This is a genomic window from Ensifer sp. BR816, from assembly GCF_000378985.1.
GTDB lineage: Bacteria > Pseudomonadota > Alphaproteobacteria > Rhizobiales > Rhizobiaceae > Sinorhizobium.
This window is the reverse complement of record NZ_KB905370.1, coordinates 5620298-5732932: the sequence shown is the minus strand read 5'-3', so window position 1 is coordinate 5732932 and position 112635 is coordinate 5620298. Positions and strand designations below refer to the sequence as shown.

Annotated in this window: 103 protein-coding genes, 4 tRNA genes and 1 riboswitch (2 of these 108 only partly in view); of the genes, 65 read left to right on the top strand and 42 right to left on the bottom strand. The window is 62.3% G+C overall.

What is annotated here, in order from left to right; genetic code table 11:
- Window positions 1-844, top strand: the 3' portion of a protein-coding gene (locus tag RHIBR816_RS0127635) for an aldo/keto reductase (protein ID WP_018239821.1). It extends 155 nt beyond the left edge of the window; 844 of the gene's 999 nt are visible here — the last part of the coding sequence; the start codon falls outside the window, past its left edge; it ends in the stop codon at window positions 842-844.
- A 42-nt stretch (window positions 845-886) separates the two neighbouring features.
- On the opposite strand, the gene RHIBR816_RS0127630 is transcribed toward RHIBR816_RS0127635, so the two are convergent.
- Window positions 887-1825, bottom strand: coding sequence for a neutral zinc metallopeptidase (locus tag RHIBR816_RS0127630; protein WP_018239820.1), 939 nt, complete (start codon window positions 1823-1825; stop codon window positions 887-889).
- A 454-nt stretch (window positions 1826-2279) separates the two neighbouring features.
- Between RHIBR816_RS0127630 and carB the strand changes: the two genes are divergently transcribed.
- Together carB and RHIBR816_RS0127620 are read left to right on the top strand one after the other, a co-directional pair.
- Window positions 2280-5771, top strand: a complete 3492-nt coding sequence (carB, locus tag RHIBR816_RS0127625; protein WP_018239819.1) for a carbamoyl-phosphate synthase large subunit — start codon at window positions 2280-2282, stop codon at window positions 5769-5771.
- 175 nt (window positions 5772-5946) lie between these two features.
- A complete protein-coding gene (locus RHIBR816_RS0127620) occupies window positions 5947-6258 on the top strand; it encodes a hypothetical protein (RefSeq protein ID WP_026187494.1) in 312 nt (103 codons plus the stop codon).
- Here RHIBR816_RS0127620 and RHIBR816_RS0127615 read toward each other — a convergent pair.
- The gene (locus RHIBR816_RS0127615; protein ID WP_018239817.1) at window positions 6251-7711 is read right to left on the bottom strand and encodes an MFS transporter; all 1461 of its coding nucleotides are present in this window, start codon (window positions 7709-7711) and stop codon (window positions 6251-6253) included. The genes RHIBR816_RS0127620 and RHIBR816_RS0127615 overlap by 8 nt on opposite strands.
- A 290-nt stretch (window positions 7712-8001) precedes the next feature.
- Here RHIBR816_RS0127615 and greA point away from each other — a divergent pair, with 290 nt between their 5' ends.
- Window positions 8002-8478, top strand: a complete 477-nt coding sequence (gene greA / locus RHIBR816_RS0127610; RefSeq protein WP_026187492.1) for a transcription elongation factor GreA — start codon at window positions 8002-8004, stop codon at window positions 8476-8478.
- Between the two features lie 137 nt (window positions 8479-8615).
- Window positions 8616-9671 (top strand): glycosyltransferase family 4 protein, encoded by a 1056-nt coding sequence (locus RHIBR816_RS0127605; RefSeq protein WP_018239815.1) that lies wholly within the window; start codon window positions 8616-8618, stop codon window positions 9669-9671.
- Between the two features lies 1 nt (window position 9672).
- On the opposite strand, the gene RHIBR816_RS0127600 is transcribed toward RHIBR816_RS0127605, so the two are convergent.
- The 4 genes from RHIBR816_RS0127600 to RHIBR816_RS0127585 form a co-directional block, all read right to left on the bottom strand.
- The gene (locus RHIBR816_RS0127600; protein WP_018239814.1) at window positions 9673-10698 is read right to left on the bottom strand and encodes a glycosyltransferase; all 1026 of its coding nucleotides are present in this window, start codon (window positions 10696-10698) and stop codon (window positions 9673-9675) included.
- Complete coding sequence (locus tag RHIBR816_RS0127595; RefSeq protein ID WP_018239813.1) at window positions 10695-11726, bottom strand: glycosyltransferase; 1032 nt, start codon at window positions 11724-11726, stop codon at window positions 10695-10697. The genes RHIBR816_RS0127600 and RHIBR816_RS0127595 overlap by 4 nt, the downstream gene beginning before the upstream one ends.
- Window positions 11727-11746: 20 nt before the next feature.
- A complete protein-coding gene (locus RHIBR816_RS0127590) occupies window positions 11747-12559 on the bottom strand; it encodes a glycosyltransferase family 2 protein (protein WP_026187491.1) in 813 nt (270 codons plus the stop codon).
- Window positions 12560-12668: 109 nt separating this feature from the next.
- Entirely contained in the window at window positions 12669-13139 is a 471-nt protein-coding gene (locus tag RHIBR816_RS0127585; protein ID WP_012708105.1) for an Lrp/AsnC family transcriptional regulator, read from the bottom strand.
- Between the two features lie 404 nt (window positions 13140-13543).
- Here RHIBR816_RS0127585 and trxB point away from each other — a divergent pair, with 404 nt between their 5' ends.
- The 3 genes from trxB (at window position 13544) to RHIBR816_RS0127570 (ending at window position 17156) form a co-directional block, all read left to right on the top strand.
- Window positions 13544-14518 (top strand): thioredoxin-disulfide reductase, encoded by a 975-nt coding sequence (gene trxB, locus RHIBR816_RS0127580; protein WP_018239811.1) that lies wholly within the window; start codon window positions 13544-13546, stop codon window positions 14516-14518.
- 112 nt (window positions 14519-14630) lie between these two features.
- On the top strand, window positions 14631-15527 hold the full coding sequence (locus tag RHIBR816_RS0127575; protein ID WP_026187490.1) for a LysR family transcriptional regulator VtlR: 897 nt from the start codon (window positions 14631-14633) through the stop codon (window positions 15525-15527).
- Between the two features lie 660 nt (window positions 15528-16187).
- On the top strand, window positions 16188-17156 hold the full coding sequence (locus RHIBR816_RS0127570) for a transglycosylase SLT domain-containing protein (protein ID WP_026187489.1): 969 nt from the start codon (window positions 16188-16190) through the stop codon (window positions 17154-17156).
- 81 nt (window positions 17157-17237) lie between these two features.
- On the opposite strand, the gene gyrA is transcribed toward RHIBR816_RS0127570, so the two are convergent.
- Window positions 17238-20021 carry a DNA gyrase subunit A gene (gene gyrA / locus RHIBR816_RS0127565; protein ID WP_026187488.1) on the bottom strand — a complete coding sequence of 928 codons (2784 nt, stop codon included), beginning with the start codon at window positions 20019-20021 and terminating at the stop codon, window positions 17238-17240.
- Between the two features lie 308 nt (window positions 20022-20329).
- Here gyrA and RHIBR816_RS0127560 point away from each other — a divergent pair, with 308 nt between their 5' ends.
- Complete coding sequence (locus tag RHIBR816_RS0127560) at window positions 20330-20977, top strand: MarC family protein (protein WP_018239807.1); 648 nt, start codon at window positions 20330-20332, stop codon at window positions 20975-20977.
- Window positions 20978-21058: 81 nt separating this feature from the next.
- Here RHIBR816_RS0127560 and RHIBR816_RS0127555 read toward each other — a convergent pair whose 3' ends face one another.
- The gene (locus RHIBR816_RS0127555) at window positions 21059-21577 is read right to left on the bottom strand and encodes a single-stranded DNA-binding protein (protein ID WP_018239806.1); all 519 of its coding nucleotides are present in this window, start codon (window positions 21575-21577) and stop codon (window positions 21059-21061) included.
- Between the two features lie 282 nt (window positions 21578-21859).
- Here RHIBR816_RS0127555 and uvrA point away from each other — a divergent pair, with 282 nt between their 5' ends.
- From uvrA to RHIBR816_RS0127530, 5 genes are all read left to right on the top strand, one after another.
- Window positions 21860-24781, top strand: a complete 2922-nt coding sequence (gene uvrA / locus RHIBR816_RS0127550) for an excinuclease ABC subunit UvrA (RefSeq protein WP_018239805.1) — start codon at window positions 21860-21862, stop codon at window positions 24779-24781.
- Between the two features lie 183 nt (window positions 24782-24964).
- Window positions 24965-25768 (top strand): DUF72 domain-containing protein, encoded by an 804-nt coding sequence (locus tag RHIBR816_RS0127545; RefSeq protein WP_026187487.1) that lies wholly within the window; start codon window positions 24965-24967, stop codon window positions 25766-25768.
- Window positions 25769-26461: 693 nt separating this feature from the next.
- Window positions 26462-30247: a vitamin B12-dependent ribonucleotide reductase gene (locus RHIBR816_RS0127540; RefSeq protein WP_018239803.1), complete on the top strand. Its 3786-nt coding sequence runs from the start codon at window positions 26462-26464 to the stop codon at window positions 30245-30247.
- Window positions 30248-30540: 293 nt separating this feature from the next.
- Complete coding sequence (locus RHIBR816_RS36505; protein WP_018239802.1) at window positions 30541-30705, top strand: hypothetical protein; 165 nt, start codon at window positions 30541-30543, stop codon at window positions 30703-30705.
- A gap of 85 nt (window positions 30706-30790) precedes the next feature.
- Window positions 30791-31219, top strand: coding sequence for a GNAT family N-acetyltransferase (locus RHIBR816_RS0127530; protein ID WP_018239801.1), 429 nt, complete (start codon window positions 30791-30793; stop codon window positions 31217-31219).
- A gap of 863 nt (window positions 31220-32082) precedes the next feature.
- Here RHIBR816_RS0127530 and RHIBR816_RS0127515 read toward each other — a convergent pair.
- The gene (locus RHIBR816_RS0127515; protein WP_018239799.1) at window positions 32083-33030 is read right to left on the bottom strand and encodes an alpha/beta fold hydrolase; all 948 of its coding nucleotides are present in this window, start codon (window positions 33028-33030) and stop codon (window positions 32083-32085) included.
- A gap of 229 nt (window positions 33031-33259) precedes the next feature.
- On the opposite strand from RHIBR816_RS0127515, the gene RHIBR816_RS0127510 reads away from it, so the two are divergent.
- Window positions 33260-33640 carry a hypothetical protein gene (locus RHIBR816_RS0127510; protein WP_018239798.1) on the top strand — a complete coding sequence of 127 codons (381 nt, stop codon included), beginning with the start codon at window positions 33260-33262 and terminating at the stop codon, window positions 33638-33640.
- 51 nt (window positions 33641-33691) lie between these two features.
- Here the strand turns inward: RHIBR816_RS0127510 and RHIBR816_RS0127505 are convergent, their stop codons facing one another.
- On the bottom strand, window positions 33692-34669 hold the full coding sequence (locus RHIBR816_RS0127505; protein ID WP_018239797.1) for a DUF1775 domain-containing protein: 978 nt from the start codon (window positions 34667-34669) through the stop codon (window positions 33692-33694).
- 91 nt (window positions 34670-34760) lie between these two features.
- A complete protein-coding gene (locus tag RHIBR816_RS0127500) occupies window positions 34761-35144 on the bottom strand; it encodes a hypothetical protein (RefSeq protein WP_018239796.1) in 384 nt (127 codons plus the stop codon).
- A 161-nt stretch (window positions 35145-35305) separates the two neighbouring features.
- Window positions 35306-35393: riboswitch (glycine riboswitch) on the top strand.
- 117 nt (window positions 35394-35510) lie between these two features.
- Between RHIBR816_RS0127500 and gcvT the strand changes: the two genes are divergently transcribed.
- Genes gcvT through gcvP form a run of 3 tightly spaced genes read left to right on the top strand, consistent with a single transcriptional unit; the run spans window position 35511 to window position 39917 of the window.
- Window positions 35511-36674: a glycine cleavage system aminomethyltransferase GcvT gene (gcvT, locus tag RHIBR816_RS0127495; RefSeq protein WP_198294159.1), complete on the top strand. Its 1164-nt coding sequence runs from the start codon at window positions 35511-35513 to the stop codon at window positions 36672-36674.
- Window positions 36675-36690: 16 nt separating this feature from the next.
- Entirely contained in the window at window positions 36691-37053 is a 363-nt protein-coding gene (gene gcvH, locus RHIBR816_RS0127490; protein WP_018239794.1) for a glycine cleavage system protein GcvH, read from the top strand.
- Complete coding sequence (gcvP, locus tag RHIBR816_RS0127485; RefSeq protein ID WP_018239793.1) at window positions 37053-39917, top strand: aminomethyl-transferring glycine dehydrogenase; 2865 nt, start codon at window positions 37053-37055, stop codon at window positions 39915-39917. Before gcvH ends, gcvP begins: the two co-directional genes overlap by 1 nt.
- 98 nt (window positions 39918-40015) lie before the next feature.
- Here the strand turns inward: gcvP and sufA are convergent, their stop codons facing one another.
- The 7 genes from sufA to RHIBR816_RS0127450 all read right to left on the bottom strand — a co-directional run bounded on the left by sufA (window position 40016) and on the right by RHIBR816_RS0127450 (window position 47132).
- A complete protein-coding gene (gene sufA, locus RHIBR816_RS0127480) occupies window positions 40016-40408 on the bottom strand; it encodes a Fe-S cluster assembly scaffold SufA (RefSeq protein WP_026187485.1) in 393 nt (130 codons plus the stop codon).
- Between the two features lie 155 nt (window positions 40409-40563).
- A complete protein-coding gene (locus tag RHIBR816_RS0127475) occupies window positions 40564-40944 on the bottom strand; it encodes an SUF system Fe-S cluster assembly protein (protein ID WP_018239791.1) in 381 nt (126 codons plus the stop codon).
- 10 nt (window positions 40945-40954) lie between these two features.
- Window positions 40955-42196: a cysteine desulfurase gene (locus RHIBR816_RS0127470; RefSeq protein ID WP_018239790.1), complete on the bottom strand. Its 1242-nt coding sequence runs from the start codon at window positions 42194-42196 to the stop codon at window positions 40955-40957.
- Between the two features lie 12 nt (window positions 42197-42208).
- Window positions 42209-43486, bottom strand: coding sequence for a Fe-S cluster assembly protein SufD (sufD, locus tag RHIBR816_RS0127465; protein WP_018239789.1), 1278 nt, complete (start codon window positions 43484-43486; stop codon window positions 42209-42211).
- A 22-nt stretch (window positions 43487-43508) separates the two neighbouring features.
- On the bottom strand, window positions 43509-44264 hold the full coding sequence (gene sufC / locus RHIBR816_RS0127460; RefSeq protein WP_018239788.1) for a Fe-S cluster assembly ATPase SufC: 756 nt from the start codon (window positions 44262-44264) through the stop codon (window positions 43509-43511).
- Window positions 44265-44341: 77 nt separating this feature from the next.
- The gene (gene sufB, locus RHIBR816_RS0127455) at window positions 44342-45811 is read right to left on the bottom strand and encodes a Fe-S cluster assembly protein SufB (protein ID WP_018239787.1); all 1470 of its coding nucleotides are present in this window, start codon (window positions 45809-45811) and stop codon (window positions 44342-44344) included.
- 154 nt (window positions 45812-45965) lie between these two features.
- Window positions 45966-47132, bottom strand: coding sequence for a cysteine desulfurase family protein (locus RHIBR816_RS0127450; RefSeq protein WP_018239786.1), 1167 nt, complete (start codon window positions 47130-47132; stop codon window positions 45966-45968).
- 226 nt (window positions 47133-47358) lie between these two features.
- On the opposite strand from RHIBR816_RS0127450, the gene RHIBR816_RS0127445 reads away from it, so the two are divergent.
- On the top strand, window positions 47359-48036 hold the full coding sequence (locus RHIBR816_RS0127445) for an alpha/beta hydrolase (protein WP_018239785.1): 678 nt from the start codon (window positions 47359-47361) through the stop codon (window positions 48034-48036).
- A gap of 73 nt (window positions 48037-48109) precedes the next feature.
- Here the strand turns inward: RHIBR816_RS0127445 and RHIBR816_RS0127440 are convergent, their stop codons facing one another.
- The gene (locus RHIBR816_RS0127440) at window positions 48110-49306 is read right to left on the bottom strand and encodes a GGDEF domain-containing protein (RefSeq protein WP_018239784.1); all 1197 of its coding nucleotides are present in this window, start codon (window positions 49304-49306) and stop codon (window positions 48110-48112) included.
- A gap of 96 nt (window positions 49307-49402) precedes the next feature.
- On the bottom strand, window positions 49403-50569 hold the full coding sequence (locus tag RHIBR816_RS0127435) for an anhydro-N-acetylmuramic acid kinase (RefSeq protein ID WP_018239783.1): 1167 nt from the start codon (window positions 50567-50569) through the stop codon (window positions 49403-49405).
- Window positions 50570-50697: 128 nt separating this feature from the next.
- Between RHIBR816_RS0127435 and tyrS the strand changes: the two genes are divergently transcribed.
- Window positions 50698-51951, top strand: a complete 1254-nt coding sequence (tyrS, locus tag RHIBR816_RS0127430; protein ID WP_018239782.1) for a tyrosine--tRNA ligase — start codon at window positions 50698-50700, stop codon at window positions 51949-51951.
- Between the two features lie 48 nt (window positions 51952-51999).
- Here the strand turns inward: tyrS and RHIBR816_RS0127425 are convergent, their stop codons facing one another.
- Window positions 52000-55386, bottom strand: coding sequence for a DUF3971 domain-containing protein (locus tag RHIBR816_RS0127425; RefSeq protein WP_018239781.1), 3387 nt, complete (start codon window positions 55384-55386; stop codon window positions 52000-52002).
- A gap of 417 nt (window positions 55387-55803) precedes the next feature.
- On the opposite strand from RHIBR816_RS0127425, the gene RHIBR816_RS0127420 reads away from it, so the two are divergent.
- From RHIBR816_RS0127420 to RHIBR816_RS0127400, 5 genes are all read left to right on the top strand, one after another.
- The gene (locus tag RHIBR816_RS0127420; protein WP_018239780.1) at window positions 55804-56280 is read left to right on the top strand and encodes a peroxiredoxin; all 477 of its coding nucleotides are present in this window, start codon (window positions 55804-55806) and stop codon (window positions 56278-56280) included.
- Between the two features lie 7 nt (window positions 56281-56287).
- Window positions 56288-57115 (top strand): ferritin-like domain-containing protein, encoded by an 828-nt coding sequence (locus RHIBR816_RS0127415; RefSeq protein WP_026187484.1) that lies wholly within the window; start codon window positions 56288-56290, stop codon window positions 57113-57115.
- A gap of 93 nt (window positions 57116-57208) precedes the next feature.
- Complete coding sequence (locus RHIBR816_RS0127410; RefSeq protein WP_026187483.1) at window positions 57209-58549, top strand: M23 family metallopeptidase; 1341 nt, start codon at window positions 57209-57211, stop codon at window positions 58547-58549.
- A gap of 192 nt (window positions 58550-58741) precedes the next feature.
- A complete protein-coding gene (locus tag RHIBR816_RS0127405; RefSeq protein ID WP_018239777.1) occupies window positions 58742-60247 on the top strand; it encodes a DEAD/DEAH box helicase in 1506 nt (501 codons plus the stop codon).
- Between the two features lie 10 nt (window positions 60248-60257).
- Window positions 60258-60665: an NUDIX domain-containing protein gene (locus RHIBR816_RS0127400; RefSeq protein ID WP_018239776.1), complete on the top strand. Its 408-nt coding sequence runs from the start codon at window positions 60258-60260 to the stop codon at window positions 60663-60665.
- A 19-nt stretch (window positions 60666-60684) separates the two neighbouring features.
- Here RHIBR816_RS0127400 and RHIBR816_RS0127395 read toward each other — a convergent pair whose 3' ends face one another.
- A complete protein-coding gene (locus RHIBR816_RS0127395; protein WP_018239775.1) occupies window positions 60685-61002 on the bottom strand; it encodes a TfoX/Sxy family protein in 318 nt (105 codons plus the stop codon).
- Window positions 61003-61065: 63 nt separating this feature from the next.
- Entirely contained in the window at window positions 61066-61593 is a 528-nt protein-coding gene (locus tag RHIBR816_RS0127390; protein ID WP_018239774.1) for a flavin reductase family protein, read from the bottom strand.
- Window positions 61594-61752: 159 nt separating this feature from the next.
- On the opposite strand from RHIBR816_RS0127390, the gene RHIBR816_RS0127385 reads away from it, so the two are divergent.
- From RHIBR816_RS0127385 to RHIBR816_RS0127355, 7 genes are all read left to right on the top strand, one after another.
- A complete protein-coding gene (locus RHIBR816_RS0127385) occupies window positions 61753-62841 on the top strand; it encodes a branched-chain amino acid ABC transporter substrate-binding protein (protein ID WP_018239773.1) in 1089 nt (362 codons plus the stop codon).
- Window positions 62838-63848: a P1 family peptidase gene (locus RHIBR816_RS0127380; protein ID WP_026187482.1), complete on the top strand. Its 1011-nt coding sequence runs from the start codon at window positions 62838-62840 to the stop codon at window positions 63846-63848. The genes RHIBR816_RS0127385 and RHIBR816_RS0127380 overlap by 4 nt, the downstream gene beginning before the upstream one ends.
- Window positions 63849-63921: 73 nt before the next feature.
- Window positions 63922-64596 carry a ribulose-phosphate 3-epimerase gene (gene rpe / locus RHIBR816_RS0127375; protein WP_018239771.1) on the top strand — a complete coding sequence of 225 codons (675 nt, stop codon included), beginning with the start codon at window positions 63922-63924 and terminating at the stop codon, window positions 64594-64596.
- A complete protein-coding gene (locus RHIBR816_RS0127370) occupies window positions 64596-65339 on the top strand; it encodes a DUF2259 domain-containing protein (RefSeq protein WP_018239770.1) in 744 nt (247 codons plus the stop codon). Before rpe ends, RHIBR816_RS0127370 begins: the two co-directional genes overlap by 1 nt.
- Window positions 65336-65875, top strand: coding sequence for a hypothetical protein (locus tag RHIBR816_RS0127365; RefSeq protein WP_245262665.1), 540 nt, complete (start codon window positions 65336-65338; stop codon window positions 65873-65875). Before RHIBR816_RS0127370 ends, RHIBR816_RS0127365 begins: the two co-directional genes overlap by 4 nt.
- A gap of 68 nt (window positions 65876-65943) precedes the next feature.
- Window positions 65944-67251, top strand: a complete 1308-nt coding sequence (gene purB / locus RHIBR816_RS0127360; RefSeq protein WP_018239768.1) for an adenylosuccinate lyase — start codon at window positions 65944-65946, stop codon at window positions 67249-67251.
- A gap of 120 nt (window positions 67252-67371) precedes the next feature.
- Complete coding sequence (locus tag RHIBR816_RS0127355; RefSeq protein ID WP_018239767.1) at window positions 67372-67677, top strand: PilZ domain-containing protein; 306 nt, start codon at window positions 67372-67374, stop codon at window positions 67675-67677.
- 46 nt (window positions 67678-67723) lie between these two features.
- Here RHIBR816_RS0127355 and RHIBR816_RS0127350 read toward each other — a convergent pair whose 3' ends face one another.
- Complete coding sequence (locus RHIBR816_RS0127350) at window positions 67724-68533, bottom strand: DUF2189 domain-containing protein (protein WP_018239766.1); 810 nt, start codon at window positions 68531-68533, stop codon at window positions 67724-67726.
- Between the two features lie 161 nt (window positions 68534-68694).
- On the opposite strand from RHIBR816_RS0127350, the gene RHIBR816_RS0127340 reads away from it, so the two are divergent.
- Entirely contained in the window at window positions 68695-69249 is a 555-nt protein-coding gene (locus tag RHIBR816_RS0127340; RefSeq protein ID WP_018239764.1) for an alpha/beta hydrolase, read from the top strand.
- Here RHIBR816_RS0127340 and RHIBR816_RS0127335 read toward each other — a convergent pair.
- The 5 genes from RHIBR816_RS0127335 to RHIBR816_RS0127315 are packed head-to-tail and all read right to left on the bottom strand — an operon-like array spanning window position 69230 to window position 74522.
- Window positions 69230-70078, bottom strand: coding sequence for an ABC transporter ATP-binding protein (locus tag RHIBR816_RS0127335; RefSeq protein ID WP_018239763.1), 849 nt, complete (start codon window positions 70076-70078; stop codon window positions 69230-69232). The genes RHIBR816_RS0127340 and RHIBR816_RS0127335 overlap by 20 nt on opposite strands.
- A gap of 8 nt (window positions 70079-70086) precedes the next feature.
- Entirely contained in the window at window positions 70087-71124 is a 1038-nt protein-coding gene (locus RHIBR816_RS0127330; RefSeq protein ID WP_018239762.1) for an iron ABC transporter permease, read from the bottom strand.
- Window positions 71121-72131, bottom strand: a complete 1011-nt coding sequence (locus RHIBR816_RS0127325) for an iron ABC transporter permease (protein WP_018239761.1) — start codon at window positions 72129-72131, stop codon at window positions 71121-71123. The genes RHIBR816_RS0127330 and RHIBR816_RS0127325 overlap by 4 nt, the downstream gene beginning before the upstream one ends.
- Window positions 72128-73486 carry an MATE family efflux transporter gene (locus tag RHIBR816_RS0127320; protein WP_018239760.1) on the bottom strand — a complete coding sequence of 453 codons (1359 nt, stop codon included), beginning with the start codon at window positions 73484-73486 and terminating at the stop codon, window positions 72128-72130. Before RHIBR816_RS0127320 ends, RHIBR816_RS0127325 begins: the two co-directional genes overlap by 4 nt.
- Window positions 73487-73523: 37 nt before the next feature.
- Window positions 73524-74522, bottom strand: a complete 999-nt coding sequence (locus tag RHIBR816_RS0127315) for an ABC transporter substrate-binding protein (protein WP_018239759.1) — start codon at window positions 74520-74522, stop codon at window positions 73524-73526.
- Between the two features lie 238 nt (window positions 74523-74760).
- Here RHIBR816_RS0127315 and RHIBR816_RS0127310 point away from each other — a divergent pair, with 238 nt between their 5' ends.
- Entirely contained in the window at window positions 74761-75630 is an 870-nt protein-coding gene (locus RHIBR816_RS0127310) for a LysR substrate-binding domain-containing protein (RefSeq protein WP_034815769.1), read from the top strand.
- A gap of 91 nt (window positions 75631-75721) precedes the next feature.
- On the opposite strand, the gene RHIBR816_RS0127305 is transcribed toward RHIBR816_RS0127310, so the two are convergent.
- On the bottom strand, window positions 75722-77008 hold the full coding sequence (locus RHIBR816_RS0127305) for an ABC transporter substrate-binding protein (RefSeq protein ID WP_018239757.1): 1287 nt from the start codon (window positions 77006-77008) through the stop codon (window positions 75722-75724).
- 144 nt (window positions 77009-77152) lie between these two features.
- Between RHIBR816_RS0127305 and RHIBR816_RS0127300 the strand changes: the two genes are divergently transcribed.
- From RHIBR816_RS0127300 to RHIBR816_RS0127285, 4 genes are read left to right on the top strand one after another with little or no spacing between them, the layout of a single operon-like run.
- On the top strand, window positions 77153-78181 hold the full coding sequence (locus RHIBR816_RS0127300; protein WP_026187480.1) for a LacI family DNA-binding transcriptional regulator: 1029 nt from the start codon (window positions 77153-77155) through the stop codon (window positions 78179-78181).
- Window positions 78178-80031 (top strand): DUF2264 domain-containing protein, encoded by a 1854-nt coding sequence (locus RHIBR816_RS0127295; protein ID WP_018239755.1) that lies wholly within the window; start codon window positions 78178-78180, stop codon window positions 80029-80031. The genes RHIBR816_RS0127300 and RHIBR816_RS0127295 overlap by 4 nt, the downstream gene beginning before the upstream one ends.
- A complete protein-coding gene (locus tag RHIBR816_RS0127290) occupies window positions 80028-81038 on the top strand; it encodes a hydroxyacid dehydrogenase (protein ID WP_018239754.1) in 1011 nt (336 codons plus the stop codon). Before RHIBR816_RS0127295 ends, RHIBR816_RS0127290 begins: the two co-directional genes overlap by 4 nt.
- Window positions 81035-81805, top strand: coding sequence for a sugar phosphate isomerase/epimerase (locus RHIBR816_RS0127285; protein WP_018239753.1), 771 nt, complete (start codon window positions 81035-81037; stop codon window positions 81803-81805). Before RHIBR816_RS0127290 ends, RHIBR816_RS0127285 begins: the two co-directional genes overlap by 4 nt.
- Before the next feature lie 43 nt (window positions 81806-81848).
- Here the strand turns inward: RHIBR816_RS0127285 and RHIBR816_RS0127280 are convergent, their stop codons facing one another.
- Window positions 81849-82481 carry a TetR/AcrR family transcriptional regulator gene (locus RHIBR816_RS0127280; protein ID WP_018239752.1) on the bottom strand — a complete coding sequence of 211 codons (633 nt, stop codon included), beginning with the start codon at window positions 82479-82481 and terminating at the stop codon, window positions 81849-81851.
- A gap of 106 nt (window positions 82482-82587) precedes the next feature.
- Between RHIBR816_RS0127280 and RHIBR816_RS0127275 the strand changes: the two genes are divergently transcribed.
- From RHIBR816_RS0127275 to RHIBR816_RS35340, 8 genes are all read left to right on the top strand, one after another.
- On the top strand, window positions 82588-83625 hold the full coding sequence (locus tag RHIBR816_RS0127275; RefSeq protein ID WP_018239751.1) for a saccharopine dehydrogenase NADP-binding domain-containing protein: 1038 nt from the start codon (window positions 82588-82590) through the stop codon (window positions 83623-83625).
- 80 nt (window positions 83626-83705) lie between these two features.
- Window positions 83706-83781 (top strand) — tRNA-Ala (locus RHIBR816_RS0127270).
- Window positions 83782-84092: 311 nt separating this feature from the next.
- On the top strand, window positions 84093-84260 hold the full coding sequence (locus tag RHIBR816_RS38090) for a hypothetical protein (protein ID WP_085929557.1): 168 nt from the start codon (window positions 84093-84095) through the stop codon (window positions 84258-84260).
- A 224-nt stretch (window positions 84261-84484) separates the two neighbouring features.
- Window positions 84485-85195 (top strand): transcriptional repressor LexA, encoded by a 711-nt coding sequence (lexA, locus tag RHIBR816_RS0127265; RefSeq protein ID WP_018239750.1) that lies wholly within the window; start codon window positions 84485-84487, stop codon window positions 85193-85195.
- A 338-nt stretch (window positions 85196-85533) separates the two neighbouring features.
- A tRNA-Cys gene (locus tag RHIBR816_RS0127260) sits at window positions 85534-85607 on the top strand.
- Window positions 85608-85911: 304 nt separating this feature from the next.
- Window positions 85912-86928, top strand: a complete 1017-nt coding sequence (locus RHIBR816_RS0127255) for a glycosyltransferase family 2 protein (RefSeq protein ID WP_018239749.1) — start codon at window positions 85912-85914, stop codon at window positions 86926-86928.
- The gene (locus tag RHIBR816_RS0127250; protein WP_026187479.1) at window positions 86921-87619 is read left to right on the top strand and encodes a class I SAM-dependent methyltransferase; all 699 of its coding nucleotides are present in this window, start codon (window positions 86921-86923) and stop codon (window positions 87617-87619) included. Before RHIBR816_RS0127255 ends, RHIBR816_RS0127250 begins: the two co-directional genes overlap by 8 nt.
- Complete coding sequence (locus tag RHIBR816_RS35340; protein WP_245262743.1) at window positions 87582-89495, top strand: GtrA family protein; 1914 nt, start codon at window positions 87582-87584, stop codon at window positions 89493-89495. The genes RHIBR816_RS0127250 and RHIBR816_RS35340 overlap by 38 nt, the downstream gene beginning before the upstream one ends.
- 183 nt (window positions 89496-89678) lie before the next feature.
- Here the strand turns inward: RHIBR816_RS35340 and RHIBR816_RS38535 are convergent, their stop codons facing one another.
- On the bottom strand, window positions 89679-89969 hold the full coding sequence (locus RHIBR816_RS38535; protein ID WP_026187478.1) for a hypothetical protein: 291 nt from the start codon (window positions 89967-89969) through the stop codon (window positions 89679-89681).
- A 141-nt stretch (window positions 89970-90110) separates the two neighbouring features.
- Here RHIBR816_RS38535 and RHIBR816_RS0127235 point away from each other — a divergent pair.
- From RHIBR816_RS0127235 to RHIBR816_RS0127225, 3 genes are all read left to right on the top strand, one after another.
- Window positions 90111-90185, top strand: a tRNA-Asn gene (locus RHIBR816_RS0127235).
- An 83-nt stretch (window positions 90186-90268) separates the two neighbouring features.
- A complete protein-coding gene (locus tag RHIBR816_RS0127230) occupies window positions 90269-90625 on the top strand; it encodes an SMR family transporter (protein ID WP_018239745.1) in 357 nt (118 codons plus the stop codon).
- Window positions 90622-90948: an SMR family transporter gene (locus RHIBR816_RS0127225; RefSeq protein WP_018239744.1), complete on the top strand. Its 327-nt coding sequence runs from the start codon at window positions 90622-90624 to the stop codon at window positions 90946-90948. Before RHIBR816_RS0127230 ends, RHIBR816_RS0127225 begins: the two co-directional genes overlap by 4 nt.
- Here the strand turns inward: RHIBR816_RS0127225 and RHIBR816_RS0127220 are convergent.
- The gene (locus tag RHIBR816_RS0127220) at window positions 90936-91784 is read right to left on the bottom strand and encodes an SDR family oxidoreductase (protein ID WP_026187477.1); all 849 of its coding nucleotides are present in this window, start codon (window positions 91782-91784) and stop codon (window positions 90936-90938) included. The two genes, RHIBR816_RS0127225 and RHIBR816_RS0127220, sit on opposite strands and share 13 nt — an antisense overlap.
- Before the next feature lie 315 nt (window positions 91785-92099).
- On the opposite strand from RHIBR816_RS0127220, the gene RHIBR816_RS0127210 reads away from it, so the two are divergent.
- The 5 genes from RHIBR816_RS0127210 to RHIBR816_RS0127190 all read left to right on the top strand — a co-directional run bounded on the left by RHIBR816_RS0127210 (window position 92100) and on the right by RHIBR816_RS0127190 (window position 95903).
- A complete protein-coding gene (locus tag RHIBR816_RS0127210; RefSeq protein WP_018239741.1) occupies window positions 92100-93140 on the top strand; it encodes a cysteine synthase A in 1041 nt (346 codons plus the stop codon).
- An 8-nt stretch (window positions 93141-93148) separates the two neighbouring features.
- Complete coding sequence (locus RHIBR816_RS0127205; protein ID WP_018239740.1) at window positions 93149-93898, top strand: alanyl-tRNA editing protein; 750 nt, start codon at window positions 93149-93151, stop codon at window positions 93896-93898.
- A gap of 18 nt (window positions 93899-93916) precedes the next feature.
- Window positions 93917-94780, top strand: a complete 864-nt coding sequence (gene sseA, locus RHIBR816_RS0127200; RefSeq protein WP_018239739.1) for a 3-mercaptopyruvate sulfurtransferase — start codon at window positions 93917-93919, stop codon at window positions 94778-94780.
- 5 nt (window positions 94781-94785) lie between these two features.
- The gene (locus RHIBR816_RS0127195; protein ID WP_018239738.1) at window positions 94786-95349 is read left to right on the top strand and encodes a GNAT family N-acetyltransferase; all 564 of its coding nucleotides are present in this window, start codon (window positions 94786-94788) and stop codon (window positions 95347-95349) included.
- An 86-nt stretch (window positions 95350-95435) separates the two neighbouring features.
- The gene (locus RHIBR816_RS0127190; RefSeq protein ID WP_018239737.1) at window positions 95436-95903 is read left to right on the top strand and encodes a DUF1203 domain-containing protein; all 468 of its coding nucleotides are present in this window, start codon (window positions 95436-95438) and stop codon (window positions 95901-95903) included.
- Between the two features lie 44 nt (window positions 95904-95947).
- On the opposite strand, the gene ald is transcribed toward RHIBR816_RS0127190, so the two are convergent.
- Entirely contained in the window at window positions 95948-97066 is a 1119-nt protein-coding gene (ald, locus tag RHIBR816_RS0127185) for an alanine dehydrogenase (protein WP_018239736.1), read from the bottom strand.
- Window positions 97067-97221: 155 nt separating this feature from the next.
- Here ald and RHIBR816_RS0127180 point away from each other — a divergent pair, with 155 nt between their 5' ends.
- Window positions 97222-97683, top strand: coding sequence for an Lrp/AsnC family transcriptional regulator (locus tag RHIBR816_RS0127180; RefSeq protein WP_018239735.1), 462 nt, complete (start codon window positions 97222-97224; stop codon window positions 97681-97683).
- A 12-nt stretch (window positions 97684-97695) separates the two neighbouring features.
- On the opposite strand, the gene RHIBR816_RS0127175 is transcribed toward RHIBR816_RS0127180, so the two are convergent.
- Window positions 97696-98943, bottom strand: a complete 1248-nt coding sequence (locus RHIBR816_RS0127175; protein WP_018239734.1) for a GGDEF domain-containing protein — start codon at window positions 98941-98943, stop codon at window positions 97696-97698.
- A gap of 223 nt (window positions 98944-99166) precedes the next feature.
- Between RHIBR816_RS0127175 and RHIBR816_RS0127170 the strand changes: the two genes are divergently transcribed.
- Window positions 99167-101149: a bifunctional 2',3'-cyclic-nucleotide 2'-phosphodiesterase/3'-nucleotidase gene (locus RHIBR816_RS0127170; RefSeq protein ID WP_018239733.1), complete on the top strand. Its 1983-nt coding sequence runs from the start codon at window positions 99167-99169 to the stop codon at window positions 101147-101149.
- Between the two features lie 88 nt (window positions 101150-101237).
- On the opposite strand, the gene RHIBR816_RS0127165 is transcribed toward RHIBR816_RS0127170, so the two are convergent.
- Both RHIBR816_RS0127165 and ilvA read right to left on the bottom strand, forming a co-directional pair.
- Window positions 101238-101555 carry an HlyU family transcriptional regulator gene (locus RHIBR816_RS0127165; protein ID WP_018239732.1) on the bottom strand — a complete coding sequence of 106 codons (318 nt, stop codon included), beginning with the start codon at window positions 101553-101555 and terminating at the stop codon, window positions 101238-101240.
- Window positions 101556-101633: 78 nt separating this feature from the next.
- Window positions 101634-102887 carry a threonine ammonia-lyase gene (ilvA, locus tag RHIBR816_RS0127160; RefSeq protein ID WP_018239731.1) on the bottom strand — a complete coding sequence of 418 codons (1254 nt, stop codon included), beginning with the start codon at window positions 102885-102887 and terminating at the stop codon, window positions 101634-101636.
- Between the two features lie 146 nt (window positions 102888-103033).
- Here ilvA and RHIBR816_RS0127155 point away from each other — a divergent pair, with 146 nt between their 5' ends.
- Window positions 103034-103624, top strand: a complete 591-nt coding sequence (locus RHIBR816_RS0127155) for a hypothetical protein (RefSeq protein WP_018239730.1) — start codon at window positions 103034-103036, stop codon at window positions 103622-103624.
- Between the two features lie 33 nt (window positions 103625-103657).
- Here RHIBR816_RS0127155 and RHIBR816_RS0127150 read toward each other — a convergent pair.
- A tRNA-Leu gene (locus RHIBR816_RS0127150) sits at window positions 103658-103742 on the bottom strand.
- A gap of 217 nt (window positions 103743-103959) precedes the next feature.
- Here RHIBR816_RS0127150 and RHIBR816_RS0127145 point away from each other — a divergent pair.
- Window positions 103960-104199: a hypothetical protein gene (locus tag RHIBR816_RS0127145; RefSeq protein ID WP_026187475.1), complete on the top strand. Its 240-nt coding sequence runs from the start codon at window positions 103960-103962 to the stop codon at window positions 104197-104199.
- Window positions 104196-104372 carry a hypothetical protein gene (locus RHIBR816_RS38080; protein ID WP_018239728.1) on the top strand — a complete coding sequence of 59 codons (177 nt, stop codon included), beginning with the start codon at window positions 104196-104198 and terminating at the stop codon, window positions 104370-104372. Before RHIBR816_RS0127145 ends, RHIBR816_RS38080 begins: the two co-directional genes overlap by 4 nt.
- Window positions 104373-104584: 212 nt before the next feature.
- Here the strand turns inward: RHIBR816_RS38080 and RHIBR816_RS0127135 are convergent, their stop codons facing one another.
- Window positions 104585-104803: a hypothetical protein gene (locus RHIBR816_RS0127135; protein ID WP_018239727.1), complete on the bottom strand. Its 219-nt coding sequence runs from the start codon at window positions 104801-104803 to the stop codon at window positions 104585-104587.
- Between the two features lie 146 nt (window positions 104804-104949).
- Window positions 104950-105192, bottom strand: a complete 243-nt coding sequence (locus RHIBR816_RS0127130) for a DUF2188 domain-containing protein (RefSeq protein WP_018239726.1) — start codon at window positions 105190-105192, stop codon at window positions 104950-104952.
- A 478-nt stretch (window positions 105193-105670) separates the two neighbouring features.
- Here RHIBR816_RS0127130 and RHIBR816_RS0127120 point away from each other — a divergent pair, with 478 nt between their 5' ends.
- The gene (locus tag RHIBR816_RS0127120; RefSeq protein ID WP_018239724.1) at window positions 105671-106426 is read left to right on the top strand and encodes a competence/damage-inducible protein A; all 756 of its coding nucleotides are present in this window, start codon (window positions 105671-105673) and stop codon (window positions 106424-106426) included.
- A gap of 180 nt (window positions 106427-106606) precedes the next feature.
- Window positions 106607-107104: a xanthine phosphoribosyltransferase gene (gene gpt, locus RHIBR816_RS0127115; protein WP_018239723.1), complete on the top strand. Its 498-nt coding sequence runs from the start codon at window positions 106607-106609 to the stop codon at window positions 107102-107104.
- Window positions 107105-107117: 13 nt separating this feature from the next.
- Here gpt and RHIBR816_RS0127110 read toward each other — a convergent pair whose 3' ends face one another.
- Entirely contained in the window at window positions 107118-108584 is a 1467-nt protein-coding gene (locus RHIBR816_RS0127110) for a bifunctional ADP-dependent NAD(P)H-hydrate dehydratase/NAD(P)H-hydrate epimerase (protein ID WP_018239722.1), read from the bottom strand.
- A 344-nt stretch (window positions 108585-108928) separates the two neighbouring features.
- On the opposite strand from RHIBR816_RS0127110, the gene RHIBR816_RS0127105 reads away from it, so the two are divergent.
- From RHIBR816_RS0127105 to hspQ, 3 genes are all read left to right on the top strand, one after another.
- Window positions 108929-109267 (top strand): P-II family nitrogen regulator, encoded by a 339-nt coding sequence (locus RHIBR816_RS0127105; RefSeq protein WP_003528058.1) that lies wholly within the window; start codon window positions 108929-108931, stop codon window positions 109265-109267.
- 91 nt (window positions 109268-109358) lie between these two features.
- Window positions 109359-110768, top strand: coding sequence for a type I glutamate--ammonia ligase (gene glnA / locus RHIBR816_RS0127100; RefSeq protein ID WP_018239721.1), 1410 nt, complete (start codon window positions 109359-109361; stop codon window positions 110766-110768).
- A gap of 184 nt (window positions 110769-110952) precedes the next feature.
- Entirely contained in the window at window positions 110953-111282 is a 330-nt protein-coding gene (gene hspQ / locus RHIBR816_RS0127095; RefSeq protein WP_018239720.1) for a heat shock protein HspQ, read from the top strand.
- A gap of 155 nt (window positions 111283-111437) precedes the next feature.
- On the opposite strand, the gene RHIBR816_RS0127090 is transcribed toward hspQ, so the two are convergent.
- Entirely contained in the window at window positions 111438-112061 is a 624-nt protein-coding gene (locus tag RHIBR816_RS0127090; RefSeq protein ID WP_012708018.1) for an invasion associated locus B family protein, read from the bottom strand.
- 364 nt (window positions 112062-112425) lie between these two features.
- Here RHIBR816_RS0127090 and RHIBR816_RS0127085 point away from each other — a divergent pair, with 364 nt between their 5' ends.
- Window positions 112426-112635: the 5' end (the start) of an extracellular solute-binding protein gene (locus RHIBR816_RS0127085; protein ID WP_018239719.1), read on the top strand. 1578 nt of this gene lie beyond the right edge of the window; 210 of the gene's 1788 nt are visible here — the first part of the coding sequence; the start codon lies at window positions 112426-112428; its stop codon lies beyond the right edge, outside the window.

The window sequence follows — 112635 nt, the reverse complement described above, 5'->3', positions numbered from 1 at the left end:
GGGCGATTTCTACGGCATGGGGCACAACGAGATGCTGATCCGCGAGGCCCTTGCGGGCCGCCGCCGTGACCAGGTGCAACTCAGCGTCAAGTTCGGCGCGTTGCGCGATGCGGCAGGCGGCTGGTCCGGCTATGATGGACGACCGAAGGCAGTGCGGAATTTCCTCGCCTACAGCCTCCAGCGCCTCGGCGTCGACCATATCGATATCTATCGCCCCTCCCGACTCGACCCGGACGTGCCGATCGAAGAAACGATCGGCGCGATCGCCGATATGGTGAAGGCGGGATACGTTCGTCACATCGGTCTCTCGGAAATCGGCGCTGAGACGATCCGCCGGGCAGCCGCCGTCCACCCGATCAGCGACCTGCAGATCGAATATTCGTTGATCTCGCGAGGGATCGAGGACCAGATCCTCCCGACCTGCCGCGAACTCGGGATAGGCATCACCGCCTATGGCGTGCTTTCGCGCGGCCTGATCAGCGGCCATTGGCAGAAGGATGCCGCCAGGAGCGGCGACTTCCGCGCCATGAGCCCTCGTTTCCAGGAAGGCAATCTCGAACAGAACCTCGCACTCGTCGAAGCATTGAGGCGCATTGCGGCTGACAAGGGCGCGACGGTGGCGCAGATCGCCATCGCTTGGGTCGCCGCCCAGGGCCGAGATATCGTGCCGCTCGTCGGCGCCCGGCGGCGCGACCGGCTCTCGGAGGCGCTCGGCGCACAAGCAGTTCACCTCGACGCTAAGGACCTTGACGCCATCGAGCGCGCCGTCCCCAAGGGCGCAGCTGCCGGTGCGCGCTATCCCGAGGCGCAACTGGTCCATATGGACAGCGAGAAGAAGGGATGATGGAAGCGCCGGACCGGGCAGTGCCCGGTCCGGCCGAAGCATTTAGACCGAGCCGGAGAAAGTATCGCAGTCCGCCATCTTGCCGCTGTCGAAACCGCGCTTGAACCACTTCATCCGCTGCTCGGACGTCCCGTGGTTGAAGCTCTCCGGTACCACATAGCCCTGCATGCGTTTCTGCAGCGTGTCGTCGCCGATCTGAGTGGCAGCATTCAGCGCCTCTTCGAGGTCGCCGCGCTCCAGCAAGCCCTTCTGCTCGGTATATTTGCCCCAGATTCCAGCAAAGCAATCCGCCTGCAACTCGACGCGGATCGACATCTGGTTTGCCTCGACTTCGCTCATGCGCTGGCGCATCTGATTGAACTTCGGAAGGACGCCGAGCAGGTTCTGAACGTGATGGCCCACCTCGTGCGCCAGGACATAGGCCTGAGCGAAGTCGCCGGCCGCATCGAACTTCTGCGTGAGTTCCTCGAAGAAGGTCATATCGAGATAGACCTTGCGGTCGCCCGGGCAATAGAAGGGACCCGAGGCAGCCGAAGCGAAGCCGCAGGCCGACTGGACGGACCCGCTGAAGAGCACGAGCCTTGGCTCCTGGTATTGCTCGCCGCCAGCCTGGAAGATGCCGTTCCAGGTATCCTCCGTTTCCGCGAGTACCGTCGCCATGAAGGCCTTCATTTCCTCCTCTTCGGCCGAGCCGCGCGGCGTCTGCGAACCGTCGCTCTGTTCGAAGCCCGGCATGTTCACCGGACCACCCTCGAGAACCTGAAGCATGTCGATGCCCATGGCTTTCAGCACGAAATAAAGAATGACGAGGAAGATGATCGTGCCGAAGCTCAAGCCGCCGCCGGCGCGACGCATGCCGCCACCGCCGGTCGGGATGCGGAATCCTCCGCCGCGGCCGAAGGGGCCGCCTCCAAGGCCGCCGGGGCTCGCACCCCGCTGATCCTCGACATTGCTGGACTGGCGGCGACCCTTCCATTCCATGATTATTCCTCCGAAGACGTCGCTTCTACCTTGGCGCGTTGACTAGTTATAGGCCCGCACGGCGACCCATGTAAAACGCAATCGCTGCTGGGCGGTTTCATCGACCGGGTCATTTTTGCTCTGATCTAGCCGATCCGATGCCGGCCTTGGCCATGCCGCGTCGCTGAACTGATTGCCGGGCACCTTCCGGCGCCCCCGGAGCGAGACGAAGTGTTCCCGATCCCCTCTCCCGAACGGGCCGCGGATCTCAGTCGATTTTCGGTGCGCGATGCCGGCTTGGTCGATGCTGCGGATATCTTCGCTTTATTGTCGATTCCGGAATTTTCGGGGTTCCGCTGGCAGAAACATTTGCCTATAAGCCGCTTCTAGCCTGAAAACACCATTCATTGCGCACCCGGCCGGTGATCTCCCACCTCGGCCGGTTTTTCGCGCAGCCAGAAAACGGATGAGAACCATGCCGAAGCGCCAAGATATCAAATCGATCCTCATCATCGGCGCGGGGCCGATCGTGATCGGCCAGGCATGCGAATTCGATTATTCCGGCACTCAGGCTTGCAAGGCGCTCAAGGAGGAAGGCTATCGCGTCATCCTCGTCAACTCAAACCCGGCGACGATCATGACCGATCCGGGTCTGGCGGATGCGACCTATGTCGAACCGATCACGCCCGAGGTGGTGGCCAAGATCATCGCCAAGGAACGCCCCGATGCGCTGCTGCCGACCATGGGCGGCCAGACGGCCTTGAACACGGCGCTGTCCCTGCGGCGGATGGGTGTCCTCGATCGCTATAATGTCGAGATGATCGGTGCCAAGCCCGATGCGATCGACAAGGCCGAGGACCGGGCGCTCTTCCGCGAGGCGATGGCCAAGATCGGGCTCGAAACGCCGAAGTCGCGGCTGGCGAACGCCACCGACATCAAGGACCAGGATCGCAAGGCGCATGAGGCGGAGCGCGCCGCGCTCAAGGCCAAATTCGCCGGCGCCGAACTCGACACCGCGCTCGACGACCTCGAGAACAAGTGGAACCTCGGCGAAGGCGACCGCAAGCAGCGCTATGTGAACCATGCAATGGCAATCGCCGCGCAGGCGCTCGACGATGTCGGCCTGCCGGCAATCATCCGCCCCTCTTTCACGCTCGGCGGGACGGGAGGCGGCATCGCCTACAACCGCTCGGAATTCTTCGAGATCGTCGGCAGCGGCCTCGATGCGTCGCCGACGACCGAGGTCCTGATCGAAGAATCGGTCCTCGGCTGGAAGGAATATGAAATGGAAGTCGTCCGCGACAAGGCGGACAATTGCATCATCATCTGCTCGATCGAAAACATCGACCCGATGGGTGTGCATACAGGCGATTCCATCACCGTTGCGCCGGCGCTGACCCTGACGGACAAGGAATATCAGATCATGCGCAACGCCTCGATCGCGGTGTTGCGCGAGATCGGCGTTGAGACCGGCGGATCGAACGTGCAGTTCGCGGTCAATCCGGAAAACGGCCGCCTGGTGGTCATCGAGATGAACCCGCGCGTCTCGCGTTCTTCGGCGCTGGCCTCCAAGGCGACCGGCTTCCCGATCGCCAAGATCGCCGCCAAGCTCGCCATCGGCTATACGCTTGACGAACTGGACAACGACATCACCGGGGGAGCCACGCCTGCGTCCTTCGAACCGTCGATCGACTATGTCGTTACCAAGATCCCGCGCTTCGCCTTCGAAAAGTTCCCCGGCGCCGAGCCGACCCTGACCACCGCAATGAAATCGGTCGGCGAAGTCATGGCGATTGGCCGCACTTTTGCGGAATCGCTGCAGAAGGCGCTTCGAGGGCTTGAAACAGGGCTCACCGGTCTCGACGAGATCGAAGTTCCCGATTTCGACGCCGACGGCGATGGCCGCAACGCCATCCGTGCGGCGCTCGGCACGCCGACCCCCGACCGCCTGCGCATGGTCGCCCAGGCGCTGCGCCTTGGCATGACCGAGGCGGAAGTGCACGAGGCCTGCAAGATCGATCCGTGGTTCATCGCCCAGTTCAAGGCGATCGTCGACATGGAGGCCCGTATCCGCGAGCACGGATTGCCGCAGGATGCCGAAAACCTGAGAATGCTGAAGGCGATGGGTTTCTCCGATGCGCGGCTCGCGACGCTCACCGGCAAGCGACCGAAGGAAGTCGCGGAACTGCGCAACGCGCTGAACGTCCGCCCGGTCTACAAGCGTATCGACACCTGCGCGGCGGAGTTCGCCTCGCCGACCGCCTATATGTATTCGACCTATGAAACGCCGTTCGTTGGCGCCGCCCGCTCCGAGGCACAGGTTTCCGATCGCAAGAAGGTCGTCATCCTGGGTGGCGGCCCGAACCGGATCGGCCAGGGGATCGAGTTCGACTATTGCTGCTGCCACGCGGCCTTCGCGCTCAAGGACGCCGGCTATGAATCGATCATGATCAACTGCAACCCGGAAACCGTTTCGACCGACTATGACACCTCCGACCGGCTCTATTTCGAGCCGCTGACGGCGGAAGACGTGATCGAAATCATGCGCGCCGAACAGGAAAACGGCACGCTGCATGGCGTCATCGTGCAGTTCGGCGGCCAGACACCGCTGAAGCTTGCCGAGGCGCTTGAGAAGAACGGTATTCCGATCCTCGGCACGGCTCCCGACGCGATCGATCTGGCCGAGGACCGGGACCGCTTCCAGAAGCTTCTGATGAAGCTCGACCTCAACCAGCCGCGCAACGGCATCGCCTACTCCGTCGAGCAGGCGCGCCTCGTCGCCGCCGAAATCGGCTTCCCGCTCGTCGTGCGCCCGTCCTATGTTCTCGGCGGCCGCGCGATGCAGATCATCCATTCGGAAAGCATGCTGCAGACCTACCTGCTCGATACGGTTCCGGGCCTCGTACCGGAAGACATCAAACAGCGTTATCCCAACGACAAGACGGGCCAGATCAACACGCTGCTCGGCAAGAACCCGCTGCTCTTCGACAGCTATCTGACCAACGCGATCGAAGTCGATGTCGATTGCCTCTGCGACGGCAAGGACGTCTTCGTATCCGGTATCATGGAGCATATCGAAGAGGCCGGCATTCACTCCGGAGACTCGGCCTGTTCACTGCCGGTGCACTCGCTCGACACGAACCTCGTCGACGAACTCGAGCGGCAGACGGCGGCACTTGCCAAGGCGCTCAACGTCGGCGGCTTGATGAACGTGCAGTTCGCCATCAAGGATGGCACGATCTACGTGCTCGAAGTCAATCCGCGTGCGTCGCGCACCGTTCCCTTCGTCGCCAAGACGATCGGCGCGCCGATTGCGAAGATCGCCGCGCGCGTGATGGCCGGCGAATCCCTTGACCAGGCGATCGCGGCTTATGGCAAGAAGCCGGATCCACGCAATCTGAAGCATATTGCCGTCAAGGAGGCCGTGTTCCCGTTCGCCCGCTTCCCGGGCGTCGATACGCTGCTCGGCCCGGAAATGCGCTCGACCGGCGAAGTGATCGGCCTCGACACCGACTATGCGCTGGCTTTCGCCAAGTCCCAGCTCGGCGCCGGCGTCGACCTGCCGCGTGACGGAACGGTGTTCGTCTCGGTTCGCGACGAGGACAAGGCACGGGTGCTGCCGGCCATCCGGGTTCTGGCGGAAATCGGCTTCAAGGTGATGGCAACCGGCGGCACTGCCCGGTTCCTGGGCGAGCAGGGCATCACGGCCACCAAGGTCAACAAGGTGCTGGAAGGCCGGCCGCATGTCGAGGACGCCATCCGCAACCGCCAGATCCAGCTTGTCATCAACACGACGGACGGCAACAAGGCGATCTCCGACTCGAAGTCACTCCGTCGCGCCACCCTGATGCAGAAGGTCCCCTACTATACGACGATGGCCGGAGCGGAAGCCGCCGCACGCGCCATCAAGGCACTGAAGGCCGGGAGCCTCGAAGTGCGTCCGCTGCAGAGCTATTTCGAAGCTTGACGTCGCCCAGGCGCACCCGGTTTTTCCCGGGGGCGCCATCTCGTGCATTGCCGCCCTGCTCCTGAATGCTACCTGAACGTCAGGTTCAGGCTTCATTCGGATGCGACGTGGTTCTCTGATCCCCGTGAGCAGCGAGGCCGAATGGGACGGCGACGCGCTCTCCGGGGGCGAGGGCATGCGGCTATATTTTTTCGATCTTTGCTGGGGTGAAGACAGCTTCCTCGATGAGGAGGGCGTCGCTCATTTCGACGACGGTTCCGCGCTCTATTACGCTCAGCGTATCGCCGACAAGATCGGCCGTGACGCCGACTATGGATCGCTCAAGGTGCAGGTGCGTTCGAGCGAGGGCAAACTGCTCGCGACCGTTGCGCCGTCCGTGGGTCGCGGCCGCGAGCAGTTTGCCTTGATTGGCAGAGGCCGTCCCGGCTTGCTCCGCGACCACCCCGAAAATGCTGTTCCGTCGGCCGCGACCGCAGCCCTCACTTGAGCGGCGGCAGGCGCAGAGTCCTGACGGCGAAGAAGAGCGACGCGGCGGCAATGATGCAAGCCAGAGAAAACACGGCAAGCAGCGACAAGGACAGCACACGGTGGCTGACGCCCTCATCGAAGCCAAACGCGTTGGCAGTTGCACCGAAAGTGGCAGCGCCGATCGCGTAGCCGGCCGATTGCAGCGTCGGCAGCAGCGCCGACGTCCTGTCGCGTTCCTCTCTGGCCGAGACATCCATCAGGAACTGGCTGAGCGTTCCCCAACTCACCCCGAAACCGGTTCCGATAGCGACCTGCCCGACGAACACGAGGCGATATTCACCGCTGCCGACGGCCAGCGCCAGTCCGACGAGACCGATGCAGAGGATCAGCGGCCCCGTCCACATCAGACGAACGCGAAATGCATGCGAGGGCAGGCTGGCGACAAGGATTGCCGTGCCGCTCCAGGACATGGCCATCAGGGCGCTGGAAAAACCGGCAGCGGTCGGTCCGAAGTCCCACAGCTGCTGCATGGTATAGACGAGATAGACGGAGCCCGCCGCCTGGGCGAGCGGCATCAACAGAATGACCCAGAGTCCTGTGCCGAGCGGAGTGCGGATCGAGAAAGCACCATACGGCAGAATGGAATTCGGCGACCTGCGATCGGATCGGATCGCAGCGATGAAGACGGCTTGCGCCAGTACGAGCAAGACAGCCATCAGATAGCCGTTCCCTGCCGTGTTCGAGAGCGAGATCAGCAAGATGCCCAGGCCGAAAGCGAAAAGTCGCAGCACGGGAACCGCGCCTGCCGACCCCTTGCCTGCCTTCGGCGGACCGACGATTGCGATGACGAGCGCTATGAAGATTGCGACCGCCGGGATGTTGACGAAGAAGGCGGCGCGCCAGGACCAGTGCTCGGTGAGAGCCCCGGAGATCAGCGGGCCGCCAAAGGCCGCCGAGGCCCAGACGATTGCCTCTGCCCCGAACACCTTCGGTACGAGGCGCGGTGGGAAAAGCTCGGGTATCAGTGCATAGCAAACTCCGGCGATGATCCCCTCGCCCAGCCCTTGCAGCAGCCTGCCTGCGAGCACTTGCGGCATGCCGGTCGCGAACGTCGCGATGGCGGTGCCGGTGGCGAAGACGAGTGCCGCAGCGATCAGCGTATTGCGCGCGCCGAACCTGGCTTTCTGATTGGCCGCCAGGGCGCCGCCGATGATGGCGAAGACGAGATAGAGCGTGAAGGCCCAGGACAATAGCGCCGCCCCGCCGAATTCCTCGACGGCCGTCGGCAGGGCCGTCGAAATGAAGAACTCGTTGAAGGCAAACAGCGCGACGCCAAGGCACAGTGTCACGGTCGCAGCGAGATGATCCCTTCGCAACAATTCGCTCCAGCGGCCCTCGCCTTCGCCGTGTCCCTGACCGTCTCCGCGCAGAGTCACGCTGGCGGTCCCTGCTCCCTCTTCGACTACACTCATAGATTGGTTCCGATCGCTTGTTCATGGAACCTGAACTGATACAACCTCAAGTGCCGTTGAGGTAAAGGGGCTTTTTGCAAGTGACCGAATATTTTGGAGAAGCTCGACGCCGCACGCCGCCTTCGGCAGCCGTGGCCGTCGCGAAAAATCTGGCTTTCGCGCTTCCGTTTCTGTTATAAGAACGGTTCGGATGTTTTTGGACGGTTCCGGTGCTTTCGCTCCGGGAACCGTTTTCTTTTGCGTCGGCGCCGCCGGGAGGCGGCGCCGCGCGCTTGATAAAGGACAATGAAATGGTCGACAAGGTTCCGATGACCCAGGGTGGTTTCGCCAATCTGCAGGAGGAGCTGCGCTGGCGCCAGCAGGAAGAACGCCCGCGAATCATCGAAGCGATCGCCGAGGCGCGTGCCCATGGGGATTTGTCGGAAAATGCCGAATATCATGCCGCCAAGGAGGCGCAAAGCCACAATGAGGGTCGGGTCTCCGAGCTCGAGGACCTGATCGCCCGGGCGGAGGTCATCGATCTTTCGAAGATGTCCGGCTCGAAGATCAAGTTCGGTGCGCGCGTGAGACTCGTAGACGAGGACACCGAGGAGGAAAAGACCTACCAGATCGTTGGCGACCAGGAAGCCGACGTTAAGGCCGGCCGCATTTCCATCTCCTCTCCGATTGCCCGCGCATTGATCGGCAAGGAGGTCGGAGATTCCATCGAAGTGAACGCCCCGGGTGGTTCAAAGGCATACGAAATCCTCGCCGTTCAATGGGGCTGATCGCCCGAATCCAGCAGCCAAAACACGGAAGGGCGGTGGGGCATGACCACGGCCCCGCCCGCCTCGTACGGGGCGCGGCATTCGACCGGCTCCGCTTCCCCACACCTGATTGCTAGCGGCGCAAGGAGAGCGCTCACGTGGCCGATATCCGGGACATCGAGGTTATTGCGCCCAATTTCAAGCGGCGTCTCTCCGGCGTCACTTCGACGATCATCCAGCTTGTTCCCGTTCAGTGCAACCTTGGGCAGAAGATCGCGGTCCTCGGACCCGGGCTTCCCGAGAGCTTGCCGTCGGTCCGGTTCCGCGACCTGATCCACCTCTGGCGGAAGCCGCCGGGCCGCCGCTGCCGCGTCTGGCATGCGCGCCGCAATGTCGAAATGCTGCCGGCAATCCTTCTGCGTGATCTGCTGCGCATGAAGATCCGGGTCGTCTTCACCTCCGCCTCGCAGCGGCGGCATACCGGCTGGAGCAAGTTCCTCATCGGCCGGATGGACGCGGTGATTGCCACGAGCGCCAAAACAGCCGCCTATCTGGAGGTTCCGAACACCGTCATCCTGCACGGGATCGACACGAAACGCTTCCGACCGCCGGTCGACAAGACGGCGGCGAAACGCGCACTCGAACTCGATCCCTCGAGGAAATATGTCGGGTGCTTCGGCCGTGTCCGCCATCAGAAGGGAACCGACCTTTTCGTCGACAGCATGATTGCCCTCTTGCCTAGCCGACCCGAATGGGGCGCGATCGTCGCCGGACGCGCTACCGGCCCTCACCTCGACTTCGAGGCTGAATTGAAGGATCGCGTCGTCAAGGCTGGGCTTACCGACCGCATACTGTTTGTCGGCGAGCACACCAATATTCCCGATTGGTACCGCGCCCTCGATCTCTTTATCGCACCACAGAGATGGGAGGGCTTCGGCCTGACACCGCTCGAGGCCATGGCGAGCGGCGTGCCGGTCGTGGCGAGCGACGTCGGCGCCTTCTCCGAATTGATTGCCGAAGGGCCGGACGAGACCGGGCTTATCATTCTGGCCGCCAACCTCGAAGCAATGGTCGAGGGCGCCGCGACATTCATGGACGACCCGGCGCGACTTGCGGCTGCCGGCGCAAACGGTCTGGCGCGCACCTCAAGGGATTTCGCCATCGAGAGTGAAGCGCGGGCAATCGGTGCGATCTACGACGGCCTTATGCGCTGACTTAGGGGCGCTTCGAGGCGAACAGCCTCAGATAGGCATCGGTGATCGCCGCCTTGGAGAACTGGCTGACCAAAGTCTGATGTCCGCTTTCGGCGAGTGCAGATCCGAGGTCGCGGTCGTTCGCGATCCGCTCGATTGCGTGCGCGAAACCTTGGGCATCACCAATATCGGCCATCAGACCGTTTTCACCGTCACGCATGAACCACTGCGGTCCCTCGGATCGGCTGGAGACGACCGGCGTTCCCTGGGCCCAGGCCTCCAGAATGACGTTGCCGAGCGGCTCGTGGCTCGACGCCATGACGAAGATGTCGGCCGCTGCGAGGAACGGTCTCGTGTCCTTCTGCCAACCGGCGAAGCGAATTCTCTGACTGACGCCGAGATCGGTTGCAAGCTTGTCGAGGTTGTCCCGTTCCTCGCCATCGCCGAGCAGCCAGAGGTAAACGCCGGGCACGTTGGCGACCGCCTCGATCAATGTATGGAAGCCTTTGCGCTCCACAAAACGGCCCATCGACATGACGACCGGCGCGTCCGCCGGCGTGTCGAGCACCGCCCGGCTGATCGGCGCCACGCGTTCGGTGCTGGTGAAGTTCGAGATGACTTCGACATCGCGCTTCCAGCCGAGCGCGCGGACATGCTCGGCAATCCCCGGCGTATTGCAGACGAGGCAATCCGTGTTGCGGAAATAGTCCAGGCGTGGCGGATAGTCGCCGAGCCGGGAAATCTTGATGCACCCCTTATAGGGCGGCATCAATTGACTGGCGCGCGGCGCCCAGGCCATCAGGGCGTCCGGCCTGTCGCGCCGTGCCATGTGCATCACCCTGCGCGGCAGCAGAAGACGGTCCAGCGACAGGTTCCGGAAATGGCTTTCCGTTATCTTCGTCGCGCCCTCGATTTCGGAGCGCCAGAGACGGTCGGGGCGGATCACCGATTTCTGCTCGACGCCGCGTTCGGCAAGCGCGTTGACGAGATGGACGAAAAAGCGTTCCGCGCCGCCGTCCTTGCCGAAGTGGAAGTGTATGACTTTCATCGGCGAGCGGCACCTCTTGCGAAGAGATCGAGATAAGCGTCGGTGATCGCCTCCTCGGAAAAGCGCGTAGACAGCGTTTCGCGGCCGCCCTCACTCAATCTTACGCGCAACTCGGGATCGTCGCGCAGCCTGCGGATCGCGTTTGCGAGGCCGTCGTCGTCGCCGCAATCGACCATCAGCGCGTCGCGCTCGTGCGTCATTACCCAGGATGGCCCCTCGGCTCTCGATGACACCGTCGGTTTTCCGGCACCCCAGCCCTCGAAGCAGACATTGCCGAGGGGCTCGTGAGAGGAATTGATGACGAACAAATCGCCGGCGGCGAGGTAGCCATAGGCGTTCGTCTGCCACCCTGGAAAGCGCACCCGATCGCGGATGCCGAGTTCGTCCGCCAACCGTTCCAGAGCTTCGCGTTCAGGGCCGTCGCCGACGAGCCATAGATAGGCGCCGTCGATCTTCTGGACGGCACGCAGCACCCCGTCGAAGCCCTTGCGCTTGGCGAAACGGCCCATGCCGACGACGACGAAGGCGTCGTCGGGTGTTTGCATGTCGGAGCGCGCGACCGGGGCGACCGGCGTCGCACGGGTGAAATTGGCGATCACCTCGATATCGCCGCGCCAGCCGAATTCGCGAACCTTGGCGGCGATATCCGGCGTGATGCAGACCAATGTCTCGACATTGGCGTAGTAGCCGAGATGCTCCGGATAGTCGCCGAGACGAGAAATGCGGAAGGCATCCTTGTAGGCGGGCATGAAGCGGCTGGCGCGCAACTGCCAGGCCATGATCACGTCCGGCCGGAATTCCCGAAGGATCCGCGACATCCGCCACCGCAGCAAGAAACGCGAAAGCGAAATGCGGCGGAAGACGCCTTCGTAGACCTTTGCGCTGCCCTCGATTTCGCCACGCCAGCTGCGCCCGGGCCGGACCAGCACGCGCTGCTCGACGCCCCTGTCATGCAGGGCGTTGACCAGGTTCACGAAGAAACGCTCGGCGCCGCCCTCCTTGCCGAAATGTATATGCATGACTTTCATACGTCACCTTTTCCAGGCACTTAACGGGAGAGCGCGTCGTCGACGTTCGGCCGGGCCTTCAACGCGTGCCGCTGATAGACCTTGGCGGCGGTCAGGAACGCGTAGACCGAGCCGGTCATGGCTTCGATGAAACCCGGGAAGCCGCAGCGCCAGAGACCATTGCGGAAGTAGAGCCGGTAGAAATAGAGCGGCGGGCCAAATAGCATCTTATAGGGGCGCACCGCCTTGCCCTCGGCGAACTGCTGATCCGCTTTCAGCGTCGAATACTTGTTTTCCTTGAGGATCTGCTCGTCGATGATCAGCGGCCGGTAGTGCAGCAGGCTGCCCGTTCGGGCCGCGTCCACCTTGCCTTCCGGGACGATCCCTTCGTGCACCTTCTGGTCAAGGTCGTAGCGGCCGCACCCGTTGCGGATCAGGCGTAGATTGCGCCGTTCGTGCACCTTTTCGGGCGTGTAGCCGTAGCCGATCAGATAGGGACGGCGCGCCACCCGCCAGCCGACGATGTCGGACGGGGCATTCAAGAGCGAAGGCAGGAGGGCCTTGAGCGGTTCGTCGAACCGCTCGTCCGCGTCGATATTGAAGCACCAGGGCTGACTGCACTGCTCCAGGGCGAATTGCTTCTGCCCGGCATAGCCACGCCACGGTTCATGCATGAACCGGATGGGCCAGCCCTTGTCGACATAGGATTGCACCAGTGCCGCCGTTCCATCGGTCGAGCCGGAGTCAACGACCACGATCTCGGCACATTGATCGAGACTTTCGATGCAATTGCCGAGATAGGCCTCTTCGTTCAAGCAGATGATGAAAGCGGAAAGCGGGAGCTTTGGCGTCATGGAGCTCTTCTGACCGGCCGCTTGCGTTGCGCGAAAAGGCTCTTGTCCGGCAAGTGTCAAGGTTCTGCTGCCCAGTTCGCCCCGATTGAATGGCAACGGCGATGCTTCGCTAAATCTCCACCTGGCAGGCGTCCTTCACTTGGCGGATCGTCAGCATCGTCCGTACTGTATCGACATTGTCGGTCGCAGTGAGCTCTTCAATAACGAAATCCTGAAAGGCCGCAAGGTTCTCGGCGACGCACTGAAGCAGAAAATCCGATTCGCCCGAGACCATCCAGGCCTCGCGGACGAGGGGCCATGAGGCGGTCCGGGCGGCAAAGGCCTTGAGATTGGCGTCAGATTGATGCTTCAGGCCGACCATGCAAAAGGCAACGAGATCGTAGCCGAGTGCGGAGGCATTCAGGAGCGCACGGTAGCCCCGGATGACCCCCGCCTCCTCGAGTTTGCGAACGCGGCGCAGGCACGGCGGCGCCGAGATGCCCACGCGCTCGGCCAATTCCACATTCGTCATGCGGCCGTTGCCCTGCAACTCGCGCAGGATTTTCATGTCGATTGCATCGAGGTCGACGCGTAAGACCATTTGCCAATCCCCGTTTTCATGGACCCCGCAGCAGGTGGTCCCCCTTCTCGCGCGACGTCATCCTAAGAGGAAAGCCGGTCACGCCGAGGCGATATTCTTACCCTGTGGGTAGCACTAACTGCGTCCCTGAACGAGAGTGCGGCGCGTTGCGTGCACAAAAACCTTTCAGCCAAGTGCGGCGGCCAGGCGCCTCTGCCCGCTCGACCGTCCATTCTGCATCAGAAACGATGCAAAAATGCCCGATCTGGTGCCAATTTCATGATGCGCACGCAACCACTTGTGTGTATCAGCAGCGGTGCCCTTGAAAGAGCGCGCTGTGAATACCTAAACTAAGGCGATATTTTTCGAGCATCGACCCAAACCGGACACCGCCAGCCGCCGTCCGGCGAGATAAGGACCAAAGCATGACTGCCCGCCACACCAAAGTGCTGATCATCGGCTCCGGCCCTGCCGGCTACACCGCAGCGATCTATACGGCCCGCGCCATGCTTTCGCCCGTCCTCATCGCCGGCATGGAGCAAGGCGGCCAGCTGATGATCACCACGGATGTGGAGAACTATCCGGGCTATGCCGATCCGGTCCAGGGCCCGTGGATGATGGAGCAGATGCTGAAGCAGGCGACGCATGTCGGCGCCGAGATCGTCAATGACATCGTCACCGATGTGGATCTTTCCGTACGCCCGTTCCGCATCAACACGGACAGCGGCACCGAATGGACCGCCGACGCGCTGATCATCGCGACCGGAGCCAAGGCCAAGTGGCTGGGAATCGAGACGGAGCAGACTTTCATGGGCTTCGGCGTTTCCGCCTGCGCCACCTGCGACGGCTTCTTCTATCGCAACAAGGACGTCATCGTCGTCGGCGGCGGCAACTCCGCCGTGGAGGAAGCGCTGTATCTTTCGAATCTCGCCAAGACGGTCACCGTCGTCCATCGCCGGGATGCCTTCCGGGCGGAAAAGATCCTGCAGGAACGCCTGTTCGCCAAGCCGAACGTCAAGATCGTCTGGGACCATGAGGTGGTCGAATATCTAGGCACACCGGCAAAGCCGCCGATGCCGGCCTCGGTCAACGGTGTGAAGCTGCGCAATACGAAAACCGGCGCTGTTTCCGAAATGGCGGCCGATGGGGTGTTCGTGGCCATCGGCCATGCGCCGGCCGTGGAACTCTTCAAGGGCAAGCTGCGCCAGAAGCCGAACGGCTATCTCTGGACGGCGCCGGACTCCACCGCGACCGATGTCGCCGGGGTCTTTGCGGCCGGCGACGTCACCGACGACATCTATCGCCAGGCGGTCACCGCCGCCGGCATGGGCTGCATGGCGGCGCTCGAGGCGGAGAAATATCTGGCGGGTCATATGCCCGTCGCAATTGCAGCCGAATAGAAGCTGCAAAACGGGGCTAGTGTCGGGAGGCCGGCCCCGTGAGGGAACAGACGCATCGGTGACGCGCGGAGGATCCTGCGGTTCCTCCGAACGGTCCTTTATGGGGGATTTCATGTCGCTAGACTGGGACAAACTGCGCATATTTCATGCGGCGGCGGAGGCCGGCTCGTTCACGCATGCGGCAGACAAGCTCCATCTCTCGCAGTCCGCAATCAGCCGCCAGGTCAGCGCGCTCGAGCAGGACGTCGGCATCAAGCTGTTTCATCGCCATGCGCGCGGTTTGATCCTGACCGAACAGGGCGAAATGCTCTATCGCACGGCGCACGAAGTGCTGATGAAGCTTGAGAGCGTCAAGGCACAGCTCAGCGAGACGACCGACAAACCGAGCGGCAAGTTGCGCATCACGACCACCGTCGGCCTCGGCCAGGGCTGGCTGACCGACAAGATCCAGGAATTCATGGCGCTCTACCCGGACATCCACGTCCAGCTCATTCTCGACAATGAGGAACTCGACGTGAACATGCGGCATGCCGACTGCGCCATCCGCTTGCGCCAACCGCAGCAATCGGACCTGATCCAGCGCAAGCTTTTCACGGTGCACATGCATATCTATGCGGCGCCGTCTTACATCAACAAGCACGGCGAGCCGCAGTCGATCCAGGATCTCGACAATCACCGCATCATCACCTTCGGCGAACCGGCTCCCAACTATCTGCTGGACGTGAACTGGCTGGAGATCGCCGGACGAGATCCCGACAATCCGCGCGTCTCGCACTTGCAGATCAACAGCCAAACCTCGATCAAGCGCGCCTGCCTGCTCGGCATCGGCATTGCCATGCTCCCCGACTATATCGTCGGTCGAGATCCCGGTTTGATCCAGTTGCCGATCAGCGCCGACATCCCTTCCTTCGACACCTATTTCTGTTATCCGGACGAAATGAAGAACGCCGCAAAGCTGAAGGTTTTCCGCGACTATATCGTCGCCAAGGCCCGCAATTGGAATTTTTGACACACGGAGCGATTGCTCGATTTATAGGCAGTTGCCACGCGCGCCATTAAACTATTGTTTTTCTGACATTTCTCAATGCACTCCAAGTATTAGCGCAAAGAAATAAGCGATGGTGCGATGCAAAAAAGTGCAGGAATGCGCGGACGGCATGGCTGTCATGCATATTAAATGATTGCTCCGCGCCCAAAAAAGCAGCATACCAAATCCAGCTGATGCATCTTTGGTGGCTTCTCCTCCCAGTGCCACCGCAGCAGCTGTTCCCCTCTGGAGGTTTTAATTACCTTCACAACTACAAGGGCCCAAGTTTTCTTGCGGCCCTCTTTTTTTGCCCGCCGCACGCGCAGCCCTCAGTTGTGAAAATCTGCCGTCGCCGCCATTGAAAGCGACTTAGTCGCTTACCATATTGATTTCAGCTGATGCATTTGGCGGCTTTCTCCTCCCCGGCTGCCGCATCAGCTGTTCCCCTCTGGAGGTTTTGAAACCTTCACAACTGACAGGGCCCAAGTTCGCTTGTGGCCCTCTTTTTTTGCTGTTTCATGGATCAATGCGTTGCCGTCCTTTCGGGGGGCTACGATCTCGTCGGTTGCTGTGCCCTGCCCCGTTTCTCGTCGGCGGCGAAGATGCTATTCATAGATCACTCGTTCATCGCCGAGGAGCTGCATGGTCAAACAGAGCCGCGCGGGCCGATGCCGCATCTGGGGAAACCGAATGGGACGTCTGGCGGGCGGGGCCGGGTTTCTGGCTGCGTTGGTTCTAGGCGGCGTCGCCGACGCTCGAACCGACGCTCCGATCGCGGCGCGAAAATGCGTCTATTCCGGTGTCTCCGCGGCAAATCCGTCGGTCCCACTTTGCATCAGCCGCGAGAATTTTGCCCGGGACGTGTGTGGCATTATCGAACACTATGCCGAGGCAAACGGACTGCCGGCGCCCTTTTTTGCGCGGCTGATCTGGCGCGAAAGCCTTTTCCAACCGGATGCCGTCAGCCCAAAGGGCGCCGAAGGGATTGCCCAGTTCATGCCCGGGACGGCAAAGCTGCGCGGTCTGGCCAACAGTTTCGACGCCGTGGCGGCACTCGGCAAGTCGGCCGAGTATTTGAGCGAGCTCAAGCTCCGCTATGGCAATCTCGGCTTTGCAGCGGCGGCCTACAATGCTGGCGAGGCCGGACTCGAGCGGTTTCTCGAGGTTGATTGGCTGCCCTACGAGACGCGCGAATACGTCCTGGCGATCACTGCCCACCCGGTGGAGGACTGGCGCGACAACCCGCCGAAATCGCCCGACCTTGCGCTCGACAAGACCAAGAGCTTCCTGGATGGCTGCGTCGCGCTCGCCAGCACGCGGCGGCTGCGCGAGATCGTCGTCGTGGACGAGGCCGCTTGGGCGCCCTGGGGCGTGCAATTGGCCGCGCACCACCGGAAAACCATCGCATACCGCCTGTTCCTGAATGCCGCAAAGCGACTGCCGGCGCCGATCAACGGCGAAAAGGCGCTCCTGCTGCGCGAGCGCAATGGCAGTTTTGGTGGCAGAATACGATATGCCGCGCGCATCGGCCGCCAGAGCCGCGCCGAGGCGGACAAGCTCTGCGCCGCCATTCGCCGGAGCGGAGGCGCCTGCATCGTCTTCAAGAACTGACCGGCCGGCACTGTCATTCCGGTCGTGCCTCACCGACAAAAAAGCCCGCCATAGGCGGGCTTTTCCTGTGTGGCGAGATGCTTACTCGTCGGCGTCGGCCGGCGGCTCGGCGACGATGGCCTCGCCGGCCGTGACGATCTCCTCGATCTCGTCCTCGCCTTCCGGCTCGCTGATCCGTTCGACCGAGACGACCTTCTCGTCCTTGGCGGTGGAGAAGATCGTGACGCCCTTGGTGGCCCGGCTTGCCAGGCGGATGCCGTCGACCGGTACGCGGATCAGCTGGCCGCCGTCGGAGACGAGCATGATCTGGTCGTTGTGCTCGACCGGGAAGGCCGCGACGAGTTCGCCGATCTCCGCGGTCTTCGAGGTATCGGTGGCACGGATACCCTTGCCGCCACGTCCGGAGGTGCGGAAGTCGTAGGAGGAGGAACGCTTGCCGAAGCCCCTCTCGGAAACCGTCAGCACGAATTGCTCGCGCGCCTTCAGTTCCTCATAGCGCTCATTGGAGAGTTCGCCGCCATTGGCGACTTCCTCGCCGACCAGCACGATCTCTTCATCCTCACCTGTCGCGGCGCGACGGTCGGCCGCCGAACGCTTCAGATAGGCCGCACGTTCCCACGGCTCCGCGTCGATGTGCGCGAGGATCGCCATCGAGATGATCCGGTCGCCATCGCCGAGCGAGATGCCGCGCACGCCGATCGAGTTGCGGCCCGCGAAGACGCGCACATCGGAGACCGGGAAGCGGATGCATTGCCCGCAGGCCGTCGTCAGCACCACATCGTCGAATTCCGTGCAGGTATCGACGGAGAGGATCTCGTCACCCTCCTCTTCGAGCTTCATCGCGATCTTGCCGTTGCGGTTGACCTGGATGAAGTCGGAAAGCTTGTTGCGGCGAACGGTGCCCCGCGTCGTCGAGAACATCACGTCCAGGTTCTCCCAGGTCGTCTCGTCCTCGGGCAGCGGCATGATCGTGGTGATGCGTTCGCCGGGTTCGAGCGGCAGCATGTTGATCAGCGCCTTGCCGCGCGACTGCGGCGTACCGATCGGCAAGCGCCAGACTTTCTCCTTGTAGACGATGCCGCGCGAGGAGAAGAACAGCACCGGCGTATGGGTATTGGCGACGAATAGCCGGGTAACAAAATCCTCGTCCCGCGTCGCCATGCCGGAGCGGCCCTTGCCGCCGCGGCGCTGCGCCCGGTAGGTGGTCAGCGGCACGCGCTTGATGTAGCCAAGGTGGGAGACGGTGACGACCATGTCCTCCCGTGCGATCAGATCCTCATCGTCCATATCCGGACCGCCATCGGCGATCTCGGTGCGGCGCGGCGTGCCGAACTCGTCGCGGACCGCCGCGAGCTCGTCCTTGACGATCTGCATGATCCGCAGCCGCGAGGAGAGGATTTCCAGATAGTCGCGGATCTCCTCGCCTATCTTGTTGAGTTCGTCGCCGATTTCGTCGCGACCAAGCGCGGTCAGGCGCTGCAGGCGGAGATCGAGAATGGCACGGGCCTGCTCTTCCGAGAGGTTGTAGGTGCCGTCCTCGTTGATGCGGTGGCGGGGATCGTCGATCAGCCGGATCAGCGCGTCGACGTCATGGGCCGGCCAGCGGCGCTCCATCAATTGTTCGCGGGCGGTCTGCGGATCCGGCGCGTGGCGGATGAGCTTGATCACCTCGTCGATATTGGCGACGGCAATGGCAAGGCCGACCAAGACATGCGCCCGGTCACGCGCCTTGCGCAGCAGGAATTTCGTTCTCCGGCTAACGACTTCCTCACGGAACGAGACGAAAGCACGCAGCATGTCGAGCAGCGCCAGCTGCTCGGGCTTGCCGCCGTTCAGCGCCACCATGTTGCAGCCGAAGGAGGTCTGCAGAGGCGTGTAGCGATAGAGCTGGTTGAGGATGACCTCCGCATTGGCATCGCGCTTCAGCTCGATGACGACGCGATAGCCCTGGCGGTCGGACTCGTCGCGCAGGTCGGAGATGCCCTCGATGCGCTTGTCACGCACCAGTTCGGCCATCTTCTCGATCATGGTCGCCTTGTTCACCTGATAGGGGATCTCGGTGATGATGATCTGCTCGCGATCGCCGCGCATCGGCTCGATATGGGCGCGGCCGCGCATGATGACGGAACCGCGGCCGGTCTCATAGGCCTGGCGAATGCCGGCGCGGCCGAGGATCAGCGCCCCGGTCGGGAAGTCGGGGCCTGGAATGATCTGCATCAGATCCGGCAGTTCGATTGCCGGATCGTCGATCAGCGCGATGCAGCCGTTGATCACTTCGCTCAGATTGTGCGGCGGAATATTGGTCGCCATGCCGACGGCGATGCCGCCCGCGCCGTTGACGAGCAGGTTCGGGAACTTCGCCGGAACGACGACCGGCTCCTGCAGCGTGCCGTCGTAGTTGTCGCGGAAATCGACGGTTTCCTTGTCGAGGTCGTCGAGCAGCGAATGGGCGGCCTTCTGCAGCCGGCATTCGGTATAACGCTCGGCCGCCGGCGGATCGCCGTCGACGGAGCCGAAATTGCCCTGCCCGTCGATCAGCGGCAGGCGGAGCGACCAGTCCTGCGCCATGCGCGCAAGCGCGTCGTAGATCGCCATGTTGCCGTGCGGATGGTATTTACCCATCACGTCGCCGGTGACGCGGGCGCATTTGACGTATTTCTTGTTCCAATCGATGCCGAGCTCGCTCATCCCGTAGAGGATGCGGCGGTGAACGGGTTTCAGGCCGTCACGCACATCGGGCAGCGCGCGGGAAACGATCACGCTCATGGCGTAATCGAGATAGGACCGCTGCATTTCCTCGATGATGGAAATAGGCTCGATGCCTGGCGGAGTTTTTCCGCCGCCGGGAGTGCTTTGCTCAGTCAATGTCGATCACGATCTTTGTTCAGAATCAGTCAGTTCTTATAGCCGAATGCCGCTTCAAGCGCCAATTTTGGCCAATGGTTTTGAACAGTCTTTTGCCGCCGGAACGGGCTTTTCTAGGGCAGGCATCGATAAATCGGAAGGGCTTCTCCGCAAGCCTCGAATGGATCCGGCGTTCCTTCCCGTGAAGCCGGTTTAGGCTATCGCGCAACGCTTGGCTAGTCGGCCCTTCCCAAGCGCGCATCGGTTGCCTAAGAATGCAGCGCCGCTACCGGGAAAACGACCCGGAGGGCGATCCGGAGGGGGAACGGATGTTCAATGTCGATCTGTTGATCAATGCGCTGACGACGTTGCTCGTCACGCTCGACCCGCCGGGTCTTGCGCCCATTTTCCTGAGCCTGACGGTCGGTCTCAGCCGGCAGGAGCGTTTCCAGGTCGCGACCCGCGGCTCGTTGATCGCTTTTTTCATCCTCGCCGCCTTTGCCCTTTTCGGTGACGGCATTCTCGGTCTGCTCGGCATCTCGATCGGTGCGTTTCGCATCGCGGGCGGCCTGCTGCTCTTCTGGATCTCCTTCGAGATGATCTTCGAGCGGCGCCAGGAGAGAAAGGAAAAGACCGGAGAAACGGCCGTCACCAAGGACCACATTCACAATATCGCGGTCTTTCCCCTCGCCTTGCCGCTGATCGCCGGGCCTGGGGCAATTTCGGCAACGATCCTGCTCGGCAGTTCCTTTCCGTCGGTCCTCGAACGCGTCCAACTCCTCGTCGTCATCGCCGCTTCGATGGCATCGCTCTTCCTGGCGCTGGTGATCGCCGATCGGATCGACCGTTTCCTCGGGGTCACCGGTCGGGCAATCCTCACCCGCCTTCTCGGCGTGATCCTGGCGGCGCTCGCCGTTCAGTTCGTCGTCGACGGCGTGCGCTCGGCCTTTCAGATTCCGGTTCAGAACCTGGGCTGAAAACACAACGGCCCGCTACTGAGAAGACGCGTGGCGCTGTAGAGGCGGGCCGGACGTGTTTCGATCGATGACGCTTACCGATCAGAACGGAATGTCGTCGTCGAGATCGCGCGAGAAATTGCCGCCGCCCTGGTTCGGTTGGCCGCCGGAGCGGCCGCCGCCCGAAGATTGCCGCGGCTGGTCGTAGTCCTCGTAGCCGCCACCGCCGCCGTAATCGCTGCCGCCACTTCTGGCGCCGCCGCCCTCGCCGCGGCCATCGAGCATCGTCAGCGTCGAGCTGAAGCCCTGCAGCACGACCTCGGTCGTATAGCGGTCGTTACCGTTCTGGTCCTGCCATTTGCGGGTCTGCAACTGGCCTTCGATATAGAGCTTGGCGCCCTTCTTCACATATTGCTCGACGACCTTGCAGAGGCCTTCGTTGAAGACGACGACATTGTGCCATTCGGTCTTCTCGCGCCGTTCGCCGCTGTTGCGGTCGCGCCAAGTCTCCGACGTGGCGATCCTAAGGTTGGCGATCGGCCGGCCATCCTGCGTGCGCCGGATTTCCGGGTCGGCCCCGACATTTCCGATCAAGATCACCTTGTTGACGCTACCAGCCATATCGCTTTTCCCGTGTTTTCGCCGAACCGCAGGCCCGGCTTCAAATGTCTCAAGAGTGCGCATCTTAGCGGTGAGCCGCCGCCGATACGCCCCGCATCCTACATAATCCACAGCTCATTTGGCAGGCCGCGGCTTCTGTTTGTTCTTTCTTTGTTCTAGTATTCCCGTATTATCCTGTCAACCGAATCGCAATTGAGCCGCCTCTTTGCCGATTGCACCTCGACATGGGCGCTCTCGTCATTACATAGGGGGCTTTCAACCGACATGCAAAACTGGCTTCCGATGAGCGAACTCAAGACCCTCTCCATTCGCGGCGCGCGCGAGCACAACCTCAAGGGCATTGACCTTGACCTGCCGCGCAACAAGCTGATCGTGATGACCGGCCTTTCGGGCTCCGGAAAATCCTCGCTCGCCTTCGACACCATCTATGCCGAGGGCCAGCGCCGCTATGTCGAGAGCCTGTCCGCCTATGCCCGGCAGTTCTTAGAAATGATGCAGAAGCCGGACGTCGACCAGATCGACGGGTTGTCGCCGGCAATCTCCATCGAACAGAAGACGACCTCGCGCAATCCGCGCTCGACGGTCGGCACGGTCACGGAGATCTACGACTATCTGCGCCTGCTCTTCGCGCGCGTCGGGGTGCCCTATTCGCCGGCGACGGGCCTGCCGATCGAGAGCCAGACGGTCAGCCAGATGGTCGATCGCGTCCTGGAGTTCGGCGAAGGCACGCGGCTCTATATCCTTGCGCCGCTCGTGCGTGGCCGCAAGGGCGAGTACAAGAAGGAACTCGCCGAGCTGATGAAGAAGGGCTTCCAGCGCGTCAAGGTCGACGGTCAGTTCTATGAGATCGCCGACGTGCCGGCCCTCGACAAGAAATACAAGCACGACATCGACGTCGTCGTCGACCGCGTCGTCGTGCGACCCGACCTCGCAACCCGCCTGGCGGACAGCCTGGAGACGTGCCTGACATTGGCCGACGGTCTCGCGCTCGCCGAGTTCGCCGACAAGCCGCTGCCGCCGGAAGAGACGGCCGCCGGCGGATCTGCCAACAAGTCGCTGAACGAAACGCATGAGCGCGTGCTGTTCTCGGAGAAATTCGCCTGCCCGGTCTCCGGCTTCACCATTTCGGAAATCGAGCCACGGCTTTTCTCCTTCAATAATCCCTTCGGCGCCTGCACCACCTGCGACGGCCTCGGCAGCCAGCAGAAGATCGACGAGGCGCTGATCGTGCCCGAGCCGAACCGGACCTTGCGGGACGGAGCCATTGCGCCCTGGGCGAAATCGACCTCGCCCTATTACAACCAGACGCTCGAGGCGCTGGGCAAGGTCTTCGACTTCAAGCTCGGCACTCGCTGGAGCGAGCTCTCCGAGGCTGCGCAAATGGCGATCCTGCACGGCACGGACGAGAAGATCACCTTCCACTACCAGGACGGCGCCCGCTCCTACAACACGACCAAGACCTTCGAAGGCATCGTGCCGAACCTCGAGCGGCGTTGGAAGGAGACCGACAGTGCCTGGGCTCGCGAGGAGATCGAGCGCTTCATGTCGGCGGCACCCTGCCCCGCCTGTGCCGGCTACCGGCTGAAACCGGAGGCGCTGGCCGTCAAGATCGACAGGCTGCATATCGGCGAACTCACCGAGATGTCGATCCGCGCCGCCCGCGACTGGTTCGAAACGCTCCCCGAGCGCCTCAGCACCAAGCAGAACGAGATCGCGGTGCGCATCCTCAAGGAGATTCGCGAGCGGTTGCGTTTCCTGAACGATGTCGGACTCGAATATCTGAGCCTGTCGCGCAATTCCGGTACGCTTTCCGGCGGCGAGAGCCAGCGCATCCGGCTTGCCTCACAGATCGGCTCGGGACTGACGGGCGTGCTCTATGTCCTCGACGAGCCGTCGATCGGCCTTCACCAGCGCGACAATGCCCGCCTGCTCGAGACGCTCAGGCACCTGCGCGACATCGGCAACACGGTCATCGTCGTCGAGCATGACGAGGACGCCATCCTGACTGCCGATCATGTGGTCGACATCGGCCCGGCCGCCGGCATTCACGGCGGCGAGATCGTCGCCGAAGGCGCACCCGCCGACATCATGGGCAACCCCAAGTCGCTGACCGGAAAATACCTCTCCGGCGAATTGTCAGTGGCGGTGCCCGGTGAACGGCGGAAGCCAAAAAAGAAGAAGGAAATCACCGTCGTAGGGGCGCGGGCTAACAATCTGAAGAATGTGACCGCGTCGATCCCGCTCGGCGTCTTTACGGCCGTCACCGGCGTTTCGGGGGGCGGCAAGTCCACCTTCCTGATCGAGACGCTCTACAAGGCGGCCGCCCGCCGCGTCATGGGGGCGCGCGAAAACCCCGCTGATCACGACCGGATCGACGGCTTCGAGCATATCGACAAGGTGATCGATATCGACCAGTCGCCGATCGGCCGGACACCGCGCTCGAACCCCGCGACCTACACCGGCGCCTTCACGCCGATTCGCGACTGGTTCGCGGGACTGCCGGAGGCGAAGACGCGCGGCTACCAGCCGGGCCGCTTCTCCTTCAACGTCAAGGGCGGGCGTTGCGAAGCCTGCCAGGGCGACGGCGTCATCAAGATCGAGATGCACTTCCTGCCGGACGTCTACGTCACCTGCGACGTCTGCCACGGCAAACGCTACAACCGCGAAACGCTCGACGTGCATTTCAAGGGCAAGTCGATCGCCGATGTGCTCGACATGACGGTGGAGGAAGGCGTCGAGTTCTTCTCGGCGGTTCCCGCCGTGCGCGACAAGCTGGTGACGCTGAACCAGGTCGGACTCGGCTATATCAAGATCGGCCAGCAGGCAAACACGCTGTCGGGCGGCGAAGCGCAGCGCGTGAAGCTCGCCAAGGAACTGTCGAAGCGCTCCACTGGGCGCACACTCTACATCCTGGACGAGCCGACGACGGGCTTGCATTTCCATGACGTAGCCAAGCTACTTGAAGTTCTGCATGAACTCGTCAACCAGGGCAACTCGGTAGTCGTCATCGAGCACAATCTCGAGGTCATCAAGACCGCCGACTGGGTCATCGACTTCGGTCCAGAAGGCGGCGACGGCGGCGGCGAGGTCATTGCGAAGGGAACGCCGGAGGACGTCGTGAAGGAACCGCGCTCTTATACGGGGCAGTTCCTGAAGGAGCTTCTGGAGCGCAGATCTGTAAGAAAGGTCGTCGCGGCGGAGTAATCGGGCGGCGCGGGTGCGGCCAGCGGCCGTGGTCGGGCTGCTCTGCTGCTCCTGGAAACGGGTGGCGCTCATCGTTAGCACCCGCCAAGGTTTGCGCGCCGCATGGATCTCGCCGGTCGGCGAGCGGGATCGGGGAATGAGTTGAGAAGCACGGGCCGCCGCTTGGGCCGCGAGGAGGACATGATGGCAGAAACCGGGAAAATCCGCGTCGGCATCGGCGGCTGGAATTTCGAACCCTGGGAGAAAAGCTTCTATCCCTCCGACCTGCCGAAGAAGCGGCAGCTCGAATTCGCCGGCAAGGAACTGCGTGCCATCGAGGTCAACGGCACCTATTACAGCTCGCAGAAGCCGGCGACCTTCGCCAAATGGGCATCCGAGGTTCCGGACGGTTTCATCTTCTCGCTGAAGGCCAGCCGCTATGTCACGAATCGCAAGGTCCTGGCGGAAGCCGGCGAATCGATGGAGCGTTTTCTGACGCAGGGCCTGACGGAACTCGGCGACCGGCTTGGTCCCATCCTCTGGCAGTTCGCTCCGACCAAGAAATTCGAGCCCGAGGATTTCGAGAGCTTCCTGAAGCTTCTGCCGGCAAAGCAGGACGGCCTCAAGCTTCGTCACGTCGTCGAGGTCCGCCATCCGTCCTTCCAGGTGCCGGACTTCATCGAGCTTCTCGATAAATACAAAGCGGCGGTCGTCCTCGCCGAGCATGAGGACTATCCGATGATCGCCGACGTCACCGCGGATTTCGTCTATGCGCGGCTGCAGAAGGGTAGTGACGACATCAGGACCTGCTATCCGCCCGCCGGCCTCGATCTCTGGGCCGATAGACTCAAGACCTTTGCCGCCGGCGGCGAGCCGGACGGCGTGGAAAAAAGCGCGCCGGAGCGAAAGGCGGACGAGGCGGCGCGCGACGTCTTTGCCTTCTTCATCAGCTCCGGCAAGGTCAACGCGCCGAACGGCGCCCGGGAACTGCAAAAGCGGGTGGGTTGACCGGCTCTCAGAGAGCCATCATCGCGCTCGCAGTGCTGCATTTTAAGCGGTCGTACCGACTGCGGATGCCCCACTTGCGGCCACAACATGTAGTCAGCCGAATCACGAAGGCGTGCGCTTCACATTCCGCCACGATGCGCAATTGCTAGTAGCACCGCGAAGCGCAACCTACCTGTTTTTTTACCCGTGAAAATTCCGATTTTTTCGTCGCGACGGCCAAGTGTTGTAAGACGGCCACCGGAAGCCCCTGATTTTTAAAGGCTTGGCCGATGTCCCCGTTTTCCACAGTCGATCCACACAAGATATAGCGCTCAAAATTCCGTCACAAACCACCCCTTGACGCCCCAAGGCGATTCACGGTTAATGGACTTCACGTTGCGACGGCGGCGAACCGGAAAATGAGAGGCCGGTTCATCCCCCTAAATCGTCGGTTCTGGCATGTGGTTGATGCGGATGACGCCGCGTAGCCGCAGCGGGATTTCCTGCGCGATTTTATGGGCGTCGAGACAGCATTAAGTCTGGCGTAAAGAACCTGTTAATACTATATTTAGTGTTTGCAGCCAGCATCACCACAAGATACTGGAGACCCAGTTTGGGTTTCCTTCCAGAGAACGGAAGCTGAAACTGGCGGCGAGACCGCGCGGCCGGGCGGGACAGTTGCGCTTGAGGCGCATGGCAACAAAGGACGGGACAATGAAGATCGAGCGTCGGTTCACGAAAGCAGGGCAATCGGCCTATGCCGAGATAGAATTCCGCAAGGCGACGAGCGAGATCAAGAATCCGGACGGCTCGATCGTTTTCCGCCTGGCCGATATCGACGTGCCGGCGCAATTCTCCCAGGTCGCCGCCGACATCCTGGCGCAGAAATATTTCCGCAAGGCGGGCGTGCCGGCCAAGCTGAAGCGCGTCGAGGAGAACGACGTCCCCTCCTTCCTGTGGCGCTCGGTCCCCGACACGGAAGCGCTGAAGGCGCTGCCAAAGGACGAGCAGTACGGTTCCGAAACGGACGCCCGCCAGGTCTTCGATCGCCTCGCCGGCACCTGGGCCTATTGGGGCTGGAAGGGCGGCTATTTTGAAACGGAAGAGCATGCGGCCGCCTTCCGTGACGAGCTTGCCTATATGCTCGCCACCCAGCGCGTCGCGCCGAACTCGCCGCAATGGTTCAATACCGGCCTGCACTGGGCCTATGGCATCGATGGTCCCGGCCAGGGTCATTTCTATGTCGATCCCTTCACCGGCAAGCTGACGAAGTCCAAGTCTGCCTACGAGCACCCGCAGCCGCATGCCTGCTTCATCCAGTCGGTTGGCGACGACCTCGTCAACGAGGGCGGCATCATGGACCTCTGGGTGCGCGAGGCGCGTCTCTTCAAATACGGCTCGGGCACCGGCTCCAACTTCTCGCATCTGCGCGCCGAGGGCGAAAAGCTCTCGGGCGGCGGCAAGTCCTCGGGCCTGATGAGCTTCCTGAAGATCGGCGACCGTGCCGCCGGCGCCATCAAGTCGGGCGGCACGACGCGCCGCGCCGCCAAGATGGTCGTCGTTGACATCGACCATCCGGATATCGAGGAATACATCAACTGGAAGGTCAAGGAAGAGCAGAAGGTCGCCGCCCTCGTCACCGGCTCGAAGATCGTCGCCAAGCATCTGAAGGCGATCATGAAGGCCTGCGTCAATTGCGATGGCAGCGATGATGCCTGCTTCGACCCGAAGCAGAATCCGGCCCTGAAGCGCGAGATCCGCGCCGCCAAGCAGGCGCTGGTGCCGGAAAACTATGTCAAGCGCGTCATCCAGTTTGCGCGCCAGGGCTACAAGGATATCCAGTTCAAGACCTATGACACGGATTGGGATTCGGAAGCCTACCTCACCGTTTCCGGCCAGAACTCGAACAATTCCGTCTCGATCAAGGACGACTTCCTGCGCGCCGTCGAAGCCGATGGCGAATGGCAGTTGACGGCCCGCAAGGACGGCCGGGTGATGAAGACGCTGAAGGCCCGCGACCTCTGGGAGTCGATCTCCTATGCCGCCTGGGCGTCGGCCGATCCTGGCCTGCACTTCAACACGACGATGAACGACTGGCACACCTGCCCGGCGGCCGGTCCGATCCGCGCCTCGAACCCGTGCTCGGAATACATGTTCCTCGACGACACGGCCTGCAACCTCGCATCGCTCAACCTGATGCAGTTCAAGGATGCCGCCAGCAAGCGGATCAACATCGCCGACTACGAGCATGCCGTGCGTCTGTGGACGGTCGTTCTCGAAGTCTCTGTGATGATGGCGCAGTTCCCCTCGCGCGAAATCGCCGAGCTTTCCTATGAATACCGCACGCTCGGCCTCGGCTACGCCAATATCGGTGGCCTCTTGATGTCGTCCGGCATCCCCTATGATTCGGCCGAAGGCCGCGCCATCGCTGGCGCGCTGACGGCGATCATGACCGGTGTTGCCTATGCGACCTCGGCGGAAATCTCGTCCAAGCTCGGCCCCTTCCCCGGTTTCGCCCCGAACCGCGACAGCATGCTGCGCGTCATGCGCAACCATCGCCGCGCTGCCCATGGCGAGACCGCCGGCTATGAGGGCCTGTCTGTCAACCCGGTCGCACTCATCCACACCGATTGCCCGGACCAGGAGCTGATCGCCCACGCCAAGAGCGCCTGGGACAACGCCGTCGAGCTCGGCGAAAAGCATGGCTACCGCAATGCCCAGGCGACCGTGATCGCGCCGACCGGCACGATCGGCCTCGTCATGGATTGCGACACCACCGGCATCGAGCCCGATTTCGCGCTGGTCAAGTTCAAGAAGCTCGCCGGCGGCGGCTACTTCAAGATCATCAACCGGGCCGTGCCGGAGGCACTGCGCACGCTCGGCTATTCGGAAAGCCAGATCGCCGAGATCGAGGCCTATGCAGTCGGCCACGGCAACCTCAACCAGGCGCCTGCCATCAATCCGACGACGCTGAAGGCCAAGGGCTTCACCGACGAGAAGGTCGACGCCGTCAATTCGGCGCTGAAGTCCGCCTTCGACATCAAGTTCGTTTTCAACCAGTGGACGCTCGGTGCCGACTTCCTCAAGGGCACGCTGAAGGTCACGGACGAGCAGCTTGCCTCGATGGACTTCAATCTGCTCGAGCACCTCGGCTTTTCGAAGAAGGACATTGAAGCGGCGAACATCCACGTCTGCGGCGCGATGACGCTCGAAGGCGCGCCCTTCCTCAAGGCCGAGCACCTGCCGGTCTTCGATTGCGCCAACCCCTGCGGCAAGATCGGTAAGCGCTACCTTTCCGTCGAAAGCCACATCCGCATGATGGCGGCCGCCCAGCCGTTCATCTCGGGTGCGATCTCCAAGACGATCAACATGCCCAACGAAGCGACCGTCGAGGATTGCAAGAACGCCTACATGCTCTCCTGGAAGCTGGCGCTGAAGGCCAACGCGCTTTACCGCGACGGCTCCAAGCTGTCGCAGCCGCTGAACGCCTCGTTGATCGAGGACGAGGAGGATGAAGAGGCGATCGAGGAGTTGCTGCAGGCGCCGGCCGCCGCGCAAGCCGTCGCCGTCACCGAGAAGATCGTCGAGCGCGTCATCGAAAAAGTCATCCGCGCCCGTGAAAAGCTGCCGAACCGCCGCCAGGGCTATACCCAGAAGGCGATCGTCGGCGGCCACAAGGTCTATCTGCGCACCGGCGAATTCGGCGACGGCCGCCTCGGCGAGATCTTCATCGACATGCACAAGGAAGGTGCGGCCTTCCGCGCGATGATGAACAACTTCGCCATCGCCATCTCGCTCGGCCTGCAATACGGCGTGCCGCTCGAGGAATATGTGGAGGCCTTCACCTTTACCAAGTTCGAGCCGGCCGGCATGGTCCAGGGCAATGACGCGATCAAGAACGCCACGTCGATCCTCGACTACGTGTTCCGCGAACTCGCCGTCTCCTATCTCGGCCGCCACGACCTTGCCCATGTCGACACCTCCGACTTCAGCAACACGGCGCTCGGACGCGGCATTCAGGAAGGCAAGACCAACCTCGTCTCGACCGGCTGGACGCGCGGCTACAAGCCGTCGATCGTTGGCGGCTCCGGCGACCGCTCGGAGCCGAAGGGTGCCTCGACCGGCGCCCCGGCCCGCGCCTCCGGCGGCGCCACGGTCACCTCGATCAGCGGCAATGCCGTCCGCAAGCTCGAGCCGGCAACCGCCACCTCGGAAGTCGTCGCCTTCAAGCGTGACTATGAGGAGCGCGCCGCCGAGCTTGCCGAGGAGATCGCTGAAGAAGTCGAGCAAGAGGTGACCGCCCTCTTCTCCGATAAGGCCGCCGCGGAAGCCGCTTCCGCCAAGTCGGAAGCCAAGAAGGTCGAAGCCGAACGCCGCGCCCGCTCGATCATGCAGGGCTACACCGGCAACATGTGCTCCGAGTGCCAGAACTTCACGATGGTGCGGAATGGCACGTGCGAGAAGTGCGATACTTGTGGTGCTACGAGCGGGTGCAGCTGATTACCTCGTTTAGTACCACCACCTGCCGCCGGCGGCGTTGCCTGAGGTAAGTCGCTGGCACAGAGGGCTTTGCGCCCACAGAAAAGCAAGAGAGCGGCCACTTGGCCGCTCTCTTTCCTTTCCTTGCATGGTTCGTCACGCAACTGGCATTTCGATATCCACAAGCGGATGGACATGACGGCTCACAACAGGACGCAACGAGAAGCCGAGGTGGATCCATGCAAAACCAATGGACTGACCGCAGCAAATCCCGCAACGTGACGGCCGTTAGACGAATCAGAATCGGAGATTCCATGCCCCTCAAACGTCTGATCGCCGCGGCATTGGCGGCCGTGGCCCTGTCGGGATGCGCAAGCACAGGCGGTGCCGGTAACACGACCTATGCGCAATGGTACGGCCCAAACCCCGTTCCCGATTTCAGCGCCGCGACGCCCGGCGGCGTGCGCATGGCCTACTGACCGGTCGAACTTGTCATCGGACACCCGCGGGTGTCTGATGATCGACGGGTCAAGCGCTACTCCATCCAGTCGAGATTGAATCGCCTTGTCCGCTCCCATCCTCGACATCATTTCCGACAACCCCGACCCCGACGACGTCCGCGCCATCGTCGCGACGCTGGACGCCTACAACAATGACAATAGCGGCATGGTCGACCAGCCGGGCTTTGCGGTCATCGTCCGCGATCCGCAAACGGGCGCCGCCGTCGGAGGGCTCTATGCGACCGATGGCTATGGTTGGGCTTTCGTCAGGTATCTCGCGATTCCGGACGAGTATCGCGGCCAAGGCCTTGGCCGGCGGCTCATGGAGGAGGCGGAGAAGATCGCCAAGGCGCGTGGCTATATCGGCCTGTGGCTGGATACGTTCGAGTTCCAGGCTCGCCCCTTCTACGAGAAACTCGGCTTCGAGCTCTTCGACGAACTCGAAGGCGGACCCGGCGCCATTCCGCGCTATTTCCTGAAGAAGCGTTTTTGACGCTTTTGGCGGACGCTGCCGGTATGATCCCTTGAAATACGCCGGGTCGCGCCCATCTATGGGTCACCACCCGTATCGAGGACCGTGCGCCGGCAGTTGCCGGGCGCCTTCGCGTCTTCCGGGTTGGAAGGGCGCTCCCCGAAAGGGTCGAGCGCCCTTCAGTTTTTTCACCTGGCGACCGTCCCCTGGTGGTCCCACGATCAGCGCGGCGGGACGATGCCCTGGTAGTACTCGCCCTCGCCGCCGACATGGACGGTCTGCGAGCATGCCGTGAGCGTTGCAAGCGCGAGCAAGAATAGGATCCTGCGCATGGATCTCGGTCCCTTTCCTAAAGGATTGACCGCCATTGATATTCCGGCCTTCGCCAAGGATCAATTCCTTGTCTGTCCTCTCCCCGCATGTTTCGAACATCAAGCGTCAATCGGCAAAAAGCGGTCTCTCCTCCGCCGCATCTGTATCGCCAAGTAAAAGATTCCTAATGCATGTCGCCCGAAAGCGTGGAGCGGTTTCGGGACAACGACATGCATCAAAACAATGACCTGAGACCCGTTGCATGGCTCGGTTTAAATGCGACGCGCTTTAGAACTGCGTCGGCGGAATGATGCCCGGATAGTAGTCGCCCTGGCCGGGGGTATAAGAGTTGTAACTGGGGGGCCTTCCCGTTTGAGAGCACGCAGCGAGTGTCGAAAGTGCTATCAGCAGCAGCAAAGCACGCATAGTCCCGTCCCTCCTGACCGAGTTCACCGATGCTCTTCCAAGGGCGCAGGATCTGCACCCGTTCTCTTCGTCAGGCTGTGATTGTACATCTCGCTCAACCGGCGGCATAGATCGCCGAAAGAAGACGGGTGCGACGCGCCCTCCGCCTAGTTCGCATCCACCTCTTCCGCCCAACTTTTCGAGCCGGTTTCGCCATTAAGGAACGGCAAGACCGCCGCGATCAGCTTCGGCGAGACGAAGATGTCGTAGTGGGTGAGATCGGGGAGGATCGCCAGGCGGTTCTTCGACATGTGCTCCCGCATCCAGCCGGCGTCCTTCAGCCCGCCGCCGAGCCTGTGGTAGAAATCGACAAAATGCTCGAGGCGGATCATGTCGCCGTCGCCATAGACCAGCATGACAGGCATGGTGAGCTTGGCGACGGCAGCGGAGGCGTCATAGTCGCGCCGCATCAACTCGCCCATCGCGTCCAGCAGTTTCGGGAACTCGGAGACATCCGGCGCGACGGCGGCATAGGACTTGTACATAGGCGTTTCCTTCATCATCGCGGCCATGCCGGCGCCGACCTGCGCCTGGGCCGCGATCATCTCCGGATAGAAGCCGTCCTTCGCAAACGGAGCGGAGACGATCGCCAGTCGACGCACCGCCTCCGGTGCCTGCGCCGCCATGTGCATGCCGACGCCGCCGCCCATCGAATAGCCGAGCACGTCGACCTGACGATAGCCGAGTTGCCGCACGAGCACGCCCATGTCGGCGCCGATCGCGGCAAGGTCGATCGGCCGATTTCCGAGCGGCGTGCGCCCATGTCCCTGAAGATCGACGCCGATCACCTCGCGGCCTTCGGCCAATGTCGCAAGATTCGGTCCCAGCATCTCGATGATGCCGAGACCGCCGTGAAGAAGCAGCACCGGCTCGCCCTCACCATAGACCTGGTAGTAGTAATTGATGCCGTTGACCGCGAGATGGCCGGTCTTCTTCGGCGTCGGCATGGATTGTTGTTCCGCCACTTTCTGCGCCGGTTGCGCGCCGTTCGTCGCCGGCGCATATGCGAGGCTCAAGACCGTTGCGAATATCGTGAGCAGCGTCGTTTTCAGCATCTGTGATTCTCCTGTCAGTCAGCGACCTCCGCCCGGGCACGAGCGTGTTCATGTCTCAAGGACGACGACGCCAAGCGTGAACCGACAGCACAGGCAAAAATAACTGCCGACTGGGATGCCGGAGCCGGGAAAAACACTCGCATTCAAATAAAATCCGACCGCGCGGCTTCACCTGCCCGCAAAAGGAGTCTGGCAAAAGGAAAGGAGGAGCGTATTTCAAGGCGAGCAAGTGACACAGGTCGTTTCCGTTTCAGCCACGACGGCAGCCTATGCGGCGGAGGCCGTCAAGCCTTCCGCGCGCGTGCGCGGCGATGCTCCGGCCGATGAGGCGATCACCTTGCTCTCGGCGCGGCCGCCGGATCGAGCGGCTCTTGCGCCGGCAATCCTCAGGACCAAGGGTGCCCTGCCGACGGCGCTGATGCTGATCAGCGCCGGAATGCGTCCGCCGCAAGAGAGCGAGGCGGAGACATTGCGCCGCTACTTCGAATTCATGCATGAGGAGGAAAACGGCGATCGCGGGGATGACCGGGAGGAACAACCGGTCACCGACGACGAGGAGAAGGGCGACGAAATCGCCGCCATGCTCGACCAGTTCATCCAAGGAGCCTGACGGTTGGAGCGGGTTCTTCCGACCCGCTCCCGAAGTTTCAAGCCGAAAGGCTTACTTATGCTTGTGGCCGGCCGCTGCACCGCCGGCAGATCCGACCGGCAGGACGTAATCGACCTTTCCGGCTTTCTCGAAGGTGAGCGTGACGGGCACGGTGTCGCCCTCGGAGAAGGGCTTCCCCACCTCCATGAACATCAGGTGCAGACCGCCGTTCTTCAGTTCGACAGTCTTGCCCGCCGGAATGACGATGCCGCCGTCGACCTTGCGCATCTTCATGACGTCGTTTTCCATCGCCATCTCGTGCAGTTCGACGCGTCCGGCCGCTGGGCTTTCGACAGCAATCAACCGGTCGTCGCTGCTGCCGGCGTTTTTCACTACAAAGCCGCCGCCGCCGACCTTGGCGCCCGGCAGCATCGCCTTGAGCGCGCCCTCCGAGATTTCGAGAGCGCCGACCTCGACCGGACCGGACGCGGCCTGCTGAGCGCTGTGCCCAGCATGGGCCTGCTCCGCGCTTGCAGGCGTCACGGTGACCGTCGGTGCCGGATGCTCGAGCGCGTGGGCGTCCTCTCCGGCGGCCGGGACCTGATCCCAGACGACCTTCGCGTCCGCGCCGCAAAGCTGCGTCGTCGGGAAGGCGAGCACCGTTTCCTTGTCGAGGCCCGAAACCTTTCCGCGGATCACGAAGGTATCGTAGAATTCATCCGGCAGATTGCCGCCCTTCCAGCGGATTTCGACCGGGCCCGAGGAAACCTTGGTTCCGTGGTTGTCATAGGACTTCTGGTAGTCGCCCTTGATGATCTCGAGCTCCCAGCCGGGCTTCGGCTGCGGCTTGGCGAAGACGAATCCTTCCGGCAACTTCACCTGCACCTCGGTCGTCGCCTTGCCGTCGCAGCCATGCGGCACCTGCAGGATCGCCTTGAACGTCTTTTCGCTGGGCGTGCTGTCGACCTCGAAGGTCGCATGCGCGTGAGCCATGCCGGTTGCTGCGAGCGTGAGGCCGGCCGTCAAAAGGAGCAGTCTCGTCTTGGACATGTCGTGATCTCCGAACCACGTACCCCGGTTTACGGGCCTCGTGGTCAATGCCGCTGAGCGGCGTGATGAACTTCGAATTCCTGGGAGAGCGTTACGACAGGATTGGCGGCCCACGCGGGGGCGGTAACAGCCGTAAGGGCGTCAGCGCGACCTGAATTTCGGTGACAGGCGACTCGGCGAGCCAGTCGCCTCTGTCTGCCGGCACGCTTGCCTGCGGTGGCTCGGGCACCAGCACCGATGCTGAAAGCCGGCACGCCTCGCAGATCGGAGCGATCGCCGGCGATTTGCCGTCCCCGTGGTCGACACCCTCGGTACCGAAGCAGATCTCCGCGAAGGAGCCGTCGGGCAGACGATATTCGGCTGCGAGCGCCGCGTCCGCTCCGATGACTGGCTTGTGGGCGAAAGACAGGAGAACGAGCGCGAAGGCGGCAAGCAGCCGCACCGCAATTCGCCATCTGTCCCTTCGCCCGATCATCGTCGCCTCTTCGTCGTCTCTTGGTTACGCGCAACCTGCGGCAAATGCAAAGGCCGTTTTGCCGCAGGTCGCAGTGAGCGACGATGAAGCCATGGCGACAAAAATATGTTCCATCGCGACATTCGCCCTTGCCAAAATCCCGCCTTCGCCGTTATCTGGAGACGACCTCGTTGGGAGAAACCGGTTCAATCCGGTGCCGAAGGAGCAACCGCCCCGGAAACTCTCAGGCCAAAGGACCAGCAAGGTACCGGTAGGACTCTGGAGAGAAGCGGTTACGCTCGCCGAAGGGATAACAATCTCAGGCAAACGGACAGAGGGGGCTCGAATTTGTCGGCGGTTGACGCCGGTAGTGTGAGCCGGCGCATCATGTGCCAGACCTGGAGGCCGGATTTGGAAACTATCTCCCACTTGAATCATACCCCGCTGCATGCCCTGCACCTGTCGCTCGGTGCGCGCATGGTGCCTTTCGCCGGCTATGAGATGCCGGTGCAATATCCCGAGGGCGTGCTCAAGGAACACCTGCACACCCGTGCCGCCGCAGGCCTTTTCGATGTGTCGCACATGGGCCAGGTCATCATCCGCCCGAAGTCCGGCCGGATCGCCGATGCGGCCCTGGCGCTCGAAAGACTGGTGCCGGTCGATGTGCTGGGCCTTCCGGAAGGCCGCCAGCGCTATGCGCTCTTCACCAATGCCGAAGGCGGGATTCTCGACGACCTGATGATTGCCAATCGCGGCGACCATCTTTTTCTCGTCGTCAACGCCGCCTGCAAGGAGGCCGATGTCGCGCATCTGAAAGATGGGCTCGGCGGTAGCTGCAACGTGACGCTCCTGGACGACCGCGCCCTCGTCGCGCTTCAGGGCCCTCGTGCGGAAGCCGTGCTCTGCGAGCTATGGGCGGATGTCGCCTCCATGCGCTTCATGGACGTGGCGGAGGCGGATCTGCACGACGTCACCTGCATCATTTCCCGCTCCGGCTACACGGGCGAGGACGGCTTCGAAATTTCCATTCCCGCCGCTTCGGCGGTGGATGTGACGCAGCGCCTGCTCGAGCATCCGGACGCGCTGGCCATCGGCCTCGGCGCGCGTGATTCTCTTCGCCTCGAGGCCGGTCTTTGCCTTTACGGCAACGACATCGACACCGGCACGACACCGATCGAGGCGGCGCTCGAATGGGCAATCCAGAAGAGCCGCCGCGCCGGCGGCGATCGGGCGGGCGGCTTTCCCGGTGCCGACCGCATCCTTGCAGAACTTGCTCGCGGGACCAGCCGGCGCCGCGTCGGCCTGAGGCCGGAAGGGCGTGCGCCGGTTCGCGGCGGCGCCGCGCTTTTCGCGGATGCAGGCGGCACGCTGCCTGTCGGCTCCGTCACCTCCGGCGGCTTCGGGCCGAGCGTCGATTGTCCGGTCGCGATGGGTTACGTCGATGCCGCTCGTGCCGAGAACGGCACACCACTTTTTGCGGAGGTGCGGGGCAAGTACCTGCCTGTCACGGTTTCCGCCCTGCCCTTCGTCAAACAAACCTACAAACGCTGATCAGGAGAAAACGCGTATGCTGAAATTTACCGAGGAACACGAGTGGCTGAAGGTCGAGGACGGCGTCGCGACGGTCGGCATCACCGAACACGCAGCCGGCCAGCTTGGCGATCTCGTCTTCGTGGAACTGCCGGAAGCCGGGGCGACCTTCGCCAAGGGCGATTCGGCTGCGACCGTCGAATCGGTGAAGGCAGCCTCCGACGTCTATTGTCCGCTCGACGGCGAAATCATCGAGGTCAATCAGGCGATCGTCGACGACCCGGCGCTCGTCAACAGCGATCCGCAGGGCGCTGCCTGGTTCTTCAAGTTGAAGCTTGCCGATCCGCGCTCCGCCGACAACCTTCTTGACGAAGCAGCCTACAAGGAGCTCGTCGGCTGATGAGCATGCCCAAGGACTTCACCTTTACCGACTACAAACCCTACGATTTCGCCAATCGACGCCATATCGGCCCCTCGCCGGCCGAAATGGAAGAGATGTTGCAGACCGTCGGCTATGCGAGCCTCGATGCGCTCATCGACGACACCGTTCCGCCTTCCATCCGGCAGAAGACCCCTCTTGCCTGGGGCGCACCGATGACCGAACGGGAGGCTCTCGACAAGCTGCGCGAGACGGCCAATCGCAACGAGAAGCTCGTTTCGCTGATCGGCCAGGGCTATTACGGCACGATCACGCCGCCGGTGATCCAGCGCAACATCCTAGAAAACCCTGCCTGGTACACGGCGTATACGCCCTACCAGCCGGAAATCAGCCAAGGCCGGCTTGAGGCGCTGCTGAACTACCAGACGATGGTCTGCGATCTGACCGGCCTCGATGTCGCAAATGCCTCGCTGCTCGACGAGGCTACGGCCGCGGCGGAAGCGATGGCGATGGCCGAGCGCGTCGCCAAGTCCAAGGCGAAAACCTTCTTCATCGACGAGAATTGCCATCCACAGACCATCGCCCTCTTGCAGACCCGCGCCGAGCCGCTGGGCTGGCAGCTGGTCATCGGCGACCCCTTCTCCGATCTCGATGCCACCGGCGTGTTCGGTGCGATCTTCCAGTACCCCGGCACCTACGGCCATGTCCGCGATTTCTCCGAGCTGATCGCGAGGCTGCACGAACAGGGCGCGATCGCGGCCGTTGCCGCAGATCCGCTGGCCCTTGCTCTCCTGAAATCACCGGGAGAAATGGGCGCCGACATCGCCATCGGCTCGACGCAGCGTTTCGGGGTCCCCGTCGGCTATGGCGGCCCGCACGCCGCCTATATGGCCGTCAAGGATGCGCATAAGCGCTCGATGCCTGGCCGTCTGGTCGGCGTCTCGGTCGATGCGCGCGGCAACCGAGCCTACCGGCTCTCGCTGCAGACGCGCGAGCAGCACATTCGCCGCGAGAAGGCCACCTCGAACATCTGCACCGCACAGGTGCTGCTCGCGGTGATGGCTTCGATGTATGCCGTCTTCCACGGCCCGAAAGGCATCAAGGCGATCGCCCAGAGCGTCCACCAGAAGACGGTGCGTCTGGCGATGGGGCTTGAAAAGCTTGGCTATACCGTCGAGCCGGATGTGTTCTTCGACACGATCACTGTCGACGTCGGCAAGCTGCAGGGGATCATCCTGAAGACGGCGGTCGCCGAGGAAGTGAACCTTCGCAAGATCGGTTCGACGAAGATCGGCATCAGTCTCGACGAGCGCTCCCGGCCGGTCACGCTCGAGGCCGTCTGGCGGGCCTTCGGCGGCGACTTCAAGGTGGAGGAGTTCGAACCGGACTACCGGCTGCCGGAGGCGCTGCTGCGCACCAGCGACTATCTCGCCCATCCGATCTTCCACATGAACCGCGCCGAAAGCGAGATGACGCGCTACATCCGCCGGCTCGCCGACCGCGACCTGGCGCTCGACCGGGCGATGATCCCGCTCGGTTCCTGCACGATGAAGCTCAACGCGACCGCGGAGATGCTGCCGATTACCTGGCCGGAATTTTCTGAGATCCATCCGTTCGTGCCGGCCGACCAAGCGCGCGGCTATCAGCACCTGATCGAGGATCTATCGGACAAGCTCTGTGCCATCACCGGCTATGACGCGATCTCGATGCAGCCGAACTCGGGTGCGCAGGGCGAATATGCCGGGCTTCTGGTAATCCGCGCCTATCACATCGCCAACGGCAATGAACATCGCGACGTCTGCCTGATCCCGACATCGGCGCACGGCACCAACCCCGCCTCGGCGCACATGGCCGGCATGAAGGTGGTCGTCGTCAAGGTGAGCGACATCGGCGAGATCGACATGGACGATTTCCGCGCCAAGGCCGAGCAATACGCGGACACGCTTTCCTGCTGCATGATCACCTACCCCTCGACGCACGGCGTGTTCGAGGAGAACGTCCGCGAGGTCTGCGAGATCGTGCACAAGCACGGCGGCCAGGTCTATCTGGACGGCGCCAACATGAACGCCATGGTCGGCCTCTCGCGCCCCGGCGACATCGGCTCGGACGTCAGCCACCTGAACCTGCACAAGACCTTCTGCATCCCGCATGGCGGCGGCGGCCCGGGCATGGGGCCGATCGGCGTCAAGGCGCATCTCGCGCCGTTCCTTCCCGGCCACCCGGAAACGGGCAGGAATGACGGCGCGGTCTCAGCGGCTCCCTTCGGCTCCGCGTCGATCCTGCCAATCTCCTGGAGCTATTGCCTGATGATGGGGGGCGAAGGCCTGACCCAGGCGACCAAGGTAGCGATCCTCAACGCCAACTATGTCGCCGCGCGGCTGAAGGGCGCCTATGACGTGCTCTACAAGTCCGCCAAGGGACGGGTCGCGCATGAGTGCATCGTCGACACGCGGCCGCTCGCCGAAAGCGCCGGCGTGACGGTCGACGACATCGCCAAGCGGCTGATCGACTGCGGCTTCCACGCGCCGACCATGAGCTGGCCGGTGGCCGGCACCTTGATGATCGAGCCGACCGAATCGGAAACCAAGGCCGAACTCGACCGCTTCTGCGATGCGATGCTGGCGATCCGCGAGGAGGCCCGCGCCATCGAGGAAGGGCGGATGGACAAGGTCAACAACCCGCTGAAGAACGCGCCGCACACGGTCGAAGACCTCGTCGGCGACTGGGATCGGCCCTATTCGCGCGAACAGGCCTGCTTCCCGCCCGGCGCCTTCCGCGTCGACAAGTACTGGTCGCCGGTCAACCGCGTCGACAATGTCTATGGCGACCGCAACCTCATCTGCACCTGCCCGCCGCTCGAGGCCTACGCGGAAGCGGCGGAGTGAAGCAGTGGGGCGTGCCTTGGGCACGCCCACACAAACTGTTCAAAAACAAAGGCCCGGCGAAAACCGGGCCTTTGTTGTTGTTTGGAGGGCGTGCGCAGTCAGTTCGCGCGCACCACTGGATTGCCCTCTGCGGCGAGCGCCGCCAGGTCGGCGGGCTTCAGCTCGACCGATTCGCCGCAGCCGCAGGCGGATGTCTGGTTTGGGTTCCTGAAAGTGAAGCCGGAGCGCAGGGCGGTCACCTCAAAATCCATTTGCGTGCCGAGCAGATAGAGCACCGCCTCGGGCGCGACCCAGACCTTAGCACCTTGATATTCGATGAGATCATCCCTGGCATTCGCCTCGGTGACGAGGTCGACGGCATATTCCATGCCGGCGCAGCCGCCTTTCTTGATGCTCAGGCGGATGCCCTTGGCGTCGCCGCCGGCATTCTCGACGATCGACCGGACGCGGCCGGCGGCGGCATCGGTCAGGCTCATTACGGCAAAGCCCATAGGCTCCATCTCCTTCATATCACCGGGTTAAAGGCCCGGTGCTTTCCAGAATCAAATGTAGTGCCCGTATGTTAACGGATCAATATGGGGGTTCGGGCGTGAATCATGGAGCGGGATGCAGGTGGAAAACCGCGAACACTTTTCCTCATCCCGCTCTAATACCAGCCGAGCGCCACCTGCGCTTCTTCCGACATGCGGTCCGGCGTCCACGGCGGATCGAAGGTCATGGTCACCTCGACGCCGGAAACACCCTCTACGGCGCCGACGGCGTTTTCCACCCAGCCCGGCATCTCGCCGGCAACGGGGCAACCGGGGGCCGTTAGCGTCATATCGATCTTCACCATCCGGTCGTCCTCGATGTCGATCTTGTAAATGAGACCGAGTTCGAAAATGTCGGCGGGGATCTCCGGGTCATAGACGGTCTTGAGCGCCGCGATGATGTCGTCGCTGAGGCGGGCCAGTTCCTCGGCTGGAATGGCCGAGTGCACGATGCCTTCGCGGACATCGACCTTTTCTTGCGCTTCCCCGAGACTCATGTCTGCCTCCTTAGGCAAAGAATTTGCGCGCATGTTCCAGCGCTTCCGCCAGAGCGTCGACCTCGGCCCGCGTATTGTAGAGGCCGAAGGACGCACGGCATGTGGAGGTAACGCCGAAACGTTTCAAGAGCGGCTGCGCACAATGGGTGCCCGCCCGGACGGCGATGCCTGCCCGGTCGATCACCATCGAGACGTCATGGGCATGGATTCCGGCGATCTCGAAGGCGAAGATGCTGCCCTTGCCGGGCGCATCGCCGAAGACGCGGAGTGAATTGACGGAGGACAGGCGCTCCCGGGCATAGGCGGTCAGGTCCGCCTCATGCGCCCTGATTGCCTCGCGGCCGATCTTTTCCATGTAGTCCAGCGCATAGCCGAGCCCGATCGCCTGGACGATCGGCGGCGTGCCGGCCTCGAACCGGTGCGGCGGATCGTTATAGGTGACGCGGTCCTCCGTCACTTCCTCGATCATCTCGCCGCCGCCCATGAAGGGCCGCATCGCCTTGAGCCGATCGGTCTTGCCGTAAAGCACGCCGACGCCGGACGGCCCGTAGAGCTTGTGGCCGGTCATCACGTACCAGTCGCAGTCGATGTCCTGGACGTCGACCGGCATGTGCACCGCGCCCTGGCTGCCATCGACAAGCACTGGAATGCCGCGCTCGCGGGCGATGCGGCAGATTTCCTTGACGGGAACGACCGTGCCCAGCGCATTCGACATATGCGTGATGGCGATGAGCTTCGTCCGCTCCGTCAAGCATTTGACGAAATGCTCGATATGGAATGCGCCATCATCATCGACCGGCGCCCAGACGAGCTTGGCCCCCTGGCGTTCACGGATGAAGTGCCATGGCACGATGTTGGAGTGGTGCTCCATGATCGAGATGACGATCTCGTCGCCCTGGCCGAGATGCGGCATGCCGTAGCCATAGGCGACCGTGTTGATCGCCTCCGTCGAGGACTTGGTGAAAACGATGTTGTCGACGGAGGGTGCGTTGAGGAAGCGGCGCACCTTCTCGCGCGCGCCCTCATAGGCATCCGTCGCGGCATTCGAGAGGAAATGCAGGCCGCGATGGACGTTGGCATATTCATTGGCATAGGCATGGGCGACAGCGTCAATGACGAGTTGCGGCTTCTGCGCCGAGGCACCGTTGTCGAGATAAACAAGCGGCTTGCCATAAACCGTCCGCGAAAGGATTGGGAAATCCCTTCTTACGGCCTCGACGTCATAGGCCGGCACCGGCAGAGTGTGTTCCATGGTCCTGTCCAATCAGGCGTGTTTTTCGAGCCAGGCCGAGATTACGCCTTCGAGCGCCTCGACCAGCGCCTCGTCATCTTCCAACTCCTCGACGATCTCGGCAACGAAGGCGTTGACGAGCATGGCACGGGCCTTGTTCTCTGGAATACCGCGAGAGAGCAGGTAGAAGAGTTGCGTATGATCGATATCGATGACCGTCGCACCGTGACCGCACTGAACGTCGTCGGCGAAGATTTCGAGCTCCGGCTTTGCCGAGAAATCCGCGTCGTCCGACAATAGCAACGTATTGCACGACATCTTCGCGTCGGTCTTCTGAGCGTCCTTGGCGACCAGGATCTTGCCCTGGAACACGCCCTTGGCCCGATCGAAGATGACGTTGCGGATGATCTCGCTCGAGGTCGTGTGCGGTACGTCGTGGCTGAGCGTGAAGGTCACGTCCGTGTGGCTCTCGCCGCCGAGCAGGTTGATGCCGCGCAGCGTCAAGTCGGATCCCTCGCCGCTCGCCCTGCCGTGCAGTTCCTGGCGCACCAGCTTCCCGCCCGCATTGATGACGAAGACGTGCAGCTTCGCGTCCTTGCCGAGGTCGAAACGGATCTGGCCGAGATGGGTGTCGGCCGCGCCCTGCTGCTGCAGGATGATCCAGATGACGTCTGCCCCTTCGGCAAGCGTCAGATCGGTCACCGAGGAAACGAGGCTCGCATCGCCGTTGGTCGACAGATGCCGCTCGATCACCGTCGCCTTGGAACCGGGACCGAAAGACACCGGGAAACGCGTATGGGCCTGGCCGTGGCTTTGCGCGACCTGGATTTCGAGCGGCGCTTCAAGCTCGATGCCTTCCGCAACGGCGATTTCCAGACCGCCGCGGACCAGACCGCCATTGATGCGGCCGATGGCGTCGTCGAAGCCGAGGACCGCAAGACCGGCGACAGCAGAACCGTCAAGGAGGCTCTCCGTGTAAGAACGCGCCGTTATGCCCTCGGGAAGGCTCTTGAGATCGGCCTCGCCATTGCGTACCGAAAGCACGGTCGCACCCGCGACAATCGGCTCGACACGGTCGGCAAAGGCGGACGGATCGGCGGGGGGCACCGCGCGCAGCAGGGTCCTCAGGTCCGTATAGTGCCAGGCCTCGACGCGCCGTGTCGGGAGACCCGCCGTCTTCAGCTCGTGAACCAGCGTGTCGCGCAGCGACAGCACCGCCCCATCACCCGGCAGATCGCCGATCTGGGCGGTATAGGCATCGACGAGCGCCGTTTCGGCTGCCGTCATCTTGATCGCCTGTTGCATATTCATTCGAACACTCCTTCAACAGGCGTCAGGCTGCCGCCTCGATGAGATCCGCGTAGCCGTTGGCTTCGAGTTCATGCGCCAGCGTCTTGTCGCCCGACTTGATGACCTGGCCCTTGTAGAGAACGTGGACGGTGTCCGGAACGATGTAGTCGAGCAGGCGCTGGTAGTGGGTGATGACGACAACGGCGCGATCCGGCGAACGCAGCGCATTGACGCCGTCGGCGACGATCTTCAGCGCGTCGATGTCGAGGCCGGAATCGGTCTCGTCGAGCACGCAGAGCTTCGGCTCGAGCAGCGCCATCTGCAGGATTTCCGCGCGCTTCTTTTCGCCGCCGGAGAAGCCGACATTCAGCGGACGACGCAGCATTTCCGGCGCAATCTTCAGCTCGGCGGCCGCCTCCTTGACGCGACGCATGAATTCCGGCGTCGTCAGCTCGTCTTCACCGCGATACTTGCGCTGCTCGTTCATCGCCACCTTCAGGAACTGCATGGTGGCGACGCCGGGGATTTCGACCGGATACTGGAATGCGAGGAAAATGCCCTTGGCGGCACGCTCGGACGCGTCGAGCTCCAGGATGCTTTCGCCGTTATAGAGAATGTCGCCCTCGGTCACTTCGTAATCTTCGCGCCCCGAAAGGATGTAGGAGAGCGTCGACTTGCCGGAGCCGTTCGGCCCCATGATGGCGGCGACTTCGCCGGCCCTCACGGTCAGGTCCAGGCCGCGGATGATTTCGGTGCCGTCTTCGGCGATGCGGGCGTGCAGGTTCTTGATTTCAAGCATTTCAAATCGTCCTCTTGGGAAACGAATAGTTTTCGCGCGCGGGTCCAGCGCGCCGGTTCAATAAGCAGTCCCAGGCCTCAGCCAACCGAGCCTTCCAGGGAGATGCCGATCAGCTTCTGCGCCTCGACGGCGAATTCCATCGGCAGTTCCTGGATGACTTCCTTGACGAAGCCGTTGACGATGAGCGCGATCGCCGCCTCTTCCGGGATGCCGCGCTGCAGGCAGTAGAACAGCTGGTCCTCGGAGATCTTCGACGTCGTCGCCTCGTGCTCGAACTGTGCGGTCGAGTTTTTCGCCTCGATATAGGGCACCGTATGGGCGCCGCATTTGTCACCGATCAGCAACGAGTCGCACTGGGTGAAGTTGCGGGCGTTCTCGGCCTTGCGGTGCGCCGAAACCTGGCCGCGATAGGTGTTATCCGAAACGCCGGCGGCGATGCCCTTGGAGATGATGCGGCTCGACGTGTTCTTGCCGAGATGGATCATCTTGGTGCCGGAATCCACCTGCTGGTGGCCGTTGGAAACGGCAATCGAGTAGAACTCGCCGCGCGAACCATCGCCGCGCAGGATGCAGGACGGATATTTCCAGGTGATCGCCGAACCGGTCTCGACCTGTGTCCAGGAGATCTTCGAGTTTTTGCCGCGGCAATCGCCACGCTTTGTGACGAAATTGTAGATGCCGCCCTTGCCGTGCTTGTCGCCCGGATACCAGTTCTGCACCGTCGAATATTTGATCTCGGCGTCGTCGAGCGCGATCAGCTCGACGACCGCGGCGTGAAGCTGGTTCTCGTCGCGCTGCGGCGCCGTGCAGCCCTCGAGGTAGGAGACATAGGCGCCTTCGTCGGCAATGATCAGCGTGCGCTCGAACTGGCCGGTGTTCTTCTCGTTGATGCGGAAGTAGGTCGACAGCTCCATCGGGCACCGGACGCCCTTCGGCACATAGACGAAGGAACCATCGGTGAACACTGCGGAGTTCAGCGTCGCATAGAAGTTATCCGACTGCGGCACGACGGTGCCGAGATATTTCCGCACGAGATCGGGATGCTCCCGCATCGCCTCCGAGATCGACATGAAGATCACGCCGGCCTTCTTCAGCTCTTCCTTGAAGGTTGTGACGACGGAGACAGAATCGAACACCGCATCGACGGCGATCTTCGTCTTTTCGACGCCGGCGAGAATTTCCTGTTCCTTCAGCGGGATGCCGAGCTTCTCGTAGACCTTGAGAAGTTCCGGATCGACCTCGTCGAGCGACTTCGGCCCGGTCGTGCCCTTCGGTGCGGCGTAGTAGTGAATCTCGTTGAAGTCGATCTTCGGATACTTGACACGCGCCCAGCTCGGCTCGTCCATGGTCAGCCAGCGGCGATAGGCCTCGAGGCGCCATTCGAGCATCCATTCCGGTTCGTTCTTCTTCTCGGAGATCAAGCGGATGATATCCTCGGACAGGCCCTTCGGCGCCTTGTCCATCTCGATCTTCGTCTCGAAGCCGTATTTGTACTGGTCCACGTCGATCTGGCGGACCTGATCAATGGTCTCCTGCACGGCAGGCATGTCGCTCTCCAATCTCGCCGGATCCAAGGTCCGGCGGCTTGTCAATGCGGTGCAATATGTGCACACCGCTTATGTAATGGCTAAAAGGCGGTTTTCACCCCATTTGCCAAGCGGAAAATTGCTTTTCCGCAATTTCGTTCAAGGCTTTCGGCATTCACGCCGCCTGCCCCGCAGAGCGGCGCCGCCCCGCCACTTTCGCGAACACCGCCGCGCAGCGGTCGATCTCCGCTTGCGTCGTCGATGCGCCGATCGAAAGACGCAAGGCGCCCTGCCGCGGATCATAACCCATCGCCGTCAGCACATGACTCTGTCCGACCTTGCCGGAAGAGCACGCTGCACCTGCCGAGAGGGCCACACCTTCAAGATCGAACGCGATCTGGCCGGTCTCCGCCTTCAGGCCAGGAAGGGTGAAGAATGACGTGTTGGCGATCCGCGGCGCGCTGCGACCATGGATCACCACATCCGGTGCACTTTCCAGCATCTCAGCCTCGAGCCGATCACGCAGTATGGCAATCGCGGCTGTGCGCGCATCGAGGTTATCGGCAGCCGCCCGGGCGGCTGCGCCGAAGCCCAACAGCGCCGGCGCGTTCTCGGTGCCGGAGCGATGGCCCTTTTCCTGGCCGCCGCCGCGGATCAACGGCGCGGGCATCATCACCTCGCCGCGGGCGACGAGTGCGCCCGCCCCTTTCGGCCCGCCGATCTTGTGCGACGAGAGAATGAGGAAATCGGCGCCCAGGCTCTCGATCGACAGCGGCAGCCGGCCCGCCGCCTGCACGGCATCGACGACCAGGAGCCCGCCATGGGCGCGCACGATCGCGGCAACCTCGGCGATCGGCTGGACGATACCCGTCTCGTTGTTGGCAAGCATCACGGCAACCATCGGCGGGCCGGACTGGCGATCATGCGTCGAAAGCAAGCCGTCGAGCGCAATGCAGTCAACGACCCCGCCGCTCGTCACGGGAACTTCGCAAACATCCTCTCGCACGAAACGGCCGCCTTCGCGCACCGCCGGATGCTCGATCGCGGACACATAGAGCTTGCCGAGCTTCAGCGGCGTGCGCCCCATGCGGAAATCCGGCGTCAGCACCATGTTGGCCGCTTCGGTGGCACCGCTGGTGAATATCACCGAGGCGGCCTGGGCGCCGCAAAGCGCCGCGACCTCACGGCGCGCATTTTCGATCAGGCCGCGCACCGCCCGTCCTTCGCCGTGGACCGACGAGGGGTTGCCGATCGCATCGAGCGCAGACAGGAAGGCGTCGCGCGCTTCGGGCAGAAGCGGCGCCGTTGCATTCCAGTCCATATATATGCGCTGTTCCGGCATTGCGTCCTTCGCTAGAGCTGACGGTTCAATCCCTGCAATCGATGCCGTTTGCATTTTTCTTGAATTTCCGGCGCCGCTTGTCCTATGAGACGGACGAACGCGGCGGAGTGCCCGCATCGAAGTTTTGAACGGTTCTAAAGTGCGTTCTAGAAAAGCTGACTGCTTTCGTCAAGACAGATCGGCATCAACAACGACGATTTGAACCAGAAACGTTCCCGGAGAACCAATGCCCGAAATCATCTTCAACGGACCGGCCGGTCGCCTCGAAGGCCGCTATCAGCCTTCGAAGCAGAAGAGTGCACCGATCGCGATCATCCTGCATCCGCATCCCCAGTTCGGCGGAACGATGAACAACCAGATCGTCTACCAGCTCTTCTACATGTTCCAGAAGCGCGGCTTCACGACCTTGCGGTTCAATTTCCGCGGCATCGGGCGCAGCCAGGGCGAATTCGACCACGGTGCGGGCGAGCTTTCCGATGCGGCCTCCGCGCTCGATTGGGTGCAGAGCCTGCATCCCGACTCGAAGAGCTGCTGGGTCGCCGGCTATTCCTTCGGTGCCTGGATCGGGATGCAGCTCCTGATGCGCCGCCCGGAAATCGAAGGCTTCATGGCAGTTGCGCCGCAGCCGAACATCTATGACTTCTCGTTCCTGGCACCCTGCCCGTCTTCAGGCCTCATCATCAACGGCGACTCCGACAAGGTCGCGCCGGAGAAGGACGTCAACAGTCTTGTCGAAAAGCTGAAAGCGCAGAAGGGCATCCTGATCACCCACAGGATGGTTTCCGGCGCGAACCATTTCTTCAACGGTCAGGTCGAAACGCTGATGACGGAATGCGAGGACTATCTCGACCGCCGCCTCAATGGCGAACTCGTGCCGGAACCGGCGGCCAAGCGTATCCGTTGAGGACAGCCCCAAACGCATTCATTGGGCCGACCCGGAGATCGCAATCGATTTCCGGGTCGTTGCGTTCTTGGCGCTAGGATCGCCCCGCCCGAAGGGAACCGACTAGCGCGACATTTGCCGGCGGCTCGGCACATTCCACCCGGTTCCTGCCGCCAGCCTTGGCAGCATAAAGAGCCTTGTCGGCGCGCTGCATGGCCGATTCCAGCGACTCATCGGGGCCAATGGAGGCAACGCCGAAGCTCGCTGTTATCTTGACGCCTTCCGGCAATCCATCGATCCGCGTCGCCGCCAGCGCCGCGCGCATCCCATGCGCTAGCACGCGGGTTTCCGCAAGTCCGAGGCGCGGAAGAAATACCGCAAACTCCTCGCCTCCCAACCGCGCCGCGATCGCGCGGCTCGGCATGAGCTCGACCAGCACCCGCGAAAACTGTCGAATGACGCCATCGCCCGCATGGTGCCCATAGGTGTCGTTGACCAGCTTGAAGCGGTCCAGGTCGGCGAGGATCAGGGTGCCCGGACCATCCGCGCCAGCGGTGTGCAGAGCCGGCATCACGCGATCGACAAAGCCGCGTCGATTGCATAGTCCCGAAAGCGCATCAAGCTCCGAGCTGGCTCGGGCCTCGTCGATGATTTCCTTGACCATTACGCTGAGCATGGCGATGCCGGTCGCGACGATCAGCATGGCTCCGAGCGCCTGCGAAATCAGCGCGAACGGGGTTCCGAGGTAGTCCGCCGCCGTCGTGCCCGCCCCCGCGGCAACCGCGGCGTAGATTTTGACCAGGTGGTAGATCGAGGTCAGAACCAGAAGGCCACACAGGCTCCAGTCCGCAGGGGATCTGCGCTTGGACCTGATGATGGTCGAAGCGGACCAGCTTTGAATGATGAAGAACGGCAACTGGTAGAAAAAGGCGTGGCGAAGTGTGCCACGCGGCAGGTCATAGATCAGCAGATCGAGGATCACCGCACCCAGGAAGAACCCCGCTAGCAGCGGCAGCCTCGCCGGCACCTGATAGAAGAGCCCGAGTGCGACGCGAATCAAAATGAAGCCGGCGAGCACGCTTGCAAAGGCGCCGACGGCAAAGAGCTTCGGCACCATTGAGAAAGGCAGAACGGCCTCGAAGACCGCCGAGAGCGAGGCGACGGTGAAGCCGGCGGCGCACCAGATTGCCGGCTTTTTTGCACGGCTCTTCGCCGCGACGATGAGAAAGGCCACCACGAAAATCTGGGCGATGATGAAGTTCACCGCCAGCAGGGAAATCGCACCACCCATCAACAGAATCCGGAAACCATCAGGAGCCGACCAAACGAGCCGGAATTACATCAATTGGAAATGCAGGCAGACTAGCGACCGCACACGAAGAAATCATTAAACAGCCCTGAAGCTTTTGCCCTCCGAAGCGGTCGCCGGCCTTGTTGCCAAGCGCCCGCCGCTCACCGGTTGCATGACGCCCGTGGTGCCGGGATAAGTCAACGGCAGCCCGCACAACGATCTGACGGCCAGGTAGGCCCAGGCTTCGGCTTCCATCGAATCGCCATTCAGACCCAGCGCCTCCGCGGCAAGCACCCGTCCGCCGGCCGTTTCTGCAAGCGAGGCCAGGTCCTGCATGATCACGGGATTGAGGCGTCCGCCGCCACAGACGACGAAGGTTACCGGCATGTTCGGAAGATGTCGTGCGGATCGGAATATGGCGGCCGCCGTCACATGCGCCAAGGTGCGAGCGCCGTCTTCGAGGCTCGCCTCGCCGGCAGCGGGCGGCGCAAAGTCGTTGCGGTCGAGCGAGCGCCGCTTCTGCGACGAAAAGAACGGATGAGCGAGGTAGCGTGAGGCAAGCCCTGGAAGCACCGAGCCTTGGCTCGCAATCATGCCACCCTGGTCATAGGGAACGCCGGCATGGGCCTCCACCCACTGGTCGATCAGCGTGTTTCCCGGTCCGCTGTCAAAGGCGATCGGCTCCTCGCCGGTCCCGATGAAGGTGATATTGGAAATTCCGCCGATATTCACGAAGGCTACGGGCGTTTCGACCTTCGCGTCTTCCGACAAGCCGCGCGCCAACGCCGCATGATAGGCCGGGACCAGAGGCGCCCCCTGGCCGCCATGCGCCATGTCGCTCGCCCGCAGGTCGTAGACAACGTCGATCATCGTTTCCCGCGCCAGCAGGTCGCCATTGCCGATCTGGACGGTCAAGGCCTCGTCAGGACGGTGGAGGACCGTCTGCCCATGAAAACCTATTACATCAATCCTCTCAGGCAGCAGGTTGTTTTCATGGAGAAATGTCTTGACGGCCTCCGCATGCAGCAGCGTCAGGTCTTTCTCGAGGAGCGCGAGCGTTCCAGGCCTTTCGTCCCTCTTGTGGATCGACCTGGCATCCTGAAGTCCCCGTTTCAAACGATCACGGAACGCCGCTTCATAGGGATATCCTGCCGACGATCCCCTCCTGACGATCGTATCGCCATCGGTCTCGACGAGGGCAACGTCGATCCCATCCATGCTCGTGCCGCTCATCAGGCCGATTGACCTCAACACCTTGCCCATGGATCTCCTCCAAGCCGTTCCGTCGTCATCGGTAACAGCAAAATGCTGACGAAGCAAAAACGTGCACTTTCGACAAAACAGTGATAAACGCCGGCCGCACACCTCCCAAAAGCCGAAAGAGACAGCTTATGTCCGAGTTCAAGTCCGATTTCCTCCACACCCTCAGCGAACGCGGTTTCATCCAACAGACATCGGATGACACCGGGCTTGACGCGCTGCTCCGCAAGGAAACCGTGACTGCCTATATCGGCTTCGACCCGACCGCGCCGAGCCTTCATGCGGGCGGGCTTATCCAGATCATGATGCTGCATTGGTTTCAGGCGACGGGCCACCGGCCCATCTCCCTGATGGGCGGAGGCACCGGCATGGTCGGCGACCCGTCCTTCAAGGACGAGGCACGCCAGTTGATGACGCCGGATACGATCGCCGCCAACATCGCGAGCATCAAGACGGTCTTCTCGAATTACCTGCGCTACGGCGACGACCGAACCGATGCATTGATGATCAATAACGCCGATTGGCTGCTGGGCATCAACTACCTCGAGTTCCTGCGTGACGTCGGCCGCCACTTCTCGGTCAACCGCATGCTTTCCTTCGACAGCGTCAAGATGCGCCTCGATCGCGAGCAATCGCTGTCGTTCCTCGAATTCAATTACATGATCCTGCAGGCTTACGACTTCGTCGAGCTTAGCAAGCGCTACGGCTGCCGCCTCCAGATGGGAGGGTCGGATCAGTGGGGCAACATCATCAACGGCATCGATCTCGGCCACCGCATGGGGACGCCGCAACTCTATGCGCTGACTTCGCCGCTGCTGACGACGGCGTCCGGCGCCAAGATGGGCAAGTCGGTGAACGGCGCCATCTGGCTCAATCCGGACATGCTCGGCCCCTATGATTTCTGGCAGTACTGGCGCAACACTGAGGACGCCGACGTGACGCGCTTCCTGAAGCTCTACACGACATTGCCGATGCCGGAAATCGACCGTCTGTCCAGGCTTGGCGGCTCCGAGATCAACGAGGTCAAAAAGATCCTCGCGACCGAGATCACTGCCATGCTGCATGGTCGGGCCGCCGCCGAGCAGGCAGCGGAAACGGCCCGCAAGACCTTCGAGGAAGGCGCGCTTGCGGAAAACCTGCCATCGATCGAGGTCCCCGCCCCCGAGTTCGATCAGGGCCTCGGGCTGCTGACGCTGGTGGTGCGCGCCGGCCTTGCGGCATCGAACGGCGAGGCACGCCGCCACGTCCAGGGTGGGGCAGTCCGCATCAATGACGAGCAGATCAACGACGAGCGCCGCGTCGTCGGCAGCGGCGACGTCACCGGCGACGGTGTCGTCAAGCTGTCGCTGGGCAAGAAGAAACACATTCTGGTGCGGCCGGTCTGACCGGCCACCCAGCGATAATCGATGGAGGCCGGCGCTGCGCCGGCCTTTTCATTGAAACTCGAAAATGCTGCGGAACACGCCCGGCGCGATGAGCGACAGAGGGTTGATCGTCAGGTTCGGCTGGTTGAAGGGGCCGGTCAGCTTGAAGGTAATGCCGAGAAGGCCACGGTCGCGACCGTTGCCGAGCAGGACGCCGATCAGCGGCAGCTCGCCGAACAAGCGGTTGATGCCATAGGCCGGCATGAAGGTTCCGGTCATATCCATGCGACCATTTCTGTCGCGGACGGTGCCCTGGAAGGTCGCGCCGACATCGATGCCGCGCAACACGCCGCTATCGACCCGGATGACGCCACGATCCAGGAGGAGTTGGGCGAAGCCACGCTCGAATCGGGCCGTGCTCACGTCGATATCCCTGCGAACGGCCTGATTGAGGCTGCGGCCGTCTTGGCCGGCCGACGTCGACACCATTGATTGCAGCTTCTGTTCTCCGACAAGGGAAAATTTCCGCAGATCCACCGTGCCGCGCCAGGATCCGGCACCACGATCGCGCAGGCGCAGGTTCAGCAGGCCTCCGCGCATGTTGCGATAGATATCGGTAAAGCGGGCCAGTGCGCCGGCGTCGCCCGTCGTCAGTTCCAGCGTGTTGTCCGGCCCCGATTTCACCAGCCGGGCAACCACCGCTTGCCCGCCCCCCGTCACAGCCGACAGGTCGACATCGTCGATCTCCTGACCGCGGGTCGAATAGGCGAAGCTGACATTGGAAAAGACCTCGCCATTGAATCCGACGACGCGGTCGAGCCGGGCGTTGATCTTCACCTTGCCATCGTCATCGGAGTCGGCTTCGCCTTTCGCTCGCGCCAGCGGCAGTCTGATATCCGCGGACGAACCGGTGAGTGAGACGACATGCCCGCCTTTCGACCGCTCGACCGTCACGGCGAAATCATCGCCACTCGCCAGTCGCACGTCACGCAACCGAGCCGATGCGAGGCCGTCGTCATCGACGCGCAGTTCACCCTCCGCGCCGAACCCATCGCCCTGAATGCGGAAGTCGCTTATCTCCGTGAGGGCATCGCTTTTCGTCACCGTGAATTCGGCATTGGCCGCGATGCCGGCGCCCTTGTTCCAACCGATCCACGGCAGCGACAGGGCCGCCTCCCCGAGATCGGCTTTCACGGTTTGGCTGCCGTCGTCCGCAAGCGATACTTCCACGCCGACCGGCCCGCTGACGATACCCGACAGGGCAGGCGCGATCCGGCGGCGTGCCGCGTTGTCCAGGGTTCCCGAGATCTCACGTGTTCGCTTCACGTTCGCCTTGGCATCCACTGGCTCGGTCAACGCGATGCGCATTTCGGCGCCGTCGATCAGGGCATCGGCATCGAGCACCGCCTGGGTGTTGTCGATCCGCATCCTTCCCGACAGATCGGCAATCTGGCGGCCGGAAACCGGACGGTTTATCGACACCTTCTGCAGTTGCATTTCCGCTTGCCATATGGGCGGCGGCGGCTTCTGGTTGGAGACCAGCCCGAAGCGTGCACCGACCAACGCGGTCATCGGTCCGGTGAAATCCTCCGGCACGAAGGGCGTTTTTTGTAGAGCCCGGATCGGCTTATAGCTGACAAGCTCGGCGATGGCGTCTGCCTGACCGCCGACCTCGATCTTCATTTCCGCCATCAGCGGCTTGCTGTAGACATCGGGAATGACGAAATCGCCGCCATTCAGGGCCACGGAGCGGCCGGACGGGAAGAAGGCCGCGCCCCCGCGAACCTCGACCGTCATGCGTTCGCCACTCAATTCGAAGTGTCCTGCAGTATCCCGCAGCGGCGGAATTTCGCCGGCGATGTTGATGCGCGTGTCGTCGATGGCGAAGTTGATATTGAGCTCGTCCTCGTTGAGCTTCAATTCGCCGCCACTTTCCGCAATGCGTCCCTCCGGGATCGAGACCTCGATGCGCGCATCGCTCACCGTACCGCCGAAGAGGTTGCCGATCGCCCATCGCCGGGCGCCCTTGGCTACCCACCAGGGCCACAATTGCTTGACGGCAGTGGGCTGCATCCGGTCGCTCAGCGCAGCGAAACTGATCTGCGGCGATGTCTTGCCGAAGGCGACCGCCAGCGAGCCCGCCATGGACCCAAGAGGGCTCGATATCGCCAATTGGTCGAAGATCAGCCGGTGACTATCGGTCTCGAACCGCCCACTCGCCTTGGCGTCGAAGGATAGCGGACGCTCCTGAATGTCTTCCGGATCGGAGCTCGCATCCTTCAGCAGAAGATCGACGGCAAAGCCCTTACGGTCTGCCCGGGCGACCTTGTCGAGGTCGATCAGGGCACCGGTAAAGGGAAACACCGAGCGCCCGATCTTCACCTCCGATGGCAATATCTCCACCGAAGCGCGCTCGAAATCATACGAGGCGTTCAGTTCCGACGGTTTGAGCTGAGAGACGAGCCCTCCGGCGTGAAACGAACCCTGGGACGTCCTGATGCCGATCGCCAAAGCCGGCTTTGCGCCTTCCGAAGCGCGCGCAGCCCTCAGGCTGACCTCGGCGGCAGCGTCGATCCCGAAAGCCTCCTCGCCGGGAGCTTTGCCGTGGTAGAGGAATGGCGAGAGCGGCAGGGAACGAAACACAGCCTCAATGCCGGCGATGCTCTCGCCCTGACCGAAGGTCCTCGCCTCGAGCTGCGCTTCCTTCCCGTCTATGGCAATGGAGCCATCGACGCGGATGGACCCATCGGAATCGCGGCTGAATGCCAGCATCCTAACATCGACGGGAACGATCCGCCCGCGCGCGCCGGTCACCGACAGCCTGAGATCCGTAAGCTGGACCGCCCGTGTCGCACTTCGCGCCGTCAGCCGCGACATCGCATCCACATGGGTGAACAGCTTTTCGAGCGCCGTGCCGGTATCTGCGATACGAATCGCCGTCAGGTCTATCGGCTCGCCGCGCGGCAGGAGCCCTGTATCAAGTTCCCCCCCTTCCGCCTCCAACCTCGACACAGCGATGCGGCCGGTGATCAGGGCAAGAGGATCGAGCGCGATGGAGACGGCCGCGAGCTTGGCGACTGGGCGGCCGGAAGCGCTGTCGTTCAGCGTCACGCCGCGCGCCTTGAGCGCAAGCGCTCCGCGGCCGGTAACACGGATCACGGTGCTTTCGACATCGGCTTTGTAGCTGGCGCCAAGGGCGGCGTTGAGCGCGGTGCGCGCGCGTGCGTTAAGGGGACCGTCGACGAGCCCGCTCTCGATGACGGCGACGAGAGAGGCGACGATGACGAAGGCCACAAGCGAGGAGCAGAGCAGGACCTTACCGAGAAGGCGCAGGGCGCCGCCGGACAAGGGCGTGTGCACGATGACCGGCTCATGGGCCTGGGCCGAGGGCAGCGCGTCCAGCGCGACGATGTCTTCCTTGCGAAAGCAAACCCTTTCGCCGCGGATATCACTCATCGGCGCGGGATTCCTCCACCAGTTTGCTGCATCGCATTCTTCCTGTCCTGGCAGCCATCATTATGCGCCGGATCGTTCCTATCTGTAGATCACAAATCGCCGAACCAAGTCACCACGCTTCGCTGTGGTTGCTGTGGAAAGCGCGTGCCAGCCTACTGCAGGTTTCCCCAGGTCGGAGTCGACCCGAGGATCAAGAATGCAGCAATGCAAGCACGACAGCAGCCCGTATGCGTCTGAAGCGATGCGTGGCGCTGGAGTGCCTTTTGTCTCGCGACGTGGCATTCATTATGGCTCGTAGCCATAAAAGCCGTCGGGAGGCTGTCAAAGCAGTCATAAGCTGCTGGACGAACCGCGGCGATCTTAGCTATCCCCTATGTGCGAAATGTCGATAAAACTTGGCATAAGAAAGGCTTAATCATGGCACCATTGCGGCCCGGCGTTCCCGCCCCGGATTTCGAACTTGCCCGCGACGGCGGCGGCTCGCTATCTCTGTCTGCACTTCGCGGCAAGCCGGTGGTGTTGTTCTTCTATCCCAAGGACGACACCAAGACCTGCACGGTCGAAGCGATTTCCTTTTCGGGCCTTTCGGACGAATTCGCAGCTGCCGATGTGGCGCTGATCGGCATCTCGCCCGACTCGGTCAAAAGCCATGACCGCTTTGCCAAGAAACACAACCTGACCGTCAGTCTCGCGGCGGACGAGGACAAGGCCGTCGTCAACGCCTATGGCGTTTGGGCGGAAAAGAGCTTGTACGGCCGCAAATATATGGGTGTCGAACGCACAACCTTTCTCATCGACCCGGCGGGCATCATCAACCGGGTGTGGGAAAAAGTCAGGGTGGCGGGCCACGCGGAGGACGTTCTCACCGCGGCGAAAGCGCTGCGCAGCGACTGAGTGATCAATGCGAGTGCTCCCGCCATTTCATAGCTTGCGCGGCGCGGCTGTCGAGGCCATCCGTGCGGCGGACCTTGAAATCAAGGCCGAGGTCGCGCAGGAGGCTGCGCGACGTTGGCAGGCGCGGACGCTGTCCTTGCGCTCACCGCTCGATCGCCCCGTACCGGCACGACCGGGCAGACCTGAAAAGCCGATCCTGACGCCGCCGACGCAGGTCAAGCGGCGCTCCCTCGGCTCCCCGAAGGGCCGCATCGCCCTCCTCCACGCAATTGCCCATATCGAATTGAACGCGGTCGATCTGGCACTGGACATCGTCGCGCGCTTCGCCACGGAGGCCGTCCCGCCATCCTTCTTCGACGGCTGGATGCAGGTCGCCTTCGAGGAAGCCAAGCATTTTCGGCTGGTGCGGCAAAGGCTTAACGACCTCGGTGCCGACTATGGCGACCTGCCGGCCCACGACGGCCTCTGGCAAGCCGCCCACGACACGCGCAACGATCTGACCGCGCGGCTGGCCGTGGTGCCGCTCATCCTGGAAGCGCGTGGCCTAGACGTCACGCCGGCATTGCAGGCGAAGATGCGTGAAACCGGCGATCACGAAAGCGCCGCCGTTCTCGACGTCATCTATGAAGACGAGAAGGGACACGTTGCTGTCGGGGCGAAGTGGTTCCGCTTCCTCTGCGCGCGGCAGAAGAAGGACCCGGCCGCGACCTTCAAGGCGCTCGTCAGGGCGAACTTTCGCGGGCCTCTGAAGGCCCCCTTCAACGACGTGGCGCGCGCCGAGGCCGGTTTGACGCCATCGTTCTACCGGTCGATGACGGCCTCCACCAACATCTGATCGGCCGCGCCTTCACGCTTTATTAACCCTAATAAAGTGTAATCTCCCTCGGGGCAAAAACGAGTTGGGTTCGCATTTGGCGGGGGTGGCGTGGTGTCTGTTCGTCCGGAAAACCGGGGCTTCGGGAAGCGAAGGCAAAGCCACGTCCTGATTCTCGCGAGCGGGGACAAGGTTCGCCATATGACGGTCCGCCCGTGGATGGCGGCCGTTGCGACCTCGCTCATCGGCGTCTTCGGCATCGGCTATTTCGCTGCGACCACCTATCTCGTGCTCCGCGATGACCTGATCGGCGGCACGATCGCCCGCCAGGCACGCATGCAGCATGAATACGAGGACCGAATCACGGCGCTTCGGGCGCAAGTCGATCGCGTGACGAGCCGACAGTTGCTCGACCAGCAGATCGTCGAGGAAAAGGTCGAGAAGCTCCTGCAGCAGCAGTTGGAGCTTTCCGCACGCAGCGGCAGGGTCGGCACTCTGGCCGATGGCGCCGAGCAATCGGCAAGTAGCGGAGAAGCGGCCGCGTTGCCCGACGCCGAACCCCTCGCCTACGGAAAACGCGCCGACGCCCGGGAAGGCATCAAGGCGATCGAAGAGATCATGGGTATCGCAGGAGAGAACGCTGACGCGCCGGCGCATGCGTCCGCGCTCGGCTATGCGCCGGAAGTGGGGTCGCGCAGACCAAGAGAGACAGTTTCCGATCGGACGGATCGCATCTTTTCAAAAGTTACCCTTTCGCTGAAGGGCATCGAGCGCGATCAGATGGCCCGTGTTCGGCAGCTGACGAGCAGTGCACAGGTGACCTCCGAAGCGATCAGGACGATTGTCGAGCACACGGGGTTTGTCCTCCCGGATATGAAGACCGCTGACGCCTTGACCACGTCCGCGATCCCGGCCGACGGGACGGCAATCGGCGGACCCTATGTCGAGCCGCAGAAGCAGGACGAGTTCGAACGGTCACTCGCCACACTCGACAGCGCAATTGTCGAATTGGAAGAGACCCGCGAGGCGGTACGAAAACTCCCACTCGAAAGTCCAGCGCCGGCAAGCGACGTCACGAGCAGTTTCGGAAATCGAATGGATCCCTTCCTTGGGCGGTTGGCGCTTCATGCCGGCATCGACTTCCACGCCGCGACCGGCACGCGGATTCGCTCGACCGCAGCGGGAACCGTGACGACGGCGGGGCATTCGGGCGGATACGGCAACATGATCGAGATAGATCACGGAAACGGCGTCTCGACGCGCTATGCGCACCTGGCCGTCATTCTCGTGAATGTCGGTGACCGCGTGGACGCCGACCAGGTGATCGCTCAATCGGGAAGCACGGGGCGTTCGACGGGTCCGCATCTGCATTATGAAGTTCGATTGAATGGCCTGGCGGTCGATCCGATGCGGTTCCTGCGCGCCGGTACGAAGCTCGCCGGCTACCTGAACTGACGCGTCAAGTTCGCCGCCGGCGCACGCCCACATTTGACAACAAAAGCAAAAGAATCGCATCTATTTACCGTCCGAAGCGTCAACGTCCTGGATTTCTTGACTTTCGGCGCCTTTCGTCTTAAGAGCGCCGCGACAGATGGTGATTTCCATCGATCAGTGTTCTATTGAACCGGAACGGAAACAGTTTCCCCTTTGACCAATTTTGCTGACCTTGGCCTGAGCCAAAAAGTTCTCTCCGCAGTTGCCGACGCGGGCTATTCAACGCCGACACCGATCCAAGCGGGTGCCGTTCCGCCGGCCCTGCAGCGTCGCGACATCCTAGGCATCGCGCAAACCGGCACTGGCAAGACGGCATCTTTCGTTCTGCCGATGTTGACACTTCTGGAAAAAGGACGCGCGCGTGCACGCATGCCGCGCACCCTGATCCTGGAGCCGACCCGTGAGCTCGCCGCGCAGGTCGCAGAGAACTTCGACAAGTACGGCAAGAATCACAAGCTCAACATTGCGCTTTTAATCGGCGGCGTCTCCTTCGACGAGCAGGACCGCAAGCTCGAGCGCGGCGCCGACGTTCTGATCTGCACCCCCGGACGCCTGCTCGATCATTTCGAGCGCGGCAAACTACTGATGAGCGGTGTGGAGATCCTTGTCATCGACGAGGCCGATCGCATGCTCGACATGGGATTCATCCCGGATATCGAACGGATCGCGAAACTCATCCCCTTCACCCGGCAGACGCTGTTCTTCTCGGCGACGATGCCGCCGGAAATCCAGAAGCTTGCCGACCGTTTCCTGCAGAATCCCGAACGGGTTGAAGTTGCCCGCCCCGCCTCGACGGCAAGCACCGTAACGCAGCGGTTCGTTGCCGCTCACGCCAAGGACTACGAGAAGCGCACCGTATTGCGGGATCTCATCCGCGCCCAGGACGAACTCAAGAACGCGATCATCTTCTGCAACCGCAAGAAGGACGTCGCCGAGCTCTTCCGCTCGCTCGACCGCCATGGCTTTTCGGTCGGCGCCCTGCACGGTGACATGGACCAGCGCTCGCGCATGGCCATGCTGGCCAATTTCAAGGACGGCAACATCAAGCTGCTGGTTGCCTCGGACGTCGCGGCGCGCGGCCTCGACATTCCGGACGTCAGCCACGTCTTCAATTTCGATGTTCCGATCCATGCGGAAGACTATGTCCACCGCATCGGCCGTACCGGCCGCGCCGGGCGCTCCGGCGCCTCCTTCACCATCGTGACGAAGCGCGACACGAAGTTCTCCGACGCCATCGAGAAGCTGATCGGCCAGAAAGTCGAATGGCTGAGCGGCGATCTTTCCCAATTGCCCGAGCCGATGGAAAGCCACGATGGACGGCGCGAACGCGGCCGCGATGGCCGCAAGGACCGCAAAAAAGATGTGGAACGTTCTGGCCGCGTGCGTGGCGATCATAAATCCGATACCGCCCGTCTCGATAATGTGGCCGAATTCGAACCAGTCGCGGAAAGGGCGGAAGTGGTGAAACCGGAACGTAGCGCCGAGAGCAAGCAGGGGCATTCGAGCCGCAACGATCGCCCGGGTCGGGCGCAGAACGCCGCAAATGACGACAATCGCGACCGCCGCAACCGCAATCGCCGCGACTATGACGATGGCCCGACGCCGGTCGGCTTCGGCGATGAAATCCCCGCCTTCATGCTAATCGCCGGCAAGGCCTGATAGCCCGTCCATGGCTTTCCCCGGCATCGATTTTCCGGGCCTCGGCTGCGGTCTCGCGATCCTGCGGGACGGCAAAATCCTGTTGTGCCGCCGGCTGAAGGCGCCGGAGGCGGGCCACTGGAGTATCGTCGGCGGCAAGGTCGACCACATGGAGCGTGCGGAGGATGCCGCGCGCCGTGAAGCGGAAGAGGAAAGCGGCCTCTCGATCCATTCGACGCGCTTTCTTTGCATCAGCGAGCAGATGATCGAGGCCGATCGCCAGCACTGGATCTCGCTGATCTATGCGACCGATGACTTTACCGGCGAACCGCACCTCACCGAACCGGACAAGCTTTCCGACATAGGCTGGTTCGATCTTTCCGCCCTGCCCCAGCCATTGTCCCGCTTCGCGGCGGATGCCGTGCGCGCGCTCGTCTAGATCCAAGCGACCGGCGCACTCACTTTTTCGCTCTGCGCGCCGCCGCGAAAGCCAACTTCACCCAGCGGGCCATTTCATCCGGATCATCGTAGGCTGCCTCAGGAATGCTCCAATAGGGCATTTTCACCGGCTTTCCCTTGCCGTCATAAGCCCATTGCCTCGCGCCCGCCTCCTCGAGTTCCGAAGCCGATTCGGCGTCGCCCTTCAGAAGGATCTCCCCGTCGACCTCGAGCGCGAGAATGATCCCCTCGCAATAGATGCCCTTGCCGCCGAACATGCGGCGAATGGTGATCAACCCCAGTGTCTCGAACATTTCCTCGATTGCAGCATTGTCCATCGCGTCGGTCCTTCAGGAGATGGGCGCCGGCCCGGTTCTACGCAGCTCAGTGAAACAGCGAACTCACAGCGTGCGGTAGCCCCGGTCCACATAGACAAGCGGCGCCGCCTTTTCGCCGATTCGCACATCGACGACTTCGCCGAAGAGGATCGCGTGGGTGGCCATAATCTTGACTTCGATCAGTCGGCAATCGAAGGCGGCAGTCGCATCGACGAGAATGGGGGCCCCCGTCGTCAGCTGCGTCCAGCGGCCGAGCGCAAACCGGCGCTCCATATCGAGCTGGTCGCGTCCGGAGAAGGCGTGCGCCAAAGCGAGGTGGTGGCCACCCAGAACGTTCAACGCGAAGCCGCCGCTGCGGGAGAAGATGTCGTTACGAGGATTTGCAGCATTGAGGCAGGCGAGGATCGTCGGCGGATCGTCCGAGACCGAACAAGCGGCGGTAATGGTCACGCCACGCCGTTCGGCGCCATCCGCCGCAGTGATCAACTGCACGTGATGCGACAAGCGGCTCATCGTGTCGCGGTAGGTTATCGGGTCCAGCCGGGTCTTCTCCAACACATCACGCTCCGGATCGGTATCTCGCACATACATAAACTGTCGCCGAGAATATGAAACTAGGCCGACCGAGATTCTTGCCGATGCGCGCAGCCCGATGACGCAGACGGGGTGATCGCCGCTTCCACCCCTATCTTTTCCTTTGACGAGTTGTCCCACTTCCTTAAAACATGGCGGGCGATAGCGGAAAAAAACATGCTGAATTCGATTGGTACGACCCTTTTTGCCGCCGGACTGGCGCTGTCCACCCCTGCGCTTGCCGCCGGACTGAAGGTTGCCGTCGTCGCTCCCGCTGACGGTCCCTTTGTCGCGCTCGGAAAACAGATCACCGATGGCGCCGCGTTCCAGGCCGGGGATCGGGGAAGCGAAATCATTCCCATCGCGGAAAGCTGCGACCCCGCCGGCGGCGAGGCCCTGACGAAGGCGCTACTTGCCAGCGGCGCCGAGGCTGCAATCGGCTTCCTGTGCACCGAGAGCCTGGAAGCGGCGCTGCCGGCCCTTGCCGAAGCGGGCATTCCCGCCATTACGCTGAGCGTGCGCTCGGATATCCTCATGGAGGACGCCCTCAAGAAGAAATGGCCGCTCTATCGCCTGGCGCCGAGCGGCAAGGCCGAGGCCGCGGCGATCACCGATGCCATCGTGACGCACTGGAGGGACAAGCCGCTTGCGCTCATCGACGACGGAACGATCCATAGCCGCGAGCTCGTTGAAAGCGTGCGCACCGCCCTTGCCGAGATCGGCATTACCCCCGTCTTCACGGATACGTACCGCCCGTCGCAGGAACAGCAGGTCAGACTCGTTCGACGCCTGGCGAAGAGCGGTGCAACGCATGTGTTCACCGGCGGCGACCGCAACGATACCGCCGTCATTGCGCGCGATGCCAAGTCGGAGAATATTCCGATAACGCTGCTTGGCGGCGATACGCTGAACGCTGCAGATCTTGACGTGCCGCTCGAGAACGGCGTGCTCGCCGTCACTATTCCCGATCCGGCCCGGTCGAGTGAGGCCGCGCCGGTCGTCACGGCAATGCGTGCCGCCGGCATCGAGCCGGACGGCTACGTTCTCCCGGCCTTTGCAGCCCTGTCGCTGCTGGAGCAGGCAAAAGATCAGGCCGAGAAGGATGAAAAAGATATCCTGGACGCTCTTTTGAAGGGTCGCTATGGGACCGTCCTCGGCCCCGTTGGCTTCAATAGCGCGCATGAACGGGCCGAAAGCCCGTATCGGCTGATGCAATGGCAGGACGGCCGCTTCGTGCCCACCGCCGATGCAGGCAAGGCGCAGTGATGCGCAAGGGGCCGAACAATCTGATCACCGATGTCGCGGGAATCCTGGTCGGAAACGCGGAGGATCACCGGCTTAAATCCGGCGTCACGACGGTGCTTTGCGATCCGCCGGCTACCGCCGCGGTACAGGTTCTGGGCGGCGCGCCGGGTACGCGCGAGACCGACCTCCTCGCGCCGCACAACACGGTCCAGACCGTGGACGCGCTCGTATTATCGGGCGGCTCCGCCTTCGGCCTCGACGCGGCGTCCGGCGTGCAGGCGGCACTTCGCGAAATCGGCCGCGGCTTTCCCGTCGGCCCGCATCGTATCCCGATCGTTCCTGCGGCAATCCTCTTCGATCTGATGAATGGCGGCGACAAGGATTGGGGGCAGTTTTCGCCCTATCGCGACCTCGGTTATGACGCGGCGCGTGCCGCGGCAGAGACCTTCGCAACCGGCAGCGCCGGGGCCGGAACCGGCGCACTCACGGCAACTTTCAAGGGCGGCCTCGGTTCCGCATCGACGATCCTCGCAAACGGCGTCACCGTCGGCGCACTCGTCGCCGTCAACGCGCTCGGCTCGGCAACCATCGGCGACACGCGCCATTTTTGGGCCGCGCCCTTTGAAGTGGATGACGAGTTCGGCGGGGTCGGGATGCCGTCTCCCTGGCCGGCGGATGCGGCACGCCCGCGGCTCAAGTTCCGCGAGCCGGACGCAGCAGCCGCCAACACGACCATCGCCGTTGTCGCCACCGACGCGGTTCTTTCGAAAGCCGAGGCGAAACGCCTGGCGATCGCCGCCCATGACGGATTTTCCCGAGCGCTGTGGCCGTCCCATACACCGCTCGACGGCGATCTTGTCTTTGCCCTCTCGACGGGCGCCAGCGGCAAGACACTCCGGCTCGAAGATTTCATAGACCTCAGCGCCGCCGCGGCGGCGACGATGGCGCGGGCAATCGCGCGTGGCGTCCACGATGCCGCCGTGGCCGCGGGAGACCTCAAGCCCGCTTGGTCGGCATTGCCAGGATAACCGAGGGTCGCCCTCGCATGTTGTTCGCACGGTCGCGGAATGCTATGGGCGCGGGAAAGACCGGAGGCTGTTCATGAACCACCCTATTCGCATTGCCCCATCGATCCTGGCGGCCAATTTCTCCAAACTCGGCCAGGAGGTCCGCGATGTCGTGGATGCCGGTGCCGATTGGATCCACCTCGACGTCATGGACGGCCATTTCGTGCCGAACATTACCTTCGGTCCCGATGTCATCAAGTCGCTGCGCTCCTACACCGACGCGACGTTCGATTGCCACCTGATGATCGCGCCGGCCGATCCCTTCCTCGAAGCCTTCGCCAAGGCCGGTTGCGATATCCTGACCGTCCATGCCGAAGCGGGTCCGCATCTGCACCGCTCGTTGCAGACCGTGAAGGCACTCGGCAAGAAGGCCGGCGTCTCGCTCAATCCTGCGACGCCCGAAAACGCACTCGAATATGTGCTGGACACGGTCGATCTCATTTTGGTGATGACCGTCAATCCGGGCTTCGGCGGCCAGAAATTCATCGCCGCCATGGAAGAGAAGATCCGTCGCATCAAGGCAATGGTCGGCAACCGGCCGATCGAGATCGAAGTGGATGGCGGCATCACGCACGAAACCTCCGGCGTCGTCGCGGGCGCTGGCGCCAACGTGCTGGTCGCCGGCTCGGCCGTTTTCAAGGGGGGCTCGGTCGACGCCTACCGCACCGCCATCGAGGCGATCCGCGCACCGGCCGAGAAGGCGCGCTGATGAACGCGCGGGCGGCGATCGCGACTGCAGTCCTGATCGCAACGGCGATTGCCGCGCCGCCCGCCGTCGCGGGCGACTATGCCAGTTTTCAGCCGATCGGCTTTTCTTCGGACGGCAAGGTCTTCGCCTTCGAGGAATATGGCATTCAGGATGGATCCGGCTTTCCCTATTCAGCGATTTACGTCCTCGACACGCGCACCGATACCTTCCTGCCCGGCGCGCCGGTGCGCGCCCGTGTCGAGGAGGATGGCGGTGCCCTTCCCAAGGCTCGCCGCGACGCACGCCGGCGGGCAGAACCGCTGATCGACGCCTACCGTCTTCTCGATACGCCAGGGCTGCTTGCCGCCTACAATCCCGTCACGGAGCCTGACGCGGCCGACCACAGGCTGAGATACGATTCCTTTCCAGCCGACCCGCCGTTTCGAAAAACCTACGAAGTCGATCTCGAAGAAAAGAGCTTCGAAGCGGAAGGCATGTGCAAGGATCTCCTGAAAACCGTCAAGGGCTTCCGCCTCGTCATGACGGAGAAGGCCGGACAGCCGGTATCCGAGGTGCTGCAGGATGATGCCCGCATTCCGGAAAGCCGCCACTGCCCGACGGGCTACCGCATCGGCGGCGTGGTGACCCACGTCAACGATGACGGCACGCAGGTGCACATCGTCATGGTCCTGGTCAAATCGCTCGGTTTCGAAGGCACGACCGACGGGCGCTGGATCGCCATGCCGATCTGGCCTGGACGATGAAAAAGGAGCCCGCCGCCCATCCGAAAGGCTTCGCACCCACGCATCACGCGACACGAGTGCGCTTCCTTCGTGCCGTACCGTCGTGGCGTGAAGCTTTCATAGGTGGTCCTGCCTGGGGGCTGGCGATGGCGTTTTCCGCCTGGTGTGCGCTCTGGCTGCGTGAGCATGACGCCACATTCCACCTCGAAAGCATCCTGCTGCTCTATGCCCTGGGCGGCCTCGTCGCCTGGCCGCTTTCGCTTTTCGCGGGTCGATCTATCGCACAAGGTCGCGCCGTCGAAACACGCTTTGCGGCCTATCTTCTTTGCCTGATCGCGGGCACCATCGGCGTGACGGCGCTGTTCTTCGCTCTCGATTACCGGCTCTTCTATTCCCAGTGGCATGCGGAAGCAGGCTCGCGCGTCTGGTTCCATCAGGCGCTGTTCACGTCGCTCTCCGCCTACTACCAGTTCCTGGTGCTGGGGATCAGGCTATACCTGCCCGTCGGGGCCGTCGCCCTGCTGTTGGCGAGCTTGCGGCTGGCGCGTCCGCAATAGCGTTGAGCTTCCGTCCCATCTTTGATAGAGGCACAGCCATCCTCCACTGACGATGAAAGCTAGAGCCCATGATCCCCCGTTACTCCCGGCCGGAAATGGTGGCCATCTGGTCGCCTGAAACGAAGTTCCGCATCTGGTTCGAGATCGAGGCGCACGCTTGCGACGCTCTCGCCGAAATCGGCGTGATCCCCAAGGAAGCGGCCAAGACCATCTGGGAAAAGGGCGGTGCGGCGAAGTTCGATGTGGCACGCATCGACGAGATCGAGGCGGTCACCAAGCACGACGTCATAGCATTCCTCACCCATCTTGCCGAATTCGTTGGGCCGGACAGCCGCTTCGTGCACCAGGGCATGACGTCGTCGGATGTGCTCGATACCTGCTTCAACGTGCAGCTCGTCCGCGCCACGGATCTCCTGCTTGCCGATCTCGACCGGCTGCTCGAGGCGCTGAAGCGCCGCGCCTTCGAACACAAGGACACGGTGACGATCGGCCGCTCGCACGGCATCCATGCGGAGCCCACCACTTTCGGCATCAAGCTGGCGCTCGCCTACGCCGAATTCGACCGTTGCAAAGAGCGCCTTATCGCCGCCCGCGAAGAAATCGCCACCTGCGCGATCTCCGGTGCCGTCGGCACCTTCGCCAACATCGACCCCCACGTCGAGGAACATGTCGCGGCGGCGCTCGGCCTGAAGCCGGAACCGGTCTCCACCCAGGTGATCCCGCGCGACCGCCACGCTATGTACTTCGCCACGCTCGGGGTCATCGCCTCGTCGATCGAGCGTCTTGCGACGGAAATCCGTCACCTGCAACGCACCGAAGTGCTGGAGGCGGAGGAGTATTTCTCGCCCGGCCAGAAGGGTTCCTCGGCCATGCCGCACAAGCGCAATCCGGTGCTGACCGAAAACCTGACGGGCCTTGCCCGCATGGTCCGTGCCTTCGCCGTTCCGGCAATGGAGAACGTTGCGCTTTGGCACGAGCGCGATATCTCGCATTCCTCGGTCGAACGGATGATCGGACCGGACGCGACGGTGACCCTCGATTTCGCGCTGGCGCGGCTGACCGGTGTTATCGACAAGCTCCTCGTCTACCCGGACAACATGATGAAAAACATGAACAAGTTCCGCGGGCTCGTTCATTCGCAACGGGTGCTGCTCGCCCTCACCCAGGCCGGCACGTCCCGCGAAGACGCCTATCGCCTCGTTCAGCGCAATGCGATGAAGGTGTGGGAGGAAGGCAAGGACTTCCTCGAGGAACTGCTGGCGGACCAGGAAGTGCGCGCAGCACTCTCGGAAGAGGATATCCGCGAGAAGTTCGATCTCGGCTATCACACCAAGCACGTCGATACGATTTTCCGCCGGGTTTTCGGTACGGTCTGAACCGCCGCCTTCGAATTGACCCGCATTTGAGCGCTTGCTTCAAATGCGGGCAATTTTCTTAGCAGGCCCTTCAGCGCCCGCATGGAATCTGCACCTCGTAACAATAGTTTCGAGGGAGCCATGGCGATCAAGGAGAGCGTTCAGCGCGTGTCCGCCCGCACTGACACGAAGATAACCGGCACGGTCACATGCAAGACGGGCTCAAGCAACGGCGTCGTGAAGGATCTTTCCGACGAGGGCATCTGCTTTCAGCTGCTGTTCGATATCGGCGCCAGGACGGGTCAGGAAGTGACGATCCGCAGCGAGGAACTCGGTTTCCTCACCGGTATGGTGCGCTGGAGCCGCGGCGACAAGATCGGCATCAAGCTCAAGCTGTCGTCGAACACGGCCGCGCAAATCAGGTCCTACTACAAATTCTTCCGATAGCCGGGCAAACGGCGGCCGACCCATGGCCGGCCGCGCGGTTGACCGTCTAACGGATCGGCTGGGCTGGCTCCACCATCTTGCGATAGAGATGCCAGGTGGCATGGCCGAAGATCGGCATGATCACGGCCAAGCCGACGAAGACCGGGATCGACCCGATCAGCAGGCCACCGGCAATGATGAGCCCCCACAAGGCGACCGGCACCGGATTGGCGAGTGTCGCCCGTACCGAAGTCTCGATTGCCGTAAAGGCACCGACATCCCTGTCGAGGAGCAACGGGAAGGTGACGACGCTGATCGACAGCACGATCACCGCAAAAACGAACCCGACCGCATTGCCGATAAGGATCAGGTTCCAGCCCTGATCGGTACTGATGACGCCATTCCAGAATTCGGCGATGGAATTCGGCGGCGCTGCACCGAACATCGTTATGTAAAGGCCCTGGGCGACCAGGAGCCAGATGACGAAAATGACGAACAATAGGGCCGCCACCGCCAGGATCGATGGAATTGCCGGGTTGCGGTGCAGCCGCAGCGCATGCGGCCAGGAGGCGTCCATGCCGAGTTCGCGGCGTCGGCTGATCTCATAGAGACCGATGGCCGCGACAGGCCCGATGAGGGCAAAGCCGGATGCGAGCGGATAGAGCAAGGGCAGCATGTTCGCGCCCGCGCTCCAGGTCATCAGCACGAGGCCGGCAACAGGATAAATGAGACACAGAAAGACATAATGCGACGGCTTCTCGCGGAAGTCATCCAACCCGCGACGCAGCGCATCGAACACATCTGCAATGCCAATCTTTCGTATCTCGGGATGAACGACACCGTCGTTCGCCCCCGAGAGGACATGGAAGGTTGTCATGGCTCACACTCCTCAACGAACCAGAGCAGCCATGGATCCGCAGCGGCGGCGAAAAAAATGGCCGTGCGAACCGCGACCGCCATCTCGGATTATACAGAAAATGCAACCCTTGTCGCCTCCGCCTTGACTTCGGCTCTTTTCGTCGCCAAATCGCGGCGATCATGAAGGTTTCAGAAGCACATATCCTGATCGTTCCGGGCTATACCAATTCCGGCCCCGACCATTGGCAAAGCCGGTGGGAGCGCAAACTGTCGACCGCGCGCCGCGTCGTGCAGGCAGAATGGTCGAAGCCGGTGCGCGACGATTGGGTGGCGCGCATGATCGAGGAGGTGAATGCCGCAACGAAACCGGTCGTGATCATCGCCCATTCGCTGGGGATCGCCACAGCCGTTCACGCGCTTCCGCATTGCAAGAAGAAGATCGCCGGCGGCTTTCTTGTCGCCCCGCCCGACGTCGCCAACCCCAATATTCGCCCGAAGCATCTGATGACCTTCGGACCATATCCACGCGACCCGTTGCCGTTCCCATCTTTGGTGATCGCCAGCCGCAACGATCCGTTCGGCTCCTACGAGCAGGCGGGCGACATCGCCAATGCCTGGGGATCGCTTCTCGTCGATGCCGGCGATGCGGGGCACATCAATGCCGAATCCGGCCACGGGCCGTGGCCGGAGGGCACGATGGTCTTCGCCCAGTTCCTCAGCCGCCTCCAAGCCTGACCGGCCGGACGACCGAACCTCTCGTGCAGCCCGCGGCTGACGCATTCCGGGCCGCGATCCGCACCTGGAAATGAGGCGGGCTACCGTCAGCGGGCGCAAGGATGAATTCACCTTCGACCTGGAAGGCCTTTTCGACCAACCCGCTGCGCGCAAGTGCGACGGCATCACCGCTGTAGCGTATCTCGCCGCCGGTCATGAGCACGATCCGATCGGCGATAGCCATCGCGTGGTTGAGATCGTGAATGGAGAGGACGACCGCGACCTTGCGTTCCCGCGCGAGCCGGCAAAGCAGCTCGAGCACCTCGACCTGATGACCGATGTCGAGGAAGGAAGTCGGCTCATCGAGAAGGAGTATCCGCGCTTCCTGGGCCAGCGCCGCGGCGATCCAGGCACGCTGCCGTTCGCCGCCGGAGAGCGCGTCGAGCCGCCGCTCGGCAAGCTCACCCAACCCCGTCTGCTCCAATGCCCACGAAACCGCCTGCTGATCCCGGGAGGAGAAGCCGGCGAAGAGACCCAGATGGGCAAAGCGCCCCTGCCGCGCGAGCTGTTCCACCGTCATGCTCTCCGGTGACAGCGGCGCTTGCGGCAGGAAGGACAATCTTTTCGCCAGTTCCCGTCTCGTCCACTGGCCGACGGTGCGGCCCTCGATCATAGTGCTTCCCGACGAGGGCCGGTTGAGGCCGGCAAGAGCATGGAGCGCCGTGCTCTTGCCGGAGCCGTTCGGGCCGATGAGCGCGATGATCTCGCCGGGAGCGACATCGATAGAAAAGTCGCTGAGCGCGGTCAGCTCGCCATATCGAACCGTGATCTTTCTTGCGGACAGGAGCATCGCAGTCCTCACTGGTGGCGTCGCAACAGGATAAGGAGAATGGGGGCACCGGCAAAGGCGGTGACGACGCCGATCGGAATTTCCTCGGGGCCACCGATCAGGCGCCCGGCAAGATCGGCCGCCGTTACCAGCGCCGCACCGATAAGGGCGGCAAGCGGCAGGACGAGATGGAAATGCCGGCCCGCAACGAAGCGCGCCAGGTGCGGCACCACGAGCCCGACGAAGATCAGCGGGCCGACCGCGCCGACCGCACTCGCCGCCAACATGCTGGCGATTGCCAACACGAGGCTGAACCACCGGCGGTAAGAGAGGCCGAAGGAGCGGGCGGCGTCCTCCTCGAACCGTAACATTGCCAGGGGCCCGACCACGAATGGGAGAGCCAGGAATCCGACGATCGTGAATGGCAGGAGAAACAATACATGCTCCCAGCCTCGGGCATAGAGACTGCCCGCAAGCCATTGCATGACGATCTCTATTCGGGCGCTGCCCCAGCCAACGACGATCCCCATGGCGATCGCGTGCAGGAAGGCTCCGATCGCAATGCCGCACAGCGTCAGCCGCAACGCGCTCAAGCCCTTGCCGAGTGCCAGGGCATAGATCAGCACTCCGCCGAAAAGCCCGCCTCCGCATCCTACAAGTGGCAGCCAGCCGACAGGCAAAGCGTAAAGCGTGTTGGAGTCCGAGTTCAAACGGTAAACGGCAAAGAACAGGAAGACCGTCACGGCGAGGGTCGCACCCTGCGATATTCCCATGATCGTCGGGTCTGCAAGCGGATTGCGGGTGATCGATTGCAGCAACACGCCGGCAACGGCGAAATGCATGCCCGCGAGTATCCCGGTTGCGATCCTCGGTATGCGGATCGTGGCGATGATGAGATTGCCCTGGTCAGATCCATGGCCGGTCAGTACCGCCATGATCTCCGCCGCGGGCAGGTCGACGACACCAAAGAAGACCGAAAGAAGAATGAGGCCGATTGCTCCGAGGGTCAGGCCGGCGATCTGCTTGCCGGTGAAAGGCCTTGCAGCGGCGGCGGTAGCGAGGGTCATGCGAGCGCTCCCCTGCCCATAGAGGTCTCACGGCGCTGCGCCAGATAGATAAAAATCGGACCGCCGATCAACGCAGTGAATATGCTGACCGGGATCTCACGTGGGGCCGCAACCGAGCGTGCCAGCACATCGGCCGTCACGAGCAAGCCGCCGCCGATCGCGATGTTGAGCATGAGCGACCAGAAGCTATCCCTCGGATGCAGGAGCCTTACGAGATGCGGCGCCGCCAGCCCGACGAAGGCGACCGGTCCCGCGACCGGTGTGACCCCGGCCACAAGCCCGATGGCTGCGAGCATCAGGAGCGACTTCCAGACCGAGAGATTGACGCCCATGCCTGCAGCGACCTCGTCTCCGAGCGCCAACACGCCGAGTACCCGGTGACTGGCGAGCGCCACCGCCAGGCCTGAAATTATCCAGGGCAGCATGTACATGATCTGCGGCCAGGACCTGCCCTGAAAACCTCCCGACAGCCAGAACAGCACCGAGGGCGACTGCGGACCGCCCCTGAGGAGCACGTAGGTCGTGATCGCGTTGAGGAACAGGGCGACTGTGATGCCTCCGAGCGCCGTGTGAAGGGCCGAGGCACGACCGCCGCGCGCAACCCAGACCGTCATGGAGGCTGCCGCGAGCCCGCCGGCCATGCCGATTGCCGGATAGTAGAAGGAGGAAATGGCCGGCAAGAAGACGAAAGTGCTGACGATCGCCGCAACGGCGCCGGACGAAACACCGGTCAGGTCGGGTGCGGCGAGCGGGTTCCTGGTGATCGACTGCAGAAGAAACCCGGAAACCGCCAGCGCGCCGCCGGCAAGAAAGGCGGCTATGCTGCGCGGCATGCGGAGGGTCCAGACGATGATGCCGTCAGTTCCCTGGTTGGGCGAGGCGAGCGCCGTCAAAGCCTCTGCCAGCGTCATCGGCTTTGCGCCGATCAGCAGACCGAGCACCGCAACAGCAAAGGCAGCTGCCGAGATGATCACAGTCAAGAAGGCTGAGCGAGAAGAGAGGCTCATCGCGCCGGCTCCGCAACGGCAGCGGGAGCGACGCCCCGCTCGAACAGCAGCACCATGCCCGTGGCTGCCGCGGCCAGTCCCGCACCCATGCCAATCCAGACGCCGAGCACGCCCGCGTAGAGATGGAAGCCCACCAGCCAGGCTATCGGGGCTCCAACGATCCAGTAGCTACCGATGGTGATCCAGAACCCCTGCCCGGCGCGGCCGATGCCTCGCACCGCGCCGATGCCGATGTTCTGCAGGAAATCGAAGATCTGAAAAAGCGCCGCTGCGAAGACAAGCCCGGTTGCGATTTCATGCAGACCAGCGTCGCGTTCCGCCGCTATCGAGAAGAGCGCCGATACATCGGATGGGAAAAGCAGTAACAGGACCGAAAAGGCCGAAACCACCGCAAGTCCAAGACAGAGGCCGCTGCGGCCGGCCCCAAGCGCGGCCGCGCCGTCGCGCGCACCGATCGCCTCGCTAACCCCGATGGATGTGGCGTGCGAAAGGCCGATCGACAGCATGAAAACGACATAGATGACCTGGCTGACGGCCGCGTGCGCCGCGAGCGCGGCCGCCCCGTAGGTCCCTGCCATGAGGGCGATCAGCGTGGTGAATCCCGCCTCGGAGGCATAAGAGCCCGCAGTTGGCACGCCGATCTTCAGAATGCGCCTCAACGCCGATCCGATCTCGGCTGCAGATTTCTCCCGGATGAAACGCGTCGTACCGTGGGTGACCGACGCGATCGCGACGAATTGCAACAGATAGGAAATCGAGCTCGACGCGGCGACACCAGGAACACCGAGCGGGGGCAAGCCGAATGCGCCGAACAGGAAACCGTAGTCAAGCACGGCGTTTGCCACAACCGTGCCGAGGGTGATCAGAAGCAGCAGATTGGCGCGCCGCCCGCCAACGACGACGCCACGGTAGGCGTAGAACCAGAACAAGGGGAACAGCCCCGGCGCCACGAAGAGAAGGTAGCGCGCCGCGAATTCTGCAACATCCTCGTCCTGCCCGAACCAGGGAAGAAGAAGCCCGCCGAAAGCCAGAACCAACGCACCTATCGCGGCGGCACCCGTCGCGATGGCGAGCCCCGCGAGAAGATGCGCTCGGAACATGCCGGCGCGGCTCGTCTCCGCAACAAGATTGGACGTGCCGACGACGAGGCCGAAGCCCATCGTTCGGAGCAGATTGAACAGAGTGAAGCCGAGCGCGCCGGCCGCCAGCGCCGTGTCGCCCACCCAGCCCAACATGATCATGTCCGTGGTGGAAATGGCAACCTGGGCCAGTTGTACGGCGGACAATGGCATCGCGAGCGCGCCGATGCGGCGCGCCTGGGCGAAGGTGGGACGGGAAAGCGACACGGCAGGCATATCCGTTTTGACGGCCACTTTCGCGGCCGCCGACTGATCAGTTGACGGTCGCAGGGATCATCTTGCGGGCCTCGACCTTGACGTCGATGGCCGGGAAGACATCCGGATATAGAAGATGCGCTGCCTCGCGCAGGACCATCTCGCGGGCAATCGGTCCATGCGCCTCGACCCAGTGATCGGCGACATAGTGGACGCGCCCGTTCTTGACGGCCGAGAGCTGCTGCCAAATGGGGTTGTTTTCATGCGGACGATCCGGACCGTAGTCATAGACGAAGATGACTTCCGGATCCTTTTCCAGCATGGTTTCGAGGCTCATCTCCATGCCCCAATTGTCCGGAACCGACGGGGTGGGGTTCTGCCCGGCAATGTTTTCCGCACCGAGGGCGACGAGTATCGCGGCCGTCATGTTTTCTGAACGGAAAACCCATGGCGTGTCGCCGCCCCACATCACGACGAAGCGCGGGTGCTTGTCCTTCGGCGCCTTTTCAGCGAAGGCCGCCAGATCTGCCTTGAATTGAGCGTTCAATTCCTGCCCGCGCTTGGTTTCGCCAAGAATGGTCGCGAGCTGGCCGATGGTCCGGTCGCTATCGGCAAAGAGCTCGAGGCTGTAGGCAAGATAGGGGGCGATCTTCTGATACTGGTCGGCATTGCCTTCCGTATAGCGGCGGATCGCGACGGTTACGTCCGGCTTTGCCTCGGCAAGCAGTTCGAGATTGGGTGTCGCCCGTTGACCGATCTGCTTCACCGCGTCGAGATGGCCGCCGAAGAAATCGGGGCTTCGGCCTTCGACCATGTAGGTAGCGGCGACCGGCTTGATGCCCAGCGCAAGCGCCACATCCGCGGCAAAATAAGAGACAGACGCGATCCGCTTCGGCTTGGCCGGAACCGAGACGGCAACGCCGCGGTCGTCAATGACGTTGAAGGTCGCATCTTCGGCACGCGCTTGACTTGCAATACATGCGGACAGCGCAAGGCTTGCGGCAAGAAACCGACCGAGAACGGCGCGATTCTTAATTTTGGCGGGGCTCGGGAACATGAACGGTCACTCCGGATGGGAATTCTTGAATTAGTGGATTGCTTGGTCGGACGGGCTGCGCTTGCGTGACGCGCAATCTGACCCTGCGGCACGCGTGGGGCGCAAGCGTCCGTCGAGTAAATGCGCGATCTCCTGTACGGGCTTCAAAGCAGGCGAGTTCCAGTTATCAGTTGCTGTCGGGCTGAAATCTGGATAGTCATAGTCAACTTAATTGCAAGCGAAAGATTTTCAGGCCGGCATGAGAAATTCTCAAACGCAGCGTTTCAAATTGCCTCCGCTCGCAACCCTGCCGGCCTTCGCGAGCGCCGCGCGCACCGGCAGCCTGACGCTCACGGCCCGCGAGATGAACCTCACGCCCGGCGCGATCAGCAGACAGATCAAGTCGCTGGAGGATGCACTTGGCGTCTCACTCTTCCATCGCGGCCACAATGCAATCTCGCTGACGGAGTCCGGGCGGCAATATCTGGCACATGTCAGCGCCGCTCTTGCAACGATCGAAAACGGTACACGGGCGCTGCAGCCCGACCGGGCAACTCTGGTCATACAGGCGCCAATCACGTTGGCGCGGCGCTGGCTCATTCCGCGGCTCGGCTCGTACCGTCAGGAAAACCCGAATGTCGATCTCAGCATCCAGTCGCTGGCGCTCGGGGCGACCGGCGTGCCCGATGTCGTCATCACCTATAGGCGCGGCACGATGGAAGCCGACTTCCCCGCCGCCTTCCTGCTCGACAGGTCGATCGCCGTCTGCTCGCCACTGCTCGCCGGTGGTTCAGGGCCCCACGTCCAACCGCAGGATCTCCTTGATCTGCCGCTCCTGCTCGACACGGCGGATGCCTGGTCGTGGCAACGCTGGTGCGGTGCGGCGCAGTTGCCGTTCAAAGCGCGCGGCGGCAGCATCGCCTTCGACACGGACGAGGCATCGATCGACGCCTGCATCTCCGGCCTCGGCATCGGCCAGGCGAGTCCCTCGCTGATCGAGCGGGAATTGCGGGAAGGTCAGTTGATCGCCTTGTGCCCCGGCATCAATCCGATCGTCGGAGCCTACGAGCTTTCTATTTCGACGGGAACGCCGTCTGCGCTTGCCTTCAACGACTGGCTGTCCGCCTAGAGGGAAACCGGTGGCGAACAGTGACGGACGGCGGCCGGAGCGACCTGCCCGTCCGCCGTCAACACTCGATGAGACGATGAGCTGGCAGGCGTCAGCCGGCGCGGACCGTCGCCTTGCCCTCCTCTACCAGACGCGTCGCCGCATCGGCGATCGAAATGCGCTCGAAGGCCAGTTCGTCGGCGATCGGGCGCAGCACCCGCTGGTCGAACTCCGTCGATCCGAGCGGCGCAGGTGCCGGATAGCTCCCCACCTGGTCCTTGAGTGCGTTGATGTATTTCACCGTTTCCGCTTCGGTCGGGTTGAGCGACGGCAGGATCGCCTCACGAACCTTGGGTGACATCGGCACGCCGCGCTCGACGCCGAGTATCTTGCCGGCTTCCGGGTCGTTGACGAAGAAATTGATGAACTTCGCGGCCTGTTCGCCATGCTTGGTGGTCGCGCCGATGCTCCAGATCAATGCCGGCCGGTAATAGTGCCCGGAGGGGCCGCCCTTCTCCGCGCGCGGCAGCATGCCGATGCCGAGCTTGCTCTTCATGATCAGCTGATAGCCGACCATCTGGTTCGAATAGGCCATGCCCATGGCCGAATAGCCGAGCGAAAGGCAGTTCGTATCGATCGTGTTCTGATCGAGCGTCTGGATGTCGGCGCCGACCGTGCCGCCGCGTTTCCGCAGGTCCTCCCAATAGGCATACCACTCTTTCGCTTCCTCTACGCCGAAGCCGAGGCCGCTTTCGGTATAGAGGCTGCTGCCGCGCTGCCTGAGCCACGCGTCGAAGACATAGGCATAGCGCGCGCCGTATGGACCGCCCCAGACGTTCTTCTTGCCGGCCGCCTTGGTCATCTCGGTCGCGATGTCGGCATATTCCTTCCAGGTGGTGTCGACCCCGGGAGGGGTTATGCCAGCCTTCGCAAAGGCATCGGCGTCATAGAAGAGTGCGAAGGAATTCAGCCCGAGCCCGACGCCCCAGAGTTTCCCATCCACCGCCGTCAGCTTCAGCACATCCTTGCCGAACGAATCCACGTTCAAAGCCGATGGAATAAACGGATCAAGGGCAAGGCAGGCGCCGCGCTTGGAGTAATCGGAAATCGTGCTCGGCTCGAGCTGGAAGACGTCCGCGATCGCGCGGCCGGCCATCTGGGTCGCGAGCTTCGTCCAGTATCCGTCGCCGCTCAGGCTCTCGCCGACGACCGATATGTCCGGATTTTTCTCCTGGAAGAGCTTGGCAACGCTCAAGGTCCGCTTCGAGCGATCGTTGGATCCCCACCACATGGCGCGGAGCTGCACGTTTTCGGCAGCGACGGCCGAGGTAGCGCCGAGCGCAAGGCCGGCGGCCGTGCCGGCCGAGCCGAGCAGGAATGTGCGTCGATTGAGTAGCATGCCGTTCCTCCTGTCGTTGTCTGCCTCGCGCTCTTCCTCCAGCGCCCGGCGAAGCCATTCTGCGAAAGCTTATGCAAGAAAATGAATTTTGCAAGATTTTGTTTACTGCTTGCAAATTTGCATAGATTGCGCGATCTTTGCGGCATGACAGACACTTCTTCCAAACGACTGCGGCAGGCCGACATTGCGACCCGAGCCGGAGTCTCCGTTTCCACCGTCTCGCGCGTCCTTGCCAACGAGCCGGGCATCAGCGACGACGTCCGCCGGCAGATCCTCCAGGTCGCGTCCGAGATCGGTTATCCGATCAAAGCCGCGCCCGCTACCAGCCCCGGCGCCTTGGCCCTGATCGCAAGCCATGGTGTGACGGGCGGGCTCAGCGTCTTTTACGAGGGGATTGTCGAGGGCCTGCGATCCGAGGCAGCCAAATTGGGCATGCCTTTCGATATCCGGCTTGCCAGAGAAGCGAAGGCGACGCCTGAAGCGGTCCGCGAACACCTGGAGTCCGTCAACGCAGAAGGACTCTTCCTGGTGGGGATCGACCCCGCTGATGCCCTTTGTAAATGGCTCGAAGAAAGCCGCACGCCCGTCATTCTGGTCAATGGCACCGACCCGCAGATGCGTTTCGATGGCATCGCGCCCGCAAACTTCCACGGCGCCTATGCGGCTACCCGGCGATTGCTGGAGGCTGGCCATCGTCGCATCCTCCACCTGACCGGATCGCATCGGCATACGATCCGTGAACGGGTGCGCGGCTTCGAGGCAGCAATCGCTTCGGCGGACGGCGGCGAAGGGCGCGTCATCCGCCTGCCCTTCGAGGGCAATTCCAGCGTCGAGGCGCATGCGGCGACGCTCGCCGCCCTTGCCGAGGACAGCGGCTTCACGGCTGCGTTCTGCATGAACGACTTTATCGCCGTCGGCGTGCTCGAAGCGGTCACCGAGCTCGGCCGGCGCGTTCCCGAGGATTTCGCCATCGTCGGCTTCGACGATCTGCCTTGCGCGGAAATGGCAAATCCGCGGCTCGCGACGATGCGAGTCGACCGCGTGGCCCTCGGCCGCGACGCGACCGGCATGATGCACTTCCGTCTCCATCATCGCGATACGCCCGCCCGGCACGTGTCGCACGCGGTGTTCCCCGTCGCAGGCGGAAGCCTGGAGGCGAGACAGCACCCATGACCTATGATCCCGCCAGTGCCAACCCGCTCGTCGGCAATCCGCTCGAAACGCGCAGCGACATGCAGCATGCTCTGCTGGACCTCTTCGATCCGCTGCTGCCGTATTTTTCAAAGGGAAATGCGCGGGTTCGCCTCGACGCTGCCGCCGCCCATTTCGATCGAGCGGCTGCGGATCTCGAAGGCTTCGCCAGACCTCTTTGGGGCCTTGCGCCGTTTGCCGCGGGCGGCGGCGAGTTCCTCCATTGGCGGCGCTATGCCGAAGGCATCGCGAACGGTACCGATCCGGGCCATCCGGAATTCTGGGGCAAGGTCAACAACCGCGACCAGCGCATGGTCGAACTCGCCGCCCTCGGCTTCGCCCTCGCCCTGGTTCCGGAAAAACTGTGGGATCCGCTGAGCGGCCGGGCGCGGGACAACCTCGTCACCTATCTGCTCCATGCGCGACGATTCGACTATGCCGACAACAATTGGAAGTTCTTCCGCATCCTCGTCGACATCGCTCTCGATCGCCTCGGCATCAAATTCGACCGCAGCCTCACGAATGCCTATCTCTCCGAGCTCGACGGCTTCTACATTGCGGATGGATGGTATCGGGACGGCAATGTGCGGCGGGTCGACCATTACATCCCCTTTGCGATACACTTCTATGGTCTCATCTACTCGCGCCTCGTCGAGGACGACTACGCCAAGCGGTATCGTGAGCGCGCCCTCGCCTTCGCTCAGGATTTTCGCCACTGGTTCGCCGAGGACGGCGCGACCCTGCCCTTCGGCCGCAGCCTCACCTATCGCTTCGCTTGCGCCGGCTTCTGGTCGGCGCTCGCCTTTGCCGATCTCGAGGCGCTGCCCTGGGGCGAGATCAAGGGGCTTTGCCTCCGCCACCTCAGATGGTGGGCAGACAAACCGATCACCCATCGCGACGGCGTGCTGTCGATCGGTTACGGCTATCCGAACCTCTTGATGTCGGAGAACTACAACTCGGCGGGCTCGCCCTACTGGGCGTTCAAGGCCTTCCTGCCCTTGGCAGTGGGCAAAGATCACCCGTTCTGGACTTCGGCCGAGAAGCCCGCTTCACCGCTCTCAGGCACGGTTGCGCTTCCTCATCCGGGCATGGTGATGATGCCCTTGAAGGGTGATGTCGTGGCGCTTTCGTCCGGCCAGGAGAACCGACAGATGCGGTTCGGCTCGGAAAAATACGCGAAATTTACCTATTCGACGCGTTATGGCTTCAGCGTCGAGAGCGACGAACGGTCCTTTGCCGGAGGCGCCTTCGATTCGATGCTGGCCTTCAGCGACGACGGCATTCACTACCGCGTGCGCGAGACCAATGAATCGGCACAGCTTGCCGGCAATGTGCTCTTCTCCCGGTGGTCGCCCTGGCCGGACGTGATCGTCGAAACCTGGTTGCTGCCCGCCTCGCCCTGGCACGTGCGGGTGCACAGGATCGTGACACCGCGGTCGCTTGAAACTGCCGAAGGCGGCTTTGCCATCGCCGGGCGAGACTTCGATGCCGACACGCTTGCCGCACAGACGGGTTGGGCCTATGCCGTCGGCGAACAGGACTTCAGCGGGATCCGCGACCTCGGCTCGACGGTCGCACGCCAGGGCCTGGCGCAGAAGGCACCGCCCAATACCAATCTCATCACCGCAAAGACTTTTGTGCCGCAATTACGGGGCCAGATCCCTGCCGGTGAGACTATTCTCCGCTGCGCCGTGCTGGCCGTTCGCGACATCTCGGCCGTGTCGGGCGACTGGGAAGTTCCGCCCGCCATCCCCGAGATCACCGAATTACGCGCCATCACCGAACAAGGCGTGACGGTCAGCGCCATGCGAGCGCCGGGACACATGCCATGACCCGGCCGGCGATTGCCTTTGCGATGCAGCCCGAAAAGACGGAACACGTCCTGACACCGGAACTTTTCGCGCGGATCGACGGTCTCGCTCGCATATTGGATCCGCGGCCAATGACCGTTTTCGGTGACAGCCGGGCACATCGCTTGCTCGCCGAAACGGAAATCCTGGTGACCGGCTGGGGCGCCCCGCGCGTCGATGCAGCTATGCTTCAATCGGCGCCCCGGCTGCGCCTCATCGTCCATGCGGCCGGTACGGTCAAGAACCTGATCGATAGTACTGTGTTTGATTCAGGCATAAGCGTAAGCCATGCGGCCGAGGCGAATGCCGTGCCCGTCGCCGAGTTCACGCTCGCCGCGATCATTTTCGCGGGCAAGCAAGTCTTTCGCTTCCGCGACCTCTACGCCGCAGACCGCGGACGCCAGCGGACCCATATCCTCCAGGGACAAGCGATCGGAAATTATCGGCGGACAGTCGGGATCGTTGGCGCCTCACGGATCGGAAGGCGGGTGATCGACCTGCTTCGCCCGTTCGATTACCGCGTGCTCCTTTATGATCCCTTGGTCGGCCAAGCGGGCGCTTCCGGCCTGGGTGTCGAAAAGGTCGATCTCGATACGCTGATCGCGAACGCGGACATCGTCTCGCTGCATGCCCCCGCATTGCCCGAGACCAGGCACATGATCGACGCCCGTCGGTTGAATTTGATGAAGGAGGGTGCGACCCTGATCAACACGGCGCGGGGGGCGCTCGTCGATGAGGCGGCGCTCATCGGCAGACTCAGGACGGGCGCGATCACCGCCATCATCGACGTGACTCATCCCGAGGTGCCGGAAAACACGTCGCCTCTCTATGATTTGCCGAACGTCTTCCTGACCCCGCACATTGCCGGCGCCGTCGGCCTCGAAAGGATGCGCCTCGGCGAAATGGCCGTCGACGAGATCGAACGTTTTCTCGAGGGGCGTCCACGGCTGTTCGAGATCCGCAAGCAAGACCTGGAGCGCATGGCATGAGCGATTTCGAGCCAGGGCTCTGCACCGTCACCTTCCGTAGCCTGCCGCCGGAGAGAATCGTCGAACTGGCCAGGCGGGCCCGGCTTAAGGCAATCGAATGGGCAGGTGACGCCCATGTTCCTTCCGGGGATACGTCCGTCGCCCGGATTGTCGGGCACCTCTGCGAGAGGGCTGGACTAAAGACGTCCTACGGCTCCTATGTCGCACCGCCAACGGACGATCTGCCCGAATTCATGCGGGCAGTTGAAAGCGCGGTTGCGCTCGGGGCTACAAATATCCGCATCTGGCCCGGCACGCGCCGGCGCGATTCGAAGGACTACAGCGCCGGCGAAAGACGCGCCGCGGCGGATGCGATCCGCGACATGGGCGCCGAGGCCGCGCGGCAGGACGTGACCGTATCGCTGGAGTATCATCCGCAATCTCTGACGGATACGACCGAATCGGCAAGCCGCCTGATCGAGGCGATCGCCCACGACAATGTCTATCTCTATTGGCAGCCGCGGCCCGGGCTGCCGCTCGACGAAGCGCTCTCCGAGATCGCCCGGATCGGCCACCACGTATCCCATGTCCATGTCTTTGCGTGGGATCGAGAGCGCAACCGCTTTCCCCTGGCGTCGGCGGCCGACGACTGGCGAACAATCCTCGCCGCCCTTCCGGCGTCGCGCTGGACCGGGCGGCGATTTGCGATGCTGGAATTCGTCGCCAATGACGATCCGGAGGCTTTTCTCGCCGATGCAGAAACGCTCGGGCAAATCCTCACTGACTGAGAAGCATGATCCGATGGCTTGCGCGCCTGCCTTATCCCGGATGTCAGCAGGACGCGCTCGTTTCACCGACCGGTTTGGTGGGCGCTCTGCCGGCGGCAATCAGCGCCGCGGCGGCGCGCCGAAGCAGCGTCGTCGCCTCGTCCCGTTCGAAGATTTGTGAACTGACGAAGGCACCATTTATCAAGACCGAGAGCTGACCGGCAAGTTCGTCGGGATTGGTGACGTCTAGACGTTCGGCGATGACCTTCAGCCGCCGCCGCATCTCGCGCTTATGTGCCTCGGCGACCTTGCGCGCGGGATGGTCCGCTTCAGGGAACTCGGCTGCCACGTTGATCTGCGGACAGCCCCGGTAGTTCGGCCGTCCGACACGCTCGCCGATCCAGCCTAGGTGGGCGTCCAACGCCGCCTTGGCGTCGGCTCCGTGCCGCGCCGTCACGCCATCCCATTGGCCCCAGAAGTCCTGATCCTCGCGCTCCAGAAACGCGGCGATGAGATCGTCCTTCGTGCCGAAGTGGCGATAGAGGCTGGTCTTCGCGACACCGGCTTTCTCGACCACCAGATCGACGCCGACTGCCCGGACGCCCTGCCTATAGAAAAGCTCCGAAGCGGTTTCCAGGATCCTGTCGCGGACGTCGGTCCCGCCATGAACGGCGGCATTGGTTGCGATTTTCGACATGGGTGGCCTCCTATTGCCCCACCATATAGCACTGCCGCGCTTGACGCGCTACAGACCTGTGTGTATCCATATGAACAGACAGGTCTGTATCGTCAGAGGAAAAACAATGTCAGAGAGCGTGATGATAACCCGGCCGGCAGTGGCTGTATTTGGGGCGACAGGGCATACCGGCCGCTTCGTCGTCGCAGAATTGCTGCGCCGCGGGCTGCGGCCGATTGCAATCGCGCGCAACGCCGAGGCGCTCGCGGCAGCAAATTTCCGCGAGCCCGACGCACTGAACCGCTTGGCCACCGTGGATGACGAGGGATCGCTCATCCGGGCGTTGGACGGCGCAGCGGCCGTCATCAACTGCGCCGGGCCCTTCCTCGATACCGCCGATGCTCTCGCCGCCGCAGCAGTGAAGTCCGGCGTCCACTATCTCGACGTCAGCGCCGAACAAATGAGCGTGCGCGGGACACTCGAAAAATTCGACGCCTCCGCTCGCCAAGCAGGCATTGCGGTCGTCCCCGGTATGGGGTTCTACGGCGGGTTCACCGATCTGTTGGTCACCGCCGCAATGGGGGACTGGAAGTCTGCGGATTCGATCGACGTGATGATCGGCCTCGATAGCTGGCATCCCACGCGCGGGACGCGCGTCACCGGCGCGCGGAACACCGCGCAACGCATGGTCATCACCGACGGGCGCCTCAGCCCGCTGGCTCTGCCGTCCGCCCAGAAGCACTGGGACTTCGGAGGCCCACTCGGCCGCCAACTCGTGAGCGAAATGCCGTTCTCGGAGATCGTCCTGATTTCGCAGCATGTGAAGACGTCGGAACTGCACACCTATTTGAGCGCGGTCGCTCTAAGCGACGTCCGCGACAAGGCGACGCCCGCGCCGCAGGCCGCGGACGCGACCGGGCGCTCGGCGCAGCGGTTCGTGGTCGACGTCGTCGCAAGGCGCGACGGCGCCAGCCGGCGGGCTGTCGCGCGAGGGCGGGACATCTATGCCTTCTCCGCGCCGCTTGTCTGCGAGGTCGTCGAGCATCTTTCGCGCCCAGGGTTCGATCATCCGGGGGCGCACGCGCCTGGCGCAGTCCTCGACGCCGAAGAGGTCCTGGCCGGTCTTGAGCCCGATCACCTGGCTTTCGAAATTTCCGCGGCGTGACCGTGGATGGTGTTCCGGCGATCGACGGTGAAGCCAGGACTGGCGTAGTCGGTGAAATCCGCCTATATACGAGGACTGCCGGGGTCGTAGCTCAGTTGGGAGAGCGCCGCAATCGCACTGCGGAGGTCGAGGGTTCGACTCCCTTCGACTCCACCAGCATTCCTTTTGTCCAGCCTGGAGGCATGGATACAGCTCGTCCCTAAGTCAAATTCTATACGACATGCCCTTGCGGTGCTCCCTGCCCCATTGCCGGAATACCACTAGAAACTGCATTCTCGGCAACCCTTTTTCCTCCCTCATTTCGAAAGAACAAATATCGGTCGCAGTCGGGCGGTTTGGGGCGCGGCATTTCCACGAGACGGAACCGGTTTCCCGCCCCGCCTTTCGCTTGCCAGGGAGCCTGATTTGAGAGACACTAAGCTCTTGGCATCATTGCATATCGGCAACTCCCGCAAGTGGGGAAAAACATGCCTCTCAAATCACTGATCGCCGTCACTGCAATTACGCTTCTCACGCTTTCAGGATGCGCCACCACGGGCGCGACCGGCAACACAACCTACACCCAGTGGTACGGCCCCTATCCCGAACCCGATTTCGATGTTCTTAGTCCCGGTGGGCTGCGCCTCCCCTACTAAGAAGCGCCCGTCAGTCCGGCACGCAGGCTTCGCGGAACGCCGCGACACTACGCGCGCGTGACCTGTGCCTTTTCCCCGGCCCCGGTTCGACATCGGCGCGTGCCGTCATTGCCGCGACGCGGCAAAGCCCGGCTGGAGTTCACGGAATATTAAGTGCTTGCGGAACACATATGGAACGGATAGTTTCTGTTCTTGATTTGTTTCGCGATTCTGGAGTGAAGCGCATGCTGACCCGCAAGCAACAGGAATTGCTTCTGTTCATTCATGAACGGATGAAGGAATCCGGGGTCCCGCCGTCGTTCGACGAGATGAAGGATGCGCTCGACCTTGCGTCGAAGTCGGGCATCCACCGGTTGATCACGGCGCTCGAGGAACGTGGTTTCATTCGCCGGCTTCCCAATCGGGCCCGTGCGCTGGAAGTCATCAAGCTGCCGGAAGCCTATTCGAGCGCTTCCCAGCCCCGCCGGGGCTTTTCGCCGAGCGTCATCGAGGGCAGCCTGGGCAAGCCGCCCGCCGCGCCGAAGCCGGCACCAGCGACTGTCGAGAGCGCGTCCATGACCGTGCCAGTCATGGGGCGGATCGCCGCGGGCGTGCCGATTTCGGCCATCCAGAACAATACGCACGAAATTTCCGTACCGCTGGAGATGATCGGCAGTGGCGAGCATTACGCGCTCGAAATCAAGGGCGATTCAATGATCGACGCGGGCATTCTCGACGGCGATACCGTGATCATCCGAAACACGAGCAGCGCCAGCCCGGGAGACATCGTCGTCGCGCTGATAGACGACGAGGAAGCAACCTTGAAGCGATTCCGCCGCAAAGGCGCATCGATCGCACTCGAGGCGGCGAATCCGGCTTACGAAACGCGAATATTCGGCCCCGACCGGGTGAAGATCCAGGGCAAGCTTATCGGCCTGATCCGACGCTACCATTAAACGCGCTTCTAGCGTGTAGGCAGGCGTTTGCCTTGCAGCAGGCATGCCGGGGTTGCGAAATCTTCTCAGCTTCCGAGCGGTAGCATTGCCTTCCGCATCGACAGAAGGAGCCACGCCTCCCTCGCCACTTTAATTCCGTAAAGGCGGATGATACCCGGAGTCGACTGTTTCCGTCACCTCAGTTCCACGGGACTTCGAGATGGCCGCCGACTAAAGGTTCCCAGCCGCCATGCTGTTCAAAAGCCGCATCACGGATGCCCTTTTTCGATCTGTTCCTCTTGCACTCCTCATGGATTCGTTTTAAACGCCCGCCATCGCTCGATTTTCCGAGCACGAGAGGCCTCGTGGCGGAGTGGTGACGCAGAGGACTGCAAATCCTTGTACCCCGGTTCAATTCCGGGCGAGGCCTCCAATATCTTTCTTGCATGATTTCAAGGCGCTAGCAGCTTTCGATTCGCTGCTTTTCGATTAACCACGTCGCGCCGTGCTGTAACGAATTCCGTTGATTTTCGATGGATACAGCAGAAGAGCGGCGACTCCATGCGACATGACCATAATGCCCAGCGTCGTCGTGGGTTGCGCGCCTCGGGCGTTAGGCAGCAACGCTTGTGCAACACTCGCTTTAGTAGCCCGTTTGGGCAGCGGGCCTAATCCTTGACTGCAACCTGCGCTGTGCCACCCTACGCGCTCTCGGTTGTATTGCGTAGGGGACGGCAATGGCGTCGATCGTACATATTGCAGATGGGCTCGATTTAGCGCTTTCGGTGGTGGTGCCATGCTACAACGAAGACGCTGGCATCGATGAGCTCTATCGCCGAGTATCGACGGCATGCGAGCAGCAAGGTCAGACCTACGAAATCGTGCTGATTAACGATGGTTCCTCAGATGCCACTTGCGCGAGGATATTTGCCCTGGCCGATGCCGACCATCATGTCGTTGGGATCGATCTTGCCCGAAACTACGGTCACCAGATTGCCTTGAGCGCCGGGCTCGAGCTTTGCCGCGGCGCCAGGATTCTCATTCTCGATGCCGACCTTCAGGACCCGCCCGAACTATTGGGCCCGATGATGGCGAAAATGGACGAAGGGTATGATGTCGTCTACGGACTGCGCGAGGAACGAGATGGGGAGAGCTGGTTCAAGCTCGCAACAGCATCGTTGTTCTACCGTCTCCTCGGCCGTCTCTCTAGCGTCGGAATCCCTGCGAACACGGGCGATTTTCGCCTGATGAACAGGCGAACCCTCAATCATCTGAACGCAATGCCGGAGCGCTACCGGTTCATTCGCGGGATGGTTAGCTGGATTGGACTCCGGCAGTGTGCGTTCCCCTATCGGCGGCACAGTCGGTTTGCGGGGAAAACCCACTACCCACTGCGGAAGATGTTGATCTTAGCAATCGATGCAATGACCAGCTTTTCTGTCGCACCGCTGCGGTTCGCATCTCATTTCGGCCTCGCCTTCGGCCTGCTCGGTATGGCTACGCTGGTCTACACGCTGGTCGCGTGGGGCCTCGGCCAGGTGTTGCCGGGCTGGACCAGCCTTGCTTCTATCATGCTCATACTGGGCAGCGTTCAATTGCTGGTGCTGGGCATCTTCGGTGAATACCTCGGCCGAATGTATATGGAAGCAAAACGGCGACCGTTGTTCATCATTAGCGAAATCGTATCCCGGACAAGAATCGAAACCGGGCATGGTCACTGGCAGGACACGCAGAAGGGACCTGCACATGGATGAGGCGGAATTCGATCGCTTTGCCGACGAGTACTATCAGCAGCACGCAGCCAGCATACGCTTAAGTGGCGAAGCGCCCGAGTACTTTCATCAGTACAAGGTCGACGATGTAGCTGCGACGCTTGCGGCCGCTGGGGCTATGCCCCGGCGCATTTTGGACTTTGGAGCTGGGGTGGGCAATTCGCTAGGCCCCATGAGGATGGCGTTTCCCACAGCAGAGATCGTTCTCCTTGATCCCTCTGCGAGGTCCCTGGACATAGCGCGTGCGCGTCATCCGGGACAGGGAAATTTCCACCACTTCGACGGCGGCCAAATTCCGTTCGAGGATGGTGCGTTCGATCTCGTTTTCGCGGCTTGCGTTTTCCACCACATACCGGGCGGGCTCCACGTACCTTTGCTGGCAGAAATCCGCCGCGTGATGAGCCGAGGGGCCAGTCTCTTTGTGTTCGAGCACAACCCGCTCAACCCTTTGACAAGGAAGGCAGTTCGTGACTGCCCCTTCGACGAAAGCGCTGTTCTGATATCGGCCAGTGGTATGAAAGCCCGCCTGCGCGATGCCGGGCTGCCGGACTGCTGGATTACTTATCGCATCTTTTTTCCGCGGTTCCTTGGCGCCCTAAGGGCACTGGAGCCCATGCTTCGGGGAATTCCTCTTGGTGCACAATACTACGCCCATGCCATCAGGCGCGGCTGAACGCCTGCAGGCTTTTCGCTTTGTCGTGGTTGGGCTGTTGAATACAGGTTTCGGCTACGCAGTCATCCTGGCCGGTCTGTTTGCCGGGCTCGGCGATATGATGGCCAACGCTCTCGGCTATATTTCAGGACTGATTATGAGCTTCGCCCTTAATAGCCGCTGGACCTTTCGCGCGTCCGCTTCGCCTGCCGCGTTTGCGCGATACTTTGCCGTGTTCCTGGTCTGCTTCGGCGTTAACCTAGGGATCGTGCTCGCCGCCCGGCAACTGGGTTTCGTGGACAATCCACTCGTGCATCTTTCCGGTATCTCGGCCTATGCTATCCTGTTCTATCTCGGAGCGGCCCGGTTTGTTTTCGGGCAAGACAAGCCGCGCAGCCCGTCCGCGAGAGACAACTGGCCAGAGCTTGCCATGCTCACGGCTCTTGTCGCTGCATATGTGTTGCTGTGGAACATCCCCGTATCGCACGACGTGATTTGGCAGATGTGGATTGCCCGCCAGATGCTCGGCGGAGCAACTCTCTACAAAGACATTCTGGAACTTAATCCCCCTCTCTGGTTTTGGATGGCGCTTCCCATCGAGTGGGTCGCTGTGAAGCTCGGCGTGAGCGCGAAAACGGCAATTGTAACCGCCGTCTTCGGTTACCTTGCTTTCGCCATCGCCCTTCTTGGCCGGCTGTTGACGGATTGGGCACCTTACCGCCGGGCACTCCTTTTGGTCGCCTCATTTCTCGCAGTAACGCTGATTGGGGTATCGGATTTCGCGCAGCGCGAGCATCTCGCACTGATCGCGGCAGTTCCATACACCGTCCTTATTGCTCGCCGAGCGGATGGCCGGAAACCGGATTGGCCTCTGGCCCTCCTCGTCGGATGTTTCGCCACCATAGGGTTGGCTCTGAAGCACTACTTTGCGCTTGTACCCATTCTTCTGGAGCTGTGGCTGTTGGCGAAAACCGGGAGAAAATGGCGGCCGTTGAGACCGGAGGCTATTGCCATGGGTGCCGCGGCAATCCTCTACGCTATAGCTGTGGTGACGCTGGCGCCAAACTACCTGCAAACCATCGTCCCTATGCTGACGAACGCATACTTCGGCTATGAATCGTGCTGGATTGTAGTGTTACTAAAGCCAGCCGTTTTGTGGTGGGCACTTGCATTGGCAGTGTTTTTTGCCCCTTGGCCGCAACGTAACTCCTGCAGCGTCGCCGCAGTGCTATCTGCCATGGGATTTGCACTTTCCTATTTTGCACAGCAAAAGGGCTGGCGGTACCACGCCATTCCAGCAACCGGCATGCTCGTCATAGCCCTCGCCGCGTTGTTGGAGCCTCATCGCTCCCGGGTCAGCGTTTTCCGAAATGTTGCTCTCGTTTTTACCATGTCTGTGCCGCTGGCAATGTTCGCCTTTATCGGCCCATATAGGAATTCCGCCGAAGGGGCCGTCTCCCAGTTGCTGCAACCCGTGCGTCGTGGAAGCGTGGTGATGATGATCACCGCAAACCCGAGCAGAATATGGCCCATGGTCGATGATTGGGGTTATATGTGGCCGTCGCGCCATTTTGCCCTCTGGATGCTAACAGCATTCAGCCAAGACATCGAAAAGAGTGGCGAACTATCTCCGAAGCTGACGGAAATGGCCGTTCTCGTGCGCAGCCAGACAGTCTTCGACCTCAATTGCAACCCTCCAGATATAATCATCGTGGACAACCTCGAGCGTTCCAAGGCGAGCGGTCTCGAACCAATCAGTTTTCTCTCCGAAGATCGGGCGTTTGGCGCTTTCTTCGCCAATTACACCAAGGGCCCCTCGATCGAAAGATTCACGTCCTACTTCAAGTCAGCGAAGTGGCAACCTTCCCAGCCGAGGGATTGCAGAACGATTTTCTAAGAATATCGTTAGGCGCCGATCGCTCCTGTTGATCTGCCAATCTTGCGAACGGCGCGTCATGACGACGGATTTCTATAGACACCTCCCCTGCGCTGATGACGGCAATGAACTGGCCGACGCAGCGAGCGCGCTCCTTACTGGATACGGGTGCGACCACAGCTGAAAAACATTTGAAACAATTCCCTATTTTCCCGAAGAATTCTCCGGCCCACGCCGGCGGGCCCACCATACTGCGAGCTTGCGACGCGCTCGCCGCACCGCCGGAATGTCATGCGAGAGGACCAGAAGTCCGAGTGGAACCATCCAGAAGCCGAGAACCGGCAGAAAACCGAGCAGGCCGCAGACTACGAGCAACGAGCCTATCAAGACGCGCAAGACCGGCGAGTCGGGCAAGGGGATTCGCAACTTGCCGAGCACGATTTGACGCGTTTGCGGATCAATGCCGAAATACCTCTTCTTGTCGCCGGTCGCCATCATGCCTCTTTCAATCAACTTCCCAACAGTTGGTGCTTTCTCCACAGCCCCGCAACCGCGGCCGACGATTTTTTTTGAAAAACCGCTTGGCAAATCGAGAAAGCATTTGTATTAGCAGCCTCACTTCTGCGGCGCAGATGATCCCTGGTAGCTCAGCGGTAGAGCACTCGACTGTTAATCGATAGGTCGCCGGTTCGAATCCGGCCCGGGGAGCCAGTTTCGAAAGAGCCATTCGCGGCAAACGCCCGAATGGCTCTTTTCGTTTCTCATCTCGACCGATTTTTTCATGAAGGTTCCTCATGCGCTTGGCATGGCTATTCCTGGTGCTCGCGATCGCGACCGAAGTGGTCGGTCTCACCGTCATGAAGGCAGCCATGGCGTCGGGTGCCTATACCGGCCACGCAATCATGTATGCCTCGATCGCCCTCTCCTACGTCCTCCTGGCAAGGGCGGTGAAGACGATCCCGGTCGGCGTCGCCTATGCGATCTGGGAAGGCTCCGGGGTCGCCCTCATCACCCTGGTCTCCGTGTTCGTCTTCGATCACGTGCTGACCGGCCGTGAGATGCTCGGCCTTTCGATGGCGGTGGCGGGCATTTTGCTCGTCAACGCCGGCAAGTCCGACGACGAAGAGACGGCAGCGGAGGCAATGGCATGAGCGCGCCCGGTCTCTCCTTCGGCTTCGCGGTAATGGCCGGCATCCTCGACGTCGCGGCGAACCTCGCCTCGACGAAGTCGAACGGGTTCGCCAAGCGCGGCTGGGGCCTGCTTTCGATCCTACTGGTGCTCGCGGCCTTCGCCCTGCTCGCTGAAGCCGTCAGGGGCATGGAACTTGCCGTCGCCTATGCCGTGCTCGGCGGCACCGGTATCTTCGGCACGGCGATCTCAGGCCGGCTCTTCTTCGGGCAGAAGCTGAAGCCGATCGGCTGGATCGGCCTCATGCTCGTCTTCGGCGCAGTGCTGGTGCTTCATACCGCCTGACGCGGCCGCTTGCCGGACGGAGACTGCTTGGGCCTAGGTGCCGCGCCACGCGGCCCCTGACCGGCCAACATCCAGTCGAGGAGCGCGAAATAGGCGCTGTAAGGCAGGAGCCGAAGCAATTTGGCGGCGTAGGTGAAGCGTTTCGGAAAGTTGATCTCGAAAGCTCTCGACTTCAGCCCCCGGCATATCCACGCCGCCGCCTCGTCGGCGCTGACAAGGGCGAGGCGCGGAAAATTGCTGTTCACCGTGCCGCGCGTCGCGACGAAGCCGGGACAGATCAGCTGCAGCCGGATGCCGATCCGGTCGAGGTCGAATTTCAGGCTCTCGGTCATGTTGATCAGCGCCGCCTTGGTGGCGCCGTAGGCCGCGCTCCGCGGCAGGCCGCCATAGCCCGCCACCGACGACATGATGGCGATCTGTCCATGACCGTTCGCCTTCATGTGCTCGACCAGGGGCACGAGGCAATTGACGACGCCATGCAGATTGACCGCGAAGCTCCTGTCGAATGCTTCAAGGTGAAGGTCGTCGCCGCGCACGGGGATGGCAACGCCGGCGTTAAGGATCGCGAGCGCCACCCGGCCGTGCTCGTACTCGATCGCCGTCAGCAGCCGCTCCATGTCGTGCGGATCGGTGACGTCTCCGTCCAGCACGACGATTTTCCCGGGCCCTTCGGCCTCATGCTGAAGAGCGACCAGCTTCTCGTGGCTGCGCGCCGTGACGACAACCGAATAGCCTTCCTCGACCAGTCGCAGCGCAACGGCGCGCCCTATCCCGGAGCTTGCTCCTGTTACCCAGGCCCATCCATGATCGGGCCGGGCCGTAAACGCAGTCATCATTTCGTCCTCGCGCGTCGATCGGGAAGCCCGCGCTTCCCGAAAGGCTCGGCACGTCCGAGCCGGTTGCCTCTCCGACGGCAAATCCTGCCTGCACCTTTCGCTTTCCGCGCGCCGAACTGGCAGCGGAGACGATTTTTGCCCGCGACAGGAAAGCGGCGAAACGCTATTTCTTGCCTGTTGAACAGACTGAGCCGAAAACACGCCAATATTTCGGCGATCCTGCTCTTAAACCAAATGTTTATCGCTTGCCGTTCGTCGAGGTTAATGCTTGGCTGAGGCCCGGCGTTCGTTCCGTCCAGCGTGAGGTTTTCCAACATGAGTGTCTATCCGTCCGTGCTCGAAGCCATTGGCAATACGCCGTTGATCAGGCTCAATGCCGTTTCCGAGGCCACCGGTTGCACCATCCTCGGCAAGGCGGAATTCCTCAATCCCGGGCAGTCGGTGAAGGACCGGGCAGCACTCTGGATCATTCGCGAGGCCGAGAAGGCCGGCCAGTTGCGCCCTGGCGGCGTGATCGTCGAAGGAACGGCCGGCAACACCGGCATCGGGCTGGCGGTCGTCGGCAGCGCGCTCGGCTATCGTACCGTCATCGTGATCCCCGAAACGCAGAGCCAGGAAAAGAAGGACGCGTTGCGGTTGCTCGGCGCCGAGTTGGTCGAGGTTCCCGCGGTGCCCTACAAGAACCCCAACAACTACGTGAAGGTTTCCGGGCGGCTGGCGGCCGAACTCGCCAAGACCGATCCGAACGGTGCCATCTGGGCGAACCAGTTCGACAACGTCGCGAACCGCGAGGCGCATGTGCAGACGACCGCGCCGGAAATCTGGCGCGACACCGACGGCAAGGTCGACGGCTTCATCTGCGCCGTCGGTTCGGGCGGAACGCTTGCCGGCGTGGCGCAGGGATTGCGCGCCAAGAACCCCGCGGTCAAGATCGGCATTGCCGATCCGGAAGGCGCGGCACTTTTCAACTACTATGCCCATGGCGAGCTGAAGGCGAGCGGCAGCTCGATCACCGAGGGCATCGGCCAAGGCCGCGTCACTGCCAATCTCGAAGGCTTCACGCCCGATTTCGCCTACCAGATTCCCGATTCGGAGGCCGTACCCTACGTCTTCGACCTCATCGAAAGGGAAGGCCTCTGCGTCGGCGGGTCTACCGGCATCAATATTGCCGGTGCGGTTCGACTGGCCCGCGAGCTCGGACCCGGACATACGATCGTGACGATCCTCTGCGACTATGGTAACCGCTATCAGTCGAAGCTCTTCAATCCGGACTTCCTTGCCTCGAAAAGCCTGCCGGTCCCAGCCTGGCTGAACAGAAGTTCGAACATCACCGTTCCATACGAACCAGTCGGATAGCCTTTGCGATGACCAGCACCGTGACCGCCCTCTTCCGTGAGGATTTCTACCTCTCGACCTGCGAAGCAAGCGTCACGGCAGTCCTAGAAGACGGCGGGATCGAGCTCGACCAGACCTGTTTCTATGCGACGTCCGGCGGCCAACCCGGCGACACCGGCTTCTTCGAGCGGGAAGACGGCAGCCGTATTCCGATCGTGGACACGCGGCATGGCGCGACCAAGGAAGTCATCGTGCATGTCCCGGCCGATCAACAAGCACCACTGACGGTGGGCGAGAAGCTTGTTCTTCACGTCGACTGGCCGCGCCGCTACCGGCTGATGCGCATGCACACGGCATGCCACCTGCTCTCGGTCGTCTGCCCCTACCCTGTCACGGGCGCCGCAGTCGGCGAGGAAGAGAGCCGTGTCGATTTCGACATGAGCGAGACGATCGACAAGGACGAGGTGACGGCGGCCCTGATGAAGCTCGTCGAGGAGAATCACCCGGTCTATGTCCAATGGATCACGGACGAGGAACTTGCCGCCAATCCGGGAATCGTCAAATCCAAGAATGTCCGCCCGCCCGTCGGCATGGGGCGGGTGAGCCTCGTGTGCATCGGCGACAACTCTTCGGTCGACAGCCAGCCTTGCGGCGGCACGCACGTTTCGGAGACGCAGGAAGTCGGCGCTATTCACATCGCCAAGATCGAGAAGAAGGGTAAGGAGAACCGGCGCTTCCGTATCCGTTTCGGAACACCGGAAGACCGTGCTGCCCCTTGAATCCATGGAGGAACGACAATGATCAACGAGAACAACAAGAAAAGCGCCTTCGTCGTTTCCGCAGACTGGCTCGAGCAGCACCTCAGCGACCCCAAGGTCAAGATCGTCGATGCCGCCTGGTACCTGCCGGCGCAAAAGCGTGACCCCAAGGCGGAATACAAAACGGCGCATATTCCCGGAGCGATCTTCTTTGACCAGGACGCGATCGCCGACCAGACAAGCGGGTTGCCACATACCCTGCCCTCACCGGCTGCTTTCGCCGAAGCCGTCGGGGCCATGGGTATCGGCGAGGACGACACCATTGTCGTCTATGACGGACCCGGCATCTTCACCGCCCCCCGGGTCTGGTGGATGTTCCGCGTCATGGGTGCGACCAATGTCTTCGTCCTTGACGGCGGCATGGACGGCTGGAAGGCGGAGGGAAGACCGACGACCGCCGAGGTCCCGAGCCCCGCGCCGCGCACCTTCCATGCAAGGTTCGACGCGAAAGCCGTCACGTCCTTCGAGCGGATGAAGGAGACCGTCGAGAACCGCCTTGCCCAGATCGCCGATGCGCGTAGCGCCGGACGCTTCAGCGGAGAAGAAGCGGAGCCTCGCGCGGGCATGCGATCGGGTCACATGCCCGGCGCCAGAAGCCTTCCCTCCGGCGTCTTTTCCGAAGGCGGCAAGCTCAAGAGCCTCGAGGCGTTGCGCCAGGCCTTCGCAAATGCCGGCGTCGACCTGTCCAAGCCGGTCGTCACGACCTGCGGGTCCGGCGTGACCGCCGCAATCATCACGCTTGCGCTTCAATCATTGGGACATACGGACAATACGCTCTATGATGGTTCCTGGTCGGAATGGGGCGGCCGGCCCGATACCCCGGTCGCCATCGGTAGAGAGTGAAAGCCATGCAAGGATCGAAGCCTGGTGCGATCACGGCACATGTGACTGAACTCGAGATGACGTCGCCGCCGAAACAGAGCCTGCCGGTGCCCGTCAATATCCACACCGCGATCCTGCGCGTGTCCGACATTCCGCTTCCCTATTACCGCTTCCTGTATCTGCGCGTCGGCAAGCGCTGGCACTGGGCGGAGCGGCTGCGGATGAGCGACGAAGACCTGGCGACGGTGCTCCACGACAAGAAGACGACCCTGACGGTCCTTTACGTCAATGGTGCGCCCGCCGGCTTCTTCGAACTGCAGCAGCGCGATGGCGACGTCATCGAGCTCACCCATTTCGGCCTCATGGAACATGCGCTCGGCCTTGGCCTCGGCAAATGGTTCCTGCTGCAGACCTTGTTTGCTGCCTGGGCGATGGACCCGCGCAAGGTCACGGTCACGACGAACAGCCTCGACCATCCTCGCGCCCTGCAGCTCTATCAACAGTTCGGCTTTTCCCCGGTCGCGACGCGGCAGGCGATCGTTCGACCTCTGAGCGACGACGAGCTGCTCACCTTCGCGAAGAAGCTCTGAGCAATCTCCTCGGGCAAGTTTCGGGTGTCGCAACCCCACGCAAGGAGCCATTCTTCTCGAAGCTACAAAACGACGAGGAGACGGCAATGAGCCTGCGTTACATCGCGATGCCTGAAATTGATGCGGAACAGCTGCGGCAGGGTGGTCGGGATGCCTACGGCAATCTGCCGGAGCGGCACATCTCTGACGGCGTCGGCGTTCCGTGCCGGCACTGTCTGCGCAATGTCGAGGAGGGGCAGGCCTACCTGATCCTCGCCTACCGGCCCTTTACATCAGCCCAGCCTTACGCAGAAACGGGGCCGATCTTCATGCATGCCGATCAATGCCCGGCGCCGGATGGGTCCTCGGTTCCGCCCATCCTTACATCCAGCAAGGATTACCTGCTTCGTGGATACGGCGCCGACGAGCGCATCGTCTACGGGACGGGCGGTATCGTCGCTGCGGAAATGCTCGAGCAACGGGCGGAAGATTTGCTGGCGCAGCCGGACGTTGCCTATGTGCATGTGCGCTCCGCCAAATACAATTGCTATCAGTGCCGCATAGAGGCGGCCTGAGGGCCGGCCCGGCGGTACAGCGCCGGGCCGGTTGAGCTATCCGCTCAGGCCACGTTGAGCACGCTCTCCGGCGCATGGGAATCATAGCCGAGCGCCTCGGCGACCGGCGCATTCGTCACCCGGCCGCGATGAACGTTCAGGCCCGCCCGCAAATGCCGGTCCTCGGCGATCGCCTTGAGGCCGCGATCGGCAAGCTGAAGGCCGTAATAGAGCGTCGCATTGTTGAGCGCGTGGGCCGAGGTGATCGGCACGGCGCCCGGCATATTGGCGACGCAATAATGCACGATGCCGTCGACCTCATAGGTCGGCTCGGAATGGGTCGTGGCGTGGGAGGTCTCGAAGCAGCCGCCCTGGTCGATCGCGACGTCGACGATCACCGCCCCCTTCTTCATGCCCGACAGCATTTCGCGCGTGACGAGCTTCGGCGCGGCGGCACCCGGGATCAGCACGGCGCCGATCACCAGGTCGGCGGCAAACACTTCCTCCTCCAGCGCGTCGATCGTCGAATAGCGGGTATGAATGCGGCCGTTGAAAATGTCGTCGAGTTGGCGCAGACGCGGGATCGACCGATCGATGATCGAAACGTCGGCACCTAGACCGACGGCCATTTTTGCCGCGTGCAGACCGACGACGCCACCGCCGATGATCGCCACCTTGGCAGGCAACACGCCCGGCACCCCGCCGAGCAGGATGCCACGGCCGCCATTGGCCTTTTGAAGAGAGGTCGCGCCGGCCTGGATGGCGAGACGACCGGCCACTTCGGACATCGGAGCAAGCAGCGGCAAGCCGCCGCGCTCATCCGTTACCGTCTCATAGGCGACCGCGGTCACACCCGAGTTCAGCAATCCCCTCGTCTGCTCGGGATCCGGTGCCAGATGAAGATAAGTGTAGAGAATTTGGCCGTCGCGCAGCTGCGTCCATTCGGAGGGCTGCGGCTCCTTGACCTTGACGACCATGTCCGATTTTTCGAACACTTCCTTGGCCGTCGGGACGATCCTCGCGCCGGCGGCGCGATAGGCGTCGTCATCCGCCCCGATCCCCGCCCCGGCTTTCGTTTCGATGATCACCTCATGGCCGTGGGCGATGTATTCCCGTACCGATCCGGGCGTCAGGCCGACCCTGTATTCATGATTTTTGATTTCCTTCGGGCAACCGACACGCATCTTGCGTTCCTCTCCTGTCTGTGCGCTTGCGCAGCATTGATGATCAGATAAGGAAAACAGATCGCGTCGAGAATGTCCTTGCAAAGACGCGTCCTTCGATGCATGAATTTCGTCGATTATTGCAGATCCTACGATATTTTTGAGGGAATGCACGAATGGGCGCGCTGGATGCCATTGATCGTTCGATTTTGCGGATCCTGCAGCAGGAAGGCAGAATCTCGAACGCCGATCTCGCCGCCAAGGTCGGGCTATCGCCATCCGCCTGCTCGCGGCGGGTCGACATCCTTGAGAAAGACGGCACGATTGCAGGCTACCACGCCCGCATTGCGCACAAGGCGCTCGACTACAAGATCATGGTCATCGTGCACATTTCGCTATCAGGCCAATTCGCCAAGACGCTCGCCGAATTCGAGTCGGCCGTCAAGCTCTGCCCCAACGTGCTGGTCTGCTACCTGATGTCTGGAGAATACGACTACATCCTGCGCGTCGCAGCGCGGGACCTCGAAGACTATGAGCGCATTCACCGCGATTGGCTGTCGGCGCTGCCACACGTGGTGAAGATCAATTCGAGCTTCTCGCTGCGCGAGATCATCGACCGCCCGAATGTCGGGATCTGACGGCCGCGCCGGTCAGCGCCCAACGACGCGGTCGCGGCCGGTGTTCTTGGCCGCATAGAGGCGAATATCCGCCTGCGCCAGCAGTTCGTGAATTCCTGTGCCATCGGCAAGCGTCGCTGATACGCCTATGCTGGTGGTCACCGGGTGACCGTTCGGCGTCTTTACGCCGGCGGAGACGGCGAGCCGTATGTCCTCGGCGCGGGAATGGACACCCGCATAGGGCAGTCCCGGGCAGAGCACGACGAACTCCTCGCCGCCATAGCGGAACAGGCGATCGGCGGGCTGAAGCTTCGCCTTGACCGTTTCGGCCAGTTTCTGCAGCACGCGATCGCCTTCCATGTGGCCGAACTGATCGTTGACGCTCTTGAAGCGGTCGACATCGATCAGCATCAGGCTGAGCGGAGCGCTTTGCTCCGCCGCGTCGCGGATCATCCGCTGCCCCTCGGCCTCGAAGCGGCCACGGTCCAGCGCCCCCGTCAAGGTGTCATGTCCTGAACGCGACAGCAGATCCTCATAGCGCTCGCGGAACGTCAGGTCGTTGAAGACGTCGCCGAGCGGCCGGTCCGAAATCGCCAGGAACGTATGACGCGAGGCATTGAGGTAAAAGCCGATGGCAACGGCATAGAAGGGTGCCGCCAGCATCTTCGCCATCCACCCGCCCCAGAACACGTCCCAGGGCGCACCGTTCACGAAGCGGAGCGCGGCGTAGAAGCCCAACTGGTCGAAGGTCAGCACGACCACGCCGCAGATCAGGAACCGCATGGTAACGAAACGGCGAAACCATCGGCCCAGCTTCTCGTAAAACAGGATGATGATCAGGGAATCGAAATAGAGAAGCGTCGTGCCCCAGACCATCAGCCAGCCCATCTCGTCGATAAAGGCTATGTCGGCGAACCGACCGGGGACGATCGCGACCGTATCATGCCGCCTCAGAAGCAGGCTGAGCGCGACTGTCAGGAAGTTGCCCGCGAGCAATCCGTAAATCGGCTGGCGGACCGTCGCCGCATCCTCCTTCACGTAAAGGAGGAGGATCATCATGAGTTTGCCGGAAAAGAACACGGCTGAGCCCGGAGAAATCACCCCGAACGGCAGTTGAACATAGAAAACGGCGGCAAGGTAAGTCTCGATGAAATGCATGACACCGAGGGCAGCCACGAAGACGCCGAGCCCCAGACGGGCACGCAGGTGCAGAAGCCCGATCATCGATGCGGCATAGACCAAGGCCTCGGCAAGCAGGAGCATGAGATTGGCGTTTGGCATGCGCGAAGGAGACTTCCGTTTTCACTCGACCGTTCCTTAAAGCTAGAAATTGAAGAAAGCTTTACCGGCCTATGAGACGGCGAAAGACAGGCAAGATTCCGCCGCTTGTCGTTCTGCTCCGGTGCGTCATAGTCGCGCGGACAGGTTGCGCTGCCGGCGCACTATTGCCAGCGTCATGCACGTTCTTGATGCGCCCGAACCGGGCTTGGATACGGAGACCGCCATGTCATCGACGACCGCACTGCATCCCATTTCCCGCCGCGCCCTGCTCGGTGGCCTGGCCGCCTCCTCCGCCCTCGTCGTGCTGCATCCCTTCTCCGTCAGGGCCGCCGCCAACCAGGCCCATCTCAGGATCATGGAGACGACCGACCTGCACGTGCATGTGTTCCCCTACGACTATTACGCCGACAAGCCGAACGACACGCTCGGCCTCGCACGCACCGCCTCGATCATCGACGCGATCCGCGCCGAGGCAACGAATGCCGTGCTCGTCGACAATGGCGACTTCCTTCAGGGCAACCCGATGGGCGATTACATCGCCTATAAGCGCGGCATGAAGGAGGGCGACGTCCACCCGATCATCGCGGCGATGAACGTGCTCGGCTACGATTGCGGCACGCTTGGCAACCACGAGTTCAATTACGGCCTGGACTTCATGTTCAATGTGCTGGACGGGGCGACCTTTCCGATCGTCTGCGCCAACCTTACCAAGGGCGCGCTTGCGGCCGGCGCCCGCCAGGACGAGCTCTTCCTCAAGCCTTACGTCATCCTCGACCGAAAGGTGAAGGACGGCGGCGGAGAGGAGCACCCGATCCGCATCGGCCTGATCGGGTTCGTGCCGCCGCAGATCATGACCTGGGACGCCAAGAACCTCGAAGGCAAGGCGAATGCCCGCGACATCGTCAAGGCCGCAGAAGCCTGGGTGCCGCAGATGCGCGAGGAAGGGGCCGATATCGTCATCGCCCTTTCCCACTCCGGCATCGGACAGCAAGCCTATGCCGAAAACCTCGAAAACGCCTCGGTGCCTTTGGCCGCGATCGACGGGATAGACGCCATCGTCACCGGCCACAGCCATCTCGATTTCCCCGGACCGAAGTTCGATGCGATCGCAGGCCTCGACAACAAGACCGGCCTCATCTCCGGCAAACCCGGCGTGATGGGCGGCTTCTGGGGCTCCCATCTCGGCTTGATCGACCTGCTTCTCGAGCGCGATGGCGGCGCATGGCGCGTGATCGGTTCAACGAGCGAAGCACGGCCGATCTATCGGCGCGAGGAGAAGAAGGTCATCGCCGAAGTGGGCGACAAGCCGGAAGTGCTGGCCGCCGCGCAGAAGGACCACGAGGCGACGCTCGCCTATGTCCGAACCCCGGTCGGCAAGACCTCCGCGCCGCTCTACTCCTATTTCGCCCTCGTCGCCGACGATCCCTCGGTGCAGATCGTCAGCCAGGCACAAACCTGGTACATCCGCGACATGCTGAAGGACACCGAGCACAGGGACCTGCCGGTGCTGTCGGCAGCTGCACCCTTCAAGGCCGGCGGACGCGGCGGCGCCGACTACTATACGGATGTTCCGGCCGGCGACATCGCCATCAAGAACGTCGCTGATCTCTACCTTTATCCCAATACCGTGCAGGCGGTCGTCATCACCGGCGAGCAGGTGCGCAACTGGCTCGAAATGTCTGCCGGCATCTTCAACCAGATTACGCCGGGATCGACCGACGCGAACCTGATCAACGGCGACTTCCCGTCCTATAATTTCGACGTGATCGACGGCGTCACCTACCAGATCGATCTTTCTCAGCCGGCCAGATACGACAAGGACGGCAATCTGGTGAACGCCTCGGCAAGCCGCATGCGCGACCTGCAGTTCGACGGCAAGCCGATAGACCCCGCCCAGAAATTCGTCGTGGCGACCAACAACTACCGCGCCGGCGGCGGCGGGCATTTCCCCGAGATCGCGGCCGACAAGGTCGTCTTCGTAGCTCCCGATACCAACCGCGACGTGATCGTGCGCTACATAGTCGAGCAAAAGACGATCAATCCGTCGGCCGACGCCAACTGGAAGTTTTTGCCGCTCAAGGACACCAGCGTCGTCTTCGACAGCAGCCCGAAGGCAAGGCAATTCCTGGCGGACGTCAAGGCCGTCACCGTGGAAGACGCCGGCGACGGTGCTGACGGGTTCGCCCGCTTCCGCATCAGGCTTTAGCGGGAGCAGCCGCGGCTACCCTCAAGTGCCTCGACTTGCATGTCAGAAAGTCTCTGTAACCGATTGCCGCAGAACAAGATTGTCCTGCTTACACCGACCGGGACTGCGCATCGTCCGCGAAGAGCGCCGCGCGCTGTTCGTCGACGATCTGCCGTCCCTTGCGGAGCGCCGAATCGATGGCGTCCTGCTCGGAGGTGAAGAGATCGGCACGAATGAAATGGCGCACCTTCGTGCCGCCCGGCAACACCTTTTCAATGCTGCCGGCAAGCCGGAATTGCGAGCCCTCGCGCATCGGCGTGGCGCGGATCAGGCAATCCGCATAGGATTCGGTCTTGCCTGCAACAGGCTCGGCCGGCTTTTCGGAGCCGCCGGAGAGGCCGAACAGTTTCGAGAAAAACGATGCCATGGCTCATGGTTAGCCGTGGCTGCCGCCTCTGTCAAAGCCAAAGTTCATTGGGCTGCTCGGCTAGGCGCGAACGGTCCTTCAGATGACCAGATTGGACAGAATCTCGTTCTCGGTAATGTCCTGGTATCGCAGCCCCGCCGCGTCGAAACGCTGCTTCAGCAACGGGAAATTTTCCGCATGCCGGGTTTCGATGCCGATCAGGACCGAGCCGAAGTTGCGGGCCGATTTCTTGAGATATTCGAAGCGGGCAATGTCATCCTCTTCGCCCAGCAGATTCAAGAAATCGCGGAGCGCGCCCGGCCGCTGGGCCATGCGCAGGATGAAGTATTTCTTCAAGCCGGCGTAGCGCATCGCCCGCTCCTTGACGTCGGGCAGGCGCTCGAAGTCGAAATTGCCGCCGGAGACGACGGCGACCACCGTCTTGCCTTCCAGCCGCTCTCGACCGAGTGCTTCCAGCGCGGTGATGGACAGGGCGCCGGCCGGTTCGAGAACCACGCCTTCGACATTCAGCATCTCGGTGATCGTCAGGCAGATCGCATTTTCCGCGAGAAGCATCACCTGCTCCGGCGCAAAGCCGCTGAGCGCCGTAAAATTGAGGTCGCCGATGCGGGCGACCGCCGCGCCGTCGACGAAATTGTCGACCTGATCGAGCGTGACGACGCTGCCCGCCTCGAGGCTGCGCCTGAGGCTCGGCGCACCCTCTGGCTCGCAGAACATGAACCGCTCGGGCGGCAGGGCATCACGGAGATAGCCGGTCACGCCGGCCGCCAGTCCGCCGCCGCCGACGGGCAGCACGACGAGATCGGGGAGCAAACCCTCCGGCAACTGCTCGACGATCTCCGCCGCAACGGTCGCCTGCCCTTCGATGATATCGGCATGATCGAAGGGCGGCACCATGACGCCCGCGATCGCCGCGACGTGGTCGCGGGCAGCCTGATAGCACTGATCGAAGATATCGCCGACGAGGCGGATGGTGATGTATTCGCCGCCGAAGATGCGGGTCTTGTCGATCTTCTGCTGCGGCGTCGTCACCGGCATGAAGACGACGCCCGGTACGCCGAAGTGCCGGCAGACGAAGGCAAAGCCCTGCGCATGGTTTCCGGCGGAGGCGCAGACGAAGGTCTTGCCGGCAGCGCCGGTCGCAAGCGCCTTGCGGAAGAAATTGAAGGCGCCGCGGATCTTGTAGGAGCGCACCGGCGAGAGATCCTCGCGCTTCAGATAGACGGTGGCGCCATAGCGCGCACTCAGATGGTCGTTGAGCTGCAGCGGCGTCGCCGGAAAGATCTCGCGCATCGCCGCGGCCGCCTGTTCAACATCCTGCTTCATCGCCATCATCCGTTCGTTTTGAGATCGCTGTGGCTATCGCACATTGTTGCGGCCGAAACCATCGATTTGACGTGTGGCGCCGTCTGGCCGTGCCTTGACTTGCGGGTGTCAAATGCCGACAGTTTGGACGGTCGGGATGCTGGGGAAGTGCGATGGCGAACTCTCTGCCCATGCTTGCGATACTGGCACTGGCGGCTCCGGTGCTGGCCGCCTTCGAAGCCGAAGCGGGGCCTCTTTCCGATGCCGCGGCAAAAGCGGAAAAACAGGCAGGCTCCGGCGATGCGGCAGGCGCGCGGCAAACGCTTCACGAGGCTGTCAGCGACTTCTCGCAAACCCTCCCCTTCGCGATCGGCAAGGCGGTCTTCGTCGCCGCAGAGCCGGCCGGGTACGCCATGTACGAGCCGAAACAGGATTCAGTCTTCAAGCCGGGCGAGACGCTCGTGTCCTATATCGAGCCGGTCGGCCTCACCTGGAAGGAGGCAAGCGCCAAGGGCAAGCTTGAAACGCGCTTCACCGTGGATCTCGACATCGTCAACCCCAAGGGCGAAGTGCTCGCCACCCGCAAGGCCTTCGGCGACTTCACCTTCACCGGCTACCTCCGTAACCAGGAGATTTACGCAACACTGACCGTCGACGTATCCGGCGCCCCGGCCGGCGACTATGTACTGCGCTTCCGCTTCAACGACATCAACAGCGGCAAGAGCGCCAGCGTCGACCAGCGGTTCAAGATTGCCGGGGAGTAGGGGTGGAGCGAATTCTACCGGTCGGTCGCGGGGTGGTGCGGACGACGGGAATCGAACCCGTAAGGATTTCTCCGAGGGATTTTAAGTCCCTTGCGTCTACCAGTTTCGCCACGTCCGCATGCTATGCTTGCAATACTTTGCGATGGAAGCGATGGGAAGGGCTGTCGGCGCATTTTTTGCTGAGTCCGTCCGCGGGCATGCCGAACGCAATCCCGTGTTAAGCCTCGCGCAAGAATTTGCAGAAACCCCTGATTCGCCAGGGGTTCAATCCTTGCGTGTTGCTGTCAATGTACTGATCTCGGGATTGTCCTTCATCGGTGGCAGAGGGGATCGGCGTGCGTCCATTGCGAGCGTCCAGCAGCACAGCTTTGTTGCCGGAAGATCTCGACGCGCTTCAGCGCGTCTACGACCGGCTGTGCACCGAATATCAGTGGTCGCGCAACAGCGCCCAGGCGCAACGATATGGCCGAATGCTGATCGAAGAATATCAGGCCGGAAAGACGGACGAGTTCCTGCTTCTGGCCGCCGGGCGCTCGTTCGTCGAGAATTCCGCCGCGCAAAGGAGGCCGGCATGACGCAGGAGATTTCTCTCGATTGCGACGACCTTGCCGAAAAGCGCCGCGTTGTCGACGCCATGAAGGATGCCTTCGCCAGCGCCATCGAAGCGCGCCAGGCGGAACTGCGCGCCCGCGACGTGCCAGGGCACCGAACGGGTTGGATAGGCATGCTTGTCAGAAAGCCGCGCTGAGACACATCCTACTGCATGTTTCCTTCAATCGTAGCCGATTTAAGGACAAAAACATGCAGCAATTCAAAGAGCTACAGCGACCTTAGTGCGTCTGATAAGACGCACGGCGCTGTAGACACAAGTCCGCAATATGTCTCCCCCGGCAGTCGCATCACGGGCGAATGCCTGAGTTCGGCTTTTCATTCACGGAGAAAATGCCGTGCGGGGCCGTCTCAGTGATAAAAGAAACAATCGCAATCGGCTTGCTGGGCGTCTTCGCCGCGCCAGACCCTGACCGCCAGTTTTGACGATTCGCCATTGTCTTCGAGCCGTAATCCGAGCAGCGACACGGCCGCCGCCTTCGGGTTGGGGGCATCGACTTCGATGACCGATCCGACCTGGTGAACGCCCTCCCGAGCGGTCCAGGTGAAGATCTGAACGCTGTAGTGCATAGATATCCTCCGTCGCGCTGTCGCTGCGCCGTGGACGGCTCCAAAGTCCTTGTTGTTCATGTCGTTGTCCCAAAACCGCTGCACAATTTTGGGCGACATGCTAGGGGCGAAACATAGATCCGCAGGCAAAAGCCCCTATGGTACTCTCAGCCATCCTCGACGGTTGCTTCAGGTCGATCTCCTCCATCGGCGTGTTCGAAATGCCAGTTTCCCTGCTCATCCTGGAAGCTGATTTCCTCATCGTCGCCGCCGACCTGTTGTTCGGCCGCGGCAGCCTTTGCGGCCGCCAGCGCCATCTCGCGACTGGGAAAGGACTCTGAATACGCGTCGGCGGCCTTGTAGGCCCAGCCTCCGTCGTGTTGAACGATCGAATAGATGATCCGCGCCATTCTTCACTCCCATGGATTTCCAGGGACATTTCTGCCCCCGCTTGGCCGTTGCGGCACGGCCGTACTGCTCCTCCTTGCCTGTGGCGTGTCCATGACGGACGGCGCGATGTTAACACAAATTGGCTAGAGTTGTGCCTTTTTTGAAGGGTGCTCTGCCGACCTCCTACCATTTTAGAATTAGACAGCGATATCAACGACAAGCGCGGCCCTGCCGCCGCGGCAGCGCCGGCTCAGGATCGGCTAATGCTACTTTGATCAGACCGCGCGCTTGGCGTGCATCCTCGCCACATGAGCGCTTTGCTTGCCAGCCAATTTACGCTTCGCGCCCAGCGTCTGCCGGGTAGCCGAAGAAAACGCCTTCGATGTCCGTCAATTCCGCTTGATCGCCGCCGCCGGCAAGATTTATCAAAGCTGTCGACATAACGAGGCTGACAGTAAGCAGATCGTGTTGAACGATCCGAACCATTCCGGAGCGCAAATGACCAGTGCCAGTGTTGTCACCGCTGCCATGCTCGCCATCGGCGACGAGCTCCTCTCCGGCCGGACCAAGGACAAGAACATCGGCCACCTTGCCGACATGCTGACGATGGTCGGCATCGACCTCTGCGAAGTTCGCATCGTCGCCGACGACGAAGAGGCGATCGTCGAGGCCGTCAACGCGCTGCGCGGCCGATACGACCATGTCTTCACCTCGGGCGGCATCGGACCAACGCATGACGACATCACCGCCGATGCGATGTCGAAGGCGTTCGGCGTCGAATGCCGCCACGATCCGAGGGCGATGGAATTGCTCGGCACGATGTACGAACGGCGCGGCATGGAGTTCACCGAGGCCCGCAAACGGATGGCGCGCATGCCGGTCGGGGCAGACCACATCGCCAATCCTGTATCGACCGCGCCCGGCTTCAGGATCGGCAATGTCTATGTCATGGCCGGGGTGCCCCAGGTGTTTCAGGCCATGCTCGACGCGCTGCTGCCTACGCTGCAGGCGGGCACGCCGGTTCTGTCGCGAACGGTCCGTTCCCCCTTTGGCGAAGGGGACATCGGCACGCCCTTGACCGAGGTGCAGAAGCAGCATCCCGAAACGAGCATCGGCTCCTATCCGAAATTCGACGGCAAGAGCTTCTCGACCGATATCGTCATCCGTGGCCGCGAGGAGTCGGTGCTGGCGGCCGCCGAGGCCGACGTCGTGGCGATGCTCGACGCCATCTCGCGGGCACGCCAGAGCGGTTAGGCGCTGTCCGAAGCAAATAGACCGCGGCGGACCATGTTTCGTGCCGCCGGGGCACGGTTACGCGCCCCCTTGCGCTGCAGGCTTCATTGCCAGTATTGCATTCGCCAACATGGAAGCGCCGCGTGCGGACCCCCCGGTCTGCGGGAGTGCTTCACAGTCCTACTGCATGGAGCGCGTCACATGTCCCTTCCCGAAAAAGCCTTCCCCGTATCCTGGGACCAGTTCCACCGCGATGCGCGAGCGCTCGCCTGGCGGCTGGCCGACAACGGACAGGAATGGCGCGCGATGGTCTGCATCACCCGCGGCGGCCTCGTTCCGGCGGCGATCATCTCCCGGGAACTCAATATCCGCATGATCGAAACCGTCTGCGTCGCCTCCTATCACGACTACGACACACAGGGCCAGATGAAGGTGCTCAAGGGCATTTCACCGGAAATCGCCAAGGATGGCGGCGAAGGCGTTCTCATCGTCGACGACCTGACCGATACCGGCAAGACCGCCGCCGAAGTCCGCGCCATGCTGCCCAAGGCGCATTTCGCCGCGGTCTACGCCAAGCCGAAGGGCCGGCCGCTGGTCGACACTTTCGTCACCGAGGTGAGCCAGGACACCTGGATCTACTTCCCCTGGGACATGGGCTTCACCTATCAGGAACCGATCGCCAAGGGCACGCGCGGCTGATTCCCTCGCTCCTTCAGGGGAGCGGCGGAATGTTGTCGACGAGCGTCTCGGCCGTCATCGTGCGGCCGGCGCGGATGCCCGCCTCGCCGTGGCGCCAGACCGCGGCGGCGGCGGCCTCGAAGGCCGGCAAGCGCTGCGCCAGATGGGCGCCGATGATCCCGGCCAGCACGTCGCCCGATCCGGCAGTGGCAAGCCAGGGCGGCGCGTTCGTGTTCACCACCGCTCGGCCGGACGGTGCCGCCACGACGGTGTCGTGTCCCTTGTAGACGATCACCGCGTTGCTGAGCCTCGCCGCCGCCTGGGCCTTCTCGATCTTGGAGAGTGAGGCGTCCGCCGCTATCTCCGGGAAAAGGCGCGCGAACTCACCTTCGTGAGGCGTCATCACGACCTGACCACCGCCGGCCGCGATCTTCTCAAACAGCGCTTCCCTGCCCTGCTGAAACGAACTCATCCCATCGGCATCGAGGACCAAAGCGCGATCGCACAGCATCAACGCGAAGTCCGTCGCCTTCTTGCCGACGCCGAAGCCCGGGCCGAGCACGAATGCGTTGAGCCGCTTGTCGTGCAGCCATTCGGCGAGATCGACGGCGCTGCCGATTTCCTTGAGCATGACGGCCGTCAGGTGCGAAGCGTTGACGGCGACAGCCGCCGGCGGGGAGCCGAGCGTCACCAGCCCTGCCCCGGCGACGAGACCGGCCGCCGCCGAGAGCCGCGCCGCACCGGTGGACGTCGGCCCGCCGGAAAGGACGGCAAGGTGGCCGCGTTTGTATTTATGCGTACCCGCCTGCAGGCCGCCGGCATATTGCGCCCAGATGGCCGGCCCATTGATCCGCATGCCGCCTGCCCGCGCGCCGACAAGCCGAGCAGGAATGCCGATATCGAAAACCTCGAGCGTGCCGCACAACGCCCGCCCCGGCATCAGCACATGCCCGGGCTTCGCCGCCATGAAAGTGACCGTGTGGGTGGCGGTGAAGCTGGCGCCGCGCGGTTCGCCCGTGCGCCCATCGATGCCAGAGGGCAGATCGACCGCCAAAACGGGCAGTTGCATTGCATCGACCCGCCTGATGCTGTCCTGCACCGCATCCGGCACGTCGCGGGCAAGCCCCGCCCCGAACAGGGCGTCGACGACAGCGTCGCCCGGTTCAGGTTCGTATGCCTCAAGAGGCAGGATCCCCAGGCGGCAGGCGTTGCGGGCCTTTGCCGCGTCCCCCCGCAGCTTGCCGGGGTCTCCCAGCGCATAGAGGGCAACAGCCGCGCCGCTTTCCGCGAGGGCTTCCGCGGCGACATAGCCATCGCCGCCATTGTTGCCCGGGCCGCAGAGTATGACGAGGCGAGAGGCATTCGGAAACAGCCTCAGCGTGGCCGCCGACGCGGCCATGCCCGCCGCGCGCATCAGCGAGAAGCTATCGATGCCGGAGTCGGCCGCATCCTTGTCGATTGCCGCCATCTCGGCGGGCGTCACCAGCATATCTTCGAACATGACGCGATCTAAGCGCTCCCGCGCGCGTTAGACAAGTCCGCAGTCGCGATAAGGCCTCATGACCATTTATTATGCATCTGCCTATTATTGGTGCTCAAATAACGGGCGCCACGCACGAAACTGCGGCTATCGCCTGTGGATCATGCGTCGCAACCGGTGAATCTTCATAAAAAATAGGCAGAGTCCGGACGAAGACGCCAAGCCGATGCGGCGCCACATCGCCTTGGGCGGGGAAATTTCCCTCTCCTCGCATCATTCCTCTATAAAATTGGCACGCTACATGCATACTGAAAGGCGAGCGGGTAAGACCCGGTTTACAGGGAGAAGCGGAGAGAAATTTTCTCATGAAAAAGATCGAAGCGATCATCAAGCCCTTCAAGCTCGACGAAGTGAAGGAAGCCCTTCAAGAAGTCGGCCTGCAAGGGATTACCGTCACGGAAGCAAAGGGCTTCGGACGGCAAAAGGGTCACACGGAGCTCTATAGGGGCGCAGAATATGTCGTGGATTTCCTGCCGAAGGTGAAGGTGGAAGTCGTGCTGGCGGACGAGAATGCGGAAGCTGTCATCGAAGCGATCCGCAATGCCGCGCAAACCGGCCGCATCGGCGACGGCAAGATTTTTGTGTCCAATGTGGAGGAAGTGATCCGAATCCGCACCGGCGAAACCGGCCTCGATGCAATCTGATTGACTTTCCGTCTATACCTTCTTCCCACCCAAGGGGCCGCCCCGGCCCCGATTTTCCAACTGCGTCATCTCACACAGGGAATTGCACAAAATGACGACTGCCAGTGAAATTCTGAAGCAGATCAAGGACAACGACGTCAAGTTCGTCGACCTGCGATTTACCGATCCGAAGGGCAAGCTGCAGCATGTGACGATGGATGTCGTCTGCGTCGATGAGGACATGTTCGCCGACGGCGTCATGTTCGACGGCTCTTCGATCGCTGGCTGGAAAGCCATCAACGAGTCCGACATGGTGCTGATGCCCGATCCGGAAACGGCCCACATGGATCCGTTCTTCGCGCAGTCCACCATGGTCATCGTCTGCGACATTCTCGACCCGGTTTCCGGCGAGGCCTACAACCGCGATCCGCGCGGCACGGCGAAGAAGGCCGAGGCCTATCTCAAGGCGTCCGGTATCGGCGACACCGTCTTCGTCGGCCCTGAGGCGGAATTCTTCGTCTTCGACGACGTCAAGTACAAGGCCGACCCGTACAACACCGGCTTCAAGCTCGACTGCTCCGAACTGCCGTCGAACGACGACACGGACTACGAGACCGGCAACCTCGGCCACCGGCCGCGCGTCAAGGGCGGCTACTTCCCGGTTCCGCCGATCGACAGCTGCCAGGACATGCGCTCCGAAATGCTGACGGTGCTCGCCGAAATGGGCGTCACGGTCGAGAAGCATCACCACGAAGTGGCTGCCGCCCAGCATGAGCTCGGCGTGAAGTTCGACGCGCTCGTGCGCAACGCCGACAAGATGCAGATCTACAAATACGTCGTGCATCAGGTCGCCAATGCCTACGGCAAGACCGCGACCTTCATGCCGAAGCCGGTTTTCGGTGACAACGGCTCGGGCATGCACGTGCATCTCTCCATCTGGAAGGACGGCAAGCCGACCTTCGCCGGCGACGAATATGCCGGCCTGTCCGAAACCTGCCTCTACTTCATCGGCGGCATCATCAAGCACGCCAAGGCGCTGAACGCCTTCACCAACCCGTCGACAAACTCCTACAAGCGTCTCGTCCCGGGCTATGAAGCACCGGTGCTGCTTGCCTACTCGGCCCGCAACCGCTCGGCCTCCTGCCGCATTCCGTTCGGCAGCAACCCCAAGGCCAAGCGCGTCGAGGTCCGCTTCCCGGATCCGACCGCCAACCCGTACCTCGCCTTCGCCGCCATGCTGATGGCCGGCCTCGACGGCATCAAGAACAAGCTCCATCCCGGCAAGGCGATGGACAAGGACCTCTATGACCTGCCGCCGAAGGAACTGAAGAAAATCCCGACGGTTTGCGGCAGCCTGCGCGAGGCCCTCGAAAGCCTCGACAAGGACCGCAAGTTCCTGACCGCCGGCGGCGTCTTCGACGATGACCAGATCGACTCGTTCATCGAGCTCAAGATGCAGGAAGTCATGCGCTTCGAGATGACCCCGCATCCGGTCGAGTACGACATGTACTATTCCGTCTGAGGACGGAGCCACCGGCCCGTCCGATGCGGCTGGTCCATTCGAGATGAGAGCGAAAGGCGGGTTTCGGTCGAAGCCCGCCTTTTCTCAAATGCGACAGCGCAAGCGATTTTTCAGCAGCTTCGCGCAGCTATTGATGTTCCACATGCGACAACCCAGATATTGGTCTGAAAGGATGTGTTGCGTCATGAAACAAAGAAACGCGAAATTCGAGATCGGCCAGATCGTTCGCCACCGGTTCTTTCCGTTTCGGGGCGTCATCTTCGACGTCGATCCGGAATATGCGAACACCGAGGAGTGGTGGAACTCTATCCCCCAGGAGATCCGGCCGAGCAAGGACCAGCCCTTCTATCATCTGTTCGCCGAGAACGACGACAGCGAATATGTCGCCTATGTCTCGGAGCAGAACCTGGTCTCCGACGAAAGCGGGCAGCCGATCCGCCACGCCCAGGTAGACGCCCTGTTCGAAAAGGCGGACATCGGACACTACAGACCGAAGACCAACTACCGCCATTAAGCGGTTGCGGCACGGCTCGTACCGAAGTCAAACCGGCTTGTGGATGCGCAGGGTGCGGACGGGAAACTGTTCGCACCTTTATTGTTTGCGGATTCACCAAATAAAAAACGCCCGGCGGACAACCGGGCGCTCTTCGAAACTCAGGGCGGAAGCCGTTACTGCTGCTTGGCAGCCTTCTGTGCTTCTTCCAGCTTCTTGCGGGCATCTTCCGCCTTCTTCTGCATTTCTTCCTGCAGCAGGCGCTGACGCTCCTCCAGCTGAGACTGTTCGATCGGCTCGCCGTCGAAAACCCCGGTGAAGCCTTCCAGCGTCATCTTGATCGGGTTGGGAGCGCGCTGGAAATTGACCGACGTGAAGATGACTTCATTGCCCTTCTTCAGGTTAGCGATCAGCGCGTCGGAGAGCGGTGCCTCGGCAACGCACTTGTCGGGCATGCAGATGGCGTAATCGAGCTTGACCCCCTTGGCGCCATCGATTTGCATTTGAACGCCCGGCGGGATCATGCGTGCGGAGGGGACGGAAACCTGCAGGACCTTACGATTGACCTTGCCGGAAACGGTGATGAGACCGACAGCGGTGATCAGCTGACCATTGTTGGCGGTGAGCAAGTTCTGGACGATGCAAACGTCGTTGTCTTCCTGCTTCGTGCAAACCTTGAACCAACCCTGCGGCGGCTTGCCCTGCTGCGCAGATGCGATACCCGGCGCGCCGGCTGCTGCTACGGAGAGCGCCAGCGCTGCCATTCCCGCCCGTTTGGTGAAGTTCGACTTGAAGATCATTGTAATTCCGTCTCCTGAAAACCGGCCACGGAACAGAGTTCCGCTGGTGAGTATCGTCAGCCGCCGTTGTCCTGTTGGCCAAATGAGGCTTTTGAATGGCCCCGATTCCGGAAACACCTGTTACATTGGCCCGTGCCTTTTATCCAGTGTTTCCTTGCATTTTTTCCGGTTCTGCGACACCGGATATTGGCTACAAGGCGGGGAACGCAATCTCATGTCTGCGGCAGTGACACCGCGTGACCCGTCCGGACGTCTGCGGCGGCTGCCTTGTTGGAAATATCCCTGCGCATTGGTAACGTGCCGGGAATCGGACGGTCCAATCCTACGGGAGGTGAAGTTGCGCGCAGTTTTTTCCGGCCTGGTTATGCTTCTGGCGACCAGCATTTTGGCCAATGAAGCAGCCGCCGCACCGGTGCACGCCATCTCCATGCACGGCGAGCCGGCCCTGCCGGCTGATTTCAAGCACTTCCCCTACGTCAATCCGGACGTCAAGAAGGGCGGAAAGATCTCCTATGGTGTGGTCGGCACGTTCGACAGCCTCAACCCCTTCATCCTGAAGAGCATGCGCACGACC

Excerpts from the sequence above, each read along its gene's own strand:
- RHIBR816_RS0127630 (WP_018239820.1), bottom strand. The coding sequence starts at position 1,825 with ATGGAATGGAAGGGTCGCCGCCAGTCCAGCAATGTCGAGGATCAGCGG.
- carB (WP_018239819.1), top strand. The coding sequence starts at position 2,280 with ATGCCGAAGCGCCAAGATATCAAATCGATCCTCATCATCGGCGCGGGG.
- RHIBR816_RS0127620 (WP_026187494.1), top strand. The coding sequence starts at position 5,947 with ATGCGGCTATATTTTTTCGATCTTTGCTGGGGTGAAGACAGCTTCCTC.
- RHIBR816_RS0127615 (WP_018239817.1), bottom strand. The coding sequence starts at position 7,711 with ATGAGTGTAGTCGAAGAGGGAGCAGGGACCGCCAGCGTGACTCTGCGC.
- greA (WP_026187492.1), top strand. The coding sequence starts at position 8,002 with ATGGTCGACAAGGTTCCGATGACCCAGGGTGGTTTCGCCAATCTGCAG.
- RHIBR816_RS0127600 (WP_018239814.1), bottom strand. The coding sequence starts at position 10,698 with ATGAAAGTCATACACTTCCACTTCGGCAAGGACGGCGGCGCGGAACGC.
- RHIBR816_RS0127595 (WP_018239813.1), bottom strand. The coding sequence starts at position 11,726 with ATGAAAGTCATGCATATACATTTCGGCAAGGAGGGCGGCGCCGAGCGT.
- RHIBR816_RS0127590 (WP_026187491.1), bottom strand. The coding sequence starts at position 12,559 with ATGACGCCAAAGCTCCCGCTTTCCGCTTTCATCATCTGCTTGAACGAA.
- RHIBR816_RS0127585 (WP_012708105.1), bottom strand. The coding sequence starts at position 13,139 with ATGGTCTTACGCGTCGACCTCGATGCAATCGACATGAAAATCCTGCGC.
- trxB (WP_018239811.1), top strand. The coding sequence starts at position 13,544 with ATGACTGCCCGCCACACCAAAGTGCTGATCATCGGCTCCGGCCCTGCC.
- RHIBR816_RS0127575 (WP_026187490.1), top strand. The coding sequence starts at position 14,631 with ATGTCGCTAGACTGGGACAAACTGCGCATATTTCATGCGGCGGCGGAG.
- RHIBR816_RS0127570 (WP_026187489.1), top strand. The coding sequence starts at position 16,188 with ATGGTCAAACAGAGCCGCGCGGGCCGATGCCGCATCTGGGGAAACCGA.
- RHIBR816_RS0127560 (WP_018239807.1), top strand. The coding sequence starts at position 20,330 with ATGTTCAATGTCGATCTGTTGATCAATGCGCTGACGACGTTGCTCGTC.
- RHIBR816_RS0127555 (WP_018239806.1), bottom strand. The coding sequence starts at position 21,577 with ATGGCTGGTAGCGTCAACAAGGTGATCTTGATCGGAAATGTCGGGGCC.
- uvrA (WP_018239805.1), top strand. The coding sequence starts at position 21,860 with ATGAGCGAACTCAAGACCCTCTCCATTCGCGGCGCGCGCGAGCACAAC.
- RHIBR816_RS0127545 (WP_026187487.1), top strand. The coding sequence starts at position 24,965 with ATGGCAGAAACCGGGAAAATCCGCGTCGGCATCGGCGGCTGGAATTTC.
- RHIBR816_RS0127540 (WP_018239803.1), top strand. The coding sequence starts at position 26,462 with ATGAAGATCGAGCGTCGGTTCACGAAAGCAGGGCAATCGGCCTATGCC.
- RHIBR816_RS36505 (WP_018239802.1), top strand. The coding sequence starts at position 30,541 with ATGCCCCTCAAACGTCTGATCGCCGCGGCATTGGCGGCCGTGGCCCTG.
- RHIBR816_RS0127515 (WP_018239799.1), bottom strand. The coding sequence starts at position 33,030 with ATGCTGAAAACGACGCTGCTCACGATATTCGCAACGGTCTTGAGCCTC.
- RHIBR816_RS0127505 (WP_018239797.1), bottom strand. The coding sequence starts at position 34,669 with ATGTCCAAGACGAGACTGCTCCTTTTGACGGCCGGCCTCACGCTCGCA.
- RHIBR816_RS0127500 (WP_018239796.1), bottom strand. The coding sequence starts at position 35,144 with ATGATCGGGCGAAGGGACAGATGGCGAATTGCGGTGCGGCTGCTTGCC.
- gcvT (WP_198294159.1), top strand. The coding sequence starts at position 35,511 with ATGTGCCAGACCTGGAGGCCGGATTTGGAAACTATCTCCCACTTGAAT.
- gcvH (WP_018239794.1), top strand. The coding sequence starts at position 36,691 with ATGCTGAAATTTACCGAGGAACACGAGTGGCTGAAGGTCGAGGACGGC.
- gcvP (WP_018239793.1), top strand. The coding sequence starts at position 37,053 with ATGAGCATGCCCAAGGACTTCACCTTTACCGACTACAAACCCTACGAT.
- sufA (WP_026187485.1), bottom strand. The coding sequence starts at position 40,408 with ATGGGCTTTGCCGTAATGAGCCTGACCGATGCCGCCGCCGGCCGCGTC.
- RHIBR816_RS0127475 (WP_018239791.1), bottom strand. The coding sequence starts at position 40,944 with ATGAGTCTCGGGGAAGCGCAAGAAAAGGTCGATGTCCGCGAAGGCATC.
- RHIBR816_RS0127470 (WP_018239790.1), bottom strand. The coding sequence starts at position 42,196 with ATGGAACACACTCTGCCGGTGCCGGCCTATGACGTCGAGGCCGTAAGA.
- sufD (WP_018239789.1), bottom strand. The coding sequence starts at position 43,486 with ATGAATATGCAACAGGCGATCAAGATGACGGCAGCCGAAACGGCGCTC.
- sufC (WP_018239788.1), bottom strand. The coding sequence starts at position 44,264 with ATGCTTGAAATCAAGAACCTGCACGCCCGCATCGCCGAAGACGGCACC.
- sufB (WP_018239787.1), bottom strand. The coding sequence starts at position 45,811 with ATGCCTGCCGTGCAGGAGACCATTGATCAGGTCCGCCAGATCGACGTG.
- RHIBR816_RS0127450 (WP_018239786.1), bottom strand. The coding sequence starts at position 47,132 with ATGCCGGAACAGCGCATATATATGGACTGGAATGCAACGGCGCCGCTT.
- RHIBR816_RS0127445 (WP_018239785.1), top strand. The coding sequence starts at position 47,359 with ATGCCCGAAATCATCTTCAACGGACCGGCCGGTCGCCTCGAAGGCCGC.
- RHIBR816_RS0127440 (WP_018239784.1), bottom strand. The coding sequence starts at position 49,306 with ATGGGTGGTGCGATTTCCCTGCTGGCGGTGAACTTCATCATCGCCCAG.
- RHIBR816_RS0127435 (WP_018239783.1), bottom strand. The coding sequence starts at position 50,569 with ATGGGCAAGGTGTTGAGGTCAATCGGCCTGATGAGCGGCACGAGCATG.
- tyrS (WP_018239782.1), top strand. The coding sequence starts at position 50,698 with ATGTCCGAGTTCAAGTCCGATTTCCTCCACACCCTCAGCGAACGCGGT.
- RHIBR816_RS0127425 (WP_018239781.1), bottom strand. The coding sequence starts at position 55,386 with ATGAGTGATATCCGCGGCGAAAGGGTTTGCTTTCGCAAGGAAGACATC.
- RHIBR816_RS0127420 (WP_018239780.1), top strand. The coding sequence starts at position 55,804 with ATGGCACCATTGCGGCCCGGCGTTCCCGCCCCGGATTTCGAACTTGCC.
- RHIBR816_RS0127415 (WP_026187484.1), top strand. The coding sequence starts at position 56,288 with ATGCGAGTGCTCCCGCCATTTCATAGCTTGCGCGGCGCGGCTGTCGAG.
- RHIBR816_RS0127400 (WP_018239776.1), top strand. The coding sequence starts at position 60,258 with ATGGCTTTCCCCGGCATCGATTTTCCGGGCCTCGGCTGCGGTCTCGCG.
- RHIBR816_RS0127395 (WP_018239775.1), bottom strand. The coding sequence starts at position 61,002 with ATGGACAATGCTGCAATCGAGGAAATGTTCGAGACACTGGGGTTGATC.
- RHIBR816_RS0127390 (WP_018239774.1), bottom strand. The coding sequence starts at position 61,593 with ATGTATGTGCGAGATACCGATCCGGAGCGTGATGTGTTGGAGAAGACC.
- RHIBR816_RS0127385 (WP_018239773.1), top strand. The coding sequence starts at position 61,753 with ATGCTGAATTCGATTGGTACGACCCTTTTTGCCGCCGGACTGGCGCTG.
- rpe (WP_018239771.1), top strand. The coding sequence starts at position 63,922 with ATGAACCACCCTATTCGCATTGCCCCATCGATCCTGGCGGCCAATTTC.
- RHIBR816_RS0127370 (WP_018239770.1), top strand. The coding sequence starts at position 64,596 with ATGAACGCGCGGGCGGCGATCGCGACTGCAGTCCTGATCGCAACGGCG.
- RHIBR816_RS0127365 (WP_245262665.1), top strand. The coding sequence starts at position 65,336 with ATGAAAAAGGAGCCCGCCGCCCATCCGAAAGGCTTCGCACCCACGCAT.
- purB (WP_018239768.1), top strand. The coding sequence starts at position 65,944 with ATGATCCCCCGTTACTCCCGGCCGGAAATGGTGGCCATCTGGTCGCCT.
- RHIBR816_RS0127355 (WP_018239767.1), top strand. The coding sequence starts at position 67,372 with ATGGCGATCAAGGAGAGCGTTCAGCGCGTGTCCGCCCGCACTGACACG.
- RHIBR816_RS0127350 (WP_018239766.1), bottom strand. The coding sequence starts at position 68,533 with ATGACAACCTTCCATGTCCTCTCGGGGGCGAACGACGGTGTCGTTCAT.
- RHIBR816_RS0127340 (WP_018239764.1), top strand. The coding sequence starts at position 68,695 with ATGAAGGTTTCAGAAGCACATATCCTGATCGTTCCGGGCTATACCAAT.
- RHIBR816_RS0127335 (WP_018239763.1), bottom strand. The coding sequence starts at position 70,078 with ATGCTCCTGTCCGCAAGAAAGATCACGGTTCGATATGGCGAGCTGACC.
- RHIBR816_RS0127330 (WP_018239762.1), bottom strand. The coding sequence starts at position 71,124 with ATGACCCTCGCTACCGCCGCCGCTGCAAGGCCTTTCACCGGCAAGCAG.
- RHIBR816_RS0127325 (WP_018239761.1), bottom strand. The coding sequence starts at position 72,131 with ATGAGCCTCTCTTCTCGCTCAGCCTTCTTGACTGTGATCATCTCGGCA.
- RHIBR816_RS0127320 (WP_018239760.1), bottom strand. The coding sequence starts at position 73,486 with ATGCCTGCCGTGTCGCTTTCCCGTCCCACCTTCGCCCAGGCGCGCCGC.
- RHIBR816_RS0127315 (WP_018239759.1), bottom strand. The coding sequence starts at position 74,522 with ATGTTCCCGAGCCCCGCCAAAATTAAGAATCGCGCCGTTCTCGGTCGG.
- RHIBR816_RS0127310 (WP_034815769.1), top strand. The coding sequence starts at position 74,761 with ATGAGAAATTCTCAAACGCAGCGTTTCAAATTGCCTCCGCTCGCAACC.
- RHIBR816_RS0127305 (WP_018239757.1), bottom strand. The coding sequence starts at position 77,008 with ATGCTACTCAATCGACGCACATTCCTGCTCGGCTCGGCCGGCACGGCC.
- RHIBR816_RS0127300 (WP_026187480.1), top strand. The coding sequence starts at position 77,153 with ATGACAGACACTTCTTCCAAACGACTGCGGCAGGCCGACATTGCGACC.
- RHIBR816_RS0127295 (WP_018239755.1), top strand. The coding sequence starts at position 78,178 with ATGACCTATGATCCCGCCAGTGCCAACCCGCTCGTCGGCAATCCGCTC.
- RHIBR816_RS0127290 (WP_018239754.1), top strand. The coding sequence starts at position 80,028 with ATGACCCGGCCGGCGATTGCCTTTGCGATGCAGCCCGAAAAGACGGAA.
- RHIBR816_RS0127285 (WP_018239753.1), top strand. The coding sequence starts at position 81,035 with ATGAGCGATTTCGAGCCAGGGCTCTGCACCGTCACCTTCCGTAGCCTG.
- RHIBR816_RS0127280 (WP_018239752.1), bottom strand. The coding sequence starts at position 82,481 with ATGTCGAAAATCGCAACCAATGCCGCCGTTCATGGCGGGACCGACGTC.
- RHIBR816_RS0127275 (WP_018239751.1), top strand. The coding sequence starts at position 82,588 with ATGTCAGAGAGCGTGATGATAACCCGGCCGGCAGTGGCTGTATTTGGG.
- RHIBR816_RS38090 (WP_085929557.1), top strand. The coding sequence starts at position 84,093 with ATGCCTCTCAAATCACTGATCGCCGTCACTGCAATTACGCTTCTCACG.
- lexA (WP_018239750.1), top strand. The coding sequence starts at position 84,485 with ATGCTGACCCGCAAGCAACAGGAATTGCTTCTGTTCATTCATGAACGG.
- RHIBR816_RS0127255 (WP_018239749.1), top strand. The coding sequence starts at position 85,912 with ATGGCGTCGATCGTACATATTGCAGATGGGCTCGATTTAGCGCTTTCG.
- RHIBR816_RS0127250 (WP_026187479.1), top strand. The coding sequence starts at position 86,921 with ATGGATGAGGCGGAATTCGATCGCTTTGCCGACGAGTACTATCAGCAG.
- RHIBR816_RS38535 (WP_026187478.1), bottom strand. The coding sequence starts at position 89,969 with ATGGCGACCGGCGACAAGAAGAGGTATTTCGGCATTGATCCGCAAACG.
- RHIBR816_RS0127230 (WP_018239745.1), top strand. The coding sequence starts at position 90,269 with ATGCGCTTGGCATGGCTATTCCTGGTGCTCGCGATCGCGACCGAAGTG.
- RHIBR816_RS0127225 (WP_018239744.1), top strand. The coding sequence starts at position 90,622 with ATGAGCGCGCCCGGTCTCTCCTTCGGCTTCGCGGTAATGGCCGGCATC.
- RHIBR816_RS0127220 (WP_026187477.1), bottom strand. The coding sequence starts at position 91,784 with ATGATGACTGCGTTTACGGCCCGGCCCGATCATGGATGGGCCTGGGTA.
- RHIBR816_RS0127210 (WP_018239741.1), top strand. The coding sequence starts at position 92,100 with ATGAGTGTCTATCCGTCCGTGCTCGAAGCCATTGGCAATACGCCGTTG.
- RHIBR816_RS0127205 (WP_018239740.1), top strand. The coding sequence starts at position 93,149 with ATGACCAGCACCGTGACCGCCCTCTTCCGTGAGGATTTCTACCTCTCG.
- sseA (WP_018239739.1), top strand. The coding sequence starts at position 93,917 with ATGATCAACGAGAACAACAAGAAAAGCGCCTTCGTCGTTTCCGCAGAC.
- RHIBR816_RS0127195 (WP_018239738.1), top strand. The coding sequence starts at position 94,786 with ATGCAAGGATCGAAGCCTGGTGCGATCACGGCACATGTGACTGAACTC.
- RHIBR816_RS0127190 (WP_018239737.1), top strand. The coding sequence starts at position 95,436 with ATGAGCCTGCGTTACATCGCGATGCCTGAAATTGATGCGGAACAGCTG.
- ald (WP_018239736.1), bottom strand. The coding sequence starts at position 97,066 with ATGCGTGTCGGTTGCCCGAAGGAAATCAAAAATCATGAATACAGGGTC.
- RHIBR816_RS0127180 (WP_018239735.1), top strand. The coding sequence starts at position 97,222 with ATGGGCGCGCTGGATGCCATTGATCGTTCGATTTTGCGGATCCTGCAG.
- RHIBR816_RS0127175 (WP_018239734.1), bottom strand. The coding sequence starts at position 98,943 with ATGCCAAACGCCAATCTCATGCTCCTGCTTGCCGAGGCCTTGGTCTAT.
- RHIBR816_RS0127170 (WP_018239733.1), top strand. The coding sequence starts at position 99,167 with ATGTCATCGACGACCGCACTGCATCCCATTTCCCGCCGCGCCCTGCTC.
- RHIBR816_RS0127165 (WP_018239732.1), bottom strand. The coding sequence starts at position 101,555 with ATGGCATCGTTTTTCTCGAAACTGTTCGGCCTCTCCGGCGGCTCCGAA.
- ilvA (WP_018239731.1), bottom strand. The coding sequence starts at position 102,887 with ATGGCGATGAAGCAGGATGTTGAACAGGCGGCCGCGGCGATGCGCGAG.
- RHIBR816_RS0127155 (WP_018239730.1), top strand. The coding sequence starts at position 103,034 with ATGGCGAACTCTCTGCCCATGCTTGCGATACTGGCACTGGCGGCTCCG.
- RHIBR816_RS38080 (WP_018239728.1), top strand. The coding sequence starts at position 104,196 with ATGACGCAGGAGATTTCTCTCGATTGCGACGACCTTGCCGAAAAGCGC.
- RHIBR816_RS0127135 (WP_018239727.1), bottom strand. The coding sequence starts at position 104,803 with ATGCACTACAGCGTTCAGATCTTCACCTGGACCGCTCGGGAGGGCGTT.
- RHIBR816_RS0127130 (WP_018239726.1), bottom strand. The coding sequence starts at position 105,192 with ATGGCGCGGATCATCTATTCGATCGTTCAACACGACGGAGGCTGGGCC.
- RHIBR816_RS0127120 (WP_018239724.1), top strand. The coding sequence starts at position 105,671 with ATGACCAGTGCCAGTGTTGTCACCGCTGCCATGCTCGCCATCGGCGAC.
- gpt (WP_018239723.1), top strand. The coding sequence starts at position 106,607 with ATGTCCCTTCCCGAAAAAGCCTTCCCCGTATCCTGGGACCAGTTCCAC.
- RHIBR816_RS0127110 (WP_018239722.1), bottom strand. The coding sequence starts at position 108,584 with ATGTTCGAAGATATGCTGGTGACGCCCGCCGAGATGGCGGCAATCGAC.
- RHIBR816_RS0127105 (WP_003528058.1), top strand. The coding sequence starts at position 108,929 with ATGAAAAAGATCGAAGCGATCATCAAGCCCTTCAAGCTCGACGAAGTG.
- glnA (WP_018239721.1), top strand. The coding sequence starts at position 109,359 with ATGACGACTGCCAGTGAAATTCTGAAGCAGATCAAGGACAACGACGTC.
- hspQ (WP_018239720.1), top strand. The coding sequence starts at position 110,953 with ATGAAACAAAGAAACGCGAAATTCGAGATCGGCCAGATCGTTCGCCAC.
- RHIBR816_RS0127090 (WP_012708018.1), bottom strand. The coding sequence starts at position 112,061 with ATGATCTTCAAGTCGAACTTCACCAAACGGGCGGGAATGGCAGCGCTG.